This window comes from Burkholderia sp. LS-044 (assembly GCF_004803625.1).
Taxonomy (GTDB): Bacteria; Pseudomonadota; Gammaproteobacteria; order Burkholderiales; family Burkholderiaceae; genus Burkholderia; species Burkholderia cepacia.
This window is the reverse complement of sequence record NZ_SSWO01000015.1, coordinates 1-113510: the sequence shown is the minus strand read 5'-3', so window position 1 is coordinate 113510 and position 113510 is coordinate 1. Positions and strand designations below refer to the sequence as shown.

General features: G+C 66.9%; 104 protein-coding genes and 1 pseudogene. 43 read left to right on the top strand and 62 right to left on the bottom strand.

Annotation, left to right across the window (positions count from 1 at the left end):
* Positions 1 to 716: 716 nt before the first annotated feature.
* The 3 genes from E9536_RS30945 to E9536_RS30935 all read left to right on the top strand — a co-directional run bounded on the left by E9536_RS30945 (position 717) and on the right by E9536_RS30935 (position 2701).
* Positions 717 to 1526 carry a TlpA disulfide reductase family protein gene (locus E9536_RS30945; RefSeq protein WP_124533768.1) on the top strand — a complete coding sequence of 270 codons (810 nt, stop codon included), beginning with the start codon at positions 717 to 719 and terminating at the stop codon, positions 1524 to 1526.
* Positions 1527 to 2102: 576 nt separating this feature from the next.
* Positions 2103 to 2384, top strand: coding sequence for a SymE family type I addiction module toxin (locus E9536_RS30940; RefSeq protein ID WP_240691015.1), 282 nt, complete (start codon positions 2103 to 2105; stop codon positions 2382 to 2384).
* A complete protein-coding gene (locus E9536_RS30935; protein WP_027789997.1) occupies positions 2381 to 2701 on the top strand; it encodes a helix-turn-helix transcriptional regulator in 321 nt (106 codons plus the stop codon). Before E9536_RS30940 ends, E9536_RS30935 begins: the two co-directional genes overlap by 4 nt.
* Positions 2702 to 2781: 80 nt before the next feature.
* Here E9536_RS30935 and E9536_RS30930 read toward each other — a convergent pair whose 3' ends face one another.
* The 4 genes from E9536_RS30930 to E9536_RS30915 form a co-directional block, all read right to left on the bottom strand.
* Positions 2782 to 3186 (bottom strand): hypothetical protein, encoded by a 405-nt coding sequence (locus tag E9536_RS30930; RefSeq protein WP_021160608.1) that lies wholly within the window; start codon positions 3184 to 3186, stop codon positions 2782 to 2784.
* 260 nt (positions 3187 to 3446) lie between these two features.
* Complete coding sequence (locus tag E9536_RS30925) at positions 3447 to 5039, bottom strand: DHA2 family efflux MFS transporter permease subunit (RefSeq protein WP_136471940.1); 1593 nt, start codon at positions 5037 to 5039, stop codon at positions 3447 to 3449.
* Positions 5036 to 6154, bottom strand: coding sequence for an HlyD family secretion protein (locus E9536_RS30920; RefSeq protein WP_136471938.1), 1119 nt, complete (start codon positions 6152 to 6154; stop codon positions 5036 to 5038). The genes E9536_RS30925 and E9536_RS30920 overlap by 4 nt, the downstream gene beginning before the upstream one ends.
* A gap of 47 nt (positions 6155 to 6201) precedes the next feature.
* On the bottom strand, positions 6202 to 7722 hold the full coding sequence (locus tag E9536_RS30915) for a TolC family protein (protein WP_247873537.1): 1521 nt from the start codon (positions 7720 to 7722) through the stop codon (positions 6202 to 6204).
* Positions 7723 to 7820: 98 nt separating this feature from the next.
* On the opposite strand from E9536_RS30915, the gene E9536_RS30910 reads away from it, so the two are divergent.
* A complete protein-coding gene (locus E9536_RS30910; protein WP_059696179.1) occupies positions 7821 to 8594 on the top strand; it encodes a helix-turn-helix transcriptional regulator in 774 nt (257 codons plus the stop codon).
* A gap of 102 nt (positions 8595 to 8696) precedes the next feature.
* The gene (locus tag E9536_RS30905; RefSeq protein WP_136471936.1) at positions 8697 to 9764 is read left to right on the top strand and encodes a LysR family transcriptional regulator; all 1068 of its coding nucleotides are present in this window, start codon (positions 8697 to 8699) and stop codon (positions 9762 to 9764) included.
* On the opposite strand, the gene leuA is transcribed toward E9536_RS30905, so the two are convergent.
* Complete coding sequence (gene leuA, locus E9536_RS30900; protein WP_034196100.1) at positions 9682 to 11391, bottom strand: 2-isopropylmalate synthase; 1710 nt, start codon at positions 11389 to 11391, stop codon at positions 9682 to 9684. The genes E9536_RS30905 and leuA overlap by 83 nt on opposite strands.
* A 945-nt stretch (positions 11392 to 12336) precedes the next feature.
* Between leuA and E9536_RS30895 the strand changes: the two genes are divergently transcribed.
* The 3 genes from E9536_RS30895 (at position 12337) to E9536_RS30885 (ending at position 14671) form a co-directional block, all read left to right on the top strand.
* Positions 12337 to 12726, top strand: coding sequence for a fucose-binding lectin II (locus E9536_RS30895; protein WP_027790003.1), 390 nt, complete (start codon positions 12337 to 12339; stop codon positions 12724 to 12726).
* A gap of 124 nt (positions 12727 to 12850) precedes the next feature.
* On the top strand, positions 12851 to 13672 hold the full coding sequence (locus tag E9536_RS30890; RefSeq protein ID WP_136471934.1) for a fucose-binding lectin II: 822 nt from the start codon (positions 12851 to 12853) through the stop codon (positions 13670 to 13672).
* A gap of 153 nt (positions 13673 to 13825) precedes the next feature.
* Positions 13826 to 14671: an AraC family transcriptional regulator gene (locus E9536_RS30885; protein WP_136471932.1), complete on the top strand. Its 846-nt coding sequence runs from the start codon at positions 13826 to 13828 to the stop codon at positions 14669 to 14671.
* Between the two features lie 186 nt (positions 14672 to 14857).
* Here E9536_RS30885 and E9536_RS30880 read toward each other — a convergent pair whose 3' ends face one another.
* The 3 genes from E9536_RS30880 to E9536_RS30870 all read right to left on the bottom strand — a co-directional run bounded on the left by E9536_RS30880 (position 14858) and on the right by E9536_RS30870 (position 17169).
* Positions 14858 to 15190, bottom strand: a complete 333-nt coding sequence (locus tag E9536_RS30880; protein WP_027790006.1) for a helix-turn-helix transcriptional regulator — start codon at positions 15188 to 15190, stop codon at positions 14858 to 14860.
* On the bottom strand, positions 15183 to 15599 hold the full coding sequence (locus E9536_RS30875; protein WP_348772193.1) for a type II toxin-antitoxin system RelE/ParE family toxin: 417 nt from the start codon (positions 15597 to 15599) through the stop codon (positions 15183 to 15185). The genes E9536_RS30880 and E9536_RS30875 overlap by 8 nt, the downstream gene beginning before the upstream one ends.
* A 205-nt stretch (positions 15600 to 15804) precedes the next feature.
* Positions 15805 to 17169 carry a M23 family metallopeptidase gene (locus E9536_RS30870; protein ID WP_136471930.1) on the bottom strand — a complete coding sequence of 455 codons (1365 nt, stop codon included), beginning with the start codon at positions 17167 to 17169 and terminating at the stop codon, positions 15805 to 15807.
* A gap of 340 nt (positions 17170 to 17509) precedes the next feature.
* On the opposite strand from E9536_RS30870, the gene E9536_RS30865 reads away from it, so the two are divergent.
* Positions 17510 to 18379 carry a mechanosensitive ion channel family protein gene (locus tag E9536_RS30865; protein WP_136471928.1) on the top strand — a complete coding sequence of 290 codons (870 nt, stop codon included), beginning with the start codon at positions 17510 to 17512 and terminating at the stop codon, positions 18377 to 18379.
* 80 nt (positions 18380 to 18459) lie between these two features.
* Here the strand turns inward: E9536_RS30865 and E9536_RS30860 are convergent, their stop codons facing one another.
* Positions 18460 to 19602 (bottom strand): branched-chain amino acid ABC transporter substrate-binding protein, encoded by a 1143-nt coding sequence (locus E9536_RS30860; RefSeq protein ID WP_060086045.1) that lies wholly within the window; start codon positions 19600 to 19602, stop codon positions 18460 to 18462.
* Positions 19603 to 19671: 69 nt separating this feature from the next.
* The gene (locus tag E9536_RS30855; protein ID WP_060068274.1) at positions 19672 to 20709 is read right to left on the bottom strand and encodes a histone deacetylase family protein; all 1038 of its coding nucleotides are present in this window, start codon (positions 20707 to 20709) and stop codon (positions 19672 to 19674) included.
* A gap of 115 nt (positions 20710 to 20824) precedes the next feature.
* Between E9536_RS30855 and E9536_RS30850 the strand changes: the two genes are divergently transcribed.
* The 3 genes from E9536_RS30850 (at position 20825) to mqo (ending at position 23850) form a co-directional block, all read left to right on the top strand.
* Entirely contained in the window at positions 20825 to 21313 is a 489-nt protein-coding gene (locus E9536_RS30850) for an Lrp/AsnC family transcriptional regulator (protein WP_027790012.1), read from the top strand.
* A gap of 65 nt (positions 21314 to 21378) precedes the next feature.
* The gene (locus E9536_RS30845) at positions 21379 to 21666 is read left to right on the top strand and encodes a hypothetical protein (protein ID WP_059696199.1); all 288 of its coding nucleotides are present in this window, start codon (positions 21379 to 21381) and stop codon (positions 21664 to 21666) included.
* Positions 21667 to 22188: 522 nt separating this feature from the next.
* On the top strand, positions 22189 to 23850 hold the full coding sequence (gene mqo / locus E9536_RS30840; RefSeq protein WP_211097510.1) for a malate dehydrogenase (quinone): 1662 nt from the start codon (positions 22189 to 22191) through the stop codon (positions 23848 to 23850).
* Positions 23851 to 23881: 31 nt separating this feature from the next.
* Here the strand turns inward: mqo and E9536_RS30835 are convergent, their stop codons facing one another.
* The 8 genes from E9536_RS30835 to tssI all read right to left on the bottom strand — a co-directional run bounded on the left by E9536_RS30835 (position 23882) and on the right by tssI (position 33213).
* Positions 23882 to 24166, bottom strand: a complete 285-nt coding sequence (locus E9536_RS30835) for a hypothetical protein (protein ID WP_168799598.1) — start codon at positions 24164 to 24166, stop codon at positions 23882 to 23884.
* A 197-nt stretch (positions 24167 to 24363) separates the two neighbouring features.
* Positions 24364 to 24621, bottom strand: coding sequence for a PAAR domain-containing protein (locus E9536_RS30830; protein WP_060086041.1), 258 nt, complete (start codon positions 24619 to 24621; stop codon positions 24364 to 24366).
* A gap of 22 nt (positions 24622 to 24643) precedes the next feature.
* Positions 24644 to 25303, bottom strand: coding sequence for a hypothetical protein (locus E9536_RS30825; protein ID WP_060373260.1), 660 nt, complete (start codon positions 25301 to 25303; stop codon positions 24644 to 24646).
* Positions 25304 to 25402: 99 nt separating this feature from the next.
* A complete protein-coding gene (locus E9536_RS30820; RefSeq protein WP_168799597.1) occupies positions 25403 to 26290 on the bottom strand; it encodes a DUF6708 domain-containing protein in 888 nt (295 codons plus the stop codon).
* Between the two features lie 4 nt (positions 26291 to 26294).
* Positions 26295 to 27149, bottom strand: coding sequence for a DUF6708 domain-containing protein (locus E9536_RS30815; RefSeq protein ID WP_168799596.1), 855 nt, complete (start codon positions 27147 to 27149; stop codon positions 26295 to 26297).
* Between the two features lie 4 nt (positions 27150 to 27153).
* On the bottom strand, positions 27154 to 30153 hold the full coding sequence (locus E9536_RS30810) for a T6SS effector BTH_I2691 family protein (RefSeq protein WP_136471924.1): 3000 nt from the start codon (positions 30151 to 30153) through the stop codon (positions 27154 to 27156).
* Positions 30146 to 31096, bottom strand: coding sequence for a DUF4123 domain-containing protein (locus E9536_RS30805; RefSeq protein WP_136471922.1), 951 nt, complete (start codon positions 31094 to 31096; stop codon positions 30146 to 30148). The genes E9536_RS30810 and E9536_RS30805 overlap by 8 nt, the downstream gene beginning before the upstream one ends.
* A complete protein-coding gene (gene tssI / locus E9536_RS30800; RefSeq protein ID WP_247873536.1) occupies positions 31093 to 33213 on the bottom strand; it encodes a type VI secretion system tip protein TssI/VgrG in 2121 nt (706 codons plus the stop codon). Before tssI ends, E9536_RS30805 begins: the two co-directional genes overlap by 4 nt.
* An 832-nt stretch (positions 33214 to 34045) precedes the next feature.
* Here tssI and E9536_RS30795 point away from each other — a divergent pair.
* Together E9536_RS30795 and dbpA are read left to right on the top strand one after the other, a co-directional pair.
* Positions 34046 to 34243, top strand: a complete 198-nt coding sequence (locus E9536_RS30795) for a hypothetical protein (protein ID WP_027790018.1) — start codon at positions 34046 to 34048, stop codon at positions 34241 to 34243.
* On the top strand, positions 34240 to 35637 hold the full coding sequence (gene dbpA, locus E9536_RS30790; protein ID WP_060358332.1) for an ATP-dependent RNA helicase DbpA: 1398 nt from the start codon (positions 34240 to 34242) through the stop codon (positions 35635 to 35637). Before E9536_RS30795 ends, dbpA begins: the two co-directional genes overlap by 4 nt.
* Positions 35638 to 35652: 15 nt before the next feature.
* Here the strand turns inward: dbpA and E9536_RS30785 are convergent, their stop codons facing one another.
* Positions 35653 to 36543 (bottom strand): LysR substrate-binding domain-containing protein, encoded by an 891-nt coding sequence (locus E9536_RS30785; protein WP_059684946.1) that lies wholly within the window; start codon positions 36541 to 36543, stop codon positions 35653 to 35655.
* Between the two features lie 122 nt (positions 36544 to 36665).
* Here E9536_RS30785 and hndA point away from each other — a divergent pair, with 122 nt between their 5' ends.
* Complete coding sequence (gene hndA / locus E9536_RS30780) at positions 36666 to 37616, top strand: 2-hydroxy-1-naphthoic acid nonoxidative decarboxylase (protein WP_060174136.1); 951 nt, start codon at positions 36666 to 36668, stop codon at positions 37614 to 37616.
* A gap of 77 nt (positions 37617 to 37693) precedes the next feature.
* On the opposite strand, the gene E9536_RS30775 is transcribed toward hndA, so the two are convergent.
* The 17 genes from E9536_RS30775 to E9536_RS30695 all read right to left on the bottom strand — a co-directional run bounded on the left by E9536_RS30775 (position 37694) and on the right by E9536_RS30695 (position 51503).
* Positions 37694 to 38596 carry a transporter gene (locus E9536_RS30775; protein ID WP_059684943.1) on the bottom strand — a complete coding sequence of 301 codons (903 nt, stop codon included), beginning with the start codon at positions 38594 to 38596 and terminating at the stop codon, positions 37694 to 37696.
* Between the two features lie 72 nt (positions 38597 to 38668).
* The gene (locus tag E9536_RS30770; protein ID WP_059695203.1) at positions 38669 to 39490 is read right to left on the bottom strand and encodes an alpha/beta fold hydrolase; all 822 of its coding nucleotides are present in this window, start codon (positions 39488 to 39490) and stop codon (positions 38669 to 38671) included.
* Between the two features lie 36 nt (positions 39491 to 39526).
* Positions 39527 to 39718: a 2-hydroxymuconate tautomerase gene (locus tag E9536_RS30765; RefSeq protein WP_059684940.1), complete on the bottom strand. Its 192-nt coding sequence runs from the start codon at positions 39716 to 39718 to the stop codon at positions 39527 to 39529.
* Between the two features lie 14 nt (positions 39719 to 39732).
* Complete coding sequence (gene dmpH / locus E9536_RS30760; RefSeq protein ID WP_060068268.1) at positions 39733 to 40521, bottom strand: 2-oxo-3-hexenedioate decarboxylase; 789 nt, start codon at positions 40519 to 40521, stop codon at positions 39733 to 39735.
* Complete coding sequence (gene dmpG, locus E9536_RS30755) at positions 40518 to 41564, bottom strand: 4-hydroxy-2-oxovalerate aldolase (RefSeq protein ID WP_136471918.1); 1047 nt, start codon at positions 41562 to 41564, stop codon at positions 40518 to 40520. The genes dmpH and dmpG overlap by 4 nt, the downstream gene beginning before the upstream one ends.
* A 40-nt stretch (positions 41565 to 41604) precedes the next feature.
* Positions 41605 to 42525 (bottom strand): acetaldehyde dehydrogenase (acetylating), encoded by a 921-nt coding sequence (locus tag E9536_RS30750; RefSeq protein ID WP_060068266.1) that lies wholly within the window; start codon positions 42523 to 42525, stop codon positions 41605 to 41607.
* Positions 42526 to 42565: 40 nt separating this feature from the next.
* Positions 42566 to 43348: a 2-oxopent-4-enoate hydratase gene (dmpE, locus tag E9536_RS30745; RefSeq protein ID WP_136471916.1), complete on the bottom strand. Its 783-nt coding sequence runs from the start codon at positions 43346 to 43348 to the stop codon at positions 42566 to 42568.
* A 28-nt stretch (positions 43349 to 43376) separates the two neighbouring features.
* Complete coding sequence (locus E9536_RS30740; RefSeq protein ID WP_175756656.1) at positions 43377 to 44888, bottom strand: 2-hydroxymuconic semialdehyde dehydrogenase; 1512 nt, start codon at positions 44886 to 44888, stop codon at positions 43377 to 43379.
* Positions 44889 to 44956: 68 nt separating this feature from the next.
* Complete coding sequence (locus E9536_RS30735) at positions 44957 to 45406, bottom strand: heme-binding protein (protein WP_136471914.1); 450 nt, start codon at positions 45404 to 45406, stop codon at positions 44957 to 44959.
* Positions 45407 to 45427: 21 nt separating this feature from the next.
* On the bottom strand, positions 45428 to 46372 hold the full coding sequence (locus E9536_RS30730) for a catechol 2,3-dioxygenase (protein WP_059695191.1): 945 nt from the start codon (positions 46370 to 46372) through the stop codon (positions 45428 to 45430).
* 18 nt (positions 46373 to 46390) lie between these two features.
* Positions 46391 to 46747, bottom strand: coding sequence for a 2Fe-2S iron-sulfur cluster-binding protein (locus E9536_RS30725; protein WP_060083054.1), 357 nt, complete (start codon positions 46745 to 46747; stop codon positions 46391 to 46393).
* A gap of 1 nt (position 46748) precedes the next feature.
* Positions 46749 to 47813 carry a phenol 2-monooxygenase domain-containing protein gene (locus E9536_RS30720; RefSeq protein WP_136471912.1) on the bottom strand — a complete coding sequence of 355 codons (1065 nt, stop codon included), beginning with the start codon at positions 47811 to 47813 and terminating at the stop codon, positions 46749 to 46751.
* 25 nt (positions 47814 to 47838) lie between these two features.
* Positions 47839 to 48195: a phenol hydroxylase subunit P4 gene (locus E9536_RS30715; RefSeq protein WP_136471910.1), complete on the bottom strand. Its 357-nt coding sequence runs from the start codon at positions 48193 to 48195 to the stop codon at positions 47839 to 47841.
* A 69-nt stretch (positions 48196 to 48264) separates the two neighbouring features.
* The gene (locus tag E9536_RS30710; RefSeq protein ID WP_136471908.1) at positions 48265 to 49815 is read right to left on the bottom strand and encodes an aromatic/alkene/methane monooxygenase hydroxylase/oxygenase subunit alpha; all 1551 of its coding nucleotides are present in this window, start codon (positions 49813 to 49815) and stop codon (positions 48265 to 48267) included.
* A 38-nt stretch (positions 49816 to 49853) separates the two neighbouring features.
* Positions 49854 to 50123 (bottom strand): MmoB/DmpM family protein, encoded by a 270-nt coding sequence (locus tag E9536_RS30705; protein ID WP_059684923.1) that lies wholly within the window; start codon positions 50121 to 50123, stop codon positions 49854 to 49856.
* A 35-nt stretch (positions 50124 to 50158) separates the two neighbouring features.
* Positions 50159 to 51154 carry a phenol hydroxylase gene (locus E9536_RS30700; RefSeq protein WP_060318425.1) on the bottom strand — a complete coding sequence of 332 codons (996 nt, stop codon included), beginning with the start codon at positions 51152 to 51154 and terminating at the stop codon, positions 50159 to 50161.
* 16 nt (positions 51155 to 51170) lie between these two features.
* Positions 51171 to 51503 carry a phenol hydroxylase subunit gene (locus E9536_RS30695; RefSeq protein ID WP_226113246.1) on the bottom strand — a complete coding sequence of 111 codons (333 nt, stop codon included), beginning with the start codon at positions 51501 to 51503 and terminating at the stop codon, positions 51171 to 51173.
* Between the two features lie 184 nt (positions 51504 to 51687).
* Here E9536_RS30695 and E9536_RS30690 point away from each other — a divergent pair, with 184 nt between their 5' ends.
* Complete coding sequence (locus tag E9536_RS30690) at positions 51688 to 53376, top strand: sigma-54-dependent Fis family transcriptional regulator (RefSeq protein WP_059695183.1); 1689 nt, start codon at positions 51688 to 51690, stop codon at positions 53374 to 53376.
* 1 nt (position 53377) lies between these two features.
* Complete coding sequence (locus tag E9536_RS30685) at positions 53378 to 54118, top strand: GntR family transcriptional regulator (protein ID WP_059695181.1); 741 nt, start codon at positions 53378 to 53380, stop codon at positions 54116 to 54118.
* 24 nt (positions 54119 to 54142) lie between these two features.
* Here the strand turns inward: E9536_RS30685 and E9536_RS30680 are convergent, their stop codons facing one another.
* Positions 54143 to 54967, bottom strand: coding sequence for a PhnD/SsuA/transferrin family substrate-binding protein (locus tag E9536_RS30680; RefSeq protein WP_060318422.1), 825 nt, complete (start codon positions 54965 to 54967; stop codon positions 54143 to 54145).
* A gap of 242 nt (positions 54968 to 55209) precedes the next feature.
* On the opposite strand from E9536_RS30680, the gene E9536_RS30670 reads away from it, so the two are divergent.
* Positions 55210 to 56235 carry a fatty acid desaturase gene (locus tag E9536_RS30670; protein WP_136471906.1) on the top strand — a complete coding sequence of 342 codons (1026 nt, stop codon included), beginning with the start codon at positions 55210 to 55212 and terminating at the stop codon, positions 56233 to 56235.
* A 239-nt stretch (positions 56236 to 56474) separates the two neighbouring features.
* Positions 56475 to 57677 (top strand): benzoate/H(+) symporter BenE family transporter, encoded by a 1203-nt coding sequence (locus E9536_RS30665; protein WP_136471905.1) that lies wholly within the window; start codon positions 56475 to 56477, stop codon positions 57675 to 57677.
* Between the two features lie 34 nt (positions 57678 to 57711).
* On the opposite strand, the gene E9536_RS30660 is transcribed toward E9536_RS30665, so the two are convergent.
* Positions 57712 to 58599, bottom strand: a complete 888-nt coding sequence (locus E9536_RS30660; protein ID WP_136471903.1) for an NAD(P)H-binding protein — start codon at positions 58597 to 58599, stop codon at positions 57712 to 57714.
* A gap of 153 nt (positions 58600 to 58752) precedes the next feature.
* Positions 58753 to 59676, bottom strand: a complete 924-nt coding sequence (locus E9536_RS30655) for an AraC family transcriptional regulator (protein WP_136471901.1) — start codon at positions 59674 to 59676, stop codon at positions 58753 to 58755.
* Between the two features lie 194 nt (positions 59677 to 59870).
* On the opposite strand from E9536_RS30655, the gene E9536_RS30650 reads away from it, so the two are divergent.
* Positions 59871 to 60065, top strand: a complete 195-nt coding sequence (locus E9536_RS30650) for a hypothetical protein (protein WP_060358321.1) — start codon at positions 59871 to 59873, stop codon at positions 60063 to 60065.
* A gap of 39 nt (positions 60066 to 60104) precedes the next feature.
* Here E9536_RS30650 and E9536_RS30645 read toward each other — a convergent pair whose 3' ends face one another.
* On the bottom strand, positions 60105 to 61058 hold the full coding sequence (locus tag E9536_RS30645) for a LysR family transcriptional regulator (RefSeq protein WP_021158002.1): 954 nt from the start codon (positions 61056 to 61058) through the stop codon (positions 60105 to 60107).
* Positions 61059 to 61158: 100 nt separating this feature from the next.
* Between E9536_RS30645 and E9536_RS30640 the strand changes: the two genes are divergently transcribed.
* The 3 genes from E9536_RS30640 (at position 61159) to E9536_RS30630 (ending at position 65075) form a co-directional block, all read left to right on the top strand.
* On the top strand, positions 61159 to 62517 hold the full coding sequence (locus tag E9536_RS30640; protein ID WP_136471899.1) for an NAD(P)/FAD-dependent oxidoreductase: 1359 nt from the start codon (positions 61159 to 61161) through the stop codon (positions 62515 to 62517).
* 324 nt (positions 62518 to 62841) lie between these two features.
* Positions 62842 to 63276 carry a phosphatase gene (locus tag E9536_RS30635; RefSeq protein WP_119337006.1) on the top strand — a complete coding sequence of 145 codons (435 nt, stop codon included), beginning with the start codon at positions 62842 to 62844 and terminating at the stop codon, positions 63274 to 63276.
* A 179-nt stretch (positions 63277 to 63455) separates the two neighbouring features.
* Positions 63456 to 65075, top strand: a complete 1620-nt coding sequence (locus E9536_RS30630) for a histidine-type phosphatase (RefSeq protein WP_136471897.1) — start codon at positions 63456 to 63458, stop codon at positions 65073 to 65075.
* Between the two features lie 89 nt (positions 65076 to 65164).
* Here the strand turns inward: E9536_RS30630 and E9536_RS30625 are convergent, their stop codons facing one another.
* The 3 genes from E9536_RS30625 to E9536_RS30615 all read right to left on the bottom strand — a co-directional run bounded on the left by E9536_RS30625 (position 65165) and on the right by E9536_RS30615 (position 67648).
* Positions 65165 to 65695, bottom strand: coding sequence for a YcxB family protein (locus tag E9536_RS30625; protein WP_136471895.1), 531 nt, complete (start codon positions 65693 to 65695; stop codon positions 65165 to 65167).
* A 229-nt stretch (positions 65696 to 65924) separates the two neighbouring features.
* Positions 65925 to 66593 carry an alanyl-tRNA editing protein gene (locus E9536_RS30620; RefSeq protein ID WP_136471893.1) on the bottom strand — a complete coding sequence of 223 codons (669 nt, stop codon included), beginning with the start codon at positions 66591 to 66593 and terminating at the stop codon, positions 65925 to 65927.
* A 35-nt stretch (positions 66594 to 66628) separates the two neighbouring features.
* Positions 66629 to 67648, bottom strand: coding sequence for a sterol desaturase family protein (locus tag E9536_RS30615; protein WP_060172376.1), 1020 nt, complete (start codon positions 67646 to 67648; stop codon positions 66629 to 66631).
* A gap of 94 nt (positions 67649 to 67742) precedes the next feature.
* On the opposite strand from E9536_RS30615, the gene E9536_RS30610 reads away from it, so the two are divergent.
* Together E9536_RS30610 and E9536_RS30605 are read left to right on the top strand one after the other, a co-directional pair.
* The gene (locus E9536_RS30610) at positions 67743 to 68789 is read left to right on the top strand and encodes an AraC family transcriptional regulator (RefSeq protein WP_136471891.1); all 1047 of its coding nucleotides are present in this window, start codon (positions 67743 to 67745) and stop codon (positions 68787 to 68789) included.
* 74 nt (positions 68790 to 68863) lie between these two features.
* On the top strand, positions 68864 to 69169 hold the full coding sequence (locus E9536_RS30605; RefSeq protein ID WP_060083063.1) for a hypothetical protein: 306 nt from the start codon (positions 68864 to 68866) through the stop codon (positions 69167 to 69169).
* 34 nt (positions 69170 to 69203) lie between these two features.
* Here E9536_RS30605 and E9536_RS42235 read toward each other — a convergent pair whose 3' ends face one another.
* Together E9536_RS42235 and E9536_RS41640 are read right to left on the bottom strand one after the other, a co-directional pair.
* The gene (locus tag E9536_RS42235; RefSeq protein WP_247873535.1) at positions 69204 to 69662 is read right to left on the bottom strand and encodes a hypothetical protein; all 459 of its coding nucleotides are present in this window, start codon (positions 69660 to 69662) and stop codon (positions 69204 to 69206) included.
* Between the two features lie 126 nt (positions 69663 to 69788).
* A complete protein-coding gene (locus tag E9536_RS41640; protein ID WP_162269108.1) occupies positions 69789 to 70064 on the bottom strand; it encodes a hypothetical protein in 276 nt (91 codons plus the stop codon).
* Here E9536_RS41640 and E9536_RS30595 point away from each other — a divergent pair.
* The gene (locus E9536_RS30595) at positions 69967 to 71535 is read left to right on the top strand and encodes an EAL domain-containing protein (RefSeq protein WP_136471890.1); all 1569 of its coding nucleotides are present in this window, start codon (positions 69967 to 69969) and stop codon (positions 71533 to 71535) included. The two genes, E9536_RS41640 and E9536_RS30595, sit on opposite strands and share 98 nt — an antisense overlap.
* Before the next feature lie 91 nt (positions 71536 to 71626).
* Here the strand turns inward: E9536_RS30595 and E9536_RS30590 are convergent, their stop codons facing one another.
* The 4 genes from E9536_RS30590 to E9536_RS30575 all read right to left on the bottom strand — a co-directional run bounded on the left by E9536_RS30590 (position 71627) and on the right by E9536_RS30575 (position 74365).
* Positions 71627 to 72547 (bottom strand): hypothetical protein, encoded by a 921-nt coding sequence (locus E9536_RS30590; protein WP_136471888.1) that lies wholly within the window; start codon positions 72545 to 72547, stop codon positions 71627 to 71629.
* Positions 72544 to 72918 (bottom strand): hypothetical protein, encoded by a 375-nt coding sequence (locus E9536_RS30585; protein WP_136471886.1) that lies wholly within the window; start codon positions 72916 to 72918, stop codon positions 72544 to 72546. Before E9536_RS30585 ends, E9536_RS30590 begins: the two co-directional genes overlap by 4 nt.
* A 317-nt stretch (positions 72919 to 73235) precedes the next feature.
* On the bottom strand, positions 73236 to 73733 hold the full coding sequence (locus E9536_RS30580) for a hypothetical protein (protein ID WP_136471884.1): 498 nt from the start codon (positions 73731 to 73733) through the stop codon (positions 73236 to 73238).
* A 257-nt stretch (positions 73734 to 73990) separates the two neighbouring features.
* Positions 73991 to 74365: a nuclear transport factor 2 family protein gene (locus E9536_RS30575; RefSeq protein WP_027790038.1), complete on the bottom strand. Its 375-nt coding sequence runs from the start codon at positions 74363 to 74365 to the stop codon at positions 73991 to 73993.
* A 103-nt stretch (positions 74366 to 74468) separates the two neighbouring features.
* Here E9536_RS30575 and E9536_RS30570 point away from each other — a divergent pair, with 103 nt between their 5' ends.
* The 4 genes from E9536_RS30570 to E9536_RS30555 all read left to right on the top strand — a co-directional run bounded on the left by E9536_RS30570 (position 74469) and on the right by E9536_RS30555 (position 79748).
* Positions 74469 to 75449 carry a LysR family transcriptional regulator gene (locus E9536_RS30570; RefSeq protein WP_136471882.1) on the top strand — a complete coding sequence of 327 codons (981 nt, stop codon included), beginning with the start codon at positions 74469 to 74471 and terminating at the stop codon, positions 75447 to 75449.
* A 184-nt stretch (positions 75450 to 75633) separates the two neighbouring features.
* Entirely contained in the window at positions 75634 to 78030 is a 2397-nt protein-coding gene (locus E9536_RS30565; protein WP_136471880.1) for a DNA polymerase II, read from the top strand.
* Between the two features lie 155 nt (positions 78031 to 78185).
* The gene (locus E9536_RS30560; RefSeq protein WP_136471878.1) at positions 78186 to 78512 is read left to right on the top strand and encodes a DUF4148 domain-containing protein; all 327 of its coding nucleotides are present in this window, start codon (positions 78186 to 78188) and stop codon (positions 78510 to 78512) included.
* A 108-nt stretch (positions 78513 to 78620) separates the two neighbouring features.
* Positions 78621 to 79748: a J domain-containing protein gene (locus E9536_RS30555; protein WP_136471876.1), complete on the top strand. Its 1128-nt coding sequence runs from the start codon at positions 78621 to 78623 to the stop codon at positions 79746 to 79748.
* Between the two features lie 71 nt (positions 79749 to 79819).
* Here the strand turns inward: E9536_RS30555 and E9536_RS30550 are convergent, their stop codons facing one another.
* Complete coding sequence (locus E9536_RS30550) at positions 79820 to 81196, bottom strand: pectin acetylesterase-family hydrolase (RefSeq protein WP_136471874.1); 1377 nt, start codon at positions 81194 to 81196, stop codon at positions 79820 to 79822.
* A 66-nt stretch (positions 81197 to 81262) separates the two neighbouring features.
* Complete coding sequence (gene plcR / locus E9536_RS30545; RefSeq protein WP_136471872.1) at positions 81263 to 81982, bottom strand: phospholipase C accessory protein PlcR; 720 nt, start codon at positions 81980 to 81982, stop codon at positions 81263 to 81265.
* Between the two features lie 430 nt (positions 81983 to 82412).
* Here plcR and E9536_RS30540 point away from each other — a divergent pair, with 430 nt between their 5' ends.
* From E9536_RS30540 to E9536_RS30520, 5 genes are all read left to right on the top strand, one after another.
* A complete protein-coding gene (locus tag E9536_RS30540) occupies positions 82413 to 83639 on the top strand; it encodes an amino acid deaminase/aldolase (protein ID WP_060206078.1) in 1227 nt (408 codons plus the stop codon).
* Between the two features lie 65 nt (positions 83640 to 83704).
* Positions 83705 to 85105 (top strand): D-arabinono-1,4-lactone oxidase, encoded by a 1401-nt coding sequence (locus E9536_RS30535; RefSeq protein WP_136471870.1) that lies wholly within the window; start codon positions 83705 to 83707, stop codon positions 85103 to 85105.
* The gene (locus E9536_RS30530) at positions 85102 to 86286 is read left to right on the top strand and encodes an MFS transporter (RefSeq protein ID WP_136471868.1); all 1185 of its coding nucleotides are present in this window, start codon (positions 85102 to 85104) and stop codon (positions 86284 to 86286) included. The genes E9536_RS30535 and E9536_RS30530 overlap by 4 nt, the downstream gene beginning before the upstream one ends.
* Positions 86287 to 86423: 137 nt before the next feature.
* Positions 86424 to 87620: a porin gene (locus E9536_RS30525; protein WP_136471866.1), complete on the top strand. Its 1197-nt coding sequence runs from the start codon at positions 86424 to 86426 to the stop codon at positions 87618 to 87620.
* 100 nt (positions 87621 to 87720) lie between these two features.
* Positions 87721 to 88743 (top strand): AraC family transcriptional regulator, encoded by a 1023-nt coding sequence (locus E9536_RS30520; RefSeq protein WP_136471864.1) that lies wholly within the window; start codon positions 87721 to 87723, stop codon positions 88741 to 88743.
* 82 nt (positions 88744 to 88825) lie between these two features.
* Here the strand turns inward: E9536_RS30520 and E9536_RS30515 are convergent, their stop codons facing one another.
* From E9536_RS30515 to E9536_RS30505, 3 genes are all read right to left on the bottom strand, one after another.
* Positions 88826 to 94315: an AAA domain-containing protein gene (locus E9536_RS30515; RefSeq protein ID WP_124533697.1), complete on the bottom strand. Its 5490-nt coding sequence runs from the start codon at positions 94313 to 94315 to the stop codon at positions 88826 to 88828.
* The gene (locus E9536_RS30510) at positions 94312 to 95508 is read right to left on the bottom strand and encodes a M48 family metalloprotease (RefSeq protein WP_060172404.1); all 1197 of its coding nucleotides are present in this window, start codon (positions 95506 to 95508) and stop codon (positions 94312 to 94314) included. The genes E9536_RS30515 and E9536_RS30510 overlap by 4 nt, the downstream gene beginning before the upstream one ends.
* 198 nt (positions 95509 to 95706) lie before the next feature.
* Positions 95707 to 96432, bottom strand: a complete 726-nt coding sequence (locus tag E9536_RS30505) for a GntR family transcriptional regulator (protein ID WP_060172406.1) — start codon at positions 96430 to 96432, stop codon at positions 95707 to 95709.
* A gap of 183 nt (positions 96433 to 96615) precedes the next feature.
* Between E9536_RS30505 and E9536_RS30500 the strand changes: the two genes are divergently transcribed.
* The 4 genes from E9536_RS30500 to E9536_RS30485 all read left to right on the top strand — a co-directional run bounded on the left by E9536_RS30500 (position 96616) and on the right by E9536_RS30485 (position 103211).
* The gene (locus E9536_RS30500; RefSeq protein ID WP_060083029.1) at positions 96616 to 97836 is read left to right on the top strand and encodes an aminotransferase class V-fold PLP-dependent enzyme; all 1221 of its coding nucleotides are present in this window, start codon (positions 96616 to 96618) and stop codon (positions 97834 to 97836) included.
* A gap of 196 nt (positions 97837 to 98032) precedes the next feature.
* Positions 98033 to 99307: an MFS transporter gene (locus tag E9536_RS30495; RefSeq protein WP_027790051.1), complete on the top strand. Its 1275-nt coding sequence runs from the start codon at positions 98033 to 98035 to the stop codon at positions 99305 to 99307.
* A gap of 52 nt (positions 99308 to 99359) precedes the next feature.
* Positions 99360 to 100121 (top strand): 2-keto-4-pentenoate hydratase, encoded by a 762-nt coding sequence (locus tag E9536_RS30490; protein WP_136471862.1) that lies wholly within the window; start codon positions 99360 to 99362, stop codon positions 100119 to 100121.
* Positions 100122 to 100172: 51 nt separating this feature from the next.
* Positions 100173 to 103211, top strand: a complete 3039-nt coding sequence (locus E9536_RS30485; protein WP_136471860.1) for an FAD-binding and (Fe-S)-binding domain-containing protein — start codon at positions 100173 to 100175, stop codon at positions 103209 to 103211.
* A gap of 17 nt (positions 103212 to 103228) precedes the next feature.
* Here the strand turns inward: E9536_RS30485 and E9536_RS30480 are convergent, their stop codons facing one another.
* The 6 genes from E9536_RS30480 to E9536_RS30455 all read right to left on the bottom strand — a co-directional run bounded on the left by E9536_RS30480 (position 103229) and on the right by E9536_RS30455 (position 108788).
* Positions 103229 to 104134 carry a LysR family transcriptional regulator gene (locus E9536_RS30480; protein WP_027790054.1) on the bottom strand — a complete coding sequence of 302 codons (906 nt, stop codon included), beginning with the start codon at positions 104132 to 104134 and terminating at the stop codon, positions 103229 to 103231.
* Positions 104135 to 104210: 76 nt separating this feature from the next.
* Entirely contained in the window at positions 104211 to 105455 is a 1245-nt protein-coding gene (locus E9536_RS30475; protein ID WP_059695132.1) for an acyl-CoA dehydrogenase family protein, read from the bottom strand.
* A gap of 33 nt (positions 105456 to 105488) precedes the next feature.
* Positions 105489 to 106247, bottom strand: coding sequence for a glucose 1-dehydrogenase (locus tag E9536_RS30470; RefSeq protein ID WP_059695130.1), 759 nt, complete (start codon positions 106245 to 106247; stop codon positions 105489 to 105491).
* A 7-nt stretch (positions 106248 to 106254) separates the two neighbouring features.
* The gene (locus E9536_RS30465; RefSeq protein ID WP_027790057.1) at positions 106255 to 107019 is read right to left on the bottom strand and encodes an SDR family oxidoreductase; all 765 of its coding nucleotides are present in this window, start codon (positions 107017 to 107019) and stop codon (positions 106255 to 106257) included.
* Between the two features lie 43 nt (positions 107020 to 107062).
* Positions 107063 to 108094 carry a phosphotransferase gene (locus E9536_RS30460; RefSeq protein ID WP_060318355.1) on the bottom strand — a complete coding sequence of 344 codons (1032 nt, stop codon included), beginning with the start codon at positions 108092 to 108094 and terminating at the stop codon, positions 107063 to 107065.
* A gap of 19 nt (positions 108095 to 108113) precedes the next feature.
* Positions 108114 to 108788: a histidine phosphatase family protein gene (locus E9536_RS30455; RefSeq protein WP_136471858.1), complete on the bottom strand. Its 675-nt coding sequence runs from the start codon at positions 108786 to 108788 to the stop codon at positions 108114 to 108116.
* 200 nt (positions 108789 to 108988) lie between these two features.
* Here E9536_RS30455 and E9536_RS30450 point away from each other — a divergent pair, with 200 nt between their 5' ends.
* From E9536_RS30450 to E9536_RS30440, 3 genes are all read left to right on the top strand, one after another.
* Complete coding sequence (locus E9536_RS30450) at positions 108989 to 109144, top strand: DUF3309 family protein (protein ID WP_021158044.1); 156 nt, start codon at positions 108989 to 108991, stop codon at positions 109142 to 109144.
* A 208-nt stretch (positions 109145 to 109352) separates the two neighbouring features.
* Positions 109353 to 110084, top strand: a complete 732-nt coding sequence (locus E9536_RS30445; RefSeq protein WP_027790060.1) for a response regulator — start codon at positions 109353 to 109355, stop codon at positions 110082 to 110084.
* A 2-nt stretch (positions 110085 to 110086) separates the two neighbouring features.
* Complete coding sequence (locus E9536_RS30440) at positions 110087 to 111172, top strand: ATP-binding protein (protein ID WP_060349461.1); 1086 nt, start codon at positions 110087 to 110089, stop codon at positions 111170 to 111172.
* 34 nt (positions 111173 to 111206) lie between these two features.
* Here the strand turns inward: E9536_RS30440 and E9536_RS30435 are convergent, their stop codons facing one another.
* Positions 111207 to 111899: a hypothetical protein gene (locus tag E9536_RS30435; RefSeq protein ID WP_136471856.1), complete on the bottom strand. Its 693-nt coding sequence runs from the start codon at positions 111897 to 111899 to the stop codon at positions 111207 to 111209.
* A 217-nt stretch (positions 111900 to 112116) separates the two neighbouring features.
* Between E9536_RS30435 and E9536_RS30430 the strand changes: the two genes are divergently transcribed.
* A complete protein-coding gene (locus E9536_RS30430; RefSeq protein ID WP_136471854.1) occupies positions 112117 to 113139 on the top strand; it encodes a MerR family transcriptional regulator in 1023 nt (340 codons plus the stop codon).
* A gap of 7 nt (positions 113140 to 113146) precedes the next feature.
* Here the strand turns inward: E9536_RS30430 and E9536_RS30425 are convergent.
* Positions 113147 to 113510 (bottom strand): annotated as a pseudogene (locus E9536_RS30425) (esterase); the annotation flags it as partial.

Here is a 113510-nt window from a genome sequence, read left to right as displayed (position 1 = left end):
GGATGCGCGGCCCGCCGGGCGGCAGCGGTCGCGCTCATCCGCCGGCGACGATGCGGATGTCGCACGCAACGATCGTCGTCGACCGCGGCCTTTCAGCCTGCTCGCCAGTCACCGGGCATACCCCGTCTCTCACCGCGCGCGGCATTACTGAATCGCCGAACTCCTCAATACGGTCGCAAGCCTCGCTTGCACAAATGCTCAGCCATCAGTCGGCCGATCAGCAACGACGGTTCATATGTGTTGCCTTCATCGGAACCCGGTGCCTGCCACCAACCTGGCGCCACGCCGTGCGCGAGTGACTGCCCGGTGCCCGTATCCGGCGACGATCCCGTTCCATCGAATCAGCCGGCATGAATCGGATCGCGGCCGAGCCCATCCACCGCCACAACGCCTTCACGATTGCATGTGAAACGACGGGAATGCAGCCGCTCGGGGGAACCGACCGTCAGGCAGAGATCCCTTTCGAGACACCGGCGGACACCACGCCGGATCGGCGACCGCATTGTCGACGAGCGATTCGCAACCGATCATCAGACCAGCCTGAACGACCGCGCACCGACCGAACAATGACGGCATCCCGAATATGCGCACGCCGCGCCGGGAACCCGCACACATCGGGCCATGTCGAATCGCATCACGACCGTTGACCGCATCGCGCTCATCGGCCGATCATCGTCCTCCTGCCCCCGCTCGATCAAGTCGCCCCTTTCCTGCTCATGTTAAGCATCGGTCCCTTCTCGATCCGCGTCGTCGCGGTGGCCGTCGCCGCGCTGCTCGCGTGGCTCGTCGCCCGTTTCATCCAGTGCCGCCCGCCGGACGGCCAGCACAAGACCGCATCGAGCCTGATCCTCGATACCTTGCTGCTCGGGCTGATCGCCGCGCGCATCGGCTACGTCGCGCAGTGGTGGCACGAGTACGCCTCCGCACCGCGCTCGATCGTCGCGCTCGGCGACGGCGGTTTCGACTGGCGCATCGGCCTCGCGGCCGGGATCGTGTTCGCGGGCTGGCGCCTGCGCCGCCTGCCCGCGCTGCGTCGCCCGGTGATGGCCGGCATGCTCGCGGGCCTCGCCGCGTGGGGCATCGCGCAGGGCACGCTCGCAACGTTGCAGCACGGCGCGCCGCCGCTTGCCGCGTTGCGGCTCGAAGCGCTCGACGCCACGCCGGTGCCTGCGCAACGCTTCGCGGGCAAGCCGGTCGTCGTGAACCTGTGGGCCACGTGGTGCCCGCCGTGTCAGCGCGAAATGCCGATCCTCGCGCAAGCGCAGCAGGATCATCCGGGGATGACGGTGCTGATGGTCAACCAGGGCGAAGATGCGCAAGCGGTGCGCGCGTTCCTCGAACAGAAAGGGCTGCGGTTCGATCACGTGCTGCTCGATCGCACGCTGCACGCGATGCAGGCCTACGGTTCGCGCGGGCTGCCGACGACGCTCTTCTTCGACGCGAACGGCAATCTCGTCGAATCGCACATGGGCGAGATCACCGCCGCGCGGCTGAAGGACACCGTGGCGGACCGCTTCGGCCAGTAACGCGCGTCGGCCGAAAGGCCGCGGCATCGCTGCGTCACATCCGCGCCCCGACCGCGGCGAGCGCGCGCCGGCAGATGGACGCGCTGCACGCATGATGCGCGGCCGCCGTTGCGGAAAGCACGGCGGCGTTCCCGCGCAAGTTCGGGCGGCCCCGCACGACGCCCATGACATCCTCGTGCGACGTGTGGCGGGCGAATCGGAGCATTCGACCGACACGCTTTCTGACATATCGTCAATAAAGTGACGACGCGGCCCGCCGGCGCAATCGCCGGGGAATCGTTTCGCAGCAAGCCTGCAAGACATCGGGGCGTCCGTCAGTGCAGACGAAGACGCTCCGGACCGACACCTGATGCCGGCCGATCTCGGCTAGAGTGATTGCACGTTTTCGCCTGGAATGCCATTTCATTTCGCCATGCCAACCATGTGACGGGATGCCGATCGAAATCCACTGCGTAAACGAGCGCGGCCCGCGCGTGCACTACCACGCGCGGGCCGCTGACCACAACCCACTCAGTACAGGAGTCAGTCATGGCTGACGGGAATCATAACGCACCGATTCGCTTTCACGATTGTTCCATGCCCGCTCGCACGTCTTTTCAGACTCGCCGCATCGTTCCACATCTCAGGCTCGCCGACACGGCACCGCCGGCCCTCCATCTGTGGATGAAGCTGTCCGGCCGCTGGATCGACGCAGCGGGTTTCGAACCCGGGCAGCGCTTGCGGATCGAGGTGATGCACAAGCGGCTGGTGGTCACGCCGATCGAAGAAGCGCCCGGCGACGATATCGGCCAGGATGCCGATCGCTCGACAGGCCAGCCGCGGCCGGCGTTCTCGGTAATCACGGGAGGCGCGCAATGAATCGCAACGACTCGCGACAACGTGCCGGCACCTTGCCGGCCGACTTCGGCCTCGATGACGCGGGCGCACTGTCGGCCAAATCCGCACTCGTCCTGAAGATCAACGCACTGACCGTCTCGCGCGGCCTGAGCGAAGACGAGGCTGCGGCGCTCGCGGAGATGGCCCGGCCGGTCGTCACGCCCGAGCAACGCGAAAGACTCCGGAACGTCTCGCTGGAACTGCTGATGCAGACGCTGGCGTCGCTGGGCCAGCAGGTGGAAATCGTGGTGCGGCCTGCGGGACCGCCGCATTCGGCAGGCATCACGGTTTCAGTCTGACAGTCGGCAAAAGGAACGAAGGGGGCGTAGCGGCCGCGCCCCGGCCGCTACGCGTTCCGACGATGCGCCGGACCTGACGGTCAGGGGCGCGACAACACCATCACACGACCCGACACGCGCTGCAGCTTCAGCCAGCCCGTGTCGGCCGTAAATTGAAGCTGCTGCAGCGGAAAATCGAACTCCGCGCGCTGCGCGGCGCTGATCACCGCATCGGCGATCCAGCGGATCAGTTCCTTGCCTTCGTCGGTCGTCTGGTGGCCGTTCTGGACACCATAGAAATAGCGGTTCCCGGCGTTGACCTCGTTCTGAACCTGCATCCAGTGCCCCGGCAGGCCCCGCTGCGTCCTGAACAGGTCAGCCACCCGCTGCGTCGTCAGTCCGCGCGCCCACAATGCGCCGTTCACGGCGGGGCGCGCCAGGTTGTGGCGATCGGCTTCCTGGGCTTGCTCCTTGATGTCGCCTTTCAGGGAATCGGGTTTCGTCATGACGCTTTCCTCGCGATGGGCCCGACAAAGGGCCGGTTGAATGGACAAGGACCACGGAGAGGAGGGGCCTGAAGCGCGGATCTGCGCGACCCTGTCGTCCGTGGCCACCACGAACGACAGGCCGGCGACATGCGCCGGCCTGGCTCACGATATCGGCCGCAGGCCGGTCGTCCCGCCTGCGCCGGGTGAACGATACGCCCATTGCAGGAATTCTTCGCCTGTCAGGTATGTCAGGCTTCGATATCGGGCGTCCGTCCCCATCACGCTGTCCTTTTCCCCTTCAACAGGAGCGCCGCCGCCGTACATCCCGCCATCGCAACACCCGCGATCAGGAACGTGTCGCTGTACGCCATCAACAGCGCCTCACGCATCACGCGCTGGTTCACGAGCGCGAGCGCCAGCTCGTGCACGCCGCCGGTCGCCGAACCCGGCAACGCATCGGCACGCGGCACATGCACGCGCGACAGCAGCCGCACCAGCATCGCCATGCGTTCCTGAAACGCTTCCGAGAACGGCGTCACGGCCTCGCCGATCCGCATCGCATGCAGCTTCTGCCGCTCGACGACGATCTGGCTCGCCACCGCGATGCCGATCGCACCGCCGACGTTGCGCACCATGTTGAACACGCCGGACGCCGAACCGAGCTGCGCCTTCTCGATCCCGTCGACGGCCATCACCGACAGCGCGATCACGACGAGCGACTGCCCGATCCCGCGCACGACGAGCGACGGCACGATCACGTTCGACGCGGCGTCGGCGGTCAGGTGGATGTTCATCAGGCAGCCGGCCGCGACGAGCGCGAAGCCGAGCACGATCGTCGCGCGCGGGCTCGTGCGGCGCATCAGCGGCGGCGTCAGGAACGACATCACGAACTGCACGAGCCCGTACGGGATCATCGCGAGGCCGATGTCGCGCGCGCTGTAGCCGTGCAGCTCGGCGAAGTAGTTCGGCACGAGGAACACGACGCCGAACACCACCGCGCCGAACAGGAACTGCATCAGGCTCGCGATCCCGAAGTTGTAGCGGCCGAGCAGCCGCAGGTTGATGAACGGCGCCTCGCGCCGCAGCTCGATCGCGACGAACGCGACGAGCCCCGCCACCGCGACGATCGACAGCTCGACGATCAGGTCGGACGCGAACCAGTCCTTGCGCCCGCCCTCCTCCAGCACGATCTGCAGCGCGCTCAAGCCGATCGCCATCGTCGCGATCCCGAACCAGTCGGCCTGCCGCAGCTTCGCCAACTGCACGGGCACCGGGCGGATCGCCCACGCGATCGCCGCGATCAGCGCGATCGCGGGCGGAATCTGCAGATAGAAGATCCAGCGCCACGAATACATGTCGGTGAGCCAGCCGCCGAGCGACGGCCCGGCCGCCTGCGCGACATTGTTCGCGACCGCGAACAGCGCCATCCCGAGCGGATGCTTCGACGGTGGCAGCTCGGTGACGATCAGCTGGAACGACAGCGGAATCAGCACGCCGCCGAACGCGCCCTGCGGCGCGCGCGCGACGATCATCGTCGAAATGGTCGGCGCGACCGAGCACGCGATCGAGAACGCGAGGAACCCCGTTGCGCCGACGAGCAGCACGCGGCGCGCGGAGAACACCTGCACGAGCCAGCCGGTGAGCGGAATCACGACGATCTCGGCAACGAGGTACGCGGTCGAGATCCACGAGCCTTCCTCGAAGCTCGCGCCCAACGACCCGCGAATGTCGGGCAGCGACGCGTTCGTCACGTGCACGTTCATCCCCGCCATGAAGCAGCCGAACACGCCGCCGAGCACCGCGACCCACGCGCGCAGCGAAACGGTTTCGTCGTGCGCGGCCTGCGCGGCCCGCGATGCCGCGGCCGTCACGATCCGGCTCCCGGTGTGCCGCGCGTATCGACGCGCGCGATCACCGACATGCCGGGCCTCAGCACGAGGCCCGGCGGCGGCGCATCGAGGCGGATCTTCACGGGTACGCGCTGCACGATCTTCGTGAAGTTGCCGGTCGCGTTGTCGGGCGGGAGCAGCGCGAATTCGGCGCCCGAGCCCGGGGCGAGCCCGAGCACGCGGCCGTGCAGCGTGCGGCCCGAGTAGGTATCGACGTCGATCTCGACCGGCTGCCCGTCGCGCATCGCGCCGAGCTGCGTCTCCTTGAAGTTCGCGACGACGTACACGTCGCGCAGCGGCACGACCGCGAGCAACGGCATCCCGACCTCGACATACTGGCCCGCGCGTACCGCCCGCTGGCCGATCGTGCCGTCGCGTGTCGCGCGGATCACCGTGTGCTCGAGATCGAGTTGCGCCAGCGCGAGCTTCGCGCGCGACGCCGCGAGCCGCGCACGCGCCTGCTCGATCGCGGCCGTGCTTTGCGCACGGCGCCGGCGCAACACCGTCTGCTGGTCGTCCTGCGCGCGCACGGCCGCGCCGGCGCGCGCCAGTTCCGCGCGCGCCTTCAGCGCATCGGCGTGCGCCTGTTCCCAGCGCTGCCCGCTGGCGGCCGATTCGGCGAGCAACTGTTTGTAGCGCGCCGCATCCGCGTCGCGTCGGGTCGCCTCGGCACGCGCGGCGGCCGCGTCGGCCTGCGCCTGCTCGATCACGCTGCGCTGCTGGCCGACCTGCGCGTCGAGCGTCGCGGCCGCGGCTTCCTCGGCCTGCAACGTCGCATCGGCGGCGGCAACGGCCGCCTGCGCGTCGTCGAGCTTCGCGCGATAGTCGCGATCGTCGAGCGTGACGAGCACGTCGCCGCGCTTCACGGGCTGGTTGTCGTCGACGGCCACGCTTGCGACATAACCGGCCACCCGCGGGCTGACGGTCACGATGTCGGCGCGCACGTAGGCATCGTCGGTGTGCTCGATGAAGCGGCCGACCGTCCACCAGCGCCAGCCGAACCCGGCCAGCACGATGACGGTGATGAAGGCGCCGGCGGCGATCCAGTGGCGCCGCGCGAAACGGGCGGATTTCTCGGGTACGGCTGTGGTGCTCATGATCGGAATCGGAAGGGTTGAGTGCGTGCGGATTCACGAACGGCCGGTCAGGGCCCGTTCACGTCAATAACGGGCTTGCGCTGGCCCTGACGCTGCCAGCCGCCCCCCAGTGCCTTGAAGACGGCAACCTGATCGAGCGCGACCTGCTGCGTCGACGCGGCCAGCGCCGCATCGACCGCGACGAGGCTGCGCTGCGCGTCGAGCACGCCGAGAAAATCCAGCGCGCCCGCGTCGTAGTTCAGTTCCGCGAGCCGGAAAGCGCGCGCGTGCTCGGCGCGCGCGGTTTCGAGCGCGGCCTTGCGGCGCCACTCGGCGCCGTATCGCGCGAGCGCCTGTTCGGTTTCCTTCAGCGCGCGCAGCACCTGCGCGTCGAACGACGCGCGAGCAGCGGCATCGTCCGCGCGTGCCTGCGCGAGCTGCGCGCGGCTCACCGCGAGATTCGGAAAACGCCAGGTAATCAGCGGCCCGACGCCCCACGCGATCGCGTACTTGTCGCCGAGCGACGACGGATCGCCGGTCGTCGACAGCCAGTTCACCGACCCGCCAAGCACGATCGACGGATACAGCTCGGCCGTGGCGGCACCGATCCGCGCGTTCGACGCGGCGAGCCGGCGCTCGCTTTCGCGCAGGTCGGGCCGGCGCCGGAGCAGCGCGGCGCCATCGCCGACCGGAAACGGCCGCGCCAGTGCCGGCGTCGCATGGCAGCGCGCGGCCGCGTCGGGGATCGCGCCGGGCGCGTGCCCGGTCAGCACCGCCAGCTCATACAACGCGGCGCGGCGCGCGCCAGTCAGCGCCGGCAGTTCGGCACGCGTATCGTCGGCGAACGCGCGCGACCGCGCGACTTCCAGATCGGACACGAGACCGTGCGTGCGCTGCCGTGCGGTCAGCGCGGCGAGGCGGTCGGCGATCGCGACCGAACGCTCGGCCACGTCGATCCGCTCGCCGTACGCGCACGCCTGCGCGTAGGCGGCTGTCGTCTCGGCGGCCACCGTGACGCGCATCGCATCCGATGCCGCCTGCACGGCCTCCGAATCGGCGCGCGCGGCATCGACGAGATGACCGACACGCCCCCACAGATCGACTTCCCACGACAGCGCGAACGACGGCGCGAATCCCCGGCGCGTACGTGCATCGGTGCCCTTCGCGCTCGCGACGATCTGGTCGGGCGCGTGCTTGCCGTAGTCGACGCCGAAGCCGGCCGTCGTATCGGGCAATCGCGCGGCGCCCGCTTCGTCGAGCACGGCGCGCGCCCGCTCGACGCGTGCCGCGGCCACCGCGAGATCGCGGTTTTGCGCGAGCGCTTCGCGCACGAGTGCGTCCAGCGCCGGATCGTCGAACAGTTGCCACCAGCGATCGGGCAACGCGCCGCCCGGCGCGACGGGCGCATCGGCCGCGGCATCGAACGGCGCGCGATGTGCCGCATCGATCGACGGCGGGCGATACGGCTCGCCGACGGAGCACGCGCCCAGCATCGCCGCGCTCAGCAGCGTGGCGGCGATGCGCGGCGCGCAAGACGAGGCGGCAACGGGTAAATCGAAGGAAAGCGAAGCAAGGAAGGAAGCGCGCATCGTGCGGTGGCAGTCGAACAAACGATAGGCCTATGGTAATTTCGGCACATTCAGTCGATCTCGCGCGCAAAGCGCATTCGTCGTCGAGAAAAGGACAAGTGGACCCATTTTTCAGCGCGCTCGAGCGCAAGGACAAGCACAAGCAGATCGCGGTCGCCGTGTCCGACGCGGCGTCCGGCGTCCTGTATCCGCCGCATTCGCACCGGCACGGCCAGCTGATTCACGCGATTTCCGGCGTGATGCTCGTGCATGCGGATGCCGGCAGCTGGGTCGTGCCGACCGGGCGCGCGGTGTGGGTGCCGGCGGGCACGCAGCACGAGATCCGGATGGCCGGCGACGTGCAGATGCGCTCGGTGTTCGTCGCGCGCGAAGTGCGGCCGAGCCTGCCGGGCGAATGCCGCGTGATCGAGGTCGGCACGTTGCTGCGCGAACTGATCGTGACCGCGTGCGAACTGCCGGCCGACTACGACCTTTCGCATCGCGCGGGACGCGTGCTCGCGCTGATCCTCGACGAAATCGAAATCGCGCCGCTGCTGTCGCTGCATGTGCCGATGCCGCGCCATCCGGCACTCGCCGCGCTGTGCACGCAGCTGGTCAACGACCCGTCGGCGGCCGTCACGCTGCAGTCGTGGGCGCGCGATGCCCACATGAACGAGCGCACGCTCGCACGCACGTTCAAGCGCGAGACGGGCATGACGCACGGCGCATGGTGCCGCCATGCGCGATTGCTGCTGAGCCTGCCGCGCCTCGCGGCCGGCACGCCGATCCTCGAACTCGCGCTCGAGCACGGCTACGACAGCCCGAGCGCGTTCGCGGCGATGTTCCGCAAGGCGCTCGGCGTGCCGCCGAGCGAATACTTCCGGCGGCGATAAACAGCGCTGTCCGTTTCGCGACGATCGAGCGCTGCCGCGCGTGCGCGGCGCAACGTGTGGCCCGCTACAGTGGCGGCATCGCACGACACTCGCGCTCCGCCGATGGATCTGATTCAACGCATGCAGGTTTTCGTCACGCTCGCCGACGCGGGAACCTTCACCGAAACCGGCAAGCGGCTCAACCTGACGACCGCGTATGTCAGCCGCGCGATCGCGTCGCTCGAAACGCATCTCGGCATCCGGCTGCTGAACCGCACGACGCGCTCGATGTGCCTGACCGAAGCCGGTGAACGCTATCTGGCCCGCGCACGCGACATCACGCTCGCAGTGGACGCGAGCGAACGCGAAGCGCGCGGCGCGCGGCTGCATCCATACGGACGACTGCGCGCGCACTGCAGCGCCAGCATCGCGAACCGTTTCGTGATTCCGCTGGTCGCGCGCTTCCAGGCGCGTTATCCGGAAGTCAGCGTCGATTTGACGCTCGCACCGCACGTGCCCGACCTGATCCGCGACAGCTACGACGTCGCCATCATCGCGATGCCGAACCTGCCGAGCTCCGATCAGGTCGCGATCGATGTCGGGCGAATCGGCAGCGTGCTGTGCGCGGCGCCCGCGTATGTCGCGCATCACGGCATGCCGGATACGCCGCGCGCGCTCGTGCGGCATCGCTGCCTGCAGCTGGTCGCACCGGCCTACCCGGCGGGTGAATGGACACTGACGCGCGGTGCGGATGCGGAAACGGTCGCGTTCGAGCCGGCGATGACGGCCGACGTCGCGGCATCGCTCGCGATCGCGGTACGGGAAGGGGCAGGAATCGGCCTGCTGCCGGAATTCGTCGCGGCGGACGATCTGCGTTCAGGCGCGCTGGTGCGCGTGCTGCCCGATTACCGGGCGGACGACGTGGGCGTGTTTCTGGTGTACCCGTCACGCCGGCACATCGACGCGAAGACGCGCGCGTGGGTGGATTTCATGAAGGTGGAACTGCGCGATGCGCTTGCCGGGCCGCGCAGCGGCCACCGGGACGGCCACCAAGGCGGCGGCGACGCGACCGCGCCGGACACCGCCGGCGCAGCCGCCACGACGCCGCTTACGCGACAGCCTTCACCGCGGAATGCGCGCCAAAAAACGTCGCCTGCACCGCTTCGTCCGCGCGCGCATACGCGCGGTTGACACCGCTGATCACCGCGCGGATCGACGCGGTCGTCAGGTTCGCGTCGATACCGACGCCGAACGCGCTGCCGCGCACGCCCGACCCGGCCAGCTCCGCGATCGCGATCGCCTTCGCATCGGCGCCTTGCGACAGCGCGCGCTCCTCGTAGTGCTGGATGCGCAGCGGCGTACGCAGCGCGTGCATCAGCGCGTCGAGCGGACCGTTGCCTTCACCGCGCAGCACGCGGCGCTCGCCGTGCACGTCGGCGGTCAGCACGATCGTCTCGCGGCCGTCGCGCTCGCTCAGCTCATGGCCGACATAACGCAGCGGCGCATCGCCTTCCACGTATTCCTGCTGGAACAGCGACCAGATCTGCGCGCTCGTCACCTCGAGCCCGCTGTCGTCGGTCAGGCGCTGCACGGCCGCGCTGAAGTCGACCTGCAGGCGGCGCGGCAGCGCGACGCCATAGCTCTGCTCGAGCAGGTACGCGATACCGCCCTTGCCCGACTGGCTGTTCACGCGAATGATCGAGTCGTACGTGCGGCCGACATCGCTCGGATCGATCGGCAGGTACGGCATTTCCCATACGGCGTCGGGTTTCTGTACCGCGAAGCCCTTCTTGATCGCGTCCTGATGCGAGCCGGAGAACGCGGTGAACACGAGGTCGCCGACATACGGATGGCGCGGGTGGATCGGCAACTGCGTGCATTCCTCGGACGTGCGCGCGACTTCGTTGATCTGCGAGAAATCGAGGCCCGGATCGACGCCCTGCGAGTAGAGGTTCAGCGCGAGCGTGACGAGATCGACGTTACCGGTGCGCTCGCCGTTGCCGAACAGGCAGCCCTCGATCCTGTCCGCACCGGCCATCACCGCGAGCTCGGCCGCCGCGACCGCGGTGCCGCGGTCGTTGTGCGGATGCACGGACACGATCAGCGCATCGCGGCGCGCGAGGTTGCGGTGCATCCATTCGATCTGGTCCGCGTAGAAGTTCGGCGTGCCGACTTCGACCGTGGCGGGCAGGTTCACGATCGCCTTGTGCTCCGGCGTCGGCTGCCAGACGTCGAACACGGCGTCGCAGACTTCCTTCGCGAAATCCAGCTCGGTCGCCGTGAAGGTTTCCGGGCTGTATTGCAGCGTGAAATGCGTGTCGGTCGCGGCGTCGGCGAAGCGCTTGATCGTGCGCGCCGCGTTCACCGCGAGTGCCTTCACGCCGTCGCGGTCGAGGCCGAACACGATCTTGCGGAATTCCGGCGCGGTCGCGTTGTACAGGTGAACGATCGCGCGCTTCGCGCCGCGCAGCGAGTCGAAGGTACGCTCGATCAGGTCGTCGCGGGCCTGCGTGAGCACCTCGATCGTCACGTCGTCGGGAATGTGGCCGCCTTCGATCAGTTCGCGCACGAAGTTGAAGTCGGTCTCCGACGCCGACGGAAACGCGACCTCGATCTCCTTGAAGCCGATCGCGACCAGCATCTTGAACATCCGCATCTTGCGCGCCGCGTCCATCGGCTCGAACAGCGACTGGTTGCCGTCGCGCAGGTCGGTGCTCATCCAGATCGGTGCTTGCGTGATCGTGCGCGTCGGCCACATGCGGTTCGGCAGGTTGACGGGCGTGAACGGTCGGTACTTCGTCGCGGGGTTCTTCAGCATCATGATGTTCGGTCCTCGGTCGGTTGGTCGGGAAACCGCGGCGCGATGGCCATCCGTCGTGGTGGCAGGCTGCGCGCACAGCGGTGAAAACGGTGGAAAGCGGCACAACGGCAAAGCGGTACGGCGAACGACGGCCTTGGCGGTTGAGCGACCGGGACGGAGCGGAACGATTCGGAAGAAAGACGAACTCAGGCGCCGGTCGACAACCGGGGCCAGGTCGGTGATGCGGGGGAAATCTGGCGCTTCAGGAAAGAAGCAGATGGAAAGCGCGCAGCCGCAGACCCAGCCCGGAAAAACGGGCTAGTAGTCGTAGCGAGAAGAGGGGCTGGGCGGCTTGCATGGCCGGAATCAGATCACAGGGTGACGTGGGCTGTCAACGGGCCGGGCGCAAATGGCACCGAATTTGATCGCTCAGAATCAGTCCTGTCCGATAGGCGTCGCGCAGCCCCGTCGATATGCTTCATGGGTGCGGCGCCGGTGGAGCCCTGTTCACGTTCGGAGTGAGTGGGTCAATCCACTTCGCCGGTTGCCGCACCCCATTTCCATCGCGATCGGGTTTCGGCGCGGGCGTTCGGTGGTGGCCGGTGGGCGCGGCCATGACCGAGATGCTGATGTTGAAACGAACGCTGCCATATGCGAACGCCGAACGTCCGCGCCGAAACCCGATTGCTGTCGCCTCCCCTGCCTCCCCGCCGGCGTTATCGCGCATCGTTCAGAAAAGCGATATGGGTGCCGATATAGTTTCTCGAATATCTGCAAATAGCGCCAATTAAACACGCTTCATTAAATCGATTAACCTTGGTTTTCGATTTACTGAACAATAGCCATTCCTCGGCGAATATTTTCTGATTTATTTTTCGGCATGCTCGATGCGTCGCATTTCAAACCGCAAACGTTTGCGCGACACAGCTCCAAGCCTTACCCATCATTCATCAGGAGGAGAGCATGGCCGATTCTCAAACGTCTTCCAATCGCGCCGGCGAGTTTTCGATTCCGCCGAATACCGATTTCCGCGCGATTTTCTTCGCGAATGCCGCCGAGCAACAGCACATCAAGCTGTTCATCGGCGACAGCAAGGAACCCGCCGCATATCACAAGCTGACGACGCGCGACGGCCCGCGTGAAGCGACGCTGAATTCCGGCAACGGCAAGATCCGCTTCGAAGTGTCGGTGAACGGCAAGCCGTCAGCCACCGACGCGCGCCTCGCGCCGATCAACGGCAAGAAATCGGACGGCTCGCCGTACACGGTCAACTTCGGGATCGTCGTGTCGGAAGACGGCCACGACAGCGACTACAACGACGGCATCGTCGTGCTCCAGTGGCCGATCGGCTGACCTGACGCACGGCCGACGACCGACCACCGCCGGCCGCCTCCGGGCCGGCCGGCGGTTGGGCACCGCATTCAGCGGCGCCTCGCGCCGCACTCCACAGAAACCCGTCCTACCAACGGAGACATCCATGCCCCTCCTTTCGGCTTCGATCATCAGTGCACCCGTGGCGACCTCGGAGACCTACGTCGACATCCCGGGCCTGTACATCGACATCGCCAAGGCAGAGATTCGAAACGGGAAACTGCAGGTCATCCTCAACGTGCCGACGCCGTACGCGACCGGCAACAACTTCCCCGGCATCTATTTCGCGATCGCGACCGACAAGGGCGTCGTCGCGGACGGCTGCTTCACCTATTCGTCGAAGGTGCCCGAAAGCACCGGGCGCATGCCGTTCACGCTCGTCGCGACGATCGACGTCGGCACCGGCGTCACGTTCGTGAAGGGCCAGTGGAAAAGCGTGCGCGGCAGCGCGATGCATATCGACTCGTACGCGAGCCTGTCCGCGATCGGGGAAACGGCGGCGGCGTCGTCGTCGCCCGCCGGCGGCGGCAGCGAAACCGGTACGGACAGCGGCAGCGGTGCCGGCAGCATCGGCGGCGGCGAGCGCGACGGCACGTTCAACCTGCCGCCGAACATCAAGTTCGGCGTCACAGCGCTCACCAACGCCGCGAACGACCAGACGATCGACATCTACGTCGACGACAACCCGAAACCGGCCGCCACGTTCAAGGGCGCCGGCGCGCAGGACCAGAACCTCGGCACCAAGGTGCTCGATTCCGGCAAGGGACGCGTGCGCGTGATCGTGATGGCGAACGGCAAGCCGTCGCGGCTCGGCTCACGGCAGGTCGATATCTTCAAGAAGTCGTATTTCGGGATCGTCGGCTCGGAAGACGGCGCCGACGACGACTACAACGACGGCATCGTGTTCCTGAACTGGCCGCTGGGCTGAGTAGCACCGCCCTGCCCGCCGTCGCCACGCCGCCCGGCGTGGCGATCCGTTCCAGTGCGTCAGCCGGCGCACGCCCCGCCCGCGCCGCAAGAACGATCAAATGCCCCCGGCGCCGATACCATATAGTCCGGCCGACACACTCATTGGCACGCCATGAATCCGGTAGGACAAGCACTCTGGTTTATCGAAACCACGCTAGACACGGAACTGACGCTCGACAGGATCTCCGCCAGTTGCGACATGTCGCGCTTCGGCTTCTCGCGCCTCTTCTCGATGAATACCGGCTGGCCGGTGATGCGCTACGTGCGGTCGCGGCGGCTCACGCGCGCGGCACGCGCACTCGCGCAAGGCGCGCCGGACATCCTGCACGTGGCGCTCGATGCCGGCTATGGCTCCCATGAGGCGTTCACGCGCGCCTTCCGCGATCTCTTCGGCGTCACGCCCGAGGACGTGCGGGCACGGCGCACCCTCGACGGATTGTCTCTTGTGGAGCCGCTGCGCATGAAAGAACTGAAGATCATCGACGTGAGGCCGTCGCGCTTCGAAACCGCCGGCAAGCGGCTGATCGCGGGCATGAGCGACCGCTATACGTTTGACACCAACGAAGGGATTCCAGCGCTCTGGCAAGCGTTCATCCCATACATCGGTACCCTTCCCGGCCAGGTCGGGGACGTGACGTACGGCGTGTGCTGCAACCCCGATGCGGACGGCAGCTTCGAATACATCGCGGGCGTGGAAGTCACGAGCCGCGACCGGCTGCCCGCGCCGTTTCGCTGGGTCGAACTGGCGCCACAGCGGTACGCGGTGTTCGAACACGCCGGGCATATCTCGACGTTGCACCAGACCTTCTACAGCATCTGGAACGGCTGGCTGCCGACGTCGGGATTCAAGGCGGTGGACGCACCCGAGTTCGAGCGCTACAGCGACGACTACGATCCGGTGACGGGCGCCGGCGTGCTGGAAATCTGGTTGCCGGTCGAACCTGTGGCGTTAACGTGAACGAACGTGACAAACAATCGGACCACACTGATTCTGCAGCCAATGTGTTCGACTACGAAGTGCCCACACGATGAACCGGACGGGCTGCAGTTTCTCGAGGTGCGGGATTCACAGTCAGGATCGTGGCCGCGTATGCGGTCTCCCGACGAAGTTCGTTTGCGAAATCAGCGCCTGACGCCAGCGTGTTCACGCGAACGAAATGACGAGCTTCTTGCCGCACGCTGCGGCGTACTTGCGCAGCGTCGCAAACGACGGCGAGTGCTTCTCGCTCGAAAACGAAGCTTCGAGCCTCGATACGGCCGACGTCGTGGTGCCCATTCGTTCGGCGACCTGAGCCTGAGTCAGGCCCGCATCCTTGCGCGCGTCGAGCAACGCACGAAGCGCGGTGAACTCCTCTTCCAGTGCATCGTATTCCGCCTTGATGGCCGGATCGGTGAGCAGACGTGCGGTGTCTTCGGCAGTGTGTCGGACCGGTGCATACCGCTCCTCGCTTGTATGTGCGGGGCGAGCCTTAGCCATTGTTACGTACCTCCTTCATTCGCCTGCGGGCGATTTGCAACTCGTCGTTGGGTGTTTCCTGCGTCTTCTTGACGAAGGAATGCAGGACGACGAGTTCATATCCCACCCGGATGCAATAGAACACACGCCCGATGCCTTCACGGCCTCGCGGGCGCAATTCAAACAATCCTTCCCCTATCGCGCGCGAATACGGCATCCGCAGATCCGCACCGTGTTCTTCCATCGCCTCGATCAGTCGGAGGTAGCCAGCCAGAATACCCTTGGGCAAAGCGAACACATCACGCTTTACCCGTTCGTCGTAGTACAGGATCGTCCACTTCTTCATCGCGATATTAGCAAATTTGCTAACTACCATCAAACCTGTCGAGTCCTTCCGGTCGGCGCGCTCCGGGCACGTGACCATCCGCATGTATTGCGACTCCTGCGACAAAGCGACATGCCCGCTGCCGGCCACGCGCCCCGATCAGGTACCTCTCGTCAGGCCAGGTGAACCGGGTATCCGGCTTCCGTTTGTCAATTCGTCTTCTACACGCTTCCTTCAGACTCTAAGGCGACGTCTTTGCGATTCGTCAGTTAACCAAACGATCTAATTCCCACATTGCAAATCCGCGGGGTCAGCCATCGTGCAACGGGGAAAGCGTCGACATCGCAACCGACCGCAGCCAGTCGGCAGACGCGAGCTGCGTGCGCGCACCGAGCGCCACCTGGTTGAACGCCACGCGCCGCTCGCCCTTCAGCTTCGCCGCGTCGCCCGCCTGTACCAGCGCGACCGGGTCGACGAGACGGTCATGCCTGCGCACCTCGAAATGCAGATGCGGCCCCGTGGCCGTCCCCGTACTGCCGACCGCGCCGACACGCTGGCCGCGCGCGACCCGCATGCCGGTTCGCAGCGTCGGCTCGAACGCCGACAGGTGCGCGTAGTACGACGCATAACCGCCGTCATGGCGAATCACCACGTACTTGCCATAGCCGCGCGGCTCGGTGCCGATGAACGTCACGACCCCACGTTCCGACGCATGAACCGCGCGCCCGGCCGGTGCCGCGAGATCGACGCCGGAATGCACATGACGCGCGCCGGTCACCGGATGCACGCGCGCCCCGAAATGCGAGCTGATCCGCGTTGCGTTGACCGGCATCGCAAACCGCGAACCGGCGAGCGGCACGCCGTCGAAGTCGTAATAGCCCCCCGACGCGCCGTCAGCGGGCGCAAACCACACGCCCGCGACGTACTGGCCGCGAAAGCGAAGCTCGAGCGCCGTCACGCGCGTGCCGCCCGGCTGCATCGCGCTGTCGTCGGGTTCGTATGCGACGCGGAAGGTGTCGCCGAGTGCGCCGTGCTGTTTCAGCTCGATGCGCCCGGCGAGCATGCGGATGACCTGCTCGGCAACGCCGGCCGGCAGATCGGCGCGCGCCAGCGACGCCCGCAGGCTGCCGACGATCGCGCCGCCACGCGCGCCGCGCTCGGCCTCTTCGAGCACGAACGGTTCAGCGGCGGCGAGATCGACGGGACGCCGTTCGTACGCGGCCCGTTCACCCATCGCGGGCAACGCCGATGCAAGACCGTAATCGAACCTCGACGCGTACGCGCGTTCGACCGCACCGCGCGCCGCATCGCACAGCACGCGATAGGCCACACATGCACCGAAGCGCGCAACGGCGCCATCGCGTTCACGCGCGCTCGGCACGTTCGACGCAGGCAACGCGTAGGCAACGTCGAGCGGCGCTGCCGACGATGCATGCAAGCCGCCCCACGTCGTTCGCGCGGCATCGAAAAAGGGCACGTCGACAAGGTCGGCCGTCACGGGCGAGAACGGCGCGGTGTCGTGGGACACATGCGCCGATGCACCCGGTGAACCCGCCACACAGGCGGCCGCGACGACACCGCGCAGCAGCGCGCGGCGCATCGGGAAACCGCAAGCGCCGCGGAGCGCGGATAGACCTTGTTCGCGTGCGAGACGGAAACGCAGGTCTAACCGCATGACGTCGTCACTCGCTGTCTGTCAATGAAAAATCGGGAAAGAACCGGGTATCGCGGAGGAACGATCGTCGCGACCCGGCAACGTGAAGACGAGTGTATCGGCGCGATCGAAGCAGCTGAATAGGACAAGTCTCAGTTACTGGAAAAGTCGCTTCGTACTAGATCGAAATCGCGATGTCGTGCACCGGCGGCACGGCTGTGCGGCATTTGACCCCACCCATGCGAGCGAACCATCGTGCCGCAGATACAGTCGAACGCTGCCGGCGCGTGAGCGCGAGCGTGCCCGACCACGGCACGTTCGCGTCGCATCGCGCACGGCTTCCTCAACCCGGAATCCCTTCATGTTTCTCGACCAACTACACCCGGAACGCTGGACGTTCCTGTGGAACGCACTGTCCACCCTCTCCATCAAGCTATGTGCCGGCCTGGCGCTGCTCGTCGTCGGCTGGTGGCTGTCGAAACGCATCGGCAACTGGCTGAACCGCCTGCTCTCGAACAAGGAGCGCGTCGACGACACGCTACGGCCGATCCTCTGCGACGTGGCCGTGTGGGGCATCCGCATCGTCGCGATTGTCGGCGCGCTGTCGCAGCTCGGCATCGAAACCGCGAGCATCGTCGCGGTGCTCGGCGCCGCAGGCCTCGCGATCGGGCTCGCGCTGCAAGGCACGATGCAGAACATCGCGGCCGGCATCATGCTCCTGCTGCTGCGGCCGTTCAAGGTCGGCGACTATATCGACGGCGGCACGGGCGTCGCGGGCACCGTCGACGAGGTCGGGCTCTTCATGACGCGGCTGACGAAACCGGACGGCATCTGCGAGTACGTGCCGAACAGCGCGCTGTGGGGCAGCTCGATTCGCAACTACACGCGCAACCCGACACGCCGCCTCGATCTCGAAGTGGAAGTATCGGTACACGACGACATCGACCGTGCGCTCGATGCGCTGCGCAAGCTGGCGCTCGCCGATCCCGACGTGCTCCGCGAGCCGGAACCGGACGTGATGGTGATGCGCTTCGACGACAGCACGGCGGTCGCGAACATGCGCGTATGGACGCACACCGACAAGTTCTGGGCGATGCGCTGGCGCCTCGCGCGCCAGGTGCGCAAGGCGCTTGCCGATGCGGATTGCGTGCTGCCGATCCGCGCACGCGAGCTGCACATCGTGCACGACGCGGAGCGCCGCGCCGACAGCACGCGAGCGCGCGCGCTGTAAACGGCGAAGGCCGCGAAGCCTGTTCCGCTTCGCGGCCCCCGCGACATCAGACGCAACACCAACGCAAAATCACCGCCGCGTCACATCTTCACGATATCGAGCAGCGCCTTCTTGCCGCTCTTGTACGTGAACACCGAGATCGCGCCGTGCTTCAGGTCGCCCTGCGGCGTGAAGCTCGTTTCGCCGATCACGCCGCGATAGTCGGTGGCCGGCATCGCGGCCAGCACCTTCGCCGGATCGGTCGAGTTCGCGCGTTTCATCGCGTCGACGATGATGTGGACAGCGTCGTACGAGAACGGCGCATACACCTGCATCGGTTGGTGGTAACGCGCTTCGTAGCGCTTCGCGAACGCCGCGCCGCCCGGCATCTTCTCGAGCGCGATGCCGGCTTCGGAGCACACGACGTTGTCGGAGGCCGGGCCCGCGAGCTTCGGCAGGTCGGTCGAGCACACGCCGTCGCCGGCGAGGATCTTCGCCCGCATGCCGAGCTGGCGCGCCTGCTTCGCGAGCGGGCCGCCCGTCGCGTCCATGCCGCCGTACATGATCGCGTCCGGGTTCGCGCCCTTGATCTTCGTGAGGATCGCGCGGAAGTCGATCGCCTTGTCGTTGGTCGCGTCGCGCGACACGACCTTCATGCCGGCCGCCTTCGCGGCTTTCTCGAACTCGGTCGCGAGGCCCTGCCCGTACGCGGTCGAATCGTCGACCACGGCCACCGTCCTGATGCCCATGTTCTTCGCCGCATACATCGCGAGTGCTGGCCCCTGCTGCGCGTCGGTCGCGACGACGCGATAGGTCGTCTTGAAGCCTTGCTGCGTGTAGGTCGGGTTGGTCGCGGCCTGCGAGATCTGCACGACGCCGCCGTCGCGATAGACGCGCGACGCCGGAATCGACGTGCCCGAGTTGTGATGGCCGACGACACCGATCACCTTGTCGTCGACGAGCCGCTGCGCGACCTGCGTCGCGGTGCGCGGATCGCCCGCGTCGTCCTGCGCGTCGAGCTGCAGCGTGACCTTCTTGCCGCCGATCGTCAGGCCCTTCGCGTTGATTTCCTCGACCGCGAGGCGCGCGCCGTTCTCGCTGTCCTTGCCGAGATGCGCGATCGCGCCGGTCAGCGGCGCGACGTGGCCGATGCGCACGATCTCGTCCGCGTGCGCGGGCCATGCGGCCAGCGCGCACGTCAATGCGGCCGCGGTGGCGAGTGCCGTCTTGTGATGCCGGTTCATGCCTGTCTCCTCCTTTGTCGCACTTCGTTCGTGTTCGGATTCGTCGTTCGTCGAAGGCCGCGCATGCGCTCACGCGCGCCCTTCGAATCCCAGCAGTACGTTCACCGCGTTGATGCCGATCTCGTCGACCATGTAGCCGCCTTCCATCACGAACAGCGTCGGCAGGTTCAGGCGCGCGAGCGCCGCGCCGATGCGCAGGTAGTCGGGCGAGCGCAGCCGGAAATGGCTGATCGGGTCGTGCTCGAAGGTATCGACGCCGAGCGAGACGACGAGCGCGTCGGGCGCATGTGCGGCGATCGCGGTTGCCGCCTGGTCGAGCGCCGCCGAATAGGTGTCCCACAGCGTGCCCTTCGGCAGCGGCAGGTTCAGGTTGAAGCCTTCGCCCGCGCCGATGCCGCGCTCCTCCGCGTAGCCGGAGAAGTACGGGTACGACACCGGCGCCTCGCCGTGGATCGATGCGAACAGCACGTCCGCACGGTCGTAGAAGATGTCCTGCGTGCCGTTGCCGTGGTGGAAATCGACGTCGAGCACCGCGACGCGCGCGGCGCCCTGCGCGATGCAGTGCTGCGCGGCGATCGCCGCGTTGTTCAGGTAGCAATAGCCGCCCATGTACTCGCGGCCCGCGTGATGACCGGGCGGGCGGCACAGCGCGAACGCTGCGCGCGCCGCGCCGCTCGACAGCAGGTCGGCGCCGGTGAGCGCCGAGTTCGCGCTCGCGCTCACGGCGTCCCACGTGCCCGCGTTGATCGGCGCACCGGCGTCCATCGCGTAGAAGCCGAGCTTGCCGTCGATGAACGCGGGCGGCGTCGCGGCGGCCGGCATCGCGCGCACCGGCCACACGAGCGGCAACGCCTGGCAGGTGCGGCCCGTCGCGGTCCACTCGTCCCACGCGCCGGCGAGGAAATCGACGTAGCGCGCGCTGTGCGCGGCCGCGTAGTGCGCGCGGTCGAACGGTTTCGGCGCGATGACGTCGCCAAGTCCAGCGGCACGCACCTGCGCGAGCACCGTCTCGGCGCGAAGGGGGTTTTCGAACGAATCGGTGATCGCGCCGTCCTTCAGTTCGACGCCGCGATGCAATTGGTGATCGCTGCTGTAGACCGTGAGCATGGTTGACTGTTGCGGTGAGGGTGGCAACAGTTTATTGACCGCAGGCGGCAATAACTTTGCTTTCGACGCGCGCCTTTCGTACAATTTTGAGAAAACCGCCTACGGAATCCAAGAAATGAGCAAAATTCGCGCTTCGGTCGAACTGGATGGCGTGGACCGCGCCATGCTGCGCCTGCTGCAGGACGACGGCGCGCTGTCGAACGCGACGCTCGGCGAGAAGCTGTCGCTGAGCGTCACGCCCTGCTGGCGCCGCCGCAAGCGGCTCGAGGACGAAGGCGTCATCACCGGCTACCAGGCGAATCTCGACCGGCGCGCGCTCGGCATGAACGTGTTCGCGTTCGTGCAGGTGACGTTCAACATGCATTCCGACGAGGATTCCGATCACTTCGAGGAGGTGATGCGACGGCACGACGAAGTGACGTCGTGCCACAAGATCACCGGCGCGGCCGACTACATCCTGCAGGTCGTCGCGGCCGATCTCGATGCGTACGCCGAATTCGTCGAGCGCGTGCTGCGCAAGCAGGCCGGGGTTTCGTCGATCCAGTCGAGCCTCGCGTTGCGCGAAGTGAAGTTCTCGTCGCGCGTGCCGGTGCCGGGCGCCTGAACGACGCGGCGAACGCAGGGGCCGTCAGCCGATTCTCCGAATACTCATCCCATGGAGCACCACCCATGAAGCGTTTCGTCCCTTCCCTGTCGCTGGCCGCCACGCTGGCCTGCGCGTTCGCACTGAGCGCCTGTGCCGCACCATCCACGCCGCCGGCCCAATCGTCGGCGCCGCCGGCCCCGCCGATGGTCGGCAGCGATCGCGACGCGCACGGCTGCATCGGCTCGGCCGGCTATTCGTGGTGCGAAACGACCCGACGATGCGAGCGCCCGTGGGAACTCGCGAAGCAGAAGGGCTTCGCGAATTCGGCGCAAGCGTACGACCAGTTCTGCCGGAACGGTGCCGCCAAGTAAAGTGACGTGACGTCGCGCGATCGTGTCGCGGCACACTGCCGCGACACGACGAGACACGAGCAAGACGCTCCCGAAAACCCCTCGCGATCCCGCGCAGTTATCCACACGTTTCCCGGTTCCGCCGACCGTCATTCCGGAAACCCGGACACACAAAAAACCCCACGAAAACAACGGTATTTTTCGTTTGTGACACAGCAAACGAGTTCGGTTACATTACGCGCCCCTTGCCACCCCGCCCCCCGCAAAACGCGTCGCGCGCGGCCTCTTTCCACGCAGCCTGAAGCGCCTTCCGCCAAGGCTTGCCGCAAGGGCCCGGGCGCGTCGTGCGCCACTGTGACGCAGGCGCTTGCCTGCCCGCGGGAAGCCGATCCGAAGGTGTCCTTCCCGACGGTTTCGCGTGCGCAAATGCAACGCGGCGCGGCGTCGATCCGGAATTCCGGATTCGCGATCCGGATCTCCAGATCGACGTTTCACCGCGGTCGACACACGCGCCGGGCGGCTTGGCAAACCGATGCATCCAAGTTGAAAAAGGGATCTGCTGTGATCAAAACGTTACGGGTAATACTGTCGGCGCTCGCGCTGTGCGTCGCCGCGTCGTCCGCGCACGCCGCCGATACGAAGAAGGTCGACGTCCTGCTGGTGGGCAGCGGCATCATGAGCTCGACGCTCGGCGTCTGGCTGCACGAGCTCCAGCCTGACTGGTCGATGACGATGGTCGAGCGCCTCGACGGCGTCGCGCTGGAAAGCTCGAACGGCTGGAACAACGCCGGCACCGGCCACTCGGCGCTCGCCGAACTCAACTACACGCCGGAGAAGGCGGACGGCAAGGTCGACATCTCGAAGGCCATCGAGATCAACGAGTCGTTCCAGATCTCGCGCCAGTTCTGGGCGTGGCAGGTCAAGCAGGGCGTGCTGAAGAACCCGCACTCGTTCATCAACTCGACGCCGCACATGAGCTTCGTGTGGGGCGACGACAACGTGCGCTTCCTGAAGAAGCGCTACGAGGCGCTGCAAGCCAGCCCGCTGTTCCGCGGCATGCAGTATTCGGAAGACTACGACCAGATCAAGCAGTGGGTGCCGCTGATGATGGAAGGCCGCGACCGCAACCAGAAGGTCGCGGCGACGTGGACGCCGATCGGCACCGACGTGAACTTCGGCGAGATCACGCGCCAGTTCGTCGGCTACCTGAAGACGCAGCCGAACTTCACGCTGTCGCTGTCGAGCGAAGTGCGCGAGATCACGCGCAATGCCGACGGCACGTGGCACGTGACGTGGGTCAAGCTGCACTCGGATGAACCGGCGCAGTCGGTCGACGCGAAGTTCGTGTTCATCGGCGCTGGCGGCGGTGCGCTGCACCTGCTGCAGGCGTCGGGCATCCCCGAGGCGAAGGACTACGGCGCGTTCCCGGTCGGCGGCTCGTTCCTCGTGACGGACAACCCCGAGGTTGTGAAGCAGCATCTCGCGAAGGCGTACGGCAAGGCGTCGGTCGGCTCGCCGCCGATGTCGGTGCCGCACCTCGACACGCGGATCATCGACGGCAAGAAGATCATCCTGTTCGGGCCGTTCGCGACGTTCTCGACCAAGTTCCTGAAGAACGGTTCGTACTTCGACCTGCTCAAGAGCACCAACACGCACAACGTCGCGCCGATGATGCGCGTGGGCGTCGACGAATTCCCGCTGGTCCAGTACCTCGCCGGCCAGCTGATGCTGTCGGACGACGACCGCTTCAACGCGCTGAAGGAATACTTCCCGAACGCGAAGAAGGAAGACTGGCGCCTGTGGCAGGCCGGCCAGCGCGTGCAGATCATCAAGCGCGACCCGGTGAAGGGTGGCGTGCTGAAGCTCGGCACCGAGATCGTCAGCTCGCAGGACGGCAGCATCGCGGGCCTGCTCGGCGCGTCGCCGGGCGCGTCGACGGCCGCGCCGATCATGCTGAACCTGATGAAGAAGGTGTTCAAGGACAAGGTCGCGACGCCCGAGTGGCAGCAGAAGATCCGCCAGATCGTGCCGAGCTACGGCACGAAGCTGAACGACAGCCCGGCGAAGGTCGTCGAGGAATGGACCTACACGAGCGACGTGCTGCAACTGGCGCCGCCGCCGAAGATCGACATGGCGACGCCGTCGCAGGCGACGGGCACGGCCCCGGCACGCCCCGCGAAGGCGTCGGCCGACATGGCGCTCTGATGCGCTGAGCGGCAACGCGCGATTTGAACGGCTATCCGCGAGGATGGCCGTTTTTACGTGCGCGGGCCGCGCCTCCTGCATGGTGGTCCTTGCCGCAGGACTCCAGGACGTTGGCGAACGTGACCGACTCAGGCTCGATCAGTGCGAGGAAGGCTTCGCACTGCGGCGGCCCCCGCCAGCCGTCGCAGATGTCCCAAACAGACTGCTGGCTGGTAGCGAACAGAAGGTCGAGATAGGTGCCGTCTGGCAGCGTCACCAGATGACGCGACAGGAATCCCGGTTGATGCCGCAAGTTGCAGGTATCCGAATACGCCATTTTCCACGAAATGCATGGTATGCGAGATCGTGTCGTGGATCTGCACGGCTTCTTGGCGTATAACCTGGCGCAGGTCATCGATTTGCACACGGCGGAGCCGGGACATTCCCACTCATGTTGCCTGACTCCGAGACGAGTACCTGCCCGCCATCGGGACCTTCGAACAGATAACTTCCGACTGATTTCAACAGCCGCTGTCACTCCACCTGCCATCCTGCTTCGCCCTCGACCAGAGTGCCGCCATGGCTCGTGGTGTCGCCTTCGCGCGCCACCGGCTGGCCTTCGATCTCCGCGCCGGACGAGCCGGTTTGAATCACCGCGCCACAACTGATGCGGTCGCCCACGCGCGCTACGGCTCGACCGTTGATGGCGGCGGACTCGGAGCCGCCGATGACGACACCTTCACCGTGGATAGGACAGCTGTGTCGGTGGCCGACGAGTACGATAGGTCGCATATCAAGCTCCTTATGGTTTGGACTACTTTTGAATATCCTGACGCTTACTAGCTAACAGGCGAAGACCACCGAAGATGCCGATCGCCAAGGCCGGTAACGAGGCCATGGCGAGCTTCATGGTCACGACGGTAATGGTGAGACCGACGCAACTGACCACGATCAGCGCGCCGAGCACCTTTGCTAGCCACGTGCCCTGGAAATGGCTCTGCTTGATCGGCACCGTCGGGTGGTGCGACCGCCACGTCGCCATGGCTGGCCCAAGCGCCGCCTGGAAGTCCTTGTAGCCGGGTGTCTTGCGGTTACCGAGCAACGCGAGCGTTGGCTGCTCCCGGCGCGTGAGTCGGATCAGTCCGTCCAAGGTATACGCGGTGATACTGTCAAAGGGGACTGTTCCATAGCGCTTGAAGACCAATGAATCGGGTGTGATGTACACCACGTCTTTGGCAGGCGGGTACACCACGTGGGCCAGGATCAACGGAGTGGCGATACAGACGACTATCAGCGCCGCGATGGCAAGAAGAGATACTTCGGTGAGCGATGGGAATAGCGCGAGTATCGCCACGACGAGCAGGGGAGAAAAAAGCGCCAACAGCGGGGCGACCTGGTGCCATCTGGTGTAGATAACCACGTTAGGTAGGTCGTTGACTCCGTTGGTGTCCGTTTCGAGGCTGGGGTTGTTCATGCAAGCGCACTCCAGAAAATATTTGATCGGCAGCTTCGAGACCGTTGGGGTGTGATGTTGTGTTTCCGGTCGTTCGATAGTGTGGATAATCGCGTCGCCTCACCTCGTGCAGCGCGTCGGCTCTCCCCCATTCAGTGCTTCCGGAGGTGGCGGTGCGCTGCGCACGTTGAACACATGGCACACCACGTACCAGCACAGGGCGGAGAACAGGTTGTACGGGAACAGGATCAGCCACATCGGTATTAGCCAGTTCTTCTTGCCTTGCCATTCGCCCGGCTCGCCGCTGCGCCATGGCGCATAGTGGCGCCAGGCTTCGGCCGGGGTCAGGCAGATGCGGTGTAGCGGCACGTACCACCAGTTGGGCTCGCCGGGCGGCGGCAAGTGGTCCGGGCCCTTCTCCATGAACTGGCAGATGTATTCCCACACCTCAGCGATGTAGCGCGGGTCGGGGTCATTGGGCGCATTGCTGTCGACCCAGAGAACGATGCGATCTTTCTCGTCACCGGGCGCCGGCCGTGGGCCGAAGGCCAATGCGAAATTCGTGCTGAAGGATCGGCCACCGAACTCGTTGCGCACGAATTCGGCGCCTTCGGTTTGCGCCCAGTCGAACGCGATCAGGGTCTTGTTGCGCTGGTAGTAGACCTTGCGCGTCTTGCGGTTGAAGTAGAAATTGGAAAGCCGCTTGATGAAGAAGATGCGGTACCAAAGAAAAGGCGCAGCAAAAAAAGGGCCTACTACCACCATTACGCATAATAAGAGGTCAAAGAGGTCTGCCAGACGCCAAATGTTAGAGTCTCTCCATATTGTGATATCCAGCAGCAGGAGCATCAGCATTGACGAGGCGTACATTTTCCCCATGAATACCGAATCCGCCACCCATGGATTTCGCAAACACAACAGGTCCCGGCCAATGCTAACCAATTGATCTCGGATGGCCGGTGCCACACCAGTTCGCGTTTGTCGGGAAAATCGCCATGTCATCGCCATCGATTCAACGCTCCAAGGCTTCCGCCGGCGGCGGTGCGCTGCGCACGTTGAACACGCGGCACACCACATACCAGCACAGGGCGGAGAACAGGTTGTACGGGAACAGGATCAGCCACATCGGTATTAGCCAGTTCTTCTTGCCTTGCCATTCGCCCGGCTCGCCGCTGCGCCATGGCGCATAGTGGCGCCAGGCTTCGGCCGGGGTCAGGCAGATGCGGTGTAGCGGCACGTACCACCAGTTGGGCTCGCCGGGCGGCGGCAAGTGGTCCGGGCCCTTCTCCATGAACTGGCAGATGTATTCCCACACCTCAGCGATGTAGCGCGGGTCGGGGTCATTGGGCGCATTGCTGTCGACCCAGAGAACGATGCGATCTTTCTCGTCACCGGGCGCCGGCCGTGGGCCGAGGGCCAATGCGAAATTCGTGCTGAAGGACCGTCCACCGAACTCGTTGCGCACGAATTCGGCGCCTTCGGTTTGCGCCCAGTCGAACGCAATCAGGGTCTTGTTGCGCCGGTAGTAGACCTTACGCGTCTTGCGATTGAAGTAGAAGTTGGATAGGTGCTTGATGAAGAAGATGCGATACCCGGAGATTGCGATCGCAAATAATCCGAACACGATGACGCAAGCCAGAAGTGTCCAGAAAAGTACTCCGAATCTTTCTCTCCCAATTAGTACCAAACACAAATATCCGAACATTGGAATGTTAAGGGATGAATACATTTTCCCCATGAATACCGAATCCGCCACCCATGGATTTCGCAAACACAACAGGTCCCGGCCAATGCTAACCAATTGATCGCGGATGGCCGGCGCCACACCAGTTCGCGTCTGTCGGGAAAATCGCCATGTCATCGCCATCGGTTCAACGCTCCAATTGAAATTGCTCGGTGGCCTGCGCGCTTTCATCCAGGCCCTGATTAGGCTTGTAGTAGATGCGCAAAGCCATCCGGTAGACCTCCGTGACTTCCTTCTTGAAATGGATGACCAAGCCACTGCGTGTGTCATAGCAGGTCGGGTTACCGACAACGCAGATGTTGCCTTGCTCCAATATCTCGGACCAATGGCTTTGCCCCATGACATAGCCGCGTAGCAGGACCGCGAATTCCACAGTGGTCGTGGTTTGTGGTACCTGGTTTGTCGCGATCCTGCCCCAATCCGGGTATGACCACTTCAACAGTTTGCGGTGCCAGGTGCTGTCGATGCCTTTGATCCCGATGGCCTCGGCGTCTTTCTTGGTCAGCAGCACAGGGGCGTAATAGGCGGCGTACCAGGCCTTGATTTCTTCGTGGACGCCGGGAAACGGCGGCAGTTTCCCGTTGGCGTCCAGCTTGATGTCATCGCGCTTTTCACCATCGTTCAGGCGCTTGCCAAAGATGCCGCGTGCCGCCCAGAGTTCGATGGGGCTATGGCGGCGCGCATCTGACTGAGAGTGGAGCCAAACCCCGCCGGCAAGAACGCCTGCCCCGATAAGCACAATCGCAGCGGCAGCCCAGCCAGCTACCGGAACCACGGCTGTCGGACCTGCAATGGCCAAGCCACCTTCCAAAATCGCAGCGCCGCCAAGCAAAACCAGCAAGCCACCTCCTGCCGTGTAGGCAGCTGCTATGTCGTCCCCGTTTTCGGATTGCCTTTGAACCTTTGCTACATCAGACGCAAACCCCGCCAACATCGTCGGATACCCCAACAACCGACTGAACAGATTGCCGGTAATAAAACTCATCACGCCGTTACCGAACGCCATACCAGGCGCGTTGGCGGTGTAGCGCAGCACGATGATCTTATAGGCGGAGCGTGCGCTGGCGCCCGTTGCCACCAACGCTCCAGTCACACCCAAGATGGCAGAAGCGAAGCCCGCCGCGTTTTCGAAGGCCGGGTCGCTGCAAAGGCTGGCGTAAGCGCTCTTGAGCGCGATGACGTTGAAGTAAAGCATGGCGACGTTCAGAACGCCGCCACCGGCAGTGGTCGCCAGCGCAGCGATATTTGGGCGTACCCGCTTGATCACCGTCGCTTCGACGGTGACGGTACGGCTGCCACTGACACGTACGCGCTTGATCTCCTCGAAGTCCGCCATGCCGGACTTCACGAACTTGTCCACCTCTTTGCTGAGGGGATCGGTGAGCGACTTCGTATTGGTGACGCCGTAGCGTGCGCTTAGCAGACCCAAGGCCTTCTCTGCATTGGCTTCGGCAGCGGCGGCGAGCACCTGCTGACGCAGGTTGCGGCTGGCGTCCCAGCGGGTCTTGCCCTGCAGGCGCTTGAGCGTCACGGTGGTCACCGCTTCGGCGGTGAGATCGGTGATGCCAGCGGCGGCCGGGAAGCGCCCGGCCAGACCCTCGATGACGCCATCGGCAGCGCCCAGCAGCACGCCCACCGCATCGGCCTTCTGCTTGAACGGGTTGTATGGGGCGAGGGCGAGATAGAGCGGACTGTCGTGCTGGTCCAGCCAGGCGCTCAACCGTTGGAAGCGCGCATCCTCGTCGTCCGTACCCGGCAGGGCCTGGCTCATGGGATGGAGCATCAAGGCCAGGGTCATTTCGAGGCCCCGGGCGGACGACTGCTCATCGCGGTCATAGGTGGCCAGGGCGGCAGCCAGACTGGTGGGCTCGTTGCGATGGCGGGATTCGGCGGTGGCCAGCCATTGGTCGTGGTCGGTGCAGGCCAGGAGCGCGGTGCGCAGGTGGGTGCGTAGTTGCGCTTCGCGTTGATCGCGTTCGGCCAGGAACTGGTGGTATTTGGCGGTATCGATGCGATCACCCAGGCGGTTGCCGATGGGCGACACCCCCTTGTCGGTGAGTACCTGGTAACGCAGCTCGGAGGGCGTCGCCCGGCGCTTGCCCCCCACTTGCTTGGTTTGATGCTCCTCGCGCAGCTTGACCAAGACTTCCGTCTTGGGCTGGTTGGCGGGGTACATGCTTTGCAACGTTTGCTCCAGCACCGCGGCAACGAGGTTCTTGTGGTGGTAGCCCTTGCTCTGAGCGCTGAGTTTTTCCACATCCACGCGGAAGCAAGCGGGCACGCTGGGCGCTTGGGGCTGGTCCTTGCCTTGGCCCGCGGCAGCCTGACCCTGCTGCGTCGGCAGAATGTCGCGCAGTTGATGCTGATAGGCGGCAACCGACAGGCCGAGATCCAGGCTGATGCCTTCGGCGTCGTTGAGCACGACCACCACGGGCACGCGCGGCTGGGTGAAGCGATAGTGCTGGCCCTGGGCCAGGAAGGTGCTGACGGGCAAGTCGTCCTTGCTGGCGTGGCTGCTCCAGTTCAGGGCGATGCGCTGGCTCTTGGGCTTGCAGTCTTCAACCCACTTGCTCAGGGCACTGGCGGGCAGCACGTGCGGCTGGCTGGACGGGGCCTTTTCACCGGAGGTCAGCTCGGCCATGTCGAGCCGGCGCATATGGCGCTGGCGCATGGCCGGGTCGGACGTGATCCTGGTGGTCATGGCGTTGGTCCACAGGTGCGGGCTGTAGCCGATCCAGACCTCTTTGGCCTTGTCCTGGCAGGTGTCGGCCCACACCCAACCCATGCTGTTTCCGGTTTTGTAACGATCCTTGCGGTGGTACTGCTCGAGGCTGCCGTACTTGAGTTCCTTGTAGCGCCCTTCACCGTCGTATTCGTGGATGACCAGCTGTTCGCCCTTCGTTCCTTTCATGAACACGTAGACGTAGCCCGGCCGCAGGGCGCGCAGGGTGTAGGCCGAGCGCTTGAGGGGCTTGAAGCCCTTTTCCAATTTGAAGCCGGCGTCGGCATATCGGTAGAACGGTGCCTTGTCGTCGCGCGGCACGATGGCATAGCGAATCGGCAGGATGGGCACGCGCGAACTGCACGAAGGAGCCGAGGACGAGCCGCCGGCCGTGGGCTTAGTCATGGGAGGACTCCTTGGTGTTCGCCAAGGCGGCGAGCTGGCGCACCCGCGCCTGCGGAGATTCAGTGAGGTCGTTGAGGATGGCGACAGCTTCCCTGTCTTCGAGCAACCAGGGATGACGAGCCACCAGGTCGACGTAGCGTCTCGCCACGTCGTCGTCGCTGATGTAGAGCTGGGCAGCGACCTGCAACAGTTGAGCGACCCACTGCCGGATGTCATCGAGGGAGCGACGCGCGTGCTGCGGCAGTGCCTGGACTTCGTAGCTGCGGCTGAGCAGGAAGTGCTCGCTGGTGTTGGCGTCGAAGCGGGTCCATTCGTGTGGCCGCAAGGTGAACGGCGCGGCGTTGTCGTCACGGCTGGGCGTGGCTGTGCGATCCAGGCGCATCCACGCCTTGACCGGCCCCCAGTGGGTACGCCAAAGCAGGCTGGTCATGGGACCGAGCCATACGTTGCGCTGATCCTCGTCGAGGGCGTCGAGCCACGCGGCGAGGTGGTGAGGCTGGATGTCGAGATGCGCCTGGCTCTCGTCCGGCAAGGCAATCTGCACGAGGCTGCTGAGATGGGTGGTGAGCGTGTCCAGGTCAGCGTCGGCGCCGATGACGACGGCACCTCCGATGGGCACCCATTCCGCCAGCGCGTGCTGCATCAGGGCATGCTGCGCGGTGGCGTCCACCAACAGGGGGCCTTGGCCGTAGATATCGTCGAGCGAGCCGTGCTGCCAGAGCCAGGCGCGATGCGGAAACGGGTCCCACTCCTGGACCAGATCCAGTACCCCGGGCGCGTAGGCGGGCTGCCACTCCCCTTGCTGCGGGGGTGGGCGGTAGACCCAGTTCTGCAAGGGCACGGTCATCAGCAGAAGATGGCGGAAGGGGCTGTCGGGTAGCGCGTCTACAGGAAGGTCCAGGCGCTGCCATGTGAGCAGCGGCGACGCCGGTGTATTGATCATTTCGCTCGTCCCCCCAGGCAGGTGCAATCAGCGAGCGGACATGTGCCATCCGGACGGCGGCCGCACCGCCGATCGAGCGGCTTGCCGGAGGCCGGTGCGCCCGTGATGGCGAAGGGATTGCTCGCTCCCCCGCTCTGCTGGGTCATCGGCCCCTTCGTACGAATCGCCACGCCTTCCAGCGTGATGCCGCCGCCATCGATGCGCACAGTGCCGCCCGGGCCTTTGACTTCTAGGACTTCAGCGGCATGGATTTCATAGACCTTGGTGCGTTGCCGAATGGCCTGTCCCGCCTCCAGCTCGGCACGCCCCTGCACGCGCTGCGTCAGATGCCCGCCGATATCTGCCGTGTGGTTAGCCGCCGTCTTGTCGCGACGATGGTTGCCGACTTCCTCGGTACGGTCCTTGCCCGTGTGGATCGTGTGGTTGCGGCCGATGGTCAAGAAGTCGTCCTGGCCGATATCGTGGCGACGGTCCTGGCCGATGGTGACCTGCTCGTCGCGCCCAACGGTCTCTTTGCGATCGTTACCGATGGCGATGGTTTCGTCGTGCTCGACCTGTTCGTTGCGGTCGTTGCCGACGAAGGTGGTTTCGTCGTGATTGACGTGGATGTTCTGGTCCTTCTGCGCGTGGACGTAGATTTCCTCTTGATCCTTCTCGTCCTCGAAGCGCAGTTCGTTGTAGCCCTCGCCCTTGTGCGTCTGGCTCTTGATCGTCATCCGCGTCTTGTGCCGCGGCAGCTCGTACGGCGGCAACTGCAGCCGGTTGTACGCCCGCCCGATGATGAGAGGCTGGTCCGGATCGCCATCCAGGTTGACCACGATCACTTCCTGCCCGATACGTGGGATCGCCATGTGGCCCCAGGTCGCGCCGGCCCAGTTCTGCGCGACCTGGATCCAGCACGAGCTGTGCTCGTCGTGCTTGCCTTCGCGATCCCACGGGAACTGCACCTTTACCCGGCCGTACTCGTCCGTGTAAATCTCTTCGCCTTCGGGGCCGACCACGGTCGCCGGCTGCGGGCCGTCAATGCGCGGGCGCGGCAGCGGCTCGGCGCGCCACTCGGCATCGTCGGGCACCAGCACCGCGTCGTAGCGGTAGTGCGTGCCCTGCTGCGCGTCAGCGCCCTCCTCCGCCTGGCTGGTGGTCTGCACGCCGTGATGCACGATGCTCACCGGGCGCCAGCCGCGGTTCATGTCCTCGCGCGGGTGGCCGGTGAGGTCGAACGCGATGCCGGGTTGCAGGCGCGCATCATCGCCGGTAACCCGCGCGACTCGCGCATCGCGACGGTGACCACGCAGGCGGTCCTGCGTGAAGGCCTTGCCGCTGGCTTCATGCTTGTAGCGGCCCGGGTAGTCGTAGCGCGCGTAGCCGCGACCCTGGTGATCGAGGTCGGTGCCTTCGCGCGGGTACTCGTGCGGATAGCGTGGACTCTTGAACGTGTAGTCGCGCTGCACCTGACGCGCGGTACGCACGTTCTCCGTATAGGCGAAGGTGCGCAGGCATGGCTGCGGCTGGTCGCCGCCGGGCGTGGGGTTGTAGATCACCGGCTCGCCCTGCTGACGACCGAAGATAAACAGCCGATCGCAGTGGATCAACCGATGACCGTCGGCGCGGTGCTGAAAGGCGTAGAAGAAGCCTTCCTCGCGCAAGATACGTTCGATGAAATCGTAGTCGGTATCGCCTGCCTGCACGCAATACTCGCGCGCCAGATGCTCGCTGGTGACACGCTGCTCGTAGTCCAGCGTTTGATGGTGTGCCTTGAGCACGGCCGTGGCGATCTCGGGCACGCTCAAAGTCTGGAAGATGCGCCAGTCGGAGGACAGCTTCAGACGCGCCAAACGCGGCTCGACCACCGCGGAATAGCGAGTACGTCGAAAGCCCGTGTCACGCTGAACGAACGATGAGATGGCGCCATGCACGTAACGCACCGGCTGCCCGCCCTGCCCAATCGTGAGCAGGCCGTTGCGATCGAGCACCTCGCCAAAGTCGATGGCGGGATTCGCGCTCGCCAGTTCCACCTGCAACAGGAAGGTTTCGGATAAACCTTCGTGCAGCGTGAATTCAACGACTTCGAACAATTCGTCGCCGGCGGTGAAGGTGAAGCGCAGGTCGGATTGCATGGGTATCGTGAGCTCTCTGCCACAACAAACCTATCGCGTCTTGCGTCGCCCGATAGGCGGTGGCGAATGAATGGCAAACGTACAAGCCAGCGCGGAACTTTCGCCGAACCGGCCGTCGCAGACGGACATCCATGAACTTCCTACCTTGACAGGCTGTACAACTGCCCTGGTCAGCGGCATTGGAAGACAGAAGCGCGATCCTCCAGCCGGTGACTCGCATCAGTGATGCAACGTAGTCTCTCAGGAGAGTCGATGGTGTATGACAGCGCATGCTGGACGTCCGGCAGCGATAGTTATCTATTGCCACACTCGCGTCTATGGGACAAATCCGAAAACAGTTGCATTCGAAACTAAACCACGGCCGGTCGAATGAAAGGTCACAGACAAAGAACGGTGCCGAGACAAGTATCTGAACGGATTCGAGCAGAAGCGCCGCAAGATCGCCAATTTCGTACCGCGTGGTCAATGCGAATCCAGCATCGGTCTCCGCCGAAAACCAATGCCGGCACCCAGTGCATGCTGTTCTCGATGCGCCAACGCGCTCGCCGGCCTACGCAACTCGCGCTGCGCCGGAACGCAGGTTCGACACGTAGTAACGCCGCACCCCGTCGCGAAACTGCCTGCGCCACCACGTATCCGCTAGAATTGCGCCACGCGCGTTCCTGTCCTGTGATCGCGCCCCGATCCATCATCCACCCCGACGAACCATCACGCGAACGGCTGCACCGCGCCCCGCCCTTTCGCGCGGACGCCGCGCGCCACGACCGCGCAATACCGGCGCCCTTACCCGACATGCCGGGGCGCCCAACCGAATTCAGCTGGAGAAAAATCCGTGTTTACCTGCCGAAACCAGAGCTGCGGCACGCAGTGGGAACAGTCCGACGTCGTCATCAAGGACGAAGGCCAGGGGTTGCTGTTCCGCTGCCCGCTGTGCGGCGCCCGCAACTACCTCGAGCGCTTCGAGGACGATGAAGGCAACGTCGTCTACGAACAGATGGAAGGCAAGCCTTACCTCGGAGACCTCCAATGACCCAGCCGACCGCCACGCCCTTCAGCGCGCTGCCGCTGACGCCGGCCACGCTCGCCAACCTCGCCCAGCTCGGTTATGTCGACATGACGCCGATCCAGGCCGCGAGCCTGCCGGTCGCGCTGGCCGGCCAGGACCTGATCGCGCAGGCGAAGACGGGCAGCGGCAAGACCGCCGCGTTCTCGCTCGCGCTGCTGGCCCGCCTCGACGCGCGCCGCTTCGACGTGCAGGCGATGATCCTGTGCCCGACGCGCGAACTCGCCGACCAGGTCGCGCAGGAAGTGCGCCGCCTCGCGCGCGCCGAGGAGAACGTGAAGGTGCTGACGCTCTGCGGCGGCACGCCGATGCGCCCGCAGGCGCAGAGCCTCGAGCACGGCGCGCACATCGTCGTCGGCACGCCGGGCCGCATCATGGATCACCTCGATCGCGGCAACCTGAAGCTCGACGCGCTGAACACGCTGGTGCTCGACGAAGCCGACCGGATGCTCGACATGGGCTTCTTCGACGACATCGCGAAGGTCGCGCGGATGTGCCCGACCACGCGCCAGACGCTGCTGTTCTCCGCGACCTATCCGGACGGCATCGCGAAGCTGAGCCAGCAGTTCCTGCGCAATCCGAAGGAAGTGAAGCTCGAGGAGCGTCACGACAACAGCAAGATCCGCCAGCGTTTCTATGAAGTGACGGAGAACGAGCGCCTGCATGCGGTCGGCCAGTTGCTGAACCATTACCGGCCGGTGAGCACGATCGCGTTCTGCAACACGAAGCAGCAGTGCCGCGACCTGCTCGACGTGCTGCACGCGCAGGGCTTCCACGCGCTCGCGCTGCACGGCGAGCTCGACCAGCGCGAGCGCGACCAGGTGCTGATCCAGTTCGCGAACCGCAGCTGCTCGGTGCTGGTGGCGACCGACGTCGCGGCGCGCGGGCTCGACATCGCGCAGCTCGAAGCCGTGATCAACGTCGACGTGACGCCCGATCCCGAAGTGCACGTGCACCGCATCGGCCGGACGGGCCGCGCGGATCAGGACGGTTGGGCGCTGAGCCTCGCGAGCATGGACGAGATGGGCCGCGTCGGTGCGATCGAGCAGGCGCAGAAGCGCGACGTCGAATGGCATCCGCTCGCGGAACTGAAGCCGGCCGACGACGGCGTGCTGACGCCGCCGATGGAAACGCTGCAGATCCTCGGCGGACGCAAGGACAAGATCCGCCCGGGCGACGTGCTCGGCGCGCTGACGGGCGACGCCGGGTTCGACGGCAAGCAGATCGGCAAGATCAACGTGACCGAGTTCTCGACCTATGTCGCGATCGAGCGCGGCGTCGCGCGCGACGCGCTGCGCAAGCTCAATGCGGGGAAGATCAAGGGCAAGCGGGTCAAGGTCCGGTTGATGGACGAGGAGTAAGCCCCGCGCGCGCCGCTACCCCTGCGCGGCGCGCTCGCCCAGCATCGTCAGGTACTGCTGTACCGCCCCCCATTCCGCGCCGAGCCGGCTGAGCGCGACGAGCTCCGACCGCGGTGTATCGCCGGCAAGCTTCCGGTACACGACGTTCGGCGCCGCGATCCGGCTGAGCGGCGCCGGCACGATCGACACGCCCAGGCCGGCCCCCGTCAGCGCCAGCACCGACAGCGTGCTGCTCACCTGGTGCGCGATGCGCGGCTCGCGCCCGAGCACCTGGCGCAGGATCGCCAGTTGCCCTTCGTCGTCGCCGTCGGCCGCATACAGGATGAACGGTTCGTCCGCGAGCGCGGCAACGCTCACCGAGCGCCGCTTCGCGAACGGATGCCGATCGCTCATCACGACTTCCCACGACCAGCTGCCGACCGTCCGCACGGCCAGTTTCGCGTCGAAGGCCACGCCGAACGCAGGGCAATAGCCGATGTCGAGCCGGCCCGCGAGAATCGCATCCTGCTGCGCGGCCGGCGCCATTTCGTGCAGGTCGAGCACCACGCCCGGCCAGGTCGCATGAAACTCGGTCAGATCGTGGGACAGCCGCCCCGTCGCGACCGCATTCCCGACGAAACCGATCCGCACGATGCCCGTCTCGCCGCGCGCCGCGCGCTGGACCAGCGTCTTCGCGCGCTCGGCCTGCTCGAGCGTGCGCTGCGCCTCGATCACCAGCAGCCGGCCGGCATCCGTCAGCGCGACCTTGCGCGTGCTGCGCTCGAACAGCGGCGTGCCCAGTTCCTCCTCGAGCGCGCGGATCTGCTGGCTCAACGCGGGCTGCACGATATGCAGCCGCTCCGCCGCGCGACCGAAATGCCCTTCCTCGGCAACCGCGAGAAAGTAGCGCAAATGACGAAGATCCATGGGGCAGATTAATCACTCAAAACGATCAATATCGAAATTTAATCTATTGGATTGAAAAATCAAGCGCGCGCATCCTGACGGTCAGGCGCTGCACCGCAGCGCACCTTCACAGGAGCCGCATCATGTCCGACCGCAACCGCATCGATGTTCACCAGCATGTCGTCCCGCCGTTCTGGGCCGCCGCCCTGCCCGCTCACGGCGGCGACCCGTCCGGCTGGGGCAGCCCGACGTGGAGCCCGGAAAGCGCCATCGCATTCATGGATTCGCTGGAGATCCAGACCGGCGTGCTGTCGTTGACCGCGCCGGGCGTACAGGGCTGGAACGGCCAGGCGAAGTGCGACATGGCTCGCCAGGTGAACGAGTACGTCGCCGGCCTCGTCGCGAAATGGCCGACCCGCTTCGGAAACTTCGCGACGCTGCCGCTGCCCGACGTCGACGGCACGCTCGCCGAAATCGACCACGCTTTCGACACGCTGAAGGCCGACGGCGTCGTGCTGCTCAGCAACTACGGCGGCACCTATCTCGGCGATGCGGCATTCGAACCCGTGTGGGCCGCGCTCGACCGTCGCCACGCGGTGGTGTTCATCCACCCGGCCAAGCCCGCGATCGACGTGCTGCCCGGCATGCCCGGCCCGCTGCTCGACTACCCGTTCGACACGACGCGCACCGCGCTGCAGCTCGTCCTCAACGGCGTGATCACGCGCCACCCGAACGTGCGCATCATCCTGTCGCATGCCGGCGGCTTCCTGCCGTACACCGCGTACCGCTTCGCCGAACTCGCGCCGGGCGTGCGCAACGACGTGCCGGATCGCGACGGGCTGCTCGACCTGCTGCGCTCGTTCTACTTCGATACCGCGTTGTCGTCGCCGTCAGCGCTGCCGAGCCTCACCGCGTTCGCGCAACCCGATCGCGTGCTGTACGGCAGCGACTTCCCGTACGCGCCGCCGTCGGTCAGCACGTCGTTCACCCATGCGCAGGATGCGTATGCGGCGCTGAGCGCCGACCGGCATGCCGCGCTCAACCGTGCGAACGCGCTGCCGCTGTTCCCGCGTCTCGCCGCGCTCGCGCGGTAACGCGCGATGAAGCGGCGCGTGACGCGCGGCGATGGCGGCATCACGCGTGCAACCGATGGCCGGCCCACGCCGTCAGGTCAGAACGGAATGACGGCCTTCGCCCACACGGCCTCGCCGGCCGGCCGGTTGCGGACGAAAAACTCCTTCACGATGCGCGCTTCCACGCTGATCTTGCTGAACTGATAGCGAACCCCCGGCCCGATCGCGAACGCCTGCCCGCGAAACCCGTCGCCCGCGACCGGCTGGCCGTTCTGCATGTCGTCGGTGGTCTGCTTGACGAAGTAGCCCGACAGCCCGACCCGCACCTTCGGTGTCACTGCATAGCTCGCCGAATAGTCGACGTGAAACAGGTTCCCCGAGTGGTAATGCGTGTCGTTGTTCGGCGAGTTGAAGCTGTACGTGATCTTCGCGGATACCTCGACCTTGTCGTTCGGCAGCCACGACACGCCGAATACCGGCCGCGCGGTGTAGTAGTTCTTGCCCGTGTTCAGCGCGGATTGCGCGTCGTACTGCCCGGTCGGGAACACGAACTCGACCGCCGCGACGGTGCGCAACGCGCCCGAGCCCCATGCGATCAGCGCGGGACTGACGATCAGGTCGCCGAGGTTGGTGCGGTCGAACGACGCGCCGCCCGCATCGAGCGCAAGATGCTGCATCGGCAGTACCGCATACGCGCCGTAGCGCCCGCCGAGCACCGACAGGTTCGACATCCAGACCACGCGCGGAATCAGCACGTCCGCATCGAGCTTGAAGCCCGGCACCGAGCCGTTGCCGTGCGAATCGTTGAAGCGCGATGCATGGTAGTGCGTGTAGTACAGCAACGCGTACAGCCCGGCCGGCGGCAGCGCGCCGGCGAAGAACGCTTCCGCGCCCTCGCCGATCGTGTCGCCGCCGCCCTCCGTCGCGCGTGCGCCCGTGCTCAGCGCCATGCCCGCGCAAGCCGCGAGCGAGATCAGTCCGAATGCAGCCTTTCGTTTCATCGATGTCTCCAATATTCGTTCTACTGATTTGATTTATTGTGGTCGTCCTGCGCTGCCTGTCCTGCCGATGCGTTACTCGTTGAAGTGGTCGATCACGAGCCGGTTGAAGCGCGCGGCATGCTCGATCTGCGTCCAGTGCCCGCAGCGGCCGAACACGTGCAGCTGCGCGTTCGGCAGCCATTCCATCAGCTTCAGCGAACTCTCGAGCGGAATCACGCGGTCCTCGCGGCCGTGCACGATCAGCGTGTCATGCGTCAGCGCACGCAACTGCGTCTCGTCGCTCGCGAGCGCATCGACCCAGCGCTGGCGCGGCGCGGGAAACATGTTCGCGAACGCTTCCTGGTAGCCGGGCCGCACGCTCGCGTCGTAGCGCAGCTTCGCGAGCTCGTCGTTCACGAGCGTGCGATCGAATGCGAAGATGTCCAACAGCGCGCGCATGTTCGCGATCGACGGCGTGTAACCCCACACCGCGTCGAGCCCTTCGGTCAGCGTGAAGCGCGTGCCGGCGGCGCCCATCAGCACGAGCTTGCCGACCCGCTCCGGCGCGCGGATCGCGAGTGCCAGCGCGAGCGCGCCGCCGAACGAATTGCCGACCACGTGCGCGCGCTCGACGTCGAGCGCATCGAGCAAGCCCAACGCGTGATCGACCCAGTGCGCCATCGAATAACGGTATCCGGCCGGGCGTTCGGTTTCGCCGAAGCCGGCCATGTCCGGCGCGATCACGCGGAACTGCCGCGCAAGCGCCGGCATCGTGAGCCGCCAGTTCGCATAGGCCGTGACACCGGGCCCCGAGCCGTGGATCAGAAGCACGGGCGGGCCGTCGCCGACGTCGTGATAATTCGTGTCGATGCCGCCGGCGACGATCCGGCGGCCGATTTCAGGATTGGATGACATGACGCTCCCCCAGTCGATTCATGTAGACGCGGCGCATCAGCGCCCGCGCTGCTTCGCGCTCTGCCCGCCGATCCCGAAATGCGCCTTCGGCATCTCGGTGATGATCACGCGCACCGATTCGACCGGTGCGTCGAGCGAGCGATGGATGGCTTCGGTGACCTCGGCGATCAGGCGTTCCTTCTTGTCGTCGCTGCGGCCTTCCAGGATGTACAGATGAGCAACCGGCACGATCGGCCTCCCCGTCAGATGAAACGCAGGCCGACCGACCCGATGTCCTGCACGCGCAGCGTCACGCTGTCGCCGGCCGCGACGGCCACCGCCTCGGTGATGCCGCCCGACAGGATCAGGCTGCCCGCCGGAATCGATTCGCCGCGCGCGCCGAGATGGTTCGCGAGCATCGCGATCGCGGCGGCCGGATGCCCGAGCACGGCCGCGCCCGCACCGAACGCGACCGGCAGCCCGTTCTTCTCGAGCACGACGCCGAGCGTGCGCAGATCGACGCCGTCCACCGGCAACGGGCGCCCACCCGCCACGAAGCGCGCGGCCGACGTGTTGTCGGCCACCACGCTCTTCAGGTCGAACTTGAAGTCGCGGTAACGGCTGTCGATCACCTCGATGCCGGCAATGACGAAATCCGTCGCGGCGAGCACCGCACCGATATGACAACCGGGGCCTTTCAGCTCGGCCTTCGTCACGAACGCGATCTCGGGCTCCACCTTCGGGTGAATCAGCGCGGACGTGTCGCACTCGCCGCCGTCGGGCAGGTCGTAGAGATCGGTGAGGAAGCCGAACACGGGCGTATCGACGCCCATCTGGCGCATCTTCGCGTGCGATGTCAGGCCGGCCTTGTAGCCGACGATCCGTGCGCCGCGTGCGAGCTGCCGGCGTCGGATCGCGTCCTGGACCGCGTATGCGTCGTCCCAGTCCATTTCCGGATGCCGGTCGGTGATCTTCGGCGTGTCGCGCGCTTCGCGCATGCAGTCGTCGAGATGCGCGGCGAGCGATTCGACAGTCTCGTTGGTCAGGTTCATGCAGCCTCCCGCTTCGCTTGCGCCGCGCGCGCCTTCGCGAGCGTCAACGCCGTGTCTTCGATCATGTCTTCCTGGCCGCCGACCATCCCGCGCCTGCCCAGCTCGACGAGGATGTCGCGCGCCGGGATCCCGTACTTGTCGCCCGCACGCTTCGCGAACAGCAGGAACGACCCGTACACGCCCGCATAACCGAGCGTCAGTGCATCGCGATCGACGCGGATCGGGAAATCCATCATCGGCACGACGAGATCCTCGGCGACGTCCTGGATCTTCCACACGTCGACGCCGGTCTCGATGCCCATCCGCTGGCACACGGCGACGAACACTTCGAGCGGCGTGTTGCCGGCGCCGGCGCCGAGGCCGGCCGCCGCGCCGTCGATCCGGTTAGCGCCGGCCTCGATCGCCGCGATCGAGTTCGCGACGCCCATCGCGAGGTTGTGGTGGCCATGAAAGCCGAGTTCGGTATCCGGCTGCAGCGCGTCGCGCACCGCGGCGAGGCGCGCCTTCACGTCGTCGGGCAGCATGTAGCCGGCCGAATCGGTGATGTAGATGCAGTTCGCGCCGTACGACTCCATCAGCTTCGCCTGCTTCACGAGCCCTTCCGGGCTGTTCATGTGACTCATCATCAGGAAGCCGACGGTATCCATGCCGAGCTTGCGCGCCATCGCGATGTGCTGCTCGGACACATCGGCCTCGGTGCAGTGCGTCGCGACGCGGATCGTCTGCACGCCAAGCCCATGCGCCTCCTTCAGGTGATCGACGGTGCCGATGCCCGGCAGCAGCAGCGCCGACACCTTCGCGCGCTTCAGCAGCGGGATCACCGCGCCGAGGTATTCGGCATCGGTGTGCGCGGGAAAGCCGTAATTGACCGACGAGCCGCCGAGCCCGTCGCCGTGCGTGACTTCGATCAGCGGCACGCCGGCCGCATCGAGCCCGGTCGCGACCGCGCGCATCTGGTCGAGCGTCATCCGGTGACGCTTCGGGTGCATGCCGTCACGCAGCGTCATGTCGTGGACGGTGATTCGCTTGCCTTTGAGATTCATTGCCGTTTCCTTGTTCGTCCGGTCATGGGAGAAGCGCGCGTCAGGCTGCCTGCGCAACCGGCTGGAGCGCGAGGCGGCCGGCCAGCAGTTCCTCGGCGAACATCTCGGCGGTGCGCGCGGCGGCGGCCGTCATGATGTCGAGGTTGCCCGCGTATTTCGGCAGGTAGTCACCGAGGCCTTCGACCTCGAGGTAGATCGACACGCGGTTGCCGTCGAACACCGGCCCGTTGACGAGCCGGTAGCCCGGTACGTAGCGCTGCACGTCGGCGATCATCGCGTGCACCGATTCGACGATGCGCGCTTCGTCGGGCGCGCTTTCCGTCAGGCAATGCACGGTGTCGCGCATGATCAGCGGCGGATCGGCCGGGTTGATCACGATGATCGCCTTGCCGGCCTGCGCGCCGCCGACCTGCGCGACCGCCGCCGCCGTCGTGCGCGTGAATTCGTCGATGTTCTTGCGCGTGCCGGGGCCGACCGAGCGCGACGACACGGTCGCGACGATCTCGCCGTATGCGACCGGCTGCACGCGGGACACCGCGCGCACCATCGGGATCGTCGCCTGGCCGCCGCAGGTGACCATGTTGACGTTCATCTCGCCGGAGCCGATGTGATCCTTCAGGTTCACGGGCGGCACGCAGTACGGGCCGATCGCGGCCGGCGTCAGGTCGATCATCAGCACGCCGAGCGCGTTGAGCTTGCGGCTGTTCTCCGCGTGGACGTACGCGCTCGTCGCGTCGAACGCGATCTGCACGCCGTCGGCCTGCACGTGCGGCAGCAGGCCGTCGACGCCTTCCGCGGTCGTCTTCAGCCCGAGTTCGCGCGCCCGCTTCAGGCCGTCTGAATCGGGATCGATGCCGACCATCCAGACGGGTTCGAGCACGGGGCTGCGCATGAGTTTGGCGAGCAGATCGGTGCCGATGTTGCCGGGGCCGATCAGCGCGCAACGGATCTTTCGGGTCATGGGGATGTCCTCGTTTGCGATTGAATGGAAACGGCGCCGCTCACGCGAACCGCACCGAACACGCGCCGATCCCGCCGATCGACACGCGGAAGTTGTCGCCGGGCCCGGCCGGCGCCATCGCGGCGAGTGCGCCGGACAGGATCACCTCGCCGGCCTTCAGCGGAATGCCGAGGCGGCCGAGCGTATTGGCGAGCCACGCGACGGCGTTCACCGGCGAACCGAGCGCGGCCGCGCCGGCGCCGGTGCCGATCACGTCGCCGTTCTTCTCGAGCACCATCCCGCAGGTCGAGAGATCGACGCGGCGCGTGCTCACCGCCTGGTCGCCGAGCACGAACACGCCGCACGACGCGTTGTCGGCCACCGTGTCGCCGATGCGGATCTTCCAGTCGCGAATGCGCGAATCGACGATCTCGAAGCACGGCATCACGCATTCGGTCGCGGCCAGCACCATCGCGTTCGTCACGCCGGGGCCGAGCAGGTCGCGCTTCAGCACGAATGCGATCTCGCCTTCGGCCTTCGGCTGAATCAGCGTGTCGAGCGCGATGCATTCGCCCTCGCCGACCACCATGCCCGACAGCAGGTAGCCGAAATCGGGCTGGTACACGCCGAGCATGTCCATCACGGCTTTCGACGTGACGCCGATCTTCTTGCCGACGACGGTCTCGCCGGCGTCCAGGCGGCGCTGCACGAAGCGCTGCTGGATCCGGTACGCGTCGTCGATCGACAGGTCCTCGTGCTGCGACGTCAGCGGCGCGACGGGCACGCGCGACGTCATCGCGTCGTACAGCCGGTCGCCCAGCGTGGTAATCAATGTGGAGTCCATAAGCGTTTTCCGGTCGGTAACGGGGGAATCAAAGCTTGATGCAGACGTTGCGGAGTTCCGTGTAGAACTCGAGCGAATGCACGCCGCCTTCGCGGCCGATGCCCGATTGCTTCGCACCGCCGAATGCGGTGCGCAGGTCGCGCAGGAACCACGAGTTGACCCACGCGATGCCGACGTCGATCGACGCGGCGACGCGATGCGCGCGGGCCAGGCTGGTCGTCCAGATCGCGGTCGACAGCCCGTACACGTTCGCATTCGCGCGGCCGATCACCTCGGCTTCAGAGTCGAACGGCATCACGAGCGTGCACGGGCCGAAGATTTCCTCGCGTGCGATCGGCGAATCGTCGCCGAGGCCGGTCCAGATCGTCGGCTGTACCCACGCGCCGCCGCGCAGGTCGTCCGGCAGGTCGGGCACGCCGCCGCCCGTCACGACCGTCGCGCCGAGTTCGGTCGCCTTGCGGTAGTACGACAGCACCTTGTCGCGGTGTTCCTGGCTGATCAGCGGGCCGATGCCGGTCGTGTCCGCTTCCGGGCGGCCCGGCCGCAGCGCCTCGGCGCCTGCCTTCAGCGCGGCGACGAAACGCTCGAACAGCGGGCGCTCGACGTACACGCGCTCCGTGCCGAGACACACCTGCCCGGCATTCGCGAAGCACGAGCGCAACGTGCCCTCGACGGCCGCGTCGAAGTCGCAATCGGCGAACACGATCGCCGCGTTCTTGCCGCCCATCTCGAGGCTGACTGGCCGCGCGCCGTCGGCGGCCGCCTTCATGATCGCCGCACCGGTGCGCGTCTCGCCGGTAAACGTGATCGCGTTCACGCCGGGATGGGTCGTCAGGAATTCGCCGGCTGAATCGGGCCCGAAACCGTGCACGACGTTGTAGACGCCGCGCGGCACGCCCGCCGCGTTCATCACTTCGCCGAGCAGCGCAGCCGTCTGCGGCGTTTCCTCCGACGGCTTCACGACCACGGTGTTGCCGCACGCGAGTGCCGGCCCGACCTTCCACGTCATCAGCAGCAACGGCAGGTTCCACGGGCAGATCACGCCGACCACGCCGACCGGGCGGCGAATCGCGTAGTTGAGCGCGCCCGCGCCGTCCGGCGTCGCCATTTCGAAGGTTTCGCCCGGCACGTTCTTCACGATGTCGGCGAACACCTTGAAGTTCGCGGCGCCGCGCGGGATGTCGATATGGCTCGCGAGGCTCACCGGCTTGCCGGTGTCGGCCACTTCGGCCTCGAGAAAATCGTCGAAGCGGCGCGTGATGCCATCGGCTACCGCGTACAGGATCTCGACGCGCTGTGCGACCGTGATGCCGCCCCACGGCCCCGACAGCGCCGCGCGCGCCGCGTGGACGGCCGCGTCGACGTCGGCGCGGCTCGCTTCGGCCACGCGCGCGATCACCGCGTTGTCGAGCGGCGAGCGCTTGTCGAACCAGCGTTCTCCGGCGCGATAGCTGCCGTCGATGAAATTGCGGACGAGCCGCACGTCCGGCTGCCCGCCGGCGGGGCCGCGCGTCGCGGCGATGGGTTCGGTGTCGTACATGATGTGTCTGTCGAGTGTCTTGAATCCGTGATCCGGTGGGTTCGTTCCGCGCGTTCGCGTGCCGTGCGTCATCGCGCGCGGAAGCCGGCGGCAGCGAGGCCCGCGTGCGCGCACTGTTCGTCCTGCGCCTCGCTGCCGCCCGACACGCCGATGCCGCCGATCCGCACGCCGTCGTCGTCGATCGGCAAGCCGCCGCCGAACGCGACGAAGCGTGCGCGCAAGACGAGCCCCTGCCGCACCGCGTCCGAATGCGTGGCCAGCGCGTCGTGCCAGCCGCCGGTCGGCACGCCGAAACTCGCGGCCGTGTACGCCTTGTCGATCGCGATGTCGATCGAATGCAGCGGCGCGCCGGGCATCCGCACGAAGGCCGCGAGCAGCCCCGCCGCATCGACCACCGCGACGTTCACGCGCACGCCGAGCCGTTCGGCCGCTTCTGCCGCCGCGTGCGCGACGCGCGCGGCGGCCGGCCAGTCGATCGTGCGCAACGCGACGCTGCGGGTCGAATCATTCCGTGCCATGACGCTGTGCTCCTTCGCGGGTCAGGTGTAGACGGTCGTGAACGCTTCGTTCAGCTCGCCGGAGTGGAAGAAGATCCCGCGCCCGAGTTCGTCCTCGGTCCAGGTCGTGACCGGGCGATCGGGTTGCGCGAGATAGCCGAGCCCCGCGAAGGTTTCGTTGCGGTTGCCGCTCGGATCGAAGAAGTAGATGGTCGTGCCGCGCGTGATGCCGTGCCGCGTGGGCGCGACGTCGATCTTCACCTTGTTCTTCGCCATCACGTCGGCCGACTTCAGCACGTCGGCCCAGTCGTCGAGGAAGAACGCGATGTGATGCAGGCCGTTGCGCGGGCCGCCGACGAACGCGATGTCGTGCGGCGTCGAGCTGCGGAACATCCACGTCGCGGCGCGAATCGTGTTGCCCGGGCCGACCATCACCTGCTCGGCCAGATGGAAGTCGAGGCACTCGGCCATGAAGCGCGTGTTCTCCTCGACACGGTTCACGCCGGTCTCGGGATTCAGCTCGCACATCAGCAGGCAATGGTCGAGCCAGTGCACGGCCGAGCCCGGAATGTCGTCGGGCCAAGGATCGGGATTCAGCGAACCGACGGCCGTGCCGACCTGCTCCTTCTGCGCGAACAGGCGCAATTCATGCCCGCTCGGCAGCAGGAACCGCAGCTGGCGGCCCACGGCCGGCAACGCGCCTTCCGGCAGCATCTCGGTCTTGATCCCGTACGCGTCGATCCGCTGCCGCAGCGTGTCGAGGTCGGCATCGCGCTCGACCTTGTAGGCCGCATGCTTGAGCCCGGCCTGGTCGGACGGCGACAGGATCAGCGAATAGCGGTCCCATTCGTCCCAGCATTTCAGGTAGACGTTGCCGGCCGCGTCGCGCATCGTCTCCTGCATGCCGAGCACGCGTATGTAATGACGCAGCGCCGCTTCCATGTCCATCACCTTCAGATTGACATGACCAATACGCATCACACTCATGGTGAGTCTCCTCCTTGGTTACTTGTTGAGTTCCGGCGTCCCGGCACAGGCCGATCCGCAGAAAAACGGCTTCTTCAGCCGGCCGGCCACTTCCAGTTCGACGTCGCCGTCGGCCGTCACGCGGCACGCGAGCGCATAACCGTCGTCCTCCTCCTCGGCGCTCACGTGCGCGCGGCTGACCGGTCCGAGCTTGCGCACCGCGCCGCGCAGCACGCGCACCTTGCACACGCCGCACCCGCCGTTCAGGCAGCCGACCGGGATGCCGCGCCGGCCGAGCTTCGCCATGCCGGCCAGTAGCGATTCGCCGGCGCCGCATGCGTAGCGCTCGTCGGTCTGCGCGATCGTCACCGTCGCGCACACGCGGCCCGCGTCCATGTCACACCCGCCGGAACAGCGGGCTGCGCGTCTGTTGCGCGTCGGCCGCCGAAATGAACTTCTCGTGATAGATGTCGCGCTCGAACAGGCGCCCCTGCATCAGCGCGGTGATGCACGCGTCGATCATCGCGGGCGGTCCGCACAGGTAGGCTTGATGGCCGGAGAAGTCGCCGTCGAAATGCGCCTTCGCGACGTCGTGCACGAAGCCGTTCGCGACGCCGTCACCCGCGTCCGGTGCGCCTTCCGACAGCGCCGGCACGTACGTGAAATTCGGGTAGCGTTCGGCCAGCGCGCGGAATTCGTCGTGGTAATAAAGCTCCTTCGCGTTGCGCTGGCCGTAGATCAGCGTGATCGGCGCGGTAACGCCGCTCGCGAGCAGGTCGGCGATCATCGAGCGCGGGCTCGACAGCCCGGAGCCGCCGGCCATGAAGATCATCGGCAGCGCGGCCGAGCGGCGCACGAAGAAACGGCCGTACGGGCCCGACAGCCGCACGCGGTCGCCGGTCGCCAGCTGCTCGTGCAGGTAGCTGGTGCCCAGGCCGCCCGGCACCTGACGCACGTTCAGCTCGATCTCGTCGGTGGCGGCCACATCCGCCGGTGCGTTCGCGATCGAGAACGCGCGGCTCTGCCCGAGCCCGGGGATTTCGAGCTGCACGTACTGGCCGGCCTGGAAATGGATCGGCTGCGACAGCTTCAGGCGGATCGACTTGATGGTCGGCGTGAGCTGCTCGATGCGCGTGACGTCGGCCGCGAAGTCCTTGACCGGGATGATCTCCGCGTCGGGCTCCTCGTCGACGTCGGCCTCGATCACGGTGTCGGCCTGCAGCGTCGCGCAGCATGCGAGCGCCTTGCCTTCCTCGCGCTCGAAATCCATCAGCGCGAACGGGTTCGCGTCGCCAAGATCGGTCTCGCCGTCGAGCACGGCGACCTTGCAGGTGCCGCACAGGCCGTGACAGCACGCGTGCGGAATGTAGATGCCCTGGCGCAGCGCGGCATCGAGCATCGTCTGTCCTTCCTCGACCTCGATCGTGACGCCCAGCGGCTCGATGGTAAGTTGGTGGCTCATGATGGTTCGCTCGTCCGCGTGGCGGTCAGAAGCTCGCGCCGCCGAGGCCGTCGAGGCCCGGCGTGCGGAAGCTGATCAGGTCCTTGTGCCCGAGGCCGTTGCCGGCGAGGCTCTGCGCGGGATCCGGCGTCCACGGCTCACCGGAGCGGAACCACTCGACGCGATCCCAGTCGATCTTCGCGAAATCCGGGTGGTAGCCGTAGACGGGCGGCAGCACGTCGCGCACGAGCGCGCCGAACGGCAGGTCGGGCGGCAGCGGCAGGCAGAACGGCGCCGGGAACATCAGGTGGTCTTCCCAGCACACGTAGAGCAGCGGCGCCGGGAACTTCCCGACCGCGTCCTTCACCGGGAAGTCGTAGGGTTTGAGCGCGATGACGGCCATGTTTGTCTCCTGTCGGCCGGCGTTCGCGCCTTCGCGCGTGCGCCGGTCTCGTTCAAGGTTGCGTATTGATCAGTTGCTCGTGACCTGGCCGCGCCAGGCCGCGAAGTTCTTCTGGTCTTCCGAGCCTTCGAAATCGAGGTTGTCGCGGCCCATCCGCACCGCGTAGTAGTCGAGCACCGCGGCGAGCGGATCGAAGCCTTCCGCCGTCGGGTCCGCATCGGGCGGGAAGCAGTTGCCCTGATGGATCTGGTGCACCGGCAGCCACGCCTGCACGTACTTCTGCGGCTCGTGATCGAAGATTTCCTTGCAGTGATCGCTGCAGAAATGGAACTTGTTGCCGAGGTAATCCGATTCGCGCGCGCCGATCTTGCGTGCGTTGCCGGGCTCGGTGAACAGCATCGGGATCTGGCAGGTCTGGCACAGCATCGGCAGCGTCTTCATGTAGAAGCGGTTGCCGGCCTTCGCCTGCTCGCCCCAGTAATCGAAGCGCGGGCGGTAGTAGCGGTCGAACGAATCCGGATACTTCGCGGACAGCCACGCCATCTCATCCTCGCCCGGCACCCACGTATGGAATGCGGACGCCGCGTTGAAGCCGTAGAACGTCGACCACGCCTGGTGGCTAATGTGGTCCTTGCCTTCGCATGCGTCCTGCCAGCCCTTCGGCTCGCGAATGCCGTAGCGTGCGAGATCCTTGAACAGCGCGCCGCCGTTCTGCTCCGCGTACATCTCCCACGATTCGCGCCAGCTCATCACGCGCTTCGGCTGCATGTAGTCCATCATCATCGCGACGAGCGTCAGCAGCCGGTAGCCGCGCCAGAACCACTTGTCGATCCAGCGCTGCACGATCGGCACGTTGTCGGGATCCTGTTCGAGCAGGAACTTGATGCACTCGATGCCGAGCGTCATGTGACGCGATTCGTCCGATTGCGCGGAGAAGCCGAACGTGACGGTCGACATGTCGCCGTTGTATGCGGCGCCCGACATGAACGGCACGAACAGCAGGTTCGTCAGCACGTATTCGAACGAGAAGCTCACGGCGGTCAGGAATTCGAACGGCCCCGACGAATACGCATCCTCGAAGAACGACTTCGGCACCGACAGGTACCAGACGCGATCGAACCAGTGGTTCGAGTGATGGAACCCGTTGAAGAACCTGTTGTACGTCGACATCGCGTGCGTTTCGGTCTGGTAGTGCCGCAGCTCGTCGATCGACTGCATCTGGCACGCGATGCGCGCGCCCTCGCCGGTGAAATGCCGGCCGACGTGCGCGAAGCCGCGGTGCGCGAGGTATTCGAGCGGCGTCACGCCCTGGATGAACAGCTTCAGCGCATTGATGTAGCGCGCGTCCGTCACGCCGAGGAACGCGTTGTTCTGCGTGAACGCGTCGATCACCGCGTACAGTTTCTTTTCCTTCTCGCCCTGGTATTTCCAGTACGCGTCCATCGTCAGGCGGAACGGGTCGACCCACTTGTCCCAGTCGTGGATCTTGATGCCCTCGTAGCGGTCGTACGGGAATACCTTGTCCATCGGCTGGTAGGTCGTTTCCCAGCCGAGGCCGCGCGTCATCGCCGCGTAGCGGTCCTTCAGGCCGAGCTTTTTCTTGAGCGTAGGCGTATCCATTCGTGTCTCCGGTGTTGTCGGTGCGCGGTGCGCGGCGTTCAGTGCGACCAGCTCAGCGTGAACTGGTCGTCGTCCTCGTCGATGTGGCCCGACAGCGTGATCAGGTTCACCTGCAGCTGCTGCAGGTCGAAGCGCGTGCCGGTCAGTTCCTCGATCGTTTCGCGGCGGATCGTCAGCCGGTCCGGCGAATCGATCTTGACCATGCCGGGCGACTCGACCACCGTCGCGAGCGGGTTGTCCGCGACGATCGCCTCGACGATCGGTCTGGATTCCTCATTTGCCTGGAAGGCGATGAATACGTTGGACATGCTGGTTTCCCTGTTTGAGTGATTGACGCCCGTCGTCAGAACGCGATGCCGAGCTTCGCGATGCGCGCATGGAACAGCTCGCGCACTTCGTCGAGCGCCGCACGACCGTCGTCCCGCAACGCCAGCGCCGCCACCGGCGCGAGCGCCGCATCGGCCCGTGCGGACCAGTCGCGCGTCCAGCGGGCAAGCAGTGCGCGGTTGTCGTCCGATTCGGCCGCCATCGTTTTCACGACCGCGTCGATCCAGCGGTTCGATTCCGTGTGCCATTCGGGCATGAACGCGGTCAGCATCGCGACGGCCGAGCCGCCCGCGAGCGCGATCCGTTCATCGACGAAGCGGTCGTATATGAGCGGATAAAGCAGCCCGTCGAGCGCGAGGTTCTGCGCGACGAACAGCTCGACCGGATCGGCGACGACCAGCGTGTCCTCGACGTAGCGGCGCAGCGGCTGCCACGCGGCGCCGGTCAGCCATGCCGCCTTGGCCGTATCGAGCGTGTCGGGCTCGGCCATCGCAAGCGCGAGACGCGTGAGGTACTGCGCGACGCCGAGGTTGTCCATCGCATGGAACATCGCGGGGGCGGTGAACGCCGTGCCGTAGCCGAGCGCGCAGACCTGCGCGTTGTTCATGTTCGCGCCCCACGCCGCGTGGCGCAGCGGCACCAGCACGTCGAGCGCGTGCGCAGCGACGTCGTCGCGCATCAGGCCGATCATCCGGCGCGATTCGACGAACTCGAAGTTCGCTTCCATCGTGTCCTGCTGGCGCGCCCGCGCGGTTGCCCACGACGCGTAGTAGAACTGGCGCGGGTCCTTCAGCGCATACCAGTCCGCCATCCGGATCGCCGAACGCGACGCGTCGAAGATCTCGTGATCGGGGTCCCACGTCGGCCGGTAATGGAAGTTCGCCTGGGGCTGCGCGCCCATCATGCCTTCCTGGTAGCGCGTCGCCGTCCTGTCGCCGCCGATGTGCTGCGCGACGTGCGCAAAGGTGTGCCGGAGCGGCTTGATGTCGACTGTCTTCAGCTCGATGGTCACTTCTTGCTCCTCAAGGTCATGGGTTCGCTTCGACGTCCAGCCGCGTGACCTGCTGTTCGCGGCAGAACGCGTCGAAGGCGGCAGGAGGCAACGTCAGCTCGACGCACAGCTCCGGCGCGCCGCCGATCGACAGCTCGAATTCGACGAAGCCGCGTGAGTTCGTGCCGGTCACGCGGACGCACTTGCGGCCCGGGTCGAGCGGAGAAAGATCGGTGTCGGGTGGATTCATGTTCGGTGTCGCCTCCATGCCGTCCTTCAATGCAGCATCCGTGCCACACTCGGCCGGCTTGGCAAAAAATCTCGATAATTCAGGGAAAGCCCTGACGTAAAGTTTGAATTCGAGATCCACAATGGCGGTTAACCAGAACGCGATCCGCGCCCGGACTATCGCGCCGAACCCCTGATCAGACGGACTCCTTCATCATTTGATCAATCCGGTTTCGCGCATTTGATCAAATGATCAACCCGTCACGTGTCCCCGGGCGCCGCTTGCGGAAATTTCGAAAATCACGAGAAATCTCGACGGAGGAGACATGACGCGGCCCAGCCTGCCCCCCTTGCCGCCAGACACCGACCTGCGCAAGCTGATCCATTTTTCGGCGAGCGACGGCCGCATCTGGCTCGCCGGACAGCGGATGGTGCTGCTCCATGCCGGCGCGCTGGCGACGCTGCGCCAGGAACTGATGGAAAGCGTCGGCCCGGCGCAGACGCGGCGATTCTTCACGCGCGTCGGCTTTGCCGCCGGCGAACGGGACGCCGCGCTCGCGCGCGAGATCCGCAGCGGCGCATCGCTGTTCGACATGTTTCATGTCGGCCCGCAGTTGCACATGCTCGAAGGCGCGGTGCAGGTCACGCCGCTGCGTTTCGAAGCGGACCCTGCGACCGGTGCGTTCTATTGCGAGTACCGGTGGGAGCATTCCTGGGAAGCCGACGTGCACCGCCGCACGTTCGGCCCGCAGCCCGAGCCCGTGTGCTGGATGCTGATCGGCTATGCGACCGGCTATACGAGCGCGTTCATCGGCCGGACCATCCTGTTCAAGGAAACGTCCTGTGTCGGCATGCACGATCCGCACTGCACGATCGTCGGCAAGCCGGCCGACGAATGGCCCGATGCAGAGGAAATCTCGTCGTGGTTCAAGGCCGATTCGCTGATCAATACGATCCGCGACCTGCAGACCGAGGTCGAATCGCTGCGCCTCGAAATCGCGCCCGACGACAGCCGGACGAAGCTCGTCGGGCGCTCCGATGCGTTTCGCGCCGCATACGCGCTGCTCGAAACGGCCGCGCCGACCAAGGTCGCCGTGCTGCTCACCGGCGAGACGGGCGTCGGCAAGGAACGGTTCGCCCGCGCGCTGCACAGCCTCAGCCCGCGCGCCGCGAAGCCGTTCGTCGCGATCAACTGCGCGGCGATTCCGCACGCACTGATCGAATCGGAACTGTTCGGCGCGGAGAAGGGCGCGTTCACGGGCTCGCAGGCCACGCGCGCCGGGCGCTTCGAGCGCGCGAACGGCGGCACGCTGTTCCTCGACGAGATCGGCGAACTGCCGCTCGACGTGCAGGCCAAGCTGCTGCGCGTGCTTCAGGAGGGCGAAGTCGAGCGGCTCGGCGCGACGGAAGGCAGGAAGGTCGACGTGCGCGTCGTCGCGGCGACCAACCGCGACCTCGAACAGGCCGTGCGCGACGGCACCTTTCGCGCGGACCTCTATTACCGGATCAACGTCTACCCGGTGCTGATCCCGCCGCTGCGCGACCGGCAGGACGATATCGCGCTGCTCGCCGACGCGATGCTCGAACGCTTCGCGTCGCTGCACGGCAAGCCTGCGCCCACGCTGACCGACTATGCGTACGACACGCTGCGCGGCTACCGGTGGCCCGGCAACGTGCGCGAGCTCGAGAACCTGATCGAGCGCGCGGTGATCCTGTCGCGCCCGAACCGGCCGGTCGACGCGAAGGACCTGTTCCCCGGCGTCGGGCTGCCCGGCGGCGCGACGGTCGACCGTGCGGGGCAGATTCGCCCGGCGGCCGCGCTGTCGATCGACTGCGCGACGCTGCTCGACCAGTTGCAGGGCGGCGGCGGGCTCGACGGCCTCGAGCGTGCGCTGCTGCATGAAGCCGTCGACCGCGCGAACGGCAACCTGTCGGCCGCCGCACGCCTGCTCGGCGTGACACGCGCGCAGCTCAGCTACCGCCTCAATCGCAAACACGATCAGGAGGACGCCTGACATGAACACCATCCTGCCCGCGCCCCCGTTCACCGACACGCTGCCCGACGACGCGTCGGCGACCGACGATACCGTCGAGCCGCATGCCCGCACGCTCAGCGAGCATGCATACCATCAGCTGCGCCAGCACATCGTCGAAGGCCACTACCCGCCGGGCGCGAAGCTGCGCGTCGAGCATCTGAAGAACGTGTACGGCGTCGGCGCCGGCACGCTGCGCGAAGCGCTCACGCGGCTCGTCAGCGATGCGCTGGTCGTCGCCGAAGGGCAGCGCGGCTTTCGCGTGACGCCGATGTCGGTCGACGATCTCGAAGCGATCACACGGCTGCGCATCCACATCGAGGTCGATGCATTGCGCGAATCCGTGCGACGCGGCGACGACGCATGGGAACAGCGCGTGCGCCAGAGCTTCGAGATGCTGTCGGCGTGGGAACAACCGGTGTCGATCGCGCACCGGACCGCGTGGGAAGCGTGCAACCGGCGCTTTCACGAAGCGCTGATCTCGGCCGCCGCGACGCCGTGGACCTACCTGATCCTGCGGATGCTCTCGCAGCAAAGCGAACGGTACCGGCGCGTGTGCATTGGGCTCGGCGATTCGAAGCGCGACGTGCATGCGGAACATGCGTGCCTGTTCGACGCCGCGATGCGGCGCGCCGATGCGCGCGCGGCGCTCGCGCTCGAGGACCATATCGGCACGACGCTCGCGGTGGTGCGCAACGCGCCGCCCGGCACGCTGCCGTTCTAGCGCTTCACGGCATGCTCGCGGCGCTCAGGCCAGTTCGGGATAACCGTGCGCGGCCGCGTCCTGCGCGAACCGTGCAATCGTGTCGTAGTCGGCCGGCAGCAGCCGTTCGAAGCCCTTCAGCCGCAGCACGCGCGCCCGTTGCGCGTCGGCGGCCGCCGCACGATCGAGCGCGTCCTGCAACGCACCGACCTGTGTTTCCGGCAGCGCGCGCGACGCGATGAACGGCAATCCCGGCGCGGAAGCCGTCGTACCGATGACCCGGATGTCCTTCAGCAGATCGGGCAACGCGTCGCGGATATAAGCAAACGTCACGCAGTCAATCGCCCCGCAATCGGCATCGCCCGACGCCAGCGCACGCAGCACGTTCACGTGCGAGCCAACCGGCGTGACCGCCCCGAAGAAATGCCCGTCATGCGCATGCGGCGCGACCGCGTGCCTGAATGCGTTCATCCCGCTGTGTGAATCGTCGCCGTTGAGTGCGGCGCGCAGCCCGCGACAGGCGGCGAGCGTCGTCGTGCCGCCCGCGTGCACGCGCGCCGACACGACCAGCACGCTGCTATAACGCGCCCCGTCGCAGCCGTCCGCGTCGAAAGCAGGCGTCGCGATCAAACGCACGACGCCGCGCAACCCGAGCATCCGGTACGGGTAGCCGCAGGTCTGCGACAGCAGCAGATCGTCGCGCCGCCACAGCGCATGCAGGTCGTCGAACGGCGCATCGGGCAGCGCTACGCCGGCAGGGCCGCCCGCCTTCGCGAACGCGTCGAGCGCATCGCGCAACAACGCGCGCCACAGGGCGGCGTGGCGCGGCGTCACGTTGTACATCGGCAGTACTGCGATCCATGGGTTCATGCGGGCATTCTACGCACCGGCGGCGGCCCCGATGCTTATCGGCCTCGTCACGATAAGCAAATGCGAATCGATTGGTTGGCGCTGCAGCGCTGCCCCGGTACCGTTCGAAGGCCTGCCGGCGCTGCCACCTTGCGCAATGCCGGACAGGCCGACCGTGATCCGCGAGACACCTGCGCACCGGGCCGAGCGCACCGGTTCCATCGCTCGTTCCCCGCACTGCCCGATCCATCCGCCTCAACGCCATGGCCGAATACTTCGACGTCGATCACGCGCGCGCGATTGCCGCGCTCGGCGCCCGCTTCACCGCCCGCACCGAGTGGCCGACCTGGCTGCTGGTCGCCGTCATCTACGGCGGCTGGCTGGCCGTGCTGCTGCTCGTGCGCGACGGGCACCTGTCGCTCGCGGCCGCGACGCCGCCGCTGATCCTGCTCGGCGCATGGCACATGTCGCTGCAGCACGAACTACTGCACGGCCATCCGACACGTTCCGCGTTCATGAACAAGCTGCTCGGCTATCCGCCGCTGACGGTCTGGTATCCGTACACGCTGTATCGCGACACGCACCTCGACCATCACCGCGACGAAGACCTGACCGTGCCGGGCGTCGATCCCGAAACGAACTACGTAACGCGCGAACGCTGGGCGCGGCTGCCGCGCTGGCGTCGCGCGCTGACGGTCGCGCGCAAGACTTTCATCGGACGAATCGTCGTGGGGCCGCCGCTCGCCATCGCCGCGACGGTCGCCGATGCGGTCGCCAGGTTCCGGCGCGGCGACTTCCGCCATCTGCCGATGTGGATCATGCACGCCGCCTGCGTGGTCGTGCTGCTCGCATGGCTACAACGCGAGATCGGCGTGCCGTGGTGGTACTACCTGCTGGCCGTCACGTGGCCCGCGCTGTCGCTCGCGATGATCCGCTCGCTGTACGAGCACCGCGCCGCGCGGCACCCGAAGGCGCGCATCACGATCAACGAGGCCGGCTTCGCGATGCGGCTGCTGTACCTGAACAACAACTACCACCTCGTTCATCACGACCTGCCGAAGCTGCCGTGGTACGACCTGCCGCGCGCGTACCGGATGCGGCGCGACGCGTATGCGAAGAAATGCGGCGGTTTCGTGATCCGCGGCGGGTATCGCGAGCTGCTCGCGCGCCATGCGTGGACGCCGACCGATACGCCCGTGCATCCGTTCGACCAGGGCACGGCGTCGCTGTCGACGGGGAGCGGGGTAAAGGTGGCGGTGGTCGACAAGGTGCTGCAGATCAGTACGTGACGTGCGGCGGAGCCGCACTGCTTCGTGAAGCAGCCGGATTCAGCGACGCGGGCGTCAGGCCGTACGGCCGGCGATTCGTCCGCCGCGCCGCATTTTTCTTACGAAATGCCGACGATACCGCTCGTGCCCGCGCATTGCCAATTGCGCCGCCAATGTCCAGAATGGCGGCTCGTCCGGGGCTTCCAACAATCATTCGCCCCGGCTCTGCCCCCGGCCACGCGCCGCACGCCCCCACGACGATGCAATCGAACACCCCGCCCGGCGCAATCCGCGCGATCGGCAACGACTGGTCCGTTTCCGCGATCACCGCGGGCTTTCTCGCGGTCCTGATTTCCTACGCGGGCCCGCTCGCGATCTTCTTCCAGGCGTCGCAGGCCGCGCACGTGTCCAATGAAATGGTGTCGTCGTGGGTCTGGGCGATCTCGATCGGCGCGGGCATCTCGGGCCTGTTCGCGAGCTGGAAGCTGAAGGTGCCGGTCGTCACCGCGTGGTCGGCACCCGGCACCGCGCTGCTCGTCGGCCTGTTTCCGCAACTGACGCTCAACCAGGCCGTCGGCGCCTACATCACGGCCGCGCTGATCATCCTGCTGATCGGCGTAACCGGCTATTTCGACCGGCTCGTGCGTCACATTCCGCGCGGCATCGCGTGCGGGATGATGGCCGGCATCCTGCTGCCGTTCGGCACGCACGCGTTCGCCGCCGCATCGGAGCAGCCCGCGCTCGCGTTCGGGATGATCGCGGCCTACGTGATCTTCAAGCGCCTGCTGCCGCGCTACAGCATCGTGCTCGTGCTGCTGACGGGCGCCGCGCTCGCGACGGCGCTCGGGATGACGCATCTCGGCAACGTGTCGCCGAGCATCGCGCACCCGATCTTCATCGCGCCCGAATGGACGCTCGGCACGACGCTGAGCCTCGCGCTGCCGCTCGTCGTCGTCAGCCTCACCGGCCAGTTCCTGCCGGGCATGACGATCCTGCGGGTGTCCGGCTATCACACGCCCGCGCGCCCGATCATCACGGCGACCAGCGTGATGTCGCTCGTGGTCGCGTGCTTCGGCGGGATCACGATCGTCGTCGCGGCGATCACGGCCGCGCTCTGCACCGGCAAGGACGCGCACGAGGATGCGGGCCGGCGCTACGTCGCCGGGCTCGCGAACGGTGCGTTCTACCTGATGGGCGGGCTCTTCGCGGGCACGATCGTCACGGTGTTCTTCGCGCTGCCGAAGGCGTTCGTCGCGATCCTCGCGGGGCTCGCGCTGATCGGCGCGATCGGCGCGAACGTGCACGGGATCTTCGAGGACGAGAATCACCGCGAGGCGTCGGTGATCACGTTCCTCGCGACCGCGTCGGGCATGACGTGGCTCGGGCTCGGTTCCGCGTTCTGGGGGATCGTGATCGGATCGTTTTCGTATGCGGTACTGAACAAGGTGCGGCGACAGGCGTGATGCGCAACACGCGCAACGCTCGCCGCCGCGTCGATCAGCGCGCGTGCTGGCGCAACAGCTGCGCAAGTGCATCGGCCGGCGCCGTCGTCCCGTAAAGCCGCTCCGATACGCCCTCCTCGACGTCGATCTGTCCGGCGTTGTGCACGTCGTAGAGATCGACGATCAACTGTGCATGGCGTTCGCTGAGGCCCGCGCGCAGCAGCGTCGCGGCCCAGGTGTCGCGCGGCAGTTCATGCGCGACGATGGCACGGCCGGCCGCCGCGCCGAGCGTATCCGCAATGGTCGTCACGCTCACCCGCTGCGGCCCTTCGACGCTGACGATGCGCGGCCCGTTGCCGCCCTCGGGCGCATCGAGCAGCAACCGCGCCGCGACGACGCCCACATCGGGCGCCCAGACCGTCGGGAACACCTTGCCGACCGGATGGTGGAAGCTCGGCAGCACGCCGGTGCCGAGCGCGACCGGCAGCACGCGCGCCCAGTTCTGCAGATGCTCGGCCGAACGTAGCAGCGTCAATTGCGTCGGGATCGTTCTCAGCCGTTCCTCGAGGTAATGGAACAGACGCGTGATGCCCGTGTTGCCTTCGCGCTCCGCGCCGTAATCCGACAGGGCGAGTAGCGCAGGCGGCGGGTTTGCGGCGAGTGCGGCGGTGGCGACGTCGATCGTCCGCGCCATCGTCGCGGCCGGATCGGGGTCGGCTACGGGTACCGGGCACAGTATCTGTACGGCCTGTGCGCCGTCGATCGCGGATGCGACCGCGTTCGCGTCCGTCAGCTCGGCGATCACGACATCGCAGCCAAACTGCGCGAAGCGTTCACGATGGCGTGCGTCGCGCAACACCGCGCGCACGGGATGGCCGGCGTTGCGCAAGGTCTCCACGGTCGACTGGCCGACGTTGCCTGATGCTCCGAAGATCACGAACACGGTTCGCTCCTGGGGGGATGAAGGTGGGGTGATTGTCGGGTTGGGCGGAGGGAACGGCGCGCAGGGAGGGATGAATACAGCAGGAAAGGATGACGGGATGCGGGGCCGCGCACGGATCGCGCGGCGCCCCGCCCACCCGTCACGCTGCCGAGGCTAGCGACGCGAGGGCTTCGCGTCCTCCACGCCCTCATACGCCAGCCTCAACCCACCCCGCTCCCCCGATCGCGCAATCTCCGTCGGCGTCGCACCCACCACGCGATTCATCCAGTTCGCCATGTGACTCTGGTGCGCAAACCCGGCTTCGAGCGCGATCTGGCTGATACTCAGCCGGCCTTCGAGCAGCAACGCCTTCGCCCGCTCGACCCGGCGCCGCACGACGTACTGATGCACGGGCATCCCGAGCGTTTCGCGGAACAGCACCTTGAAATGCGGGACGCTGATCGACACGAGCGCCGCGAGTTCGGCAAGCGTCATGCGCCGCTCGAGATTCGCTTCGACATAGTCGATCACGCGCGCGGCCGCCTTCGGCGCGAGCGTGCGGCGGCGCTCGCGAAACGCCGGCTGGCCGTCGACCAGCCGCGCGACGAGCGCCGTGCACAGGCTTTCCGCATAGAGCGGATCCGACGCGTCGTCCGCTTCGAGTTCGGCCGCCATCGCCCACGCGATGTGCTGAAGGCGCGGGTCACGCACCTGCAGCCGGCGGCGGATCTGCCCCTGCGACGGCTTCAGTTCGAGCTGCTCGACGGTGCGCCGCACAAACGTGTCGCTGAGCATGATGTGCAGGATCCGGCAGTCGGCGCTGTCGGTCCACTGGCCGGGCAAGCCCGCCGGAATCACATCGACGTCGCCATGCGCCTGAATGCGCGATACGCGTTCGCCGTCGCACACGCAATCCGCGCGAACAGGCCCGCCGATATGCACGCCGATCCGATGATGCTCGGCCGCCGGAATCCGGTAGGTGCCCGCGCGGATTTCCAGCAGCGACGCGCCGAAGCCCTGCCAGCCGAGCCCGCGGCTGGAGCGCAGGCTGACCGGGACGCCGTTGTCCGTCGGCGCCGCGAGAATCGCATCGCTCATGGCCTTCCTCCGGTGAATGGGAATATCGAACGCGCATTGTGACGCGTTTTCGGCCCGCCTGCCGGACCTGCCGGCTGCTCACCCGGGCCGAGCAGAAAAAGATCATCCGTTTCTGCTCGGGGCCATCCTTGCGTGTGCGCCGGCGGGCGCCGTGCCGCTTACGATGGCCCCATCCGACACCTACGGAGACCGTCATGCCTCACTGCCTTGCGCAACGCACCGCGCTCACCGCGCCGTCGCCCGCCGCCACCCGCCCCTCGTCCGGCCCCCGCTCCCGCAACGACCGCACCACGATAGCCGCCCGGTGCCTGCGCATCGTGGGCTGGTACCGGCTCGAACGGCTGCTCGCGTCGATCCCCGACAGCAACGACGACTTCGGGCTCGTCTGACCGGCCGCACGGCCGGTGTCGGACGCTCATTTGCGCCGCTTATTTGCGCCGCCGCTCGTGCGGTGCCACCGTCGCGCCGTCGATCACCGGCGCGCCCTGCTTGATCAGGAAATCGCGGAACAGCCCCGTGACCTGCGAAATGCGCCGGTCGGCGAGCGTGACCACATACCATTCGCGTTCGATCGGGTTGCCGGGGAACGGCAGTTGCCCGAGCAGCCCGGTGCGCAATTCGAGTGCACACGCGTGCAACGACAGGAACGCGACACCGAGCCCGGCTTCGGCCATCTGCTTGATCGCCTCGTTGCTCGACAGTTCGGAGCCCACATGGAAGCGGTGGCCGGCCGTCTTGAAGAGGTTCTCGACGGTCGACCGCGTGCCCGCGCCGCGTTCGCGCACGAGCAGGTGCGCGGATTCGAGATCCTTCAGCGAGATGCGCTTGCGCTGCATCAGCGGATGACCAGGCGCCGCGACGAACACCATCGGATGCTTCGCGAACTCCACCGCATGCGTACGCAATTCCTTCGGCGCGCTGCCCATCACCGCGAGATCGATTTCATGCGTGGCGAGCATGCGGATGATGTCGTCGCGATTTCCAACCTTGAAATATGTCTTCACATGCGGACGCGTCGCGGTGAATTTCACGAGCAGCGGCGGAATCAGGTACTCGGCCGTCGTGATCGCACCGATCCGCAGCGTGCCGCCGAGATCGCCGGTCAGCGCGGCCACTTCGTCGCCGGCCTCGCTCCACAGATGCAGGATCTCGCGCGCATAGCGCGACACGATCTCGCCGGCCGCGGTCAGCTGTACCCCGCGCCCCACCCGCTGCAGCAAGGCGGCGCCCACCGCCTCCTCGAGCAGGCGAACCTGCAGCGACACGGCCGGCTGCGTCAGGTTCAGCTCCTCGGCCGCCCGCGACACGCTGCCGAGCCGCGCAATCATGTCCAGCGCCTTCAGCTGCCGGAACGTCGCGGTCTTTCCTATAAGTGAATACATATGAGTCGCTTATAAACATTAAATTGTTCGAGTGGGTTCGAAACTATATCGTCGGTTCTCGAGCAATGTCATCCGAATCGTCATTCAGCGGGAGCCCCACATGGACAACACCACGCCCAACCTTGCAACGGACCGCGCACCGCGCCTGCCGCGCATCGTGATCGTCGGCGGCGGCGCCGGCGGCCTGCACCTCGCCACGCGTCTCGGCGATACGGTCGGACGCCGCGGCCAAGCCGAAGTCGTGCTCGTCGACCGCTACCCGACGCACTTCTGGAAGCCGCTGCTGCACGAAGCCGCTTCGGGCCATCGCGACCCGGCATCGCACACGATCGAGTACGCAGCGCAAGCAAAGCGCCACGGTTTCCGTTTCGTGCAGGGCGCGCTGCAGCGGGTCGACCGCGCGGCACGCACCGCAACGATCGCGGCCGTGCAGGATGCGGACGGCACGGAAATCCTGCCGCAGCGCGAGCTCGACTATGACGACCTCGTGCTCGCCGTCGGCAGCGTGACGAACTTCTTCAACGTGCCGGGCGCCGCGCGCCATGCGCTGCCGCTCGAAAACCTCGACCAGGCCGAGGATTTCCGCCGGAAGTTCCTTGCAGCCTGCACGAAGGCGAATCACCTGGCCGAGCAGCGACCCGCACGGCGCGCGGCGCCGATCTGCATCAACGTGATCGGCGCGGGTGCGACGGGCGTCGAGCTGGCCGCGGCATTGCGGCATGCGATCCAGCAGCTGACGACGTACCGCTTCAAGGCGCTGGTATCCGCACGCGACGTGCACATCCGGTTGATCGAAGGCGGCCCGCGCATCCTGCCGGCACTCGACGCGCGGCTGTCCGGCAAGATGCACGCGCAGCTTCGCGCGCTGAACGTGGACGTGCAGACTGATACCCGCGTGGCGGAAGTCGGCGCGGATGCCGTGACGACCGCGACCGGCGAACGGCTCGCGAGCGACATCACGATCTGGGCGGCCGGCGTGGCGGGCCCCGCGATGCTGCGCGAAATCGGCGACATCGCGCTCAATCGTGCGAACCAGGTGATCGTGACCGATACGCTGCAGACGCCCGACGATCCGCACGTGTATGCGTTCGGCGACTGCGCCGCGTGCCCGACGGCCGGTGCGAGCGGCTTCCTGCCGCCGCGCGCGCAGGTTGCGTACCAGCAGGCCGTGTATCTGGTCAACGCGTTTGCGCGCCGCGTCGCCGGCAAGCCGGTGGCCGGCTTCACGTTCCGTGATGCAGGCACCGTCGTGTCGCTCGGGCATGCGGGCGCCGTGTACCAGGCCGACCTCGGTGTGCGTTCGCGCTCGCTGATCGTCGACGGGCTCGCCGCGATCGGCCTGTACAAGTTCCTGTATCGCAAGCACCTGTTCAGCGTGGTCGGCGTGAAGCGTGCGCTGTTCCAGTCGCTGAGCCACTGGCTGCAAAGCCGCAACCAGCCGTCGATCAAGCTGCACTGAGCGACGACTCGCACGCAGCATCGCACAACGGCATATCGGGCGGCCATCGCTCGATATGCCGTTTTTTTATATGCATATAACGGTTGCATCCACAACGTGCGCGACTTTGGTGCGTCACATCGAAAACAGTCGATGCGATGCATGTCGCTCGAAAAATGTCGCGCGACACGCATCCCGCGCCGGTTCTGGCTGACACCCCGATTCATTAGTCGAATCGTATAGGTCTGATAAAAATATTAATTGGTCGTGTTTTCAGGAACGACGCTAAGGTGTGTGGCATTCCCGTCGGCGAACGGATCATCACGTTTCTGAAGAGGAATCACCGTGGTTATCGAAGCCATCGTCACCCGTCTCGACGCTGCATTCGCGCAAATCGAAGCAACACCGGATTCGCATGAATCGCGCCATCAACGCGACGCGATCATCCAGTGGCTCGACCGGGCATCGGAAGAAGGATATCGACTCGGTCTCGTCACGACGCTGCCGGCCGCACGGCTCAGCGACATGTTCGAAGGCCAGTTCGGCCGCGCGAACCTCGACCGCTTCTCGGTCGTCGTCACGGATGCCAATCAGCAGGACTCCGGATCAAAACAGCATCCTTTCGACGTCGCACTGCAGGCACTCGGCGTACCGCCCGAACGCGCGGTGGGGATCGCGAGCAGCGAACCGGAGCGCCGGGAAGCCGAGCATTTCGGCCTGTCGCGCTGCGTGAACATCACCGACACCGTGCGCTCGATCGCATCGGCCGGCCTGCACTGACTGCCGGCACACCGGCTGGCGACGGCCGGCCACCCTCGATTCGGCGGCCATCCGACGATTGCCCGACCGAATCCTGACATTCTGCTGTCAAAGTCGCTTGCAACACTTCCGGGCTTGACCCATCCCTCCCGGAAACGGGACGACGCGAAACCGCATCGTCCCGCCCGTTGCACACCACGATGACACGCCCGCCCCACACCGCCGCCGCCCTCGCCGTTACCTGCCTGCTGCTCGCCGCTTGCGGCGGGGACGATTCGACGCCGCCCGCGGCCTCGGCCGACAACAGCGGCTCGACGCCCGCACCGCAACCGCAACCCCAGCCCACGCCGGCACCCGCGACCTATTACCAGACGAAGACGCCATACCGTCCGCAGCAGGACGCCGCGACGTACGAAGCACCGCCCGCCGGCTACGCGCCCGTCTACACCGAACTCGTCGCGCGCCACGGCTCGCGCGGGCTGTCGGGTTTCAAGTACGACGGCGCGATCTACGCGATGCTGGTCAAGGCCGAAGCCGACGGCGCCCTGACCGCGCTCGGCGCACAGCTCAAGGCCGATACGTACGCGATGATGAAAGCCAATGCGCTGCTCGGCTATGGCGTGGCGGGCATCTCCACGCCCGGGTACGGCAACCTCACGCAAACCGGCATCCGTGAACACCAGCAACTCGCCGCGCGCCTCGCGCAGCGGCTGCCCGCGCTGTTCTCGGCCGGGAACCGGCAGATCGTCGTCGTCAACTCGGGCCAGGACCGCGCGGTCGACAGTTCGACCTTTTTCTCCGCGTCGCTCGTGGCCGCGCAACCGGCACTGGCCCCGGCGATCACGCTGCCGGCCGCGCCGTCCGGTTATCCCGCGAGCGCGCCGGTCGTGCAGCCGGCCGGCACCAACCGTTTCCTGCTGTACTTCCACTCGCTGAAACCGGCCACCGACCTCGTGACCGATACGGGCAATCCGTACTACGCGACCTACCAGGCGAGCCAGGCCTACCAGGCTTATGCGAGCGACGCGACGGTGGCCGCGAAGCTCAACGCGATCAAGGCCGCGCCGCAGGCGGCCGAGGTCGCGCAAACGGTACTGTCCGCGCTCGTGTCGCAGGCATTCATCGCGAAGCTCGGCACCAGCGGCTACACGTTCGCGAACACGGGCACCTATGCGTTCACGTCGTCGGACGGCAAGTTCACCAACACGCTGAAGGGCGACGGCAAGACGAAGATCGAGACGGCTGTCGATGCGGTGAACGTGCTGTACAACCTGTTGCAGGTCGCGCCCGCGATGACGGCGGAAACGGGCGGCGTCACGATGGAGAAGTACATCGGCGCGGAGCACGCGCAGTATCTCGCGTATCTGCAGGATGCCGAGGACTACTACCAGAAGGGGCCCGGCATCCAGGAAGCGAACCCCGTCACGTACCGGGTGGCGAAGGTGCTGCAGGACGATTTCTTCGGCGAAGTCGATGCGATCGCGCGCGGCGACCTGACCCGCGCCGCGAAGCTGCGCTTCACGCATGCGGAGATCATGATTCCGTTCGCGTCGATCATGAACCTGAAGAACGTGTTCGTGCCGACGCCGCAAGCGCAGACGTACACGTACGCGAACAACCCGTGGCGCGGCGATCAGGTGTCGCCGATGGCCGCGAACATGCAGTGGGATGTCTATCGCAACGGATCGCGGCTCATCGTGAAGATGCTGTACAACGAGCGCGAAACGGATTTCCAGGCTGCGTGCGATGGCGCGAAGCTCACGCCGGGCAGTCACTTCTATGACTACGCAGGGTTGAAGCAGTGTTACGGGTATCAGTGACGTGATGCGGGCAACGCCGCGCGCGACAAGCCCGTTCGATACCCGGACGATGCACCTCGTCCGGGTTTCAGCATGCGCGCGCCTGCCTGCTAGATCTTGCGGACGCCGTTCTGAAGCAGCGTCCGGTGCAGGAGGTCCACCTGCGACGCCGCGAGCACCCGCTTCGGGATGAGGCGGAACATCACCGCCGACTGACAAAGCAGGATCACGTAACTATCCTCGCTCCAGTGAACGAGATCCGCAAAACGAAATTCCTCGTGCGAGGTCGGGGATTCGACCACGAAATGGTCGCTGCGCCAGATGACCGTGTGCGGCTGCTGGAGGGTCTTTTGCTGGCTGTAGATCTTGCGAGCGGCACGACGCAACAGCAGATGGTTGAGCAGCGGCACGCCGATCGTGACCACCGCCGCGATTCCCGCCATCCACCAGACATTGCGCCAATCCGGAAACGCGCCGCTTGCCACCCGGAAACCACCGAACAAAAGGACGACGTACGCTATCGACGTGATCGCGAATGCCTTGAGCAGATATTTCCAGTTATATCTGCGCCAAAGATTCAGGCGGTAAGCGTGGACCAGATCGTCCACCGTCGGTTGAAACACGATATCGGTATCGCTCATGTGCGGGCTCGGAATGTTCGCTGTTTTTATGCTTGCGCTGGATTGTTCACCGCGAGCGCCGCGATCCGGACAGTCGGCGATGCGTGCGCAGGGTGACCTGCAAACGAGGCCGCGCGAAATCGCCGGCCATTCGATGCATGGATCGCCAATATACATGCGCAGAACGCGGACTCAGGCGAGTCGCGTATCGGCGGCGGCGCTCACCCTGTCGGGCATGCACTTCCGACGCTCACGCAACCCGCCCGTCCGCCATCCCGGGCTCGACCAGCATCACCTCGATCCGCTCCTTGCCCTTCCCGGTGTTCTTGCGCTTGAGCGTCAGCATACCGATCTCGCCGGTCGACGCCGGATGCGTGCCGCCGCACGCCGTCGTCGCGAAGCCGTCGACCGTCCAGAAGCGGCGTTGCGCGTCGACATCGCTGAAGTCGGTCACGATGCGCAGATCGCGCATCGACAGATCGGCCGCGGCCGATTCGATCTCCGGAAACAACGGCGACAGGCTCGTGTCGCTCGCGAAGTCGACGCGTGCCTTGTTCGGCCCGATATGCGCGCCAATGCGCTCGATACCGGGCCGGAGCCGGTAGACCAGTTGCAGCACCATTTCCGCCGCGAAGTGCAGACGCATCAGCCGGTACCGCCGCACCCAGTCGATGCGCCAGGTCACGCGATCCCCGACGCTCAGCGAATGATCGTGCGGCAGCGTGTAGACGATGTCGAGACCCTGCTTTTCAGCGTGGATGACCTGATAGCCGCCGAGCGAACCCGAGTCGCTTTCCTGCCCGCCCGAAAACGCGAAGAAGATGGTCGCGTCCACCCGCACGTATTCGCCGTCGACGTGCGTGACGACGGTATCCAGCGTGGTCCGGTACGGATCGTCCCAGAATACTTTCTTCGTCATCGCCGCCGCGCCTTTCGCCGAGGAAAGCACGCAGGTTAGCCGGATCGCGTCGGGGTGGCTTGTACGATCTTGCGGCCGGATGCCGGTGCGTCGTCGCCTGGCGTGACGAGCGGCCCCGGCCCGGCCTCCCCCTCACCCTTGCGTTCAACGCTCCACGTATGGATCGGCCGATGCCCCGGCCGCTCCCATTCGGGCGGCATCCACAGATGCTTCAGCCGCTGCAGGATCGGCCCCGGCGCGAATACGTCACGCCACATGTCGACGAATTCATGCAGGTTCAGCACCAGGAAGTTGTACGAACGAATCTGCTGCGTGATCCCGTAGTCGACCGGCTCCGTTTCCTCGACATAGGTGCCGAACAGGCGATCGAAGACGATCAGCACGCCGCCGTAGTTCCTGTCGATATAGCGCGGATTGCGGCCGTGATGTGCGCGATGGTTCGACGGCGTGTCGAATACGTACTCGAACCAGCGCGGTAGCCGCCCGATCGCTTCGGTATGCACGAAGTACTGGTACACGAGATCGACCGCGAGCAGGAACAGCACGACCGCGGGCGGGATGCCGAACCAGACTGGCGGCAGGTAGAACAGGAACACGCCGACGAACGCGTTCAGCAGCGACTGCCGCATCGCCGTCGTGAAGTTCATCACTTCACCGCTGTGATGCGGCACGTGCGCGGCCCAGAACCAGCGCACGCGGTGCGACGTGCGATGAAACCAGTAGTAGCAGCATTCCACGACGACGAAGATCGGCACGATCGTGAGGCCGTTTACCGGCACGTCGAACAGCCGGTGCCGGTAGACCCACGCGAAGATCGCACCGGTGAACAGGAGCCCCATCACGGTCTCGGCCACCTGATAGCCGGCGCCGAGCGACAGGTTCGCGACGATCTCCTTCCAGCGAAACGGCTCACGGCGCCCGCGCCCGGTCATCACCGCGTATTCGATCGCGAACGCGATCAGGAAGACCGGCGTCATGCCGATCAGCAGCACCTGCTTCCAGTCCACATCGTTACCCAGGAACGCATGGAGCCACGTCATCAACTCGGTCGGCATGTTCGCAGCCTCGGTCAGGAACTGGCCGGCAGTATGGTCGCGCGCGGGTCGCTGCGCGTTGACACTTGCCGACGATTACTTGACACTTTCCGCCATGCCCGCCGCCTCCCCGCTTTCGACGCAGCGCGTCTACTACTCGAGCACCTACGTGCGGCTGCTGTTCGACTATCTGTCCGAGCAGGGCAAGGATGCCGCGCGCGTGCTGGGCGAGGCGCGGCCGCCTGAGGACGACCGCGGGCTCACGCTGTACGCAAGCGCGCACTGGCGGCGCCTGCTCGAATGCGCGGTGCACGTGCTCGACGATCCGCTGCTCGGCCTGCACGTCGGCCAGCGGATCACGCCCGCCCATCTCGGCGCGCTCGGCTACGCGCTGCATGCGTGCCGCGATGCCGGCGCCGCACTCGCGCGCTGGCAGCAATACGAGCACCTGATCGCGAACGTCGCGCGCATGGAAGTGCGCATCGAGGCGGCGTCGGTCGCGATCGAATGGCACGACGCGCCCGAGCCGCTCGGCCCGCTCGTCGACGAAGTCGCGCTCACCGCCATCGTCCAGTTCGCACGCAACATCACCGGCACGCGTGACGGGCCCGACGAAGTCTGCTTCGTGCACCCGTCGCCCGGCGACGATCGGCCCTACGTCGATTATTTCGGCTGCCCGGTGCGGTTCGGCCAGCCGGTGAACCGCCTCGCGTTCCCGCTGCACCTGCTCACCCAGCCGCTGCGCCAACCGGACGACGCGCTGCTGCGGATGATGGAACGCCAGGCAAGCGCGCTGCTGGCCGAGCTGCGGCAGACGGACGATCTCGAACAGTCGGTGCGCGAAGCCGTCGCGCGCCTGCTGACGCAAGGCAAAGCGAGCATCGAACAGATCGCGTCGGACCTGCATGTGTCGTCGCGCACGCTGCATCGGCGGCTTGCCGAACTCGGGCTCAACTTCCGGACACTGCGCGAGGACACGCGGCGGCGGCTCGCGATCGACCACCTGAACGATCCACGGCTGACCCTCGCGGAAGTCGCGTGGCTGCTCGGGTATTCGGAACACAGCGCATTTACGCGCGCCTTTCGGCGCTGGGCCGGCGAATCGCCGCAGCAGTGGCGCAGCCGGCAACCGGCGCGGGCGGCGAGCGTCGCGCGCGGCTGAGCGCGGTGCGCAACCGCGCCGCCGACGAACTCGCGTCCGCCCGCGCGGTCGAACGAGCATCGCCGGAGAATCCCATGAAACGCGTTGCCGCTGTCGCTGTCCTGACCCTGCTTGCCGCCGTCAGCTTGCCGGCAGCCGCCGGTGCAACATCCGGCAGCGCCGGGCCGGCGCCCGTTCAAGCGCACGCGAACAACTGCGTGCCGTCCCGCAACGCCACGCCCGACGCGCGCTCGCCGTCGAAGGCGCCGCCGATCCGCGTATGCGTCAGCGATTCCAATACGCAACTGAACCTGCCGTGGTTCCTGACCGACGTCCTCACCGCCGTGGATACGCATCAGTCGGGCGGTGACCTGCTACGCAAGATGCGCGACGATTTCTGAACGCGGCCCGCGCGACGCGCGGGCACCGCATCGTTCACTCATCTTCGGACGCCTGCAGCACCTGCGTGAACGTGCCGACCATGCCGGCCCACATCGCGGGGTCGGCAATGCTGCGCAGCAGCGCAAGCGCTTCCTTTCGTTCACCTTTCGAAAGCGGGCCCCGTGCGCCGCTGATGGTGTTGTAGCGCGGCGTGCCGCGCGAAGCGAGCGCGCGATCGAGCACGTAATTGCGGGCCTGCCCGTTTACGTCGATCCGGATCCACAGCGAACCGCCGTCGGCTGCGGCTGCACCATCGATCACGATGACCGTGGGCACGGTATTTTCTTCCATCCCGAAGCTCCGGCGAGACGTGCGACCGTATCGCGCGGCGACCGAACGTGGGGCCGCGGGCAGGTCGGCAAAGACAGCATCCCGAAAGAATGTTTCCTGTCGAGACACAATGACAAAATTACACCAATTGTTGAATAACAATATTTCGTAATCTCTCGTCACATCTTATACTTGCCGCGCACCATCCTCGTGCCAAGAGACGGTGTTTTTTCGTCCCGGCCGCAAGACCATGCGGCCGGGGATTTTTTCGGTACGTTCCGCCAATTCATATGCGCCGGATGCGCATGTTCATGGAGGCAAGCCTCGGAATGAACGGCCAATTGCGACGAGGCTGTCACGGATGTCCGTCGCGACCGTAGAATCGATCGCATCGAGATGGCGGCGCGCATGACGCAGGCGTGCCGTCGATGTATCGACCGGTTCGACTTGCCTCTCCCAACACACAACACCAAAGGCGACCGCGGGAATGTCGGCGTTCACGCCAGGCTCGAAACCAGTTTTCCAGCGCAGCGGCGCCTGGCCGCGGGTCGTCTTGTTCGTCGCCGTTATCGTTTGCGTACTCATGCTGGCATTCGCGATCGCGCTTGCCGACCGCTATGCGCGCGATACCGTCATCGAACATGAACGCGTCGTGGCGAACGACATCGTGGCATCGGTCGACCGCATCCTGGACGGCGCGCGCCTGCGGCATGTGGATGAACTCACCGCACTCGTCGGGCGGCCATGCGCGACGGTATTCCGGACGCTCGCCGAGATAGGCACGCGCCTGCGCTACCTGCGCGCCGTCGCGCTGGTGTACGACGGCCGTGTCATGTGCTCGTCGGCGCTGGGAGCAATCGACTTGCCGCTGGGCGCGTACACGCACGAGCCGGAACCGGGTTCGACGCTCGTCACGCTGCTGCGCCAGACGCCGTTCCAGCAGGGCATCCCGGTGCTGCCCGTGTTTTACGCCACCGCGCCCGGCGCGGGCGTGCTCTACCTGGTCGAAGGCGACTACGTGGCCGACGCACTCGCGCACGGTGCCCGCTACGGGACGGAAACCGCGACGCTGTCGATCGCGGGTTCGGGCCATCTCGATCAGTACGGGAAGTTTGCGCCGGAATCGGCCGCGGAACCCGCACGCGGCAGCACGATCGTGTCGCCCCGCTGGCCGTTCACGGTGTCGGTTGCGGCATCCCCTCACTACGCGTCGCAGGTTCGGCACCACTATCGGCTGATCGGCATCACGATCGTGCTGCTGGCGGATGGCCTCGTGATGGCGGCCTACCTGCTGGCGATGGCGCCACGCCGGCTGCTGCTGAAGGCCGTGCGCAACGCGCTCAGGCGCGACGAACTCCATGTCGTGTACCAGCCGATCGTCGAGGTCGGGACGCGCAGGACCGTCGGCGTCGAGGCGCTGCTGCGCTGGCAGCATCCGAAGTGGGGGGCCATCAGCCCCGCGGTGTTCATCCCGCAGGTCGAATCGAGCGCGGTGCTGCCGAAAGTGACCGAATTCGTGCTGCGGACCGCCGTGTCGGAACTCTCCGCGCTGACGCCGTCAATGCCGCTGCGCATCGCCGTCAACATCGCGCCGAAGGATCTCGAGCGCACGCGGTTCGTGTCCATCGTCGAGAATGCGATTCGCGCACTGCCGCCCGGCTTTACGCTGGTGCTCGAAGTCACCGAGCGCATCCTGCTCGAGAAGAACGCGCGGACCACCGCGATCTTCCATGCGCTGAGAGCGAAAGGCGCGAAATTCGCGATCGACGATTTCGGCACGCATCACAGCAATCTCGACATGCTGTCGCGTTTTCCGTTCGACTACGTGAAGATCGATCGCCAGTTCGTCTCGCAACTGAACGGCGGCAGCGCGGGATTGATCGAGGGAATCGCGTCCGTTGCGCATCACTACGACCTGAAGATCATCGCGGAGGGCGTGGAAACGGAAGCGCAGCATCGCGCGCTGCAGACGGTCGGGATTCAGTATGCGCAGGGGTATCTGTATCAGCGGCCGCAACGGGCAGAGCACTTGAAGCAGGATGTCGCGTGGGTGTAGGGCGCCGGTGCGTGCGCTGATGCGCACGCTACCGAATCGCCGCGGGTCGTCTTGTCGTGCACGCGGATCACGCCATATCCGCTTGCGGGTTTCACGCCGACGGCATGCCTTGCGACGGTCCAGCGGTCTCGCGACGCGCAGCGGCATAGAACACGCGGAACCACACCCAGTAGGCCGCGCCGGTTGCGGCGAGAACGACGACCGGCATGATGCCGGACATCAGGCTGGCTATTCCGAGCACGTCGCCCACGAGGCGCAGCACCGCATAAGCCAGCAGCAGGACCGATGCCATCGACGCAAGCGACGCTCCCAGCAGACGCCGGACGTGAAGTCGACCGAGATCGCGAGGCAGGCCGAGCATCGCGCCTGCGAAGACGATCGCGGCGGGAACGACGATCCCCCCGACGTAGTTCAGCATCACGAGCTTGAGATCGTCGTCGAAATAGTCGAGCAGGATCATCACGGCCTGCGTCATGAAGAGCAGCAATACGCTGGCAAACAACCAGGCCGCGAGACCCGCAATGCGCCGCCGCGCATTGCCGCGCGGCGCCCCTTGCAACGCGTCGTTGCGAAACAGGTGGGTGACGAACCACCACGCAAGCCAGGCGACGAGCGCATAGAGGACGGCATTCACCGGCGCGATGAGCGTCACGATGTGCGTCAGGCTGAGGGAACCGCCGCGCAACATGCCCACGAGCGTCTGAAATACCAGTACCTGCGCGGCCTGCCAGACCAGCAGGCACAACGCAAAGGCCGTCAGCGGCAACGCGGGGCGACGGAATGCAAGCTGGTCCCGATACTCTCCGTGCCAGCGGACGATCAGGAACACCAGGCCGCTTCGAAACACCAGGCTCCCGATGAAAGTGGACAGTTGCACGGCCAGCATATTCACGGACGGCGAAGACTTCGTCGACCACACGTAGAGGCCGATCAGAAATTGCGCCGTGGTAATGACCGCCGCGATGAGCGCGGCGATACCGGGTAAAGAAATTTGCCGGGAGGAGGCGTTCATGGGGAGTCCGGGGTAAATGGGTTCATCGGCAATGCGTGCGGCGCCGCACTTCCAGGCAAACCGGACAGCCACGCCATCCCTGCAGCAACAGGACGACCGGGCATCCGCCGCGAAAATGTGCGTGTGCGTTTCGTGCGGTGCTTCCGGGCAGCGACCCACGGCACCAATCGGGGCGACGCACCGGTTGCGACCGTTTCCGGCGAACCGGCTGTCCGGCCAAGACCCTCGAGCGTGTCACGCAGAAGGGCCCGCCCCGGCAGCCCGAGGACGAGCGACAGCGAGCCGGATTCAATCGGGATCAGTGGATGCGTGCGGTTTTGCGGTCGATTGCCTTCGCTCAGGTCGAGCGACAGGCCGGTCGACTGCGGCATGGAGGCTTTCACCCGCGGCGACTGGAAACGAGGCAGGCGAAGTCAGGTCGGCATGCGTCATGCGCTCCCACGCAGCTTGCGCGATGCGTCGGCACGTCGTCGCGACCGATGCAGGACTGCCCGGCCCTGCGGTGGGGAATCGGAGCACGATTGCCAAGCCAGGAATTGAACGCGACAAGCAATGCTTGCCGAGCCGGCCGTTCCGCAATTGCTTCCATCATGCGGTGCGCATTCATGGCGCCTCTCTCAGAATGATGTTGTTCTTGACCGGCGATTCTACGAATGATGATTCCGTGACGTCAATCGGGCGGGATTCATCAGCATGCCGGCGGATGATCGGGATCGGACAGGCATGTGTCCCGATAGGCGTCGTCGACGGCACGCAGAAACGCCTTCCGTCCGTTCTCCAATGCCGTGGCCGTATGCGCGTCCGGCGAGACAGGCATCACGCGGCCGTCAGGCGACATCGAATATCCGAGATCGACGAACGCATCGTCCGGCGCGCGCTTCGTTCCGATCCAGTAGCCGATCGAAACCGAGCCGGCAACGCCGGTCGCGCCGTTGTAACCCACTTCGAATCGTCCGGCCTTGAAGATGCGCGGCCGCATTTTTTCCGCATAGGCCAGCACTTCGGCAACCGTTGCGCCATCTTTTGTCCGATGCTGCCTGACCGCCTGTATCCAGTTGGCTTCCGTGGTCGCCGGCAATGCCTTCACTTGCGGGGAAGCGCATATCGCACGCCCGCTTCCACACAGGCAGGCCGCAACGACGACGCAGCCGGCAACACGTGCGACGCGATCAATCGCGAGTTTCATTCAATGATCCTTGACGGGTTCAATCGAGCCCGAATCTTACGATCATCGGCCCGGATGCCGGAACGGTATCGCGCACCCCGTCCCGGCACTGCCCCGCCCAAGCGCTGAAATCGGCCGCCCGGGCATCCACGACGAGCGGGCGTCTCGACAGCGTTCGAGCAGGTTCCCATTACGGATTCCCCCGTCGATGCCGAGACGCCGCATTTCGTCGACACAAAAAACCCCGGGAACCCGCTGCGCATCTGCCGCGCTGCGCGTCAGTCGAACGTACGCACCACGGCGGACGCCTTGGTTGCGATCAACCAGCTGCCATCCACCTTGTGCATGACGAAGTGATCGTTGAACAACCGGTTGCCGATCCGCACCCGCACCGTAGCCGTTGAAAGGCCGTCCGACACATGCGCCATCGAGAGGATCGCCTCGTCCCTGGGCGCGCCGGTCGATCGCGGACTCGGCCTCCCGTTGATGAGCGCCGCATACTCGTGCGACGCCAGCGTGCGAAACCGGCCTTCGTCGAGCCACTGAATCATGCAGCTCGGGTGAAAAACCTTGTCGAAGTCGCGGCTCTTCGGCTCATAAGCCAAATTGAAGTAGTCGTCGATCAACGCGACTACGGCCTGGGTCTGGGTCATGGCTGGCTTTCCTCGATAGTGAACCGCTCGTATAGTGAGCGATCGCCCCCGCCCTCGGCTACGGCGACCCGGTTATCGCTGCCATTACAGGAACACATGGATCATGGAAGACCTCGACGGAGGACTGGTAAGCGGCTTGCTTGTCCTTGCGGCCCTGGCCGAATCCGGGAGCTTCGGTCGAGCGGCCTCCCGCCTCGGCAAGACTCAGCCCGCGGTCAGTCGCGCGATCCAGCGGCTGGAGGATCGCCTGCGCGCGAAGCTCGTGCATCGCACCAGCCGGCACGTCGAAGTGACGGACGCGGGCCACGAACTGTTGTCGAAGGTGCTGCCGTTACTGCAGGGGATCGAGGAAGCGACCGCCGGCACGTCCGGCCAGGCCTCGGTCGCCAGCGGCACGCTCCGTGTGGCGTGCGATGCCGCATTCGCCCGCCTTGTGCTCGCGCCGGAGCTGGCCCGGTTCATGAAGGAACACCCCGCTCTGCACCTGAAGCTGGAGACCCGAAACGACCTCTCGGACCTCGTCAGCGACGGCTTCGATCTCGCCATCCGCTTTGGCCCCCCATCCGTTTCCACCTTGGTCTGTCGAAGGCTGTACAGCCCGCGGGTGCTGACGGTGGCCGCGCCGTCCTACCTGGAGCGACACGGCCGGCCGAGGTCGCCGCAGGATCTGGTCGACGACGGCCACGAATGCATCCTGGCCATCGACCCGGCTACCGGCCGCCCCTTCGACTGGGAGTTCTGGCGTGACGGCGAAAAAGTGAAAGTGGCCGTAACCGGCAGCCTGACCGTCACGGATGCGGGCACCAAGATCGGCGCCTGCGTTGCAGGCTTCGGGATCGCCCAGGTGATCGACCTCGGAATCGACACGCACCTGCTTGCCGGCACACTGGAGCCGGTGCTGACGGACTGGTGCGACGAGACGTTCCCGCTATATGTCTACTACCCCAGCCGGAACCACGTTCCGGCCAAGGTGAGAACGTTCATCGACTTCGTCGTCGGCATGATGCCCAGGCTGCAGTCCAACGGTTACGGCGCGTGCCGGCGACCGCCATCCGCCGTGCTCGAAACGCTGCGTCGCGAGTAGTCGCCTTCTTTCCGTCGCGCGCCGGACGCCAATCGCCTCGAAAAAACCGAGCGCCAGCCGGCACGCGGAAGATCGCGCATCGCGCGCCGGCTTCCTGCCACCTGTTGCCACGCGCGCCCCGTCGGCACGGCCGCCATTCAAGCGCTAAAATCCGCCGCCTGGGCATTCACGACGAGCAAGCGTTTTGACGGCGTTCGAGCAGGGTTTCATCCTCACCCGCCACTGGCGGGACACCGCATCCGGCATCGAGATCGAGTTCTGGCTGGCAACCGAACACGGTCCGCGCCGCGTGCGCCTGCGCCCGCAGGAAGCCGTCGCGTTCATCCCCGCCGAACAGCAGGCGCTCGCCGAACGCACGCTGGCCGGCGAGCATGACGCCGAGTTGCGCCCGCTCACGCTGCGCGATTTCCGGCAGCGCCTCGTCGTCGGCCTCTATTGCAAGCGCTATCGCCATCTGTCCGGGCTGCAAAAGCGCCTCGCCGCAGCGGGCGTCGACGTCTACGAAGCCGACGTGCAACCGCCCGACCGCTACGCGATGGAACGCTTCATCACGGCATGCGTGCAGTTTCGCGGCCGGCCCGGCCGCGACGGCACGCTGACCGGCACCGAGCTGAAAGCCGCGACCGGCTATCGCCCGGCCCTGCGCTGCGTGTCGCTCGACATCGAAACCAGCGTCCACGGCGAGCTGTATTCGATCGCGCTCGAAGGCTGCGGGCAGCGGCAGGTCTACATGCTCGGCCCGCCGAACGGCGATGCAAGCAGCGAAGCAGGCAGCGACGCGGGCACGCGGGACTTCGACCTCGACTATTGCGACAGTCGCGCCGCGATACTCACGCGGCTCAACGACTGGTTCGAAACTCACGATCCCGATGCCGTGATCGGCTGGAACCTCGTGCAGTTCGACCTGCGCATCCTGCATGCGCATTCGGAGCAATACGGCGTGCCGCTGAAGCTCGGGCGCGGCGGCAGCGTACTCGACTGGCGCGCGCACGGCCAGCAGCCGGACCACTTCTTCGCGGGCGCGGCCGGCCGGCTGATCCTCGACGGCATCGACATGCTGAAATCCGCGACGTGGACGTTCCCGTCGTTCAGCCTCGAATACGTGTCGCAGGCACTGCTCGGCGAAGGCAAGTCGATCGACAATCCGTACCAGCGAATGGACGAGATCCAGCGCCGCTTCGATCACGACAAGCCGGCGCTCGCGCGCTACAACCTGAAGGACTGCGAGCTCGTCACGCGCATCTTCGACAAGGCGGACCTGCTGTCCTTCGCGCTCGAACGCGCGAGCGTGACGGGCCTCGCGGCCGATCGCACCGGCGGGTCGGTCGCGGCCTTCACGCACCTGTACCTGCCCCGCATGCACCGGCTCGGCTACGTCGCGCCGAACCTCGGCGACGTGACGGGACAAAACAGCCCCGGCGGCTTCGTGATGGATTCGCGCCCCGGGCTGTACGACTCGGTGCTCGTGTTCGACTACAAGAGCCTCTACCCGTCGATCATCCGCACGTTCCTGATCGATCCGGTCGGGTTGATCGAAGGGCTCGCGAATCCCGGCGACGACGCATCGGTGCCCGGCTTTCTCGGCGCGCGCTTCTCGCGTACCGCACACTGCCTGCCCGATATCGTGCGCCGCGTGTGGGAAGGCCGCGACGATGCGAAGCGGCAGCGCAACGCGCCGCTGTCGCAGGCGCTGAAGATCATCATGAATTCGTTCTACGGCGTGCTCGGCTCGACGGGCTGCCGCTTCTTCGACCCCCGCCTCGCGTCGTCGATCACGATGCGCGGGCACGAGATCATGCACCGCACACGCGAGCTGATCGAAGCGCAGGGCTACGAAGTGATCTATGGCGATACCGATTCGACGTTCGTGTGGCTCGGCCGCGCGCACGACGACGACGAAGCCGGCGCCAAGGGCCGCGCGCTCGTCGAACACGTGAACCGCTGGTGGCACGCGCACCTGCGCGACCAGTTCGGGCTCGAGAGCGCGCTGGAGCTGCAGTACGAGCGGCACTACCGCCGCTTCCTGATGCCGACCGTGCGCGGTGCGGAAGAAGGCAGCAAGAAGCGTTACGCGGGCCTCGCCGCGGCGGCCGACGGCGGCGAGGATCTCGTGTTCAAGGGGCTCGAAACGGTGCGCACCGACTGGACGCCGCTCGCGCAGCAGTTCCAGCGCGAGCTGTATCGACGCGTGTTCAGCCGCGAGCCCTACCAGGACTTCATTCGTGACTACGTGCAGCGCACGCTGGCCGGCGAATTCGACGACCAGCTCGTCTACCGCAAGCGCGTGCGCCGGCCGCTGCGCGAATACGAGCGCAACGTGCCGCCGCACGTGCGCGCGGCGCGGATCGCCGACGAGTTCAACCACGCGCAGGGCCGGCCGTTGCAATATCAGCGCGGCGGCTGGATCAGCTACGTGATGACGACGGCCGGCCCCGAGCCGCTCGAGACGATGCGCTCGCCGATCGACTACGCGTTCTACCTGAGCCGCCAGTTGCAGCCCGTCGCCGACGCGATCCTGCCGTTCCTGCGCGACGATTTCGAACGCGTGATCTCCGGGCAGGGGCAGTTGTTCGGCGATTGACGACGTGGCGGCACGGCGGCACGGCACGCCCGTCGCCCACTGTGGCGCATTCCGGAAACACAGTTCACCCGGAATCGGCATTTATCCGGCCGGCACGGATTCCTAAACTTGCTTCGTCGGTTCGCTGAACCGCCACGCAACCGTCTGAGGAAATCATGAAATCGATCATCGCCACCGTCGTCGTCGCCACCGCTGCCGCGACGGCCCTGCTCGCCGCGCCGGCCGTGTCGTACGCGCAGTCGTCGTCGCACTCGACGCACACGCGTGCGCAGGTACGCCAGGAACTGTTCGACCTCGAAGCCGTCGGCTACGACCCGGTCGCCAGCAACGGGGACAACTATCCGGGCGACATCGTCGCCGCGCAGGAGCGCCTGACCGCCAAGCGTCTCGCGGCACGCAACAACGCCGCTGCCGCCTATGGGCCGGGCGGCACGCCGGGCACGGATGCGGGCGCACCGGCGGTCGCCGCGCCGCGGCCGTAACGCGCGGCCGGAAGCGCCGGCGAAGCAGGCCGTTGCGCGCCGCCGGCCGCACATCCGGCTAGAATACCGGCCTGCTGCGCGTCCTGCCGCGGCCGGAGGACATTCATCATGACCGCACGACGCGGTGCCGCGGTCGTCATCGCGCCCGGCCACGAGACAGCCAGCCTGTCGAAAGCCCAGAAGACGTTCAATACGCTCGTCCAGCAGATAGAAACGCGGCGCGAACGTCTCGGCGCATGGGACGCCGTGACGCCGGCCTTCCAGAAGAAATTCGTCGACGGGCTGCTGCCGCTCGAGCAGGCAGCGACGGCGTTGCGGATCAGCTTGCTCAACCGGCTCGACGACGCGTTCCTGCAAAAGGGCTTGAGCAAGGCCGAGCAGCGCACGCTGTCCGACGTGATCGTGAACATGGCGCGCGACCTGCTCGACGTCAGCGACGACGCCCAGTTGAAGATCATCTACAACCGGCACCGCGCATCCGGCGACGACGACCGTACGGCAGCCGATCGCGCACGGCCGAAGCTGGCACCGGAGCCGGCGCCCGCCCCCGCGCCGGAAGACGATCTCGACACGCTGTCGCCCGACGAACTCGCCGAGCGCATGCAAGCCGAGCTGGACGAACAGTTCAGGCGCGACATGGCCGAACACGAGGCCCGCGAGGCACAGCGCGCGAAGCGCAAGAAGACACCCCGGCAATCGGCGGCGCAAGCGAGGCGCGAAGCCGAGCAGGCCGAATCGAGCAAGTCGATCCGCGACGTCTATCGCAAGCTCGCGAGCGTGCTGCATCCCGATCGCGAAACCGATCCGAAGGAACAGGAACGCAAGACCGTGCTGATGCAGCGGGTCAACCACGCGTACGCGAAAGGCAACCTGCTGCAACTGCTGGAACTGCAGCTGGAGATCGAGCAGATCGACCGGCGCGCGATCGACGGCCTCGGCGAAGACCGGCTGATGCGCTACAACGGCATCCTGGAGGAACAGGTGCGCGAGCTGGACCAGGAGATCCGGCACGTCGAAACCCACTTCCGCCGAACCTACGGCATCGCATCGTCCGTCAAGATCGCGCCCGATATGGTCATGCGGATACTGACGCGCGACATTGCCGGCATGCAGCGCAGCAACCAGGACCTGACCATCGCGGTGCGCGAATTCGACGACCCGGACAACGTCAGGGAATGGCTGAAGGAGATGAAGCGCCGGCCGGCATCGTCCCGCTTCGACGACGATTCGTACTGAACGGACACGCCCGGCGACACAGCGGCACGTCGGCGCGGCGCAGTGCAGCGCACCGCGCCTCCGTCACCCGTTCACGCCCGGTGCCCCGAGATCGGCCCCGCTTCGCCGGTCAGGTTGAACACGCTGTCGATCCACGCGAGAAACGTCGAGAACGTGAAATCCGACCACTGCTGCGTGCGGAACGCCTTCATCACCGGCGTCTCGGCCGGGTCCTGCTGGTTCAGCAGGTTGTCGACGAACGTGCCGATATCCGCGTCGGTGCCGTTCTCGTGGATCCCCGACCCGGTGAAGCTGACCGCCGTCACCTGATGGTTGGCGATGAAGTCGTTGCGCGCCCACGGCATGAAGTAGCCGAAGTTCGGCAGCGGGTTCAGCGTCTGCTTCAGCCCGTCCAGCTCCTTCCCGAACATCGCGAGCGACAGCGCATCCTTCGTCGCGTCGTCCGGCGCCGCGATCACGGGCGGCACGAACGCGCGATAGTGATACGCGGCGATGATCTTGTCGCGCTGGTAGCTGGAAAAACCGAAGCGATCATGCGGAAAGGTCGCCGACAGCGCCGCGTACGCGCTCCCCATGTTGCCGGGGTCGAACCGGCTGGTCAGGCGGCTGTTCACGGTGATCATCCCGTCGGGGCCCGTCATCCCCCACTCGGTGCGCACGCGGTCGTACAGGCCGACCGACGGATGCGTGGCCGCGTCCGCATCGAACGGCGTGTTGAACACCGTGCCGGCGTCGTCGAGCAGCGAACTGTGCGCCTGCGGCTGCAGCGTGTTGCGCAGCGTCGCGTAGTTCGCGAGCGTGCCGTAGCCGCCCGCGCTCATCCCGTACACGAGCAGCCGGTTCGGCTTGCCGAAGCCGTGCGACGTCAGCCACTGCGCGACGGCCTGGATGTTCTTCAGCCCGCTGTAGTGCTGCAGGCGCCAGTCGCCGGACGGCGACGTGTAGTTGCGCACCGCGCTGCCCATGTGGATATCTCCGGTGCAATAGGGCACGAAAACCTGTGTCCATTGCTGCGTTTCGACCTTCGGCTCGCCGACGAGAATGTGCGCGAGATCCATGCGCGTCAGCAGCGGCGACAGGAACGACGACAGCAGGCTCTCGTTCGCGGTGCCGTTCATGTAGTTGTGCGGGATGCCGTCCGGGTTGAAGCCGCCGAGGCCGGCCTCGGCACCGGTCGACGTCTGCGTGCAGGTGCCGTAGTCCCAGCACGCGCCGCCCGGCTCCATCATGTACAGCAGGTTGTCCGACTGCGCGCGATTGATGTAGAAGCGCATCGGCGTGCCGTTGCCGCACGATGCACCGGTGCTCTCGGGCAACGTCACTTCGTACCACGAATAATAAGGAACCGACGGATCCGGCATCGTCGTATCGGCCGCGTGACCGTTCAGTGCCGCGCAACCGAGCAGCGCGGCAACGGCCGCGCGCAGCAGGCATCGTGCTGTGGACATCTCCCCTCCTTGTCGATGGACGTGACGCGGCCGCCGGGCGCCGCCCCGGCCGCGCGGATTCGGCGCTCAGTGCACGCCGGACGGTGAAGCGCCGTCGAACAGCTGGACGCGCAGCGCCTGCAGGCGTTGCGCGATGACGGCTTGCTGCTGGTCGGGATCGGGAATGCTCGCCTGAACCTGCCGGACGACGTCGCGGCTCTGCTGTTCGTACGAGAGATAGCGCGGGTCCTGCGCCGGCGACGGGCCGACCGTCCGCTGCGCATAGGTGTCCCATTGCGCGCGCATCGACCGGATCGCCGCGCCGCGCGTCGCGGGGTCGGCTTCGGTGTCGGTCAGCAGCGCCGCGCTCAGCGCTTCGGCCTGCACGGGCACGATCTCGTTGCGCGCGACGTGGTCGGGAAGTTCGTCGAGAATCCGGCGCGCGAGCGCGTCGCGCTCGGCTTGCGGCAGGCTGTTGCGGCGATCGCCGTAAGCGGCGACCTCGTCGCGGAAGCGCGCGAATGCGACGACGCGCTTCACTTCCGCGTCCGCATCGGGGCGCCCGGCAAGGCTGCGGCGCAGCGCGTCGACGTCGAGCCGTCGCTCCTCGGGGCCCGGTGTCGCGGCGCCGACGTCGGTACCGAACGTATCGGCCGCGCCGGACCGCGTGCCCGCCGTCGCGACCGGCGTGCCGGACGACGCGGCTTGCGCCGGTGTCGCCGCTTCGTATCGCCAGATCGCGACGGCGGCCACGCCGATCGCCGCGATCGCGCCCGTGCGCCGCCAGAGTGCCCTGTTCTTCTTCACGTCGCCTCCTCGTCACGTCATGCCGTTCTTCGCCGGTGCATCCGCGAGTAGGTTCTAGGTCGAATCCGGCATGCAGTCAAAAGCGGCACTAGAACGCGGGCACTAAACCTGCGCGCAGCGGCGATGGCCGGCAAGACGTTTGAAACGCATTTCGTTGTCGCATCGGCACGCGCGTGATGTCGAGCGTCGTGCCCGTCCGGCGGTGGTTCGCGCCGGCACACGCGATGTGCGCCGCGACACCAAGCAAGCAACGATCCACCTTCACGGGGCGCGACGCTCACGCTTGCGCGTGGCCGATATGGATGGCCGGATAAGACCCGTCGAACGACCCGCTGAGCGCTTGGTCGTCATTTTGGCCGGCCCTATGCTGGTTTCCGACACGCGCCGAACGGTCGGCGCGGCACACACCCCACCCAGCCGAGCCCGTTCCATGAGCCGTGCAGACCTTCCGCATCGCGCACCCGCCGCCGTCCACGACTATCCCGCCTACCGCGACGCGCTCGCGGGCCGCCGCCTTCCCGCCGCATTCGTCGATCTCGACTGCCTCGACGCGAACCTCGCCGACCTGAAGCGCCGCGCGCGCGGCCTGCCGATCCGGCTCGCGACGAAATCGGTACGCTCGCGCGAACTGATCGGCGCGGTGCTCGCCGCCGGCCCGTTCATGCAGGGGCTGCTGTGCTATTCGGCCGCGGAAGCCGCGTGGCTTGCGGACGGCGGGTTCGACGACATCGTCGTCGCCTATCCGACCGTCGAAGCCGACGATCTTCGCGCGGTGGCGGCGCAGCTCAGGCGGGGCCGCTCGATCACGCTGATGGTCGACGATGCCGCCCAGGTCGACGCGATCGACCGCCTCGCACGCGCGGAAAGCGTGACGATCCCGCTCGCGATCGATCTCGACATGTCGTCCGCGTATCCGGGCCTGTATTTCGGCATGTACCGCTCGCCGGTGCGCGACGTGGCCGCCGCACTCGCCCTCGCGAACCGCATCGGCGAGCGGCAGCACGTGCGGCTCGACGGGCTGATGGGTTACGAAGGACAGATCGCCGGCGTGGCCGACACGGAGCCGGGCAGCGGCGCGCGCAACGCGCTGGTGCGCCACCTGAAGCGCCGCTCGGCGCGCGAGATCAACGCGCGCCGCCACGCGGCCGTGCAGGCGCTCGCGGCGGCGGGCCACACGTTGCGCTTCGTGAACGGCGGCGGCACCGGCAGCTTCGAAAGCACGCTGGGCGACGCGTCGGTCACCGAGCTCGCCGCCGGCTCCGGCCTCTACGCGCCGGCGCTGTTCGATCACTATGCGGCGTTTCATGCGCAACCCGCCGCCGGCTTCGCGCTGCCGGTCGTGCGGATTCCGCAGCCGGGCATCGTGACCTGCTCGGGCGGCGGCTATATCGCATCGGGCCCGGCCGGCAAGAGCCGGCTGCCCCGCCCGTGGCTGCCGGCCGGCTGCACGCTGATCGACAACGAAGGCGCGGGCGAGGTGCAGACGCCCGTGCGCGTGCCGCGCGGCGTCGCACCGGCGATCGGCGATCCGATCCTGTTCCGCCACGCGAAGGCCGGCGAACTGTGCGAACGCTTCAACACGCTGCTGCTGATCCGCGGCGGCCGCGTGGTCGGCGAGGCGCCCACCTATCGCGGCGAAGGCAAGAGCTTTTTCTAGCGGGCCGCGCGGCCCGTCGTTCAAACCGTTCACCTCATTCGATCGACAACCACGGAGACAATGCCATGTGGCGCAACTGGTCGGGATATGTCTGCAGTCCTGATGCAACCGTGTCGACGCCCGCGTCGCACGCCGCGCTCGCGGCGGTGCTGCGCGACGCGGCGGCAGCCGGCGCCACCGTGCGCGCGGCCGGCGCCGGGCACTCGTTCTCGCCGCTCGTGCAGACCGACGACGTGATCCTGTCGCTCGATGCGATGCAGGGCGTGATCGACGTCGACCGCGACCGGCGCGTCGCGCGCGTGCATGCCGGCACGCGGCTGTGGGCGCTGGGCCCGGCGCTCGCCGCGCACGGCCTCGCGATGGAGAACCTCGGCGACATCAACGTGCAGTCGATCGCCGGCGCGACCAGCACCGGCACGCACGGCACCGGCATCACGCTCGGCAACCTGGCGACGCAGATCGACAGCCTGACCTTCATGTGCGCGGACGGCAGCGAGATTCGCGCGAGCGCCGACACGCATCCCGAGCTGTTCGCCGGCGGCCGGATCGGGCTCGGCGCGCTCGGCGTGCTGACCGAGATCGGCCTGCGCCTCGTGCCCGCGTTCAAGCTGCGCCTCGAGCGCGGCGGCATGCGGCTCGACGATTGCCTCGCTCAGGCGGACGCGCTGATCGCCAGGCATCGCTCGTTCGAGTTCTACTGGTTCCCGCACACCGACACCGTGCTGACCAAGGCGTGGGACATGACCGACGAGCCGGCCGACGCAGTGCACTGGGCGAGCCGCGCGTCCGAGTCGTTCCTCGAGAACACGGTGTTCGGCGCGCTGTGCGGGCTCGGCCGGCGCGTGCCGGCGCTGTGCCCGGCGCTGAGCCGGCTGTGCGCATCGACCGTGTCGGCCGGCCGGCACGTGGATGCGAGCTACGCGATGCTGTCGACGGTGCGCCGCGTGCGCTTCAACGAAATGGAGTGGTCGGTGCCGGCCGACCGCGGCGCCGACGCGCTGCGCGAAATCCGCGCATTCATCGCGCGCCGCAGCTTCCCGCTGATGTTCCCGCTCGAATACCGCTGGGTGCGCGGCGACGACATCTGGCTGAGCCCCGACTACGGGCGCGACAGCGTACGCATCTCGGCGCACCAGTATCGCGGGATGCCGTTCGACGCGTATTTCTCGGGCGTGCAGGCCATCTGCCGCAATCACGGCGGGCGGCCGCACTGGGGCAAGGTGCATGCGATGAAGGCCGCCGAGCTGGCGGCGTGCTACCCGCACTGGGACGATTTCCTCGCGCTGCGCGAGCGGATGGACCCGCACGGCCGCTTCCTGACGCCGTACCTGCGTACGCTGTTCGGCCTGCCGCAAAGCGCAGGCGCAAACGCAAGCGCCACACCGGCCCGCCGGGGGACACACCCGATGCACGAAACGGCCGGCGTCGCGCAAGATCGGCCGCGATCCAGCCAGGAGGCCTCATGAGCACAGCCACGCTGCACGCGGCCGCGCAGTCGCGTCCCGATCCGTCGACCGGCGCCGTCGTCCGCCTTGCGCTCGCGTTCGCGGCCGCCACCAACGGCCTGATCCTGTCGCCGTTCCTCGTCGCGGCGGTGATGACGCGCTTCCGGCTCGACGAAGGCACCGCGACCGCGCTCGTCAGCGCCGAGATCCTCGGCATCGCGATCAGTTGCGCGCTGCTGTCGCACCGGATCGCGCGCGCCGCGCGGCCGTTCACGCTGGCCGGCCTGATCGGCACGATCGCCGGCCAGGCCCTCGGCGCGGTCGCGCCCGGCATCGTGTCGGCGGCGCTCGCACGCGGGATGACGGGGCTGTTCGAAGGGATGCTGTTCGTCGTCGTCGCGTCCGGCGTGTCGCAGCGCGCATCGACCGACCGCCTGTGGGGGCAAATCAACCTGCTCGCGGGCGTCGTCAACGGCGGCATCCTCGTGCTGATCTCCGCGCTGCCGACCGCGTGGCTCGGGCGCTGGGTGTTCGCGCTGCTGGCCGCCGTCGTCGCCGTGCTGGCGCCCGCGATCCGCGGCATCGACGCGTTCGCGAGCGCGCCCGCGCAGGCCCGCTTGCGCGCCGGCACGCTGCCGTGGCGGCCGGTGATCGCGATCTGGGTCGTGACGGCGCTCGTCTATGGTGTGCAGGCGTCGCAATGGGCGATCGCCGGTTTCGTCGGCGAGCGTGCCGGGCTCTCGCCCACGACGATCGGCGTGCTGCTGTCGGTGTCGTCCCTGCTCGGCTTCGTCGGCGCGGCGATTCCGTCGCATCCGGCCAGCCACCGGCACCGCCTCGCGCTGATCTGGGCCGCGCAGCTCGCGATGATCGCGTCGATCGAATGGTTCTTCGGCGCGCGCGGCGGCAGCGCGTACTTCCTGAGCCAGTTCGTGCTGAACAGTGCGTTCTTCGTGATCGTGCCGTTCCTCACCGGCATGCTGTCCGACGTCGACCCGGACGGCTCGCTCGTCGCGCGCACGCTCGTCATCACGTTCTTCGCGGCCGGCATCGGCACCGCGCTGTCGGGCGCGCTGCTCGGCCGCTTCGGCGGCACGCGCGTCGCACACGTGCTGTGCGTGGCCGTGCTGGCCGCCGCCCCGTTCGTGCAGCTGGCGTTGCGGCGCGCGGCACCCGCTGCCGTGGCCGGCGCGGCGCCCTGACCGCAGTGCGCCATGCCGTGGCCGCGACGCACCACGAGAATGGCCGCCGCGGCCTTGGCCCGCGCAAATTTGGCTTTCTACAGTCGTTCCCGACGGCGCGAGCCGTCCGTCCCCTGTTCGATGCGGAGTCCAGAAGAATGAATCGTCACGATAGCGTTCGCGCCGCGTGCTGCGCGATGATGGTCCTGGCCGGTACCGGTGCGCACGCGCAAGGCAACGTGACGCTGTACGGCGTGATCGATGCGGGCATCCGCTACGAAACGCACGGCGTGTCGTACGGCGCCGACGGCACACCGGTGTCGACGGGCCGCAAGATCTCGATGGCCGACGGGGGCGGTCTGACGGAAAGCTACTGGGGGCTCAAGGGCAACGAGGATCTGGGCGGCGGGCTGTCCGCGCAGTTCAACGTCGAAAGCCACTTCGGCCCCAACAGCGGCGCCATCGTGCCGGCCGGCTCGCCGAATTTCTTCCAGGTCGCGTACGTGGGGCTGACGTCCACTACGTTTGGCCAGCTCTCGCTCGGGCGCCAGTACAACGTGCCGTTCGAGATGGCGTCGCTGACCTTCGGCTCGAACCTGTGGGCCGGACCGCAGGATCCGTACTTCAACCTGTTCAAGCCGGAGCAGACGATGCTCGCGGGCGCGCGCACCAGCAACATGATCCAGTACGGCGCGCAGCTCGGCAGCTTCTACCTGCTCGCGCAATACGCGCCGGGCGGCCACCCGGGCGGCGGCGTGCGCGGCGGCCAGCTCGGCGCGGCCGCCGCATATGCGCCGGACAAGGGGCCGTTCACGGTCGGCGCATCGTTCATGCGCAGCTGGGACGACGTCACGCACGGGAAATTCGACATCTACACGGGCGGCGGCTCGGTGACCATCGGCAACGCGACCGTCAACGCCGGCTACATCGAGAACGCACGCGACAACGACTTCACGTCGTTCGAGAACGGCCCGTTCAGCCCGACCGATCTGGCGGGGCTCGGGATCATCTCGCCCGCGCAGGTCGTCGACCCGACCGTGCCCGGCGGGTTCCGCCGCCGCAAGATGGCGCTCGCGGGGCTGACCTACCGCTTCACGTCGGCGTTCACGGCGGCCGTCAACGCGTGGTGGACGCAGCAGTCCGGTTATACGGCGGATTTCGACGGCCGTGCGCGCCAGTTCCAGGTGATCGCCGGCTACAGCCTGTCGAAGCGCAGCATGCTCTATGCGGAAGTCGACTACGCGATCTACCGCGGCGGGCTGGTCGGCGCGCAATTGGTCGGCGTGAACGGGCAGGCGCCGAGCACCGGCACCACGCAGCTCGGTGCGACGGTCGGCCTGCGTCACTACTTCTGACGCGGGGCCGCGCGGGATGTGGGCGATCGCGGCCGGGGCGGCACCGGGTCTCCGGCCGGGCGGGACGAGTACAATCCATGGAAAAAAATACGGAGCATCCATGGACGATACCGACCGTTATACGACGGCGAATCTGCCGGTCCATCTGTTGCGGTGCCTCGCGGAGACAAGCAAGGAACTGGGCATCGACCCCACGCGGCTGTGCCTCGGGCTCGGCTTCGACGTCGCCGACCTGTCGAATCCGTCGTGCCGGATTTCATTGCGCCAGGCGAGCACGATGATCCGCCGCGCGCTCGAGATGGCGCCGGGGCGGGCGCTCGGCCTCGAACTCGGCACGAGCGAGACGATCGCGTCGATCGGGCTGGTCGGCTATGCGATGCTGACGAGCCCGACGCTGAAGGACGCGATCGTGACCGGTATCGGGCTGCAGCGCCACACGGGGCCGCTGATGCGCTTCGACGTGATGTCGGATACGCGCACGCTGTCGGTTCGCGCCACCAACGTCTTCCTCGAGCCCGACATCGAGGCGTTCCTCGTCGAGGAGGCGTTCGGCAGCTTCATGAAGATCGGGCGCTCGCTCGTCGGCCCCGCGTTCCAGCCGAAGGTCGTCGATCTCAGCTACCCGCCGCCGGCCTATGCGGAGCAATACGCCCGCGTGTTCCCGTGCCCGGTGCGGTTCGAACAGGAGCAGAACCTGTTTTCGTGCGACGCCGCGCTCGGCAACCGCCCGATCGCGACCCACGATCCGCTCGCGCATCGCCAGGTGCTCGAATTCCTGCAGGACGCGCTGCCGCCCGAACCCGAAGGCACCGAATTCCTCGAATCGATCGAACGGATCATGCGGCGCGACCTGCGGCATGCGCCGTCGCTCGCCGAGATCGCCGCGCAGCTGTGCATGAGCGAGCGCACGCTGCGGCGGCGGCTGGCCGACCAGGGCGTCTCGTACCAGACGGTGATCGACACGATCCGCCGCAAGCGCGCGTTCACGCTGCTCAGCAATCCGCGGCTGTCGATCGAGGATGTTGCACACGAAGTCGGGTTCAGCGACGCGCACAACTTCCGCCGTGCGTTCAAGCGGTGGACGGGGCACGGGCCGAGAGAGGGGCAGCGGGCGGCGATGTAGCGGCGCGGCCTGCCGCGGGGCCGCGCCGCCTCATTCGGCCGGGTCAGACGGCCACTCGTGCCCTGCGAGCGTGCGCCGGCTGTCACCCGGCCGGGTCTTCGACATAACCCTTGCGCAGTTTCTCCGCCACCAGCTTGTCCATTTCGCGGCGCGCGCGTTCGACGCTTTCGAATTGCTTCAGGTTGACTTGCCCGTTCGTGCCGATACGACCGTACGTCACGCTCAACTCGGTACCGCGCAGGCTGGCGCGCCAGAACTTGCTGGACGCGCCCTGCATGTATCGCAGCGACCGCACCCGCTCCGTCGGCGCACTGGCCGCTGCCACCGCTTCCTCGTCGACCGCGGCGGCCTCCCGGGCCGGGGTCCGGACGGGAAACACCGGGAGCTCGATTTCCTGGTCCAGCGCGCGATCTTCCCCGTCCGCGAGCATCGCCTCGATGCGTGCAAGCACCCCCGCCGAGTCATCCAGCCAGTCCTTTCCGGGAATGTCGAGCACACGCCAGCCGAATGCGCGCAGAATGCCGGTCCGGAACACGTAGCGCTCCGCGGTATCGGCCACGATGCTGGACGGGTTGTCGAGCAGGATCGCCAGCGAATAGCCCTGCTTCGTCGCATCGACGATCGCCAGGTCGCAGCGGAATTGCGATCGACCGACGTCGACGTCGACCCGATGGCCGCGTGCGCGCAGCGCGTCGGCCAGTGCGTCGCGAATGGCGTCGGGCGAGGTCCGCCGCGTGAAGGCATCGCGCGCGCCCTGATTCAACGCACCGAGCACCGCCTGCGCACGATCGAACTGGCCCGTGGCACTGGCCTGGGCAAACTGCAGGAACGCTCGCAACGCGGCCGCGCCATCGTTGTGCACGTTGGTGATCGCGTCGGCTTGGATCGTCGACACCACGGCCATCCGATGCCTCGCGCGGCTAAAGATGACATTGAGGCGCTTCTCTCCCCCGCGCTGGTTGATCGGCCCGAAATTCATCAGCATCCTGCCGTCGGGACCCGGTGCGTAACAGATGCTGAGGATGATCACGTCGCGCTCGTCACCCTGGACGTTTTCCAGGTTCTTGACGAACAGGCCATTGAACTGGTCGTCGTCTTCGCGCACGTACTCGCGCTCGAGTCGCGCGGCAAAGTCGGCGTCCTCGGCAGCCAGCGCCTCCAGCGCCGCTTCGATCGCGCTCTGCTGCGCCTCGGAGAACGCGACGATACCCAGGCTCAGGCCGCCCTCCCGGCGCAGGAGCTCGCGCACGACCCGCGCGATATAGCGCGCTTCGGGCACGTTTCCGCGCTCGACGTATACGCCGTCGTCGAGCCGGTGAAAACTGATCGGCCGCGCCAGCAGCGCATCGGCACCGACGACGCCTGCATCGTCCTGATCCGATCGCAACGACTGCACGCCGTCCTCGTTTTGCTCGAGCACGCGATCGGGAATCGTGACGAGGCGGCCATCGTAGAACGCCGCATTGGAAAAGCTGATCAACGCTTCGTGTCGGCTGCGGTAGTGCCATGCGAGCAGCGTCGCGGGCAAATTGCGCGCCGCCTGATTCAGCAGGCTGTCGGAGTCGAGACTGATTGCGATGCGCTCGCCCTCTTCCTCGATCACGATCTCGTCCTCGCCTTCCGCGCCCGCCGCCGTGAAGAAACTCGTGGGCGGCAGCTGCATTTCGTCGCCCACGACCACGACCTGCCGGGCGCGGCTGAGCGCCGGTACGGATTCCTCGGTGGGAATCTGGCTGGCCTCGTCGAAGATCACCACGTCGAACAGGTCGGGCGACAGCGGCAGCGTATCCGACACGGAGAGCGGGCTCATCAGCCAGATCGGCTTCAGGTCGTTGACGACCATGCCCGTTTCGTCGTCGGCGAGATCGCGAATCGAGCGGTGCCGCATGCTCTTGCCGAATTCGTGTTCGAGCTCGCGCCGGCCGGTCGCGTAGCGCTTCTTGAAGGTCTTGCCGTCCGCATCGAGCTGCGTGGCCGACAACGAAGACTGTCGTACGTGCTCGGCGAACTGCCGGTGCAACGTCGAGCTCACCACCTGCGCGTTCACGGCCAGCAGTTCGCGCTGAATCCGGGCGGCGGCGCGCGCGGCCTGGGCAAGCGCCGCACCGCCAAACCGCGCGAGCACCGGGTTCTCGCGCTCGAGCCGGCGCAACGCCTCGTCGGCAATCAGCGCCTCCAGCTCGGCAGGCGCATGATCGACGGACTGAAGCGTGGCCGCATACGCGGGATCGGCCGCGTGCACCGCGCGCAACAGCGGCAACAGGTCGGGCAAGTCGTCCAGGCCTTCCCGCAGATCGCGCAGCGATTCGGCGATATCGCCCAGCGACGCGTCGTCGCTCATCACGAGGTTCTCGCGGATGCGCCCCGCCAGCTTGTCAAGCGCCTCGCGGGCGCCGGCCTCGACACGTGCGGCAGCAAGCGGATCGACGGCCCGGCGCAGATGAGCGATCCGTTCGCGCAAATCATCGTCCGATGCCAGACGTGCTTCCAGCTCGGCCAACGCGCGCAGGAAGGCGCCCATTTCGCTCACGCCGTAGCGCTTGCGGCATTCGACATCGGCCGAGTCGAGCGCAGCGGCGGCCGCCTGCTCCGCGGCCAGCTGCTCCAGGACCTTGACGTAACCAGGATGCACCGCATGCTGCCCGAAGTCGTAGCGACGCCGGAGTTCGCCGCGCAGCCGCCACCATGCCGGCTGCAGCCATCGCAGCGCCGACGTCTCGAACCGGCGCGCGAGCGCCAGGGCGGACGCCGTATCGCCCGGCGACAGCTTGTCTCGCCAGTGCACGGTCTCGGCCTGCGCGGCCGTCAGCGCGTCGGCATGTGCAGCCAGTGCGTCGCGGTCGTCGCGCAGCGCCGCCTGAGCGGACGATGCCGGCTCGAGCACGTCGAGGTGCGCGGCGAGGCCGGTGTCGATCAGCCACTGGCAGTCGGTCGCGATCGTGCGGGCGCGCGCCAGTGCGGTTTCGTGTCCGATCGACGCCGCAGTGTTGTCGAGCACCGGATCGAGCGCGTCGAACAGCGCGTCGGCGTCCCGGCACAGCTGCTCGGCCCGTCCGAATGCGCGTTCGTCGGCCAGCAGCCCTGCCGACAGCCGTGCGAACGGTTGCGAAGCGAGACTGTCCGCGCCGAACCGTTCGCGCATCGCGCGATGCACGCGCTGGGTCAGCTCGCCATGCCGATCCCAGACAGCGAGCGCTGGCAATCGCTCGCGCAACGCGAAACCCGCTTCCGGTGCGACCGGCAGCGCGACCAGACGGCGCAACAGTGTGCGTACGCTCGCACCCAGCGCGTCGGGCGCCGCGGCCATCGCCGCTTCGAACGCGTCGATGCGCTGCTGGTGCAGGTCGAGCGCATCGATCAGTGCCGCCCGCCGTGCGTGCAACGATTCGCTGTCGTGCGATTGCGCGATCCAGCGCTCGTAACAGGTCTTCAGATCGGCAATGAACGCCCTCTTGTCGGTCTGAGAATCGTGGATCAGGCAACACAGTGCGTCCAGCCCGCTCTGCTTGAGCCGATGGAACACCACGTCCAGCGCCGCGCGCTTCTCGCACACGAACAGCACGCGCTTGCCGCGCCCCGCGTAATCCGCGATGAGGTTGGTGATGGTCTGTGACTTGCCCGTGCCGGGCGGCCCTTGAATGATGAAGCTGCGCTGGCTGCGAGCCAGACTCACCGACGCATTCTGGGTCGCATCGGATGCCACCACGTTCCACTGTTCTCCCGCCGGCAGCGGAGCAGGGGCGATCGTTTCCACCTCGCGCGGCTCGATCGAGAACACCCTGTCGAACGCAGGGTTCGCGCCGGTTTCGTCCAGCAGTTGCGCGTAATCGCGCACCAGCGACATCTTCCGGTAGTTGAAGTTGGCCAGCGTGACCTGCGTCAGGTCGAGATCCCACGCATAGCGATGGCCCTCCGCCTCCTGCAGCACGTAACCTTGCCGCTCGTCGACGCGCTCGGCCGCCGTGTCCGCCATCTGCGGCCGACGCAGGCTGGCACCCGGTGCGGCGCCCGCCTCGAAGCGCTGCGGCAGCTCGCTCGGCCGCACCCATTCATCGAACAGCGCGCGGCCGAGCGGGCGATAGTCGTCCTGGCTGTAGCTGAACGACGGCAGCCGGCTGCCGCGCGACTCGCCCGCGCGCGCCGCGGGCTTGCGGCGCCGGTACTGCTGCATGCGCTGCAGCGCCTTCTGACGCACCAGCCGAACGGACGCCTTGTCGACGAGCCGTAGCTCGACCGCCGGTTCGGAGCGCCGGATCTGCGCGAGGATATCCGCGTGAATCTCGGCCAGCGTGATCTTGCCCAGATCGACCGTCTCGGGCAGCCGGATGTCGTAGAGCTGACTCAGGTGGTGCCGCAACACCGGATTGAATTCGGCGTCGCCGCCCGTGCACTGGATCACGTACTGATCGCGCACGCCCTTGCGCTTGACGAGCTCAACCGGCAACCAGAGCAGCGGCGACACGATGCGGTCGTCGGGTGTCTCTTTCAGATTGTGCCAACGCAGGAACGCGACCACGAGACGCAGGTTGCTGAAGCCGAACTCCGCACGTTCGCGGCGCGTATCGGCAATCAGCCGGTCCAGCGACGCCGGCAAGTAGGGCTGGTCGTCGAAGCGCAGCCATTGCTGCAGCGGCACGGCCTTGCCGGCCACCAGATCGGCCGCGAACGGTCCGCCCCACGTGCAGATGTGTTCCGGACGCACGCTTTCGATCTGCAGCATCAACGGCACGCTGGCCACGGTCAGGTTGACGGTCGCGGCGGTCGGGCGGAAATGCAGCAGCCGGTTGCGACGCGACAGATCGAACAGGCGGTCGCGCAGATGCGTCAGCACCGCGCCGCGCCGCGATGCCGCGCCGGTCGTTCCCGCCAGCGCGCGCTCGACGTCGAGGCCGAGCGGTTGCTCGCGCCACGTGCGCAGGCGCATCGCGAGCGCCGCCACGTCGGTCGCGCGGTCGTGGCGATTCACTTCGGTCATCTCGACGATCACCGCGGCGACGATCGGATGCAGCCGTTCGTGAAGCACGAACAGATTGCGCCGATGCGCGACGAACCCGTTCAGGTCGCTCCCGGTCTCGAAGTTCAACCCGCATGCGAGGCTGGCGAGCACCATGCCCAGCAGGAAAACGTCTGTGATCTCGTCATGATGGCCGAGCGATCGCTCCCAGCTCGCATACCCGGGCAAATAGACGGGGCGCTCGATGGGGGCTGCCGCATCCGTCTGCAGCGCGAGGTCGGTCTGATCGTGGCGGCCATCCGGTGTGTGTTCCAGCCGCAGCGCGCCGACGATGTTCAGGCCCGAAGCAGGGTGCGGCTGCACGCGATGCACGGCGCCGATGTCCATCTGCGGCGTTTCGCCCTCGGGGTGTCGCAGCGCCAGCCCGCCCTCTTCGCCGATCACGATGCTGTCGGCGTCGAGCCGGGCCACCTTGCCCCGAGCATGCAGCGCGGCCACCTGCCCGAACAGCGGCAGCACCAGCACGAGTACGTCGTCGGTCGGCAGTGCCGCGCCGGCCTGCGCGGCGATCAGTGTGCGCAGCGTGCGCGGCGCACCGTCGTCGATCGTGTCGTTCATGCGTCCTTCTCCCCGGTCAGTTGCCGCTTGTAGCGTTCGAGATCGCGCTTGCCGAGGCCCGCGTCGCGCCGAAGGTTGAGTTGCAGTGCGTCGAGGCTGCCGAGCGACCGGGCGACCTGCCCGGCGCGCAGCAACGCCACGTCGCGCTGATCGGGGTCCGCCAGTGCAAGATCCATCATCAGCGCGTTGAGATAGCCGCGCACACTGTCGTCGACGCCTGCCGCCGCGAATGCGTCGGGGCCGACGACGGGCTCGTCGTCACACCAGTCCGGAAACAGCATGCGCACCTGGGCCAGCACGGCGTCGCTCGCCAGCGACGCGCCGTCGAGATAGTGCGCAATGAACCCGCGCGTCAGCGCCTGCAGACGCGCCTGGCCGGGCAGGTCGAGACGCTCGAGCGAAAGCGGGCCGTGCAGGCGCGCGTCGATCCAGTCGTCGAGACCGGCCTCGCCGTCCCACCACAGAGCAAGCGCACGTGCGCGGATGAAGGTCTCGGGATGGCTCAATGCGGCACTGGCGCCGGACTCGTTCGATTCGATTTCAGCGGCCTGACGCAGATACGCGGCGGCATCGACCGTGCTGATACCCGTCTGCACCTTCACGAGCGTCGATACGGCGGGCGCCACCGCGCCGGCCGCGATGGCGCCGCCCCGATCCGCGAAGAGTTCGGTATGCAGCGCGTAACGCCGAAAAGTCTCGCGATGACTGTCGGCTCCGGCCGGGTTGGCCACCGCGTCGTTGAGAATCCGGTCCGCCGTCAGGAAGCGGCCGTCGGCGCGCGACCACAGCAGATGGTGCGCGAGTTCGTGCCCGAGGATCGCCAGCAGTTCCTGCGAAGACAATCGCTCCAGTACGGATCCTTGCAACAGGATGTGGATCTCGCCCGGCACGAAGACGAGCGACGCATTCATCTGGTTGCCCGGCGACTGGTAGAGCGTGGCCGGTATATCGACGATACCGAGTCGCTCCATGGCCAGTGCCAATGCGGCATGGACATCGCCGTGCGCGTCGGCGTCGATCCGGTAGGTTTCGCGCAACAGCGACGCGCGCAGCGATTCGAGCTGTTCGGTGTACGTTTCGCGCTCGCCGGTCCAGCGCCAGACGTCCGGCTCATGCCGGCACAAATAATCCGCTACGGCTTCGTGGTAGACGAGGGGCGCCAGCGCGCCGCGGTTCGGGGCGTGAGAGTCCATGCGAGGCACTCCGGTTGGGAAGTGCCGATTCTACCGACGGAATACGGCGCCGCAACTGTCGAAAAGAGGCCGTCGCGACCATCCGTTCGGGACTTCGGGACAGGACGCTCGTCGAGTCGACTCGACGGCGAGCGTCACGCATGACACCGGGCCGCATCCGGCGTCCCGGCGTGTGTCCCGGCGCCCGGACCGTCGGCGTTACGCCGGTTCGTGGCCGGTGTGCGGCGCTGCCTCCCCCTGCTGCAACAACACCGCGTCGCGCTTCTCCAGCAGATGCCGCCGCAGGATCGCCGCGAGCGCCTTGCCGTCGCGCGCCTCCAGCGCCTTGATCATCTCCTCGTGATCGTGCACCGCGCGATCCCATTTCTCGACGTGCTGGTTCGAGCGGAACCGCATCGACATGATCCGGCGATTGATCGACTGGTACGTGGCGCGCAGCGCCGAGTTGCGCGCGGCCTCGTTGATGCGGTCGTGGATTTCCTGGTTGCGGCTGTAGTAGCCGGGCAGGTCGTTCTGCAGCCGGCACGCGAGCATCGAGTAATGCAGCGCCTTGATCTCCGCGAGCTCCGCTTGCGTGATGCGCTCGCAGGCCAGCTCGCCTGAAAACGCCTCCAGCCCCGACATCAGCTCGAACGTCTCGCGGATCTCCGATTCGCTCATCCGGTACACGCTCGCGCCGCGATTCGGCGACAGCACCAGCAGCCCCTCGGCCGCCAGCACCTTGAACGCCTCGCGCAGCGGCGTGCGCGAGATGCCGAGCGTCTCGCACAGCTCGCGCTCGTTCAGCCGCATGCCCGGCGCGAGCACGCCTTCGACGATGAATTTGCGCAGGTGCTCGACGACCGTGTCGTGCAGCCGCTGCCGCTCCAGTTTCGGCAGTGCCGGCGCGCCGCCGGCTTGCTCCAGATCATTCAAATCTTGCATGCAAAATCCTTCCTTCTTGCTTCACGCGATTCTACTTCAACTCGCCCGACCCGAATATCTCCCCGCCAACGCCGGGTAAACACCGGCATTTTCGGCGAAATCAGTCCTTGGGTTTGCCGCGACCGCTCTGCTAAAGTATTTTGCATGCAAAATTCAAAATGCAACCAAGGAGACAGAACAACCATGCTGCAACTCGACTTTCATCCGTCCGGCCGCCATTTCCTGCAGATTCCGGGGCCGAGCCCGGTGCCCGACCGCATCCTGCGGGCGATGAGCTATCCGACCATCGACCACCGTGGCCCCGAATTCGGTGCGCTCGGCCTCAAGGTGCTCGCCGGCATCAGGAAGATCTTCAAGACCACGCAGCCGGTGATCATCTATCCGGCGTCGGGTACCGGCGCATGGGAAGCCGCGCTGACCAACACACTGAGCGCCGGCGACACCGTGCTGATGTACGAGACCGGCCACTTCGCGACGCTGTGGAAGAAGATGGCCGACGCGCTCGGCCTGAAGCCCGAATTCCTCGGGCTGCCGGGCATCGAAGGCTGGCGCCGCGGCGTGCAGCCCGACATGATCGAGGCGCGCCTGCGCGCCGATACCACGCACGCCATCAAGGCGGTGTGCGTGGTGCACAACGAAACCTCCACCGGCGTCACCTCCGACATCGCGGCCGTACGCCGCGCGATCGACGCGGCCGGCCACCCGGCGCTGCTGATGGTCGACACGATCTCGGGGCTCGCGTCCGCCGACTACCGCCATGACGAATGGGGGGTCGACGTGACGGTGTCGGGTTCGCAGAAAGGACTGATGCTGCCGCCCGGCATCAGCTTCAACGCGGTGTCGCCGAAGGCGCTCGCGGCGAGCGGGCACGCGACGCTGCCGCGCGCGTTCTGGGGCTGGCACGAGATCATCGAGGCGAACAGGAACGGCTACTGGCCGTACACGCCGAACACCAACCTGCTGTACGGGCTCGCCGAAGCGCTCGACATGATCCTCGGCGAAGGGCTCGACGCGGTGTTCGCGCGCCACCAGCGGCTCGCGGAAGCCACGCGCCGCGCGGTGCGCGCGTGGGGCCTCGAGATCCAGTGCGCGGACCCGGCCGTCTACAGCCCCGTGCTGACCGGCGTGATGATGCCCGACGGCGTCGACGCGGACGCCGTGCGCAAGCTGATCTACGAACGCTTCGACATGTCGCTCGGGCAGGCGCTCGGCAAGATGCGCGGCAAGATGTTCCGCATCGGCCATCTCGGCGACTGCAACGACCTCACGCTGATGGCCACGCTCGCCGGCTGCGAGATGGGGTTGAAGCTCGCCGGCGTGCCGGTTGCCGCGAGCGGCGTCGTCGCGGCGATGGACACCCTCGCATCGAACACGCACGCCCCCGCGCTGCGCGCGGCGGCCTGAGCGCCGGCGGGCGGCGCGCACGTTTCCCGCACGCCGCCCGACGCGCCCTTTCCGCTTCACGGGCGGCCGCGCGCGGTCGTCGCGACACGCACCGGCCGCTGCCGGCGCCCGCCCCGCTTCATCGGCACGACCCACCTCGATGCCGGCCTCGACGCCGGCACGGGCAGCAAGCCAGACAACATCCAGGAGACGAAACATGAAGCTGTTCCGAGCGACCGGCATCGTGCTGGTGATGCTGTGCGTGATGTACTTCATCACGTACCTCGATCGCGTGAACGTGAGCACGGCCGCTGCCGGGTTCGGCAAGGAATTCGGGCTGAACAGGACGGAGATCGGCCTCGTGTTCTCCGCGTTCGCGTATCCGTATCTCGTATTCCAGATCATCGGCGGCTGGGTCAGCGACCGCTTCGGCGCGCGCCGCACGCTGCTCGCCTGCGGGCTGCTGTGGGCCGTCGCGACGCTGCTCACCGGGATGGCCGGCGGCCTCGCGTCGCTGCTCGCCGCGCGCCTGCTGCTCGGGCTCGGCGAAGGCGCGACGTTCCCGGCGGCCACGTCGGCGATGTCGCGCTGGGTGCCGCGCGAGAAACGCGGCTTCGCCCAGGGCATCACGCATGCGTTCTCGCGCGTCGGCAACGCGGTCGCGCCGGCCGCCGTCGTCGCGGTGATGGCCGTGTACGGGTGGCGCGAATCGTTCTACATCTGCGGCGTGATCAGCATCGTGTGGGTCGCGGTGTGGGCGCTCGTCTATACCGAACACCCGAAGGACCACCCGCGCATCACGCAGGCCGAACTCGACGCGCTGCCGCAACCGAAGCCGAAACCCGCCGCCGTGCCCTGGGGCCCGTTGTTCCGCCGGATGATGCCCGTCACGATCGTGTACTTCTGCTACGGCTGGACGCTGTGGCTGTTCCTGAGCTGGATTCCGCAGTACTTCCTGCACAGCTACGACCTCGACCTGAAGAAATCGGCGGTGTTCGCGTCGGCGGTGTTCTTCGCGGGCGTGATCGGCGACACGCTCGGCGGGATCGTCACCGACCGCATCCTCGCGCGCACCGGCAGCCTCAAGCGCGCACGCAGCTGGATGGTGTCGATCTGCATGCTGCTCACGCTGCTGTCGCTGTTGCCGCTGCTGTTCACCCATCACCTGTACGTGTCGATGGCGTGCCTCGCGGCCGGCTTCTTCTTCGCCGAAATGACGATCGGCCCGATGTGGGCCGTGCCGATGGACATCGCGCCGGAATACTCGGGCACCGCGAGCGGGATGATGAATTCCGGCTCCGCGCTCGCGGCGATCCTGTCGCCCGTGATCTCCGGCTTCGTGATCGACCGCTTCGGCAGCTGGGAGCTGCCGTTCATCGGCAGCATGGTGCTGATGGGCGTGGGTGTGCTGCTCGCGTTCCGCATGCAGCCGGAAAGCCGCTTCGCCGACGCACCCGCCGAACAACCGGCCGCCAATCGCTCGCCGGCCTGATGCCAACGGGGCGCTGCCGCCCGCGGCGCCCGCCTTTTCCCCGACTGCAACGATGACCCAGGCTACCCACGACCTCGCCGTCCGGCTCGCCGCCGGCTGGCAACACGGCATCGCGTTCGCCGCGCTGCCTTCGGCCCTCGTCCCCGCCGATGCCGACGCCGCCTATGCGGTGCAGGCGCAACTGCTCGCCGAGCGCCGTGCCGCGATCGGCGCGTGGAAGGTCGGCGCGAAACGGCCCGACGGGCCGATCCAGGGCGCACCGCTGCCGGACGACTGCCGCCATGCGAGCGGCGTCACGCTGCCGCGCGGCGCGTTCCGGCCGCTCGGCCTCGAACTGGAGATCGCGTTCCGCTTCGGCCGCGACTTCGCGCCGCGGGCGCCCGCCTATGCCGACGACGAAGTGTTCGACGGTATCGCGCAGATGGGCGCCGCGATCGAGATCGTCGCGAGCCGCTTCCGCGAATGGCCTGACGTCGCGCCTGCCGCCCAGCTCGCCGACCTGCAGAACCACGGTGCGCTCGTGCTGGGCGAGATGACCGGCTATCGCGCCGACTTCCCGTTCGCCGCGCCGGCCCCGGCGTTCACGTTCGACGGGCACGACATCGCCGGCACCGCACCTGGCACCAACCCGGCCGGCGACCCGCGCCGCCTGCTGCCGTGGCTCGTGAATCACGCATCGCGGCGCGGCATCGCGCTGCCGGCCGGCACCGTCGTCACGACCGGCTCGTACACGGGCATGCATTTTCCGCGGGCCGCGGGCACGGCCGTCGGCCGCATCGCGGGGCTGCCGCCCATCAGCGTCACGCTCGCCTGAGCCTCACCTGAGCCTCACCCGATCCGTTCCCACCCGATACCGACCGCCGCCATGACATCCGCCGTCTCGCCTTCGCTGGTTCGCCCCGTCCATCTCGTGCCGTCGCAAGGCGCCGCGCTGTCGCCGCTGTTCGAGCGGCTGCGGCGCGAAATGCGCGGCGACGTCTACGCCGATCGCGCGAGCCGCGGTCGTTATGCGACCGACGCGTCGATCTACCAGATCATGCCGCTCGGCGTGGTCGTGCCGCGCGACCAGGACGACCTGCGGATCGCACTCGACATCGCGCGCGACCGCAAGATTCCCGTGCTCGCGCGCGGTGCCGGCACCAGCCAGTGCGGGCAGACGGTCGGCGAGGCGCTCGTCGTCGACAACAGCAAATGGCTGAACCGGATCGTCGCATTCGATGCGCAGGCGCGCACCGTCACCGTCGAGCCCGGCATCGTGCTCGATCACCTGAACGCGTGGCTGAAACCGCACGGGCTGTGGTTTCCCGTCGATGTGTCGACGGCCGCGCAATGCACGATCGGCGGGATGGCCGGCAACAACTCGTGCGGGTCACGCTCGATCGAGTACGGCAACATGGTGCACAACGTGCTCGCGATCGACGCGATCCTCGCCGACGGCAGCGAATGCCGGTTCGGTTCGCTCGCACAGCCCGTCACCGATCGCCGCACGCTCGAGCTGCTGCACGGCGTCGAACGCATCGCGAAGCGCGAGCGCGACGAGATCGTCGAGCGCGTGCCGAAGGTGCTGCGCCGCGTGGCCGGCTACAACCTCGACCTGTTCGACTGCCAGAACCCGCGCGCCTATACCGACGACGGTCACGCGAATCTCGCGCACCTGCTCGTCGGCTCGGAAGGCACGCTCGCCTACAGCCGGCAGATCACGCTGAAGCTCGCGCCGCTGCCCGCGCACAAGACACTCGGCGTCGTGAACTTCCCGACCTTCTACCAGGCGATGGACACCGCGCAGCACATCGTGAAGCTGACGCCGGTGGCCGTCGAGCTGGTCGATCGCACGATGATCGACCTGTCGATGGAGAACCCGGCGTTCCGGCCCGTGATCGAACGGGCGCTGGTCGGCCGGCCGCAGGCGATCCTGCTCGTCGAGTTCGCGGGCGAATCGCGCGACGCGCAACACGCGCAGCTCGACCGGCTCGCCGAACTGATGGCCGATCTCGGCCTGCCCGGCAGCGTCGTGAAGATGACCGACGCCGGCGCGCAGAAGGCGCTGTGGGAGGTGCGCAAGGCCGGGCTGAACATCATGATGAGCATGAAGGGCGACGGCAAGCCGGTGTCGTTCATCGAGGATTGCGCGGTGCCGCTCGAACACCTCGCCGAATACACGCGCCGCCTGACCGACGTGTTCCACAAGCATGAGACCGAAGGCACGTGGTACGCGCATGCGAGCGTCGGCACGCTGCACGTGCGGCCGATCCTCGACATGCGGCGCGACGGCGCGACGCGCATGCGCGAGATCGCCGAAGAAGCGGCGGCACTCGTGCGCGAGTACAAGGGCGCGTATTCGGGCGAACACGGCGACGGGCTGTGCCGAGGCGAATGGGTCGCGTGGCAGTACGGCCCGCGCCTGAATGCGGCGTTCGCGGAGATCAAGAAGCTGTTCGATCCCGACAACCGCTTCAACCCGGACAAGATCGTCAATCCGCCGAAGATGGATGCGCGCGAGCATTTCCGTTTCGCGCCCGGCTATGCGGCGCTGCCGCTGCGGCCCGCGCTCGACTGGTCGGCATGGAACGTCACGCGCAATCCGCTGACCGGCGAAGAAACCGCCCCCGGCTCGGGCACCGACATCACGCACGGGCTCGCGTCGGCCGTCGAGATGTGCAACAACAACGGCCACTGCCGCAAGTTCGACGCGGGCACGATGTGCCCGAGCTACCGCGTGACGCGCGACGAACAGCACGTGACGCGCGGCCGGGCGAACACGCTGCGGCTCGCGGTGACGGGCCAGCTCGGCGCCGACGGCCTCGCCGGCGACGACGTGAAGGCCGCGCTCGACCTGTGCGTGTCGTGCAAGGGCTGCAAACGCGACTGTCCGACGGGCGTCGACATGGCGCGCTTCAAGATCGAGGCGCGGCACGCGTGGAACCGCAAGCACGGCACGACGCTGCGTGAACGGCTCGTCGCATATCTGCCGCGTTATGCGCCGTGGGCCGCGCGCATGCGCGGCGCGATCGCGTTCGTCAATGGCGTGCCGGTCGTCGCGTCGTCGATCAAGCGATGGATCGGCCTCGCGCCGCAGCGTGCGCTGCCCGGGTTCGCGCGACCGTTTCTGGCGGATGTGGGTGCGGATACGGGGACATCAACGCCCTCGCAAACCGGCTCGGCCACCCGCGAAGTGCTGCTGTTCGTCGATACGTTCAGCAACTACCAGGAACCGGACAACGCGCGCGCCGCGCAGGCCGTGCTCGAAGCGGCCGGCTACACCGTGCATTTCAACGTGCGCGCAGGCGCGCGGCCACTGTGCTGCGGCCGCACGTTCCTCGCGGCCGGGCTCGTCGACGAAGCGAAGTTCGAGGCCAGGCGCACGCTCGATGCGCTGCGGCCGTACCTCGAACGCGGTGTCGCGATCGTCGGGCTGGAGCCTTCGTGCCTGCTGTCGATGCGCGACGAGTTTCTTGCCTACGGTTACGGCGACGAAGCCACACGGCTCGCGAGCCACGCGTTCCTGTTCGAGGAGTTTCTCGTGCGCGAACACGAGGCCGGCCGGTTGTCGCTGCCGCTGCACGCGATCGATGCGAACGAAGCGCTCGTGCACGGCCACTGCCATCAGAAGGCGTTCGGCGCGTTCACGCCGGTGCAGACGGTGCTGCGCTGGATTCCGGAGTTCAAGGTGTCGCCGGTCGAATCGTCGTGCTGCGGGATGGCCGGCAGCTTCGGCTATGAAGCCGAGCATTACGCCGCATCGCAGGCGATGGCCGAGCTGTCGCTGCTGCCGGCCGTGCGTGCGCGGGCGGAAGGCGCGATCGTCGTCGCGGACGGCACGAGTTGCCGGCATCAGATTCAGGACGGCGCGCAAGCGCAGGCGATGCATGTGGCGAAAGTGCTGGCGCGGGCATTGCGAAGCTGACCGCCGCCGCGTGCGCATCACCGCGGTTCGCCGATCCCGCCCATCAGCGTCACCAGTTGCTCGCGCAGCCACCGGCTGCCCTGATCCTGATCCGCGCTGCGATGCCAGTAGCAGAAGTATTCGAGCGCCGGCATCTCGAACGGCAGTTCGAGAATCCGCGCCGGATACCGCTGCAGCAGCCGCAGCGGTGCCGTCAGCGCCAGGTCGCCGCGCATCGCGATCAGCGGCGCGACCATGTAGTGCTGCACGCGCATCTGGATGGTGCGGCGCAACCCGAGGCGCGTCAGCTCCGCGTCGACGTGCCCGCTGCCCTTGCGGCGGCTCGACACGTGGATGTGCCCCATCGACAGGTAGTCGTCCATGGTGAGCGTGTCGCCCTTGAACGGGTGATCGTCGCGGATCATGCACGCATAGCGGTCGCGCACGAGCAGCGCCTGATGCAGGTGCGGATCGCCGATCAGCGGCGCGTCGATCGCGATGTCGACGGAGCCGTTCGCGAGCGCGGTCGCGACTTCACGGCGATCCATCGTGTAGCTGCGCACGTGCATGCCGGGCGCATGCTTCTGCAGCAGTTCGCCGAGCGCGGGCAGCAGCAGCGCTTCGGTCAGGTCGCTCATGCTCATCCGGAATACACGCGTCGACGACGCCGGATCGAACACGTCGCCTTCGTGCGCGCTCGAATCGAGCAGCTGCATCGCCTCGCGCACACGGCCGACGATGTTCTCGGCCAGCGGCGTCGGCATCATCCCGGCCGGCGTGCTGACGAACAGCGGATCGTTCAGGGTCTTGCGCAGCCGCGCCAGCGCGTTGCTGACGGCCGGCTGCGTGAGATTCAGCACCTCGGCCGCGCGCGTCAGGTTGCGCTTGGTGTAGATCGCGTCGAATACGACGAACAGGTTCAGGTCAATCTTCGAAAGGCGCATCGCCGGATCTCCTTGCCGGCATCTTACGGCGTGCGCCACCCGCTCGTCCACGGCCCTGCGCATCCCGGCGCGACGCTCAGGCGCGCAGCGGCGGCGTCAGGTACGGCGCCGTCGAACCCGGCACGCCGTCCTTGATTTCCATCCGCGCGATCGCCTGCAGGTGCACCTCGTCCGGGCCGTCGGCGAAGCGCAGCGCGCGGCCCCAGGTCCAGAGATCGGCGAGCGGCGTATCGGGGCTCAACCCCGCCGCGCCGAACACCTGCATCGCGCGGTCGCAGACGTTCGCATACACGGTCGGCACCAGCGCCTTGATCATCGCGATTTCCTTGCGCGCGGCCTTCGCGCCGACCTTGTCGATCATCCACGCGGCCTTCAGCACGAGCAGGCGCGCCTGCTCGATCTCGATGCGCGAGCGCGCGATCCATTCGCCGACCGTGCCGTGCCGGTTCAGCGGCTTGCCGAACGCGACGCGCGACTGCGCGCGGTCGACCATCAGCTCCAGCGCGAGCTCGGCCGCGCCGATCGACCGCATGCAGTGGTGGATGCGGCCCGGCCCGAGGCGGGCCTGCGCGAGCGCGAAGCCGCTGCCTTCCTCGCCGAGCAGGTTGCTCGCCGGCACGCGCACGTTGTCGAACGTGATCTCGCAGTGCCCTTCCGGCGCGTAGTGATTGACCACCGTGATGTTGCGCACGACCGTCACGCCCGGCGTGTCGCGCGGCACGAGAATCATGCTCTGCTGCCGGTGCGACTCGGCCTCGGGGTCGGTCTTGCCCATCACGATGAAGATCTTGCAGTTCGGATGCGCGGCGTTGGTGATGAACCACTTGCGGCCGTTGATCACGTACTCGTCGCCCACGCGCTCGATGCGCGTCGTGATGTTCGTCGCATCCGACGATGCGACATCGGGCTCCGTCATCGCGAACGCCGAACGGATCTCGCCGCGCAGCAGCGGCTTCAGCCACTGCTCGCGCTGCCCGGGCGTCGCGAACATGTGCAGCAGCTCCATGTTGCCGGTGTCCGGCGCGTTGCAGTTGAACACTTCCGACGCCCAGCCCACGCGCCCCATGATCTCGGCGAGCGGTGCGTATTCGAGGTTCGTCAGGCCCGTGCCGGGCTCGTCGTCCTTCAGGTGCGGCAGGAACAGGTTCCACAGCCCTTCCGCCTTCGCGCGCTCCTTCAGTTCCTCCATGAACGACACGGGATACTGGCCCGCGTGCACTTCCTCGTTCCACTGGCGGATGCGCGGCACGATGTGTGCATCCATGAATGCGCGCACGCGGCTGCGCAGTTCTTCCACTTTCGGGGTGTAGCCAAAGTCCATGATCGACTCCTCGATTCCGTTCGTTCGGTTCCGTCAGAAGGCCGAGACACCGCCGTCGACGGCGACGGCCTGCCCGGTCAGATAAGTGTTTTCCTTCGCGCACAGCGTCAGCATCGTCGCGACGATTTCCTCGGGCCGGCCGAGCCGCTTCATCGGCGAGCCCTGCGCGAGAAAATCCTGGCGGTCGCCGATATCGCTGTCGGTGACCATCGGCGTCGTGCTGTAGAACGGGCACACCGCATTCACGCGAATGCCGTGGCGCGCGTATTCGATGGCCGCCGTCTTCGTGAGCCCGACCACCGCATGCTTCGACGCCGCGTAGGCGGCCAGCTTCGGCGCGCCGCCGAGCCCGGCCATCGACGCGACGTTCAGGATCACGCCTTCGCGCTGCGCGAGCATCTGGCGGATCTGGTGCTTCATCCCGAAGAACACGCCCTTCGCGTTCACCGCGAAGCTCAGGTCGAGATCGGCTTCGTCGGTGTCGATCAGCGCCTTCATCGGCGGCGCGATGCCCGCGTTGTTGATGCCCACGTCGAGCCGGCCGAAACGCTCGGCCGCCGCATGCACCAGCGCGGCGACGTCCGCTTCGGCACGCACGTCGCAGCGCCGCGCGATCACGTCGGCGCCGGCCGCGCGCAGCGGCGCGGCCACGCGTTCGAGCGCCTCGCCGTTCAGGTCGCCGAGCGCCAGCCGCGCGCCCATCGCGGCGAGCTCGCTCGCGAGCAACGCGCCGAAGCCGCTCGCGGCGCCGGTGATCATCACGGCCTGCCCGGCGTAGCTGTCGATCTTCATCGCGCGCTCAGATCGTCAGGCCGCCGTCGACGACGATGCATTCGCCGTTCGTGTAGCTCGCCGCGTCCGACACGAGGTACAGCACGGTGCCGGCCATTTCGCGCGGTTCCGCGTGGCGGCGCAGCGGGATCTTCGCCTTCCACGTCTCGTAGATGTCCTTGTCGGCGAACAGCGCGCCCGCGAACTTCGTCTTCGTGAGCCCCGGCAGCAGCGCGTTCACGCGGATGCCGAACGGCCCGCATTCCTTCGCGAACGCCTTCGTCATGTTGACGACGGCCGCCTTCGTGATCGAGTAGATGCCCTGCCGGTCGCCCGGCTGCAGCGCATTCACCGACGCCGTGTTGACGATCGCGCCGCCGCCGTGTTCCTTCATCAGCTTGCCGGCCTCGACCGACATGAAGAAGTAGCCGCGGATGTTCACGTCGACCGTCTTGTCGTAAGCGGCGAGATCGGTATCGAGGATGTGTCCGAAATACGGGTTCGCGGCCGCGTTGTTCACGAGGATGTCGAGCCGCCCGTGCTTGCCGCGGATATGCTCGAACGTCGCGGCGATGTCTTCCAGGCGCCCGACGTGGCAGGCCAGCGCCTCGGCGCGGCCGCCCGCCGCGACGATCGCGTCGGCCACGGCCTGGCAGTCGTCGAGCTTGCGGCTCGACACGATCACGTGCGCGCCCTGCTCCGCGAGCAGTTTCGCGATTTCCTCGCCGATGCCGCGGCTCGCGCCCGTCACCAGTGCGATCTTGCCCGTCAGGTCGAACAGATTCGTTGCCATGTTGCTGTGCTCCTCCATTGATGTGGTGTCGTGCCCGGCGATGTCAGCGCTGCGCGTCGATCACGCCGACGGCCATCTCGGCGAGACGCCCGGCCATCGCGCCGACGCGCAGCGCCTGCTCGCTCGATGCGTTGCCCTGCAGCGCGCGCGCCTTCACGCCCTGCGCGATCGCCGCGAGCCGGAAGAAACTGAATGCGAGGTAGAAATGCCAGTCGCGGATCGGCTCGATGCCGCGCAGCTCGCAATAGCGCGCAACGATCGCCGCTTCGTCGGGAATGCCAAGCTCCGCGCGATCCTGGCCCGCGAGCCCGCGCACCTGCCCGCCCGACGGCAGTCGCAGGCACATGCAGAAGTACGCGAGATCGGCGAGCGGGTTGCCGAGCGTCGACAGTTCCCAGTCGAGCACCGCCTGCACGCGATAGCTGTCGCGCGCGAACATCAGGTTGTCGATCCGGAAATCGCCATGCACCAGCGTCGGCCGGCCCGTGTCGGCCGGGCACGCCTTCGGCAGCCAGTCGATCAGCGTCTCCATCGCGTCGAGGCGCTCCGTTTCCGCCGCGCGGTACTGCTTCGTCCAGACGCCGATCTGGCGCTCGAAATAGTTGCCGGGGCGGCCGTAGTCGGCGAGGCCCACCGCGTCGACATCGACGTCGTGCAACGCGGCCATCGTCTGCAGCAAGGCGTCGTAGCACACTGCGCGATCGGCCTTCGGCAGCTCCGGCAGCGCGGGATCCCAGAAGATCCGGCCGTCCTCGAAGCTCATCACGTAGAACAGGCTGCCGATCACGTCGCGGTCTTCGCAGAGGTGATACGGATGCGCGACCGGCACCGCGGTGCCCGACAGCGCGCTCAGCACGCGGAATTCGCGGTCGACCGCGTGCGCGGATTTCAGCAGTTCGCCCGGCGGCTGGCGGCGCAGCACGTAGCGGCCGCTCTTCGCATGCAGCAGGAAAGTCGGATTCGACTGGCCGCCGGCAAACTTCTCCGTGTCGACCGGGCCTTCGAAACCCGGCACGTGCGCTTCCAGATAGCGCGTGAGGCGGGCTACGTCGAGTTGCTGGGTAGGGTTCGTCATCGTCGCGATCGTTCGTGGGTCAGCCGTAGGTTCGCAGCGCGTGTCGTTCGGGATCCTCCAGATGCGGGATGCCGTTGAACGACGCGAGGTGGAATGCATCGGCGTTGAAGAAAAACTGCGAAAGGCTGCTGTTGCGGATCTGCAGGTTCAGCGCGATCGCGCTCGACGGCGGGGCGGCCAGCACCTGCTGCACGGTGACCGCGATCGGGCCTCCGGAGCTCACCGTCAGCACGCGCTGGCCGCCGCCGTGGCGGATGGCCGCGCGGGCATCGGCCACGCGCTGCTGGAAGTGCGACCAGGTCTCGGGGGCCGAATCGCCGAGCTTGTCTTCCGACCAGAGCTGCAGCACCTGCCGCAGCGCGCGGAAATGCTCCTTCATCGAGCCGGCCGCGAGGCGGGCGATGTCCGGGTAGTCGTGCGCGGCGGCGGCGAACAGGCCGTGGAAGTCGTATTCGTTCAGGCCGGGATGGCGGTCGATCGCCGCGCCCTCGCGGCCCATCCCGCGCAGGATCGCGTCGACCGTCTGCGCGTGGCGGTTCATCGTGCCGCAGATCACGCGGTCGAACGCCAGGCCTTGCCGCGCAAAGTATTCGCCGAGCCAGACGCCCTGCTGCTCGCCCGCCGCGGAAAGCCGGTCGTAGTCGTCCGTGCCGAAGGACGCCCGCCCGTGCCGTACCAGAAAAAGTTCAGCCATCGCATGCCCGCCAGATCAGAAGGATTCAGCATAGGGGGCGGGGATGCATTTTCAAACTTTATTTTCTGAATCGGCGGGTATTCATCGGGTGAATTTCAGGCATTCCAACCGTGCGCTTGCGCCGGCTTTCGCCCGCCCTCGCCGCGGCACACGAATTGCGGCGGGAGGCACCGTCCATTCACGACGTCGGGAGGGGTGCGATGCTCGGTACGATCCTCATCATCATTCTGATTCTGCTGCTCATCGGGGCGTTTCCGGCGTGGCCGCACAGCCGAAGCTGGGGCTACTGGCCGTCGGGCTCGGTCGGGTTGATCGTCGTCATCGTCGTGATACTCGTGCTGCTGGGTCACATCTGAGTCCGACGATGCGTGCCGGACCGGCACGCGTCGCCGGATGCCGGCGCCGTAGCTTCTTTACAAACGCAGGCAAGGGCGGGACATCCGTCGGCCAGGCGCGAATCGCGTCGCGCCGCGCTGCGCTGCCCCCCGCCTCCGTTCGATTGCGCCGGCCGTGCGGTAGTATGGCGACCTGACGGAACCCCCTGATGGATCTGAACGAGTGGCCATGCCCGAATTTTCTTCATCGCCCGGCGCCGGCCAGAATGCCCAGGCGCTCGTCCTCATCGCCGAAGACGAACCCGAGATCGCCGAGATCCTGACCGCCTATCTCGCGCGCGGCGGCCTGCGCACCGTACACGCCGCCGACGGCCGCCGCGCACTGGAGTTGCACCTGCAGCTCAAGCCCGACCTCGTGCTGCTCGACGTGCAGATGCCGCACGTCGACGGCTGGAAGGTGCTCGCCGAAATCCGTCATCGCGGCGACACGCCCGTCATCATGCTGACCGCGCTCGACCAGGACATCGACAAGCTCACCGGCCTGCGCATCGGCGCCGACGACTACGTGGTGAAGCCGTTCAATCCCGCCGAAGTCGTGGCGCGCGCGCAGGCGGTGCTGCGCCGCTCGATGGCCGGCGCGCGCCAGGAAGAACAGCGCGTGCTGCGGGTCGCGCCGTTCGAGATCGATCTCGAACACCACGAAGCCACGCTCGAAGTGGGCAGCGAACGGCACACGCTCGTCCTGACGCTCACCGAATTCAAGCTGCTCGCGCAACTCGCGCGCGCGCCGCGGCGCGTGTTCAGCCGCGCCGAGCTGATGGCCACCTGCCTGCCGGAAGGCGACGCGCTGGAGCGCACGGTGGACAGCCACGTCAGCAAGCTGCGCAAGAAGCTGGACGACCTCGGCGTGCAGGGCGTGCCGGTCAGCGTGCGCGGCGTCGGCTACAAGCTCTGGAGCTGAGCATGAAGCTCGACGGCCTGAGCCGGCAGATCGCGCTGACCATGGCAGGCATGGTGTTCGGCGTGACCGTGCTGATGGTGCTCACTGCCACCGTCTTCTACTACATCGCGTTCAATTACTGGCCCGCGCATTTCAACACGAAGAACCTGCTGCCGACCGGGCCGGAATGGGCCTGGCTGATCGCGACCACGGCGGTCGGCCTCGCGCTGTCGGTCGCGGTCGCGGTCAATCTCGCGCGCCGCATCCTCGTGCCGCTCAATTCGGTCACCGAAAGCATTCGCCGCGTCGCGCGCGGCGATCTCGACGCACGCGCCGTCGCGGGCGACCGTTCACTGCACGAAGCCGCGCTGCTCGCCGACAACTTCAACGCGCTCGCCAGCGAGCTGCAGCGCGTGACCAACGAGCAGGCGCTCTGGAACGCGGCGATCGCGCACGAGCTGCGCACGCCCGTCACGGTGCTGCGCGGGCGCCTGCAGGGGCTCGCCGAAGGCGTGTTCACCCCCGACGAAGCGCAGTTCCGCAGCCTGCTCGGGCAAGTCGAAGGGCTGACGCGGCTGATCGAGGATTTGCGCGTGGTCAGCCTCGCGGACAGCGGCCACCTGAGCATCGAGATCCGCGACACCGATCTCGCGGCGGATGCGCGTGCGGTGGTCGACATGTTCGAGCCGGCGCTGCGGGCCGCCGGCCAGCATCCGGTGCTCGATCTCGACACGCGGCGCATGCGTTGCGACCCGGTACGCATCCGCCAGGCGCTGCTGGCGCTGCTGGAAAACGCGCGCCGCCATGCGGTGCCCGGCGCGATCCGCATCCAGACGCGCATCGAACAAGGGATGTGCCGGTTGCGCGTCGGGGACGACGGCCCCGGCATCCCGGCCGATTTCGCGCCGCACGTGTTCAAGGCCTTCCGGCGCGCCGACGACACGCAGCCGGGCGGCAGCGGCCTCGGGCTCGCCGTCGTCGCGGCGATCGCCCATGCGCATCATGGCGAAGCTGTCTGCATGCCGAGCCGCACGGGCGGCACGCTGTTCGAAGTGCAATGGCCCGACAACCTCACGCCGGCGCCGGAACACGCGCGCTTTCCGGCCTGAGGCATCGCCTTTACGGCCGACCTGGCGCCCGCCTTTACCGCACCTCGTGCGGTTCGCGCCCGACCTGTTCGAGCGGCGGGTTGAACCCGAGCACCGTGTACTCCAGCACGGACACCGTCCCTTTCCCGGCCGCGCCCTGCACGACGACCGCGCGCACCGCGCCGGCCCGGTCGAATTTCAGGCGGGTGCCGACGGTCGCGTTGCGCAGCGCCTCCAGTTCCTCGATCCGCGCGATCGCCAGCTTGCGCACCGCGCCGGACACGTACACCGGCAGGAACACCAGCGCGATGAAGATCGACACGGCATCCTTCGATACGCTGTCCAGCACCGCCTGACCCGACATCACGAGCGACAGCGACGTCGCGGCGACGAAGATCGCGAGCACGGTCGCGCCCACACCGAGCGACGAGAACCGCTCGGCCGCCTTCTTCATGCGTGCCTTCACGAGCGCCCGCGTGGTCGCGGACGGCACCAGCCATTCGCGCTGCGCGCCATGGTATCCGGCGAAGCCGAGGAACAGCGTCGCGACCGCGCTGATGCCGATGCTGGTGTACAGCGCATCGAAGATCATGCAGAGGAATTCGAGCACGAACACGATCACCGGCGGCCACAGCAGCAGCCGGAACGAATAGCCGTCGCGGCCATGCCCGCGAATCCACCATTTCACCGGCGCAAGCTGCCAGAAGCGGCTCTCCTGGTGGAGCGAAAGTTCTTCGTTGTCGGTCAATTTCCCACCTGTCGGATCCTGCGCCGTGTCGGCGCCGGCCGTGAATCGGCCCGGCCGCATTCTCCCAGATGCGCGGCGCGGCGAGAAAGGGGCCGCCGCCGGCCTCCGATTTCCGGCCGACACCTTGTGTGCATCGCACATGCACGCTCGCTTGACCCGGCCCTTGGGATCGCCTTTATGCTGAGCGCAACGAATCGACAGCAAGGAGAGGTGACGGATGAGCACGTCCACGCCCCGTTTGAACGCGTCGGCCGCCGCCGCGCGGCTCGGTGTCTCGATCAAGGCGCTGCGGCTGTACGAGCGGCACGGCCTCGTCACGCCGGAACGCACGCCGGCCGGATACCGTGCGTACGGCCCGGACGATCTCGCCCGCGCGGCCGACATCGCCGCGCTGCGCGCACTCGGCCTCGGTCTCGCGCAGGTGGCGCGCGTGCTCGACGGCGACGCGCGCAGCCTCGACGACGCACTGGCCGCTCACGAAGCGGCGCTGGATCACGGGATTCAGGATCTCGTGCTCAAGGTCGATCGCGTACACGCAATCCGCGCCGGCCTCGCACGCGGCCGGATGCCGGCCGACGGCGAACTGGCCCGGCTCGTCGACGACAGCCGCGCCGGCGTGGCATTCAGCCTGCCGTGGCCGTGGGGCGGCGAGTGGTTCGAGTGTCGCGACATCCGGCCGCTGAACTACATCATCGGCCCGCTCGGCAGCGGCAAGACGCGGCTGGCGCTCCGGCTCGCCGACGCACTGCCCGGCGCCGCGTTCGTCGGCCTCGACCGGCTGGAGAACGACGGTGCGGCGGCACGCGACATGCTGCGCACCGATCCTGCATTGAAGTCGCGCGTCGACCGTGCATCGGCAGCGCTCGTCGCCCGAGGCGCGACGCCGTCGGCGGCGCTGACCGCGCTGCTCGTCGCCCTCGAAGCCGAAGGCCCGCGCACACGGGTCGTCGACATGATCGAACAGGATCTCGATCGCCCCACGCAACAGGCACTGATTGCCCGTCTGCGCGAACAGGCCGCCGCCGGGATGCGGCCGCTGTTCCTGCTGACGCGTTCGTCGGCGATCCTCGACCTGTCGGCGGTCGGCCCGCACGAAGCGATCATCCTGTGCCCGGCCAATCACAGTCCGCCTTCGCGCGTGGCGCCTTACCCCGGTTCACCCGGCTACGAAGCGGTTGCCACGTGTCTTGCGTCGCCCGAGATCCGGGCGCGGATCGCGCATCCCCCGGAAGCGGCGTAAGCCGTCGTCACGGCGCCATCCGCCCCATCCTGCGCGCCATCGCCGGGCTGACCGCATGCACCGGATCGAACCCGAAGAATTCGAGCACGTGGCGCGCGACGTCGTCGCGATCGTTGTCCGCGCAGATCATGTGGTAGCTGTTCTCCAGCACGATCCCGCGCGCGTCGGGCATCTTCGCGAGCAGGAAATCCGCCGAGCGCAGGCTCGTCAATTCGTCCTCGCGCGCATGCAGCACGAGCGTCGCGCACGGCGTGCCGGCTGCCGCCTCGAGCGCCCAGTCGCGCATCCGGTCGACCTGGCGCACGCACGCGAGCGGCACCCACGCATAGTGGAAACTGTCCTCGCGCTCGAACTTCTTCTTCACGATCGCG

Excerpts from the sequence above, each read along its gene's own strand:
- E9536_RS30945 (WP_124533768.1), top strand. The coding sequence starts at position 717 with ATGTTAAGCATCGGTCCCTTCTCGATCCGCGTCGTCGCGGTGGCCGTC.
- E9536_RS30940 (WP_240691015.1), top strand. The coding sequence starts at position 2,103 with ATGCCCGCTCGCACGTCTTTTCAGACTCGCCGCATCGTTCCACATCTC.
- E9536_RS30935 (WP_027789997.1), top strand. The coding sequence starts at position 2,381 with ATGAATCGCAACGACTCGCGACAACGTGCCGGCACCTTGCCGGCCGAC.
- E9536_RS30930 (WP_021160608.1), bottom strand. The coding sequence starts at position 3,186 with ATGACGAAACCCGATTCCCTGAAAGGCGACATCAAGGAGCAAGCCCAG.
- E9536_RS30920 (WP_136471938.1), bottom strand. The coding sequence starts at position 6,154 with ATGAGCACCACAGCCGTACCCGAGAAATCCGCCCGTTTCGCGCGGCGC.
- E9536_RS30915 (WP_247873537.1), bottom strand. The coding sequence starts at position 7,722 with ATGCGCGCTTCCTTCCTTGCTTCGCTTTCCTTCGATTTACCCGTTGCC.
- E9536_RS30905 (WP_136471936.1), top strand. The coding sequence starts at position 8,697 with ATGGATCTGATTCAACGCATGCAGGTTTTCGTCACGCTCGCCGACGCG.
- leuA (WP_034196100.1), bottom strand. The coding sequence starts at position 11,391 with ATGCTGAAGAACCCCGCGACGAAGTACCGACCGTTCACGCCCGTCAAC.
- E9536_RS30895 (WP_027790003.1), top strand. The coding sequence starts at position 12,337 with ATGGCCGATTCTCAAACGTCTTCCAATCGCGCCGGCGAGTTTTCGATT.
- E9536_RS30890 (WP_136471934.1), top strand. The coding sequence starts at position 12,851 with ATGCCCCTCCTTTCGGCTTCGATCATCAGTGCACCCGTGGCGACCTCG.
- E9536_RS30885 (WP_136471932.1), top strand. The coding sequence starts at position 13,826 with ATGAATCCGGTAGGACAAGCACTCTGGTTTATCGAAACCACGCTAGAC.
- E9536_RS30880 (WP_027790006.1), bottom strand. The coding sequence starts at position 15,190 with ATGGCTAAGGCTCGCCCCGCACATACAAGCGAGGAGCGGTATGCACCG.
- E9536_RS30875 (WP_348772193.1), bottom strand. The coding sequence starts at position 15,599 with ATGCGGATGGTCACGTGCCCGGAGCGCGCCGACCGGAAGGACTCGACA.
- E9536_RS30870 (WP_136471930.1), bottom strand. The coding sequence starts at position 17,169 with ATGCGGTTAGACCTGCGTTTCCGTCTCGCACGCGAACAAGGTCTATCC.
- E9536_RS30865 (WP_136471928.1), top strand. The coding sequence starts at position 17,510 with ATGTTTCTCGACCAACTACACCCGGAACGCTGGACGTTCCTGTGGAAC.
- E9536_RS30860 (WP_060086045.1), bottom strand. The coding sequence starts at position 19,602 with ATGAACCGGCATCACAAGACGGCACTCGCCACCGCGGCCGCATTGACG.
- E9536_RS30855 (WP_060068274.1), bottom strand. The coding sequence starts at position 20,709 with ATGCTCACGGTCTACAGCAGCGATCACCAATTGCATCGCGGCGTCGAA.
- E9536_RS30850 (WP_027790012.1), top strand. The coding sequence starts at position 20,825 with ATGAGCAAAATTCGCGCTTCGGTCGAACTGGATGGCGTGGACCGCGCC.
- E9536_RS30845 (WP_059696199.1), top strand. The coding sequence starts at position 21,379 with ATGAAGCGTTTCGTCCCTTCCCTGTCGCTGGCCGCCACGCTGGCCTGC.
- E9536_RS30835 (WP_168799598.1), bottom strand. The coding sequence starts at position 24,166 with ATGGCGTATTCGGATACCTGCAACTTGCGGCATCAACCGGGATTCCTG.
- E9536_RS30830 (WP_060086041.1), bottom strand. The coding sequence starts at position 24,621 with ATGCGACCTATCGTACTCGTCGGCCACCGACACAGCTGTCCTATCCAC.
- E9536_RS30825 (WP_060373260.1), bottom strand. The coding sequence starts at position 25,303 with ATGAACAACCCCAGCCTCGAAACGGACACCAACGGAGTCAACGACCTA.
- E9536_RS30820 (WP_168799597.1), bottom strand. The coding sequence starts at position 26,290 with ATGGCGATGACATGGCGATTTTCCCGACAAACGCGAACTGGTGTGGCA.
- E9536_RS30815 (WP_168799596.1), bottom strand. The coding sequence starts at position 27,149 with ATGGCGATGACATGGCGATTTTCCCGACAGACGCGAACTGGTGTGGCG.
- E9536_RS30810 (WP_136471924.1), bottom strand. The coding sequence starts at position 30,153 with ATGACTAAGCCCACGGCCGGCGGCTCGTCCTCGGCTCCTTCGTGCAGT.
- E9536_RS30805 (WP_136471922.1), bottom strand. The coding sequence starts at position 31,096 with ATGATCAATACACCGGCGTCGCCGCTGCTCACATGGCAGCGCCTGGAC.
- tssI (WP_247873536.1), bottom strand. The coding sequence starts at position 33,213 with ATGCAATCCGACCTGCGCTTCACCTTCACCGCCGGCGACGAATTGTTC.
- dbpA (WP_060358332.1), top strand. The coding sequence starts at position 34,240 with ATGACCCAGCCGACCGCCACGCCCTTCAGCGCGCTGCCGCTGACGCCG.
- E9536_RS30785 (WP_059684946.1), bottom strand. The coding sequence starts at position 36,543 with ATGGATCTTCGTCATTTGCGCTACTTTCTCGCGGTTGCCGAGGAAGGG.
- hndA (WP_060174136.1), top strand. The coding sequence starts at position 36,666 with ATGTCCGACCGCAACCGCATCGATGTTCACCAGCATGTCGTCCCGCCG.
- E9536_RS30775 (WP_059684943.1), bottom strand. The coding sequence starts at position 38,596 with ATGAAACGAAAGGCTGCATTCGGACTGATCTCGCTCGCGGCTTGCGCG.
- E9536_RS30770 (WP_059695203.1), bottom strand. The coding sequence starts at position 39,490 with ATGTCATCCAATCCTGAAATCGGCCGCCGGATCGTCGCCGGCGGCATC.
- dmpH (WP_060068268.1), bottom strand. The coding sequence starts at position 40,521 with ATGAACCTGACCAACGAGACTGTCGAATCGCTCGCCGCGCATCTCGAC.
- dmpG (WP_136471918.1), bottom strand. The coding sequence starts at position 41,564 with ATGAATCTCAAAGGCAAGCGAATCACCGTCCACGACATGACGCTGCGT.
- E9536_RS30750 (WP_060068266.1), bottom strand. The coding sequence starts at position 42,525 with ATGACCCGAAAGATCCGTTGCGCGCTGATCGGCCCCGGCAACATCGGC.
- dmpE (WP_136471916.1), bottom strand. The coding sequence starts at position 43,348 with ATGGACTCCACATTGATTACCACGCTGGGCGACCGGCTGTACGACGCG.
- E9536_RS30740 (WP_175756656.1), bottom strand. The coding sequence starts at position 44,888 with ATGTACGACACCGAACCCATCGCCGCGACGCGCGGCCCCGCCGGCGGG.
- E9536_RS30735 (WP_136471914.1), bottom strand. The coding sequence starts at position 45,406 with ATGGCACGGAATGATTCGACCCGCAGCGTCGCGTTGCGCACGATCGAC.
- E9536_RS30730 (WP_059695191.1), bottom strand. The coding sequence starts at position 46,372 with ATGAGTGTGATGCGTATTGGTCATGTCAATCTGAAGGTGATGGACATG.
- E9536_RS30725 (WP_060083054.1), bottom strand. The coding sequence starts at position 46,747 with ATGGACGCGGGCCGCGTGTGCGCGACGGTGACGATCGCGCAGACCGAC.
- E9536_RS30720 (WP_136471912.1), bottom strand. The coding sequence starts at position 47,813 with ATGAGCCACCAACTTACCATCGAGCCGCTGGGCGTCACGATCGAGGTC.
- E9536_RS30715 (WP_136471910.1), bottom strand. The coding sequence starts at position 48,195 with ATGGCCGTCATCGCGCTCAAACCCTACGACTTCCCGGTGAAGGACGCG.
- E9536_RS30710 (WP_136471908.1), bottom strand. The coding sequence starts at position 49,815 with ATGGATACGCCTACGCTCAAGAAAAAGCTCGGCCTGAAGGACCGCTAC.
- E9536_RS30705 (WP_059684923.1), bottom strand. The coding sequence starts at position 50,123 with ATGTCCAACGTATTCATCGCCTTCCAGGCAAATGAGGAATCCAGACCG.
- E9536_RS30690 (WP_059695183.1), top strand. The coding sequence starts at position 51,688 with ATGACGCGGCCCAGCCTGCCCCCCTTGCCGCCAGACACCGACCTGCGC.
- E9536_RS30685 (WP_059695181.1), top strand. The coding sequence starts at position 53,378 with ATGAACACCATCCTGCCCGCGCCCCCGTTCACCGACACGCTGCCCGAC.
- E9536_RS30680 (WP_060318422.1), bottom strand. The coding sequence starts at position 54,967 with ATGAACCCATGGATCGCAGTACTGCCGATGTACAACGTGACGCCGCGC.
- E9536_RS30670 (WP_136471906.1), top strand. The coding sequence starts at position 55,210 with ATGGCCGAATACTTCGACGTCGATCACGCGCGCGCGATTGCCGCGCTC.
- E9536_RS30665 (WP_136471905.1), top strand. The coding sequence starts at position 56,475 with ATGCAATCGAACACCCCGCCCGGCGCAATCCGCGCGATCGGCAACGAC.
- E9536_RS30655 (WP_136471901.1), bottom strand. The coding sequence starts at position 59,676 with ATGAGCGATGCGATTCTCGCGGCGCCGACGGACAACGGCGTCCCGGTC.
- E9536_RS30650 (WP_060358321.1), top strand. The coding sequence starts at position 59,871 with ATGCCTCACTGCCTTGCGCAACGCACCGCGCTCACCGCGCCGTCGCCC.
- E9536_RS30645 (WP_021158002.1), bottom strand. The coding sequence starts at position 61,058 with ATGTATTCACTTATAGGAAAGACCGCGACGTTCCGGCAGCTGAAGGCG.
- E9536_RS30640 (WP_136471899.1), top strand. The coding sequence starts at position 61,159 with ATGGACAACACCACGCCCAACCTTGCAACGGACCGCGCACCGCGCCTG.
- E9536_RS30630 (WP_136471897.1), top strand. The coding sequence starts at position 63,456 with ATGACACGCCCGCCCCACACCGCCGCCGCCCTCGCCGTTACCTGCCTG.
- E9536_RS30625 (WP_136471895.1), bottom strand. The coding sequence starts at position 65,695 with ATGAGCGATACCGATATCGTGTTTCAACCGACGGTGGACGATCTGGTC.
- E9536_RS30620 (WP_136471893.1), bottom strand. The coding sequence starts at position 66,593 with ATGACGAAGAAAGTATTCTGGGACGATCCGTACCGGACCACGCTGGAT.
- E9536_RS30615 (WP_060172376.1), bottom strand. The coding sequence starts at position 67,648 with ATGCCGACCGAGTTGATGACGTGGCTCCATGCGTTCCTGGGTAACGAT.
- E9536_RS30610 (WP_136471891.1), top strand. The coding sequence starts at position 67,743 with ATGCCCGCCGCCTCCCCGCTTTCGACGCAGCGCGTCTACTACTCGAGC.
- E9536_RS30605 (WP_060083063.1), top strand. The coding sequence starts at position 68,864 with ATGAAACGCGTTGCCGCTGTCGCTGTCCTGACCCTGCTTGCCGCCGTC.
- E9536_RS30595 (WP_136471890.1), top strand. The coding sequence starts at position 69,967 with ATGTCGGCGTTCACGCCAGGCTCGAAACCAGTTTTCCAGCGCAGCGGC.
- E9536_RS41640 (WP_162269108.1), bottom strand. The coding sequence starts at position 70,064 with ATGAGTACGCAAACGATAACGGCGACGAACAAGACGACCCGCGGCCAG.
- E9536_RS30590 (WP_136471888.1), bottom strand. The coding sequence starts at position 72,547 with ATGAACGCCTCCTCCCGGCAAATTTCTTTACCCGGTATCGCCGCGCTC.
- E9536_RS30585 (WP_136471886.1), bottom strand. The coding sequence starts at position 72,918 with ATGCCGCAGTCGACCGGCCTGTCGCTCGACCTGAGCGAAGGCAATCGA.
- E9536_RS30580 (WP_136471884.1), bottom strand. The coding sequence starts at position 73,733 with ATGAAACTCGCGATTGATCGCGTCGCACGTGTTGCCGGCTGCGTCGTC.
- E9536_RS30575 (WP_027790038.1), bottom strand. The coding sequence starts at position 74,365 with ATGACCCAGACCCAGGCCGTAGTCGCGTTGATCGACGACTACTTCAAT.
- E9536_RS30570 (WP_136471882.1), top strand. The coding sequence starts at position 74,469 with ATGGAAGACCTCGACGGAGGACTGGTAAGCGGCTTGCTTGTCCTTGCG.
- E9536_RS30560 (WP_136471878.1), top strand. The coding sequence starts at position 78,186 with ATGAAATCGATCATCGCCACCGTCGTCGTCGCCACCGCTGCCGCGACG.
- E9536_RS30555 (WP_136471876.1), top strand. The coding sequence starts at position 78,621 with ATGACCGCACGACGCGGTGCCGCGGTCGTCATCGCGCCCGGCCACGAG.
- E9536_RS30550 (WP_136471874.1), bottom strand. The coding sequence starts at position 81,196 with ATGTCCACAGCACGATGCCTGCTGCGCGCGGCCGTTGCCGCGCTGCTC.
- E9536_RS30540 (WP_060206078.1), top strand. The coding sequence starts at position 82,413 with ATGAGCCGTGCAGACCTTCCGCATCGCGCACCCGCCGCCGTCCACGAC.
- E9536_RS30535 (WP_136471870.1), top strand. The coding sequence starts at position 83,705 with ATGTGGCGCAACTGGTCGGGATATGTCTGCAGTCCTGATGCAACCGTG.
- E9536_RS30530 (WP_136471868.1), top strand. The coding sequence starts at position 85,102 with ATGAGCACAGCCACGCTGCACGCGGCCGCGCAGTCGCGTCCCGATCCG.
- E9536_RS30525 (WP_136471866.1), top strand. The coding sequence starts at position 86,424 with ATGAATCGTCACGATAGCGTTCGCGCCGCGTGCTGCGCGATGATGGTC.
- E9536_RS30520 (WP_136471864.1), top strand. The coding sequence starts at position 87,721 with ATGGACGATACCGACCGTTATACGACGGCGAATCTGCCGGTCCATCTG.
- E9536_RS30515 (WP_124533697.1), bottom strand. The coding sequence starts at position 94,315 with ATGAACGACACGATCGACGACGGTGCGCCGCGCACGCTGCGCACACTG.
- E9536_RS30510 (WP_060172404.1), bottom strand. The coding sequence starts at position 95,508 with ATGGACTCTCACGCCCCGAACCGCGGCGCGCTGGCGCCCCTCGTCTAC.
- E9536_RS30505 (WP_060172406.1), bottom strand. The coding sequence starts at position 96,432 with ATGCAAGATTTGAATGATCTGGAGCAAGCCGGCGGCGCGCCGGCACTG.
- E9536_RS30500 (WP_060083029.1), top strand. The coding sequence starts at position 96,616 with ATGCTGCAACTCGACTTTCATCCGTCCGGCCGCCATTTCCTGCAGATT.
- E9536_RS30495 (WP_027790051.1), top strand. The coding sequence starts at position 98,033 with ATGAAGCTGTTCCGAGCGACCGGCATCGTGCTGGTGATGCTGTGCGTG.
- E9536_RS30490 (WP_136471862.1), top strand. The coding sequence starts at position 99,360 with ATGACCCAGGCTACCCACGACCTCGCCGTCCGGCTCGCCGCCGGCTGG.
- E9536_RS30485 (WP_136471860.1), top strand. The coding sequence starts at position 100,173 with ATGACATCCGCCGTCTCGCCTTCGCTGGTTCGCCCCGTCCATCTCGTG.
- E9536_RS30480 (WP_027790054.1), bottom strand. The coding sequence starts at position 104,134 with ATGCGCCTTTCGAAGATTGACCTGAACCTGTTCGTCGTATTCGACGCG.
- E9536_RS30475 (WP_059695132.1), bottom strand. The coding sequence starts at position 105,455 with ATGGACTTTGGCTACACCCCGAAAGTGGAAGAACTGCGCAGCCGCGTG.
- E9536_RS30470 (WP_059695130.1), bottom strand. The coding sequence starts at position 106,247 with ATGAAGATCGACAGCTACGCCGGGCAGGCCGTGATGATCACCGGCGCC.
- E9536_RS30465 (WP_027790057.1), bottom strand. The coding sequence starts at position 107,019 with ATGGCAACGAATCTGTTCGACCTGACGGGCAAGATCGCACTGGTGACG.
- E9536_RS30460 (WP_060318355.1), bottom strand. The coding sequence starts at position 108,094 with ATGACGAACCCTACCCAGCAACTCGACGTAGCCCGCCTCACGCGCTAT.
- E9536_RS30455 (WP_136471858.1), bottom strand. The coding sequence starts at position 108,788 with ATGGCTGAACTTTTTCTGGTACGGCACGGGCGGGCGTCCTTCGGCACG.
- E9536_RS30450 (WP_021158044.1), top strand. The coding sequence starts at position 108,989 with ATGCTCGGTACGATCCTCATCATCATTCTGATTCTGCTGCTCATCGGG.
- E9536_RS30445 (WP_027790060.1), top strand. The coding sequence starts at position 109,353 with ATGCCCGAATTTTCTTCATCGCCCGGCGCCGGCCAGAATGCCCAGGCG.
- E9536_RS30440 (WP_060349461.1), top strand. The coding sequence starts at position 110,087 with ATGAAGCTCGACGGCCTGAGCCGGCAGATCGCGCTGACCATGGCAGGC.
- E9536_RS30430 (WP_136471854.1), top strand. The coding sequence starts at position 112,117 with ATGAGCACGTCCACGCCCCGTTTGAACGCGTCGGCCGCCGCCGCGCGG.